Origin of the sequence: Burkholderia sp. WP9 (genome assembly GCF_900104795.1) — a bacterium.
Classification (GTDB): Bacteria; Pseudomonadota; Gammaproteobacteria; order Burkholderiales; family Burkholderiaceae; genus Paraburkholderia.
This window is the reverse complement of the sequence record NZ_FNTG01000004.1, coordinates 57,672-169,408: the sequence shown is the minus strand read 5'-3', so window position 1 is coordinate 169,408 and position 111,737 is coordinate 57,672. Positions and strand designations below refer to the sequence as shown.

Annotated in this window: 107 protein-coding genes and 20 pseudogenes (2 of these 127 cut by a window edge); 45 read left to right on the top strand and 82 right to left on the bottom strand. The window is 60.8% G+C overall.

The window, feature by feature from the left end; genetic code table 11:
* The 6 genes and pseudogenes from BLW71_RS39150 to BLW71_RS39125 form a co-directional block, all read left to right on the top strand.
* Nucleotides 1-141: the final stretch of a replication initiation protein gene (locus tag BLW71_RS39150; protein WP_091809995.1), read on the top strand. Its footprint begins 1,266 nt before the window's first position; 141 of the gene's 1,407 nt are visible here — the last part of the coding sequence; the start codon falls outside the window, past its left edge; it ends in the stop codon at nt 139-141.
* A 195-nt stretch (nt 142-336) separates the two neighbouring features.
* Nucleotides 337-613 (top strand): annotated as a pseudogene (locus BLW71_RS39145) (HU family DNA-binding protein).
* A complete protein-coding gene (locus BLW71_RS39140) occupies nt 610-1,524 on the top strand; it encodes a DUF1016 N-terminal domain-containing protein (protein ID WP_091809992.1) in 915 nt (304 codons plus the stop codon). Before BLW71_RS39145 ends, BLW71_RS39140 begins: the two are co-directional and overlap by 4 nt.
* On the top strand, nt 1,445-1,735 hold the full coding sequence (locus tag BLW71_RS39135) for a type II toxin-antitoxin system TacA family antitoxin (RefSeq protein ID WP_091809989.1): 291 nt from the start codon (nt 1,445-1,447) through the stop codon (nt 1,733-1,735). The genes BLW71_RS39140 and BLW71_RS39135 overlap by 80 nt, the downstream gene beginning before the upstream one ends.
* The gene (locus BLW71_RS39130; RefSeq protein WP_091809986.1) at nt 1,732-2,223 is read left to right on the top strand and encodes a GNAT family N-acetyltransferase; all 492 of its coding nucleotides are present in this window, start codon (nt 1,732-1,734) and stop codon (nt 2,221-2,223) included. The genes BLW71_RS39135 and BLW71_RS39130 overlap by 4 nt, the downstream gene beginning before the upstream one ends.
* A 2-nt stretch (nt 2,224-2,225) precedes the next feature.
* Entirely contained in the window at nt 2,226-2,543 is a 318-nt protein-coding gene (locus BLW71_RS39125) for a hypothetical protein (RefSeq protein WP_091809983.1), read from the top strand.
* 1 nt (nt 2,544) lies between these two features.
* Here the strand turns inward: BLW71_RS39125 and BLW71_RS39120 are convergent, their stop codons facing one another.
* Nucleotides 2,545-2,877, bottom strand: a complete 333-nt coding sequence (locus BLW71_RS39120; RefSeq protein ID WP_091809980.1) for a citrate/2-methylcitrate synthase — start codon at nt 2,875-2,877, stop codon at nt 2,545-2,547.
* Between BLW71_RS39120 and tnpA the strand changes: the two genes are divergently transcribed.
* From tnpA to tnpC, 3 genes are read left to right on the top strand one after another with little or no spacing between them, the layout of a single operon-like run.
* Nucleotides 2,872-3,321: an IS66-like element accessory protein TnpA gene (tnpA, locus tag BLW71_RS43085; protein ID WP_411829499.1), complete on the top strand. Its 450-nt coding sequence runs from the start codon at nt 2,872-2,874 to the stop codon at nt 3,319-3,321. The two genes, BLW71_RS39120 and tnpA, sit on opposite strands and share 6 nt — an antisense overlap.
* On the top strand, nt 3,318-3,662 hold the full coding sequence (gene tnpB / locus BLW71_RS39110) for an IS66 family insertion sequence element accessory protein TnpB (protein ID WP_079503813.1): 345 nt from the start codon (nt 3,318-3,320) through the stop codon (nt 3,660-3,662). The genes tnpA and tnpB overlap by 4 nt, the downstream gene beginning before the upstream one ends.
* Nucleotides 3,663-3,692: 30 nt before the next feature.
* Nucleotides 3,693-5,279: an IS66 family transposase gene (tnpC, locus tag BLW71_RS39105; RefSeq protein ID WP_091809974.1), complete on the top strand. Its 1,587-nt coding sequence runs from the start codon at nt 3,693-3,695 to the stop codon at nt 5,277-5,279.
* Here the strand turns inward: tnpC and BLW71_RS42650 are convergent.
* Both BLW71_RS42650 and BLW71_RS42645 read right to left on the bottom strand, forming a co-directional pair.
* Nucleotides 5,260-5,817: a citrate/2-methylcitrate synthase gene (locus tag BLW71_RS42650; RefSeq protein ID WP_286162275.1), complete on the bottom strand. Its 558-nt coding sequence runs from the start codon at nt 5,815-5,817 to the stop codon at nt 5,260-5,262. The genes tnpC and BLW71_RS42650 overlap by 20 nt on opposite strands.
* Before the next feature lie 81 nt (nt 5,818-5,898).
* Entirely contained in the window at nt 5,899-6,255 is a 357-nt protein-coding gene (locus tag BLW71_RS42645) for a helix-turn-helix domain-containing protein (RefSeq protein ID WP_286162274.1), read from the bottom strand.
* A 175-nt stretch (nt 6,256-6,430) separates the two neighbouring features.
* On the opposite strand from BLW71_RS42645, the gene BLW71_RS39095 reads away from it, so the two are divergent.
* From BLW71_RS39095 to BLW71_RS39075, 5 genes are all read left to right on the top strand, one after another.
* Nucleotides 6,431-6,760: a hypothetical protein gene (locus BLW71_RS39095; protein ID WP_091809972.1), complete on the top strand. Its 330-nt coding sequence runs from the start codon at nt 6,431-6,433 to the stop codon at nt 6,758-6,760.
* A gap of 213 nt (nt 6,761-6,973) precedes the next feature.
* On the top strand, nt 6,974-8,329 hold the full coding sequence (locus BLW71_RS39090) for an MFS transporter (RefSeq protein WP_091809970.1): 1,356 nt from the start codon (nt 6,974-6,976) through the stop codon (nt 8,327-8,329).
* A gap of 60 nt (nt 8,330-8,389) precedes the next feature.
* The gene (locus tag BLW71_RS39085; RefSeq protein ID WP_091809967.1) at nt 8,390-9,115 is read left to right on the top strand and encodes a ribonuclease activity regulator RraA; all 726 of its coding nucleotides are present in this window, start codon (nt 8,390-8,392) and stop codon (nt 9,113-9,115) included.
* 112 nt (nt 9,116-9,227) lie between these two features.
* A complete protein-coding gene (locus BLW71_RS39080; protein WP_091809964.1) occupies nt 9,228-10,217 on the top strand; it encodes a 2-hydroxyacid dehydrogenase in 990 nt (329 codons plus the stop codon).
* 104 nt (nt 10,218-10,321) lie between these two features.
* A complete protein-coding gene (locus BLW71_RS39075) occupies nt 10,322-11,086 on the top strand; it encodes an SDR family oxidoreductase (RefSeq protein WP_218157161.1) in 765 nt (254 codons plus the stop codon).
* 247 nt (nt 11,087-11,333) lie between these two features.
* Here BLW71_RS39075 and BLW71_RS39070 read toward each other — a convergent pair whose 3' ends face one another.
* Nucleotides 11,334-11,744, bottom strand: a complete 411-nt coding sequence (locus tag BLW71_RS39070; protein ID WP_091809962.1) for a hypothetical protein — start codon at nt 11,742-11,744, stop codon at nt 11,334-11,336.
* A 50-nt stretch (nt 11,745-11,794) separates the two neighbouring features.
* Between BLW71_RS39070 and BLW71_RS41380 the strand changes: the two genes are divergently transcribed.
* The gene (locus tag BLW71_RS41380; protein WP_143048451.1) at nt 11,795-11,941 is read left to right on the top strand and encodes a site-specific integrase; all 147 of its coding nucleotides are present in this window, start codon (nt 11,795-11,797) and stop codon (nt 11,939-11,941) included.
* Between the two features lie 132 nt (nt 11,942-12,073).
* Here the strand turns inward: BLW71_RS41380 and BLW71_RS43080 are convergent, their stop codons facing one another.
* The 5 genes from BLW71_RS43080 to BLW71_RS39045 all read right to left on the bottom strand — a co-directional run bounded on the left by BLW71_RS43080 (nt 12,074) and on the right by BLW71_RS39045 (nt 14,240).
* Entirely contained in the window at nt 12,074-12,640 is a 567-nt protein-coding gene (locus BLW71_RS43080; RefSeq protein WP_502686873.1) for a hypothetical protein, read from the bottom strand.
* A 352-nt stretch (nt 12,641-12,992) separates the two neighbouring features.
* The gene (locus tag BLW71_RS39060; protein WP_091809960.1) at nt 12,993-13,220 is read right to left on the bottom strand and encodes a DUF3717 domain-containing protein; all 228 of its coding nucleotides are present in this window, start codon (nt 13,218-13,220) and stop codon (nt 12,993-12,995) included.
* 46 nt (nt 13,221-13,266) lie between these two features.
* The gene (locus tag BLW71_RS39055) at nt 13,267-13,461 is read right to left on the bottom strand and encodes a hypothetical protein (RefSeq protein ID WP_091809958.1); all 195 of its coding nucleotides are present in this window, start codon (nt 13,459-13,461) and stop codon (nt 13,267-13,269) included.
* The gene (locus BLW71_RS39050) at nt 13,458-13,766 is read right to left on the bottom strand and encodes a hypothetical protein (protein ID WP_091809956.1); all 309 of its coding nucleotides are present in this window, start codon (nt 13,764-13,766) and stop codon (nt 13,458-13,460) included. Before BLW71_RS39050 ends, BLW71_RS39055 begins: the two co-directional genes overlap by 4 nt.
* A gap of 57 nt (nt 13,767-13,823) precedes the next feature.
* Nucleotides 13,824-14,240, bottom strand: coding sequence for an antirestriction protein (locus BLW71_RS39045; RefSeq protein ID WP_091809954.1), 417 nt, complete (start codon nt 14,238-14,240; stop codon nt 13,824-13,826).
* A gap of 240 nt (nt 14,241-14,480) precedes the next feature.
* Here BLW71_RS39045 and BLW71_RS39040 point away from each other — a divergent pair, with 240 nt between their 5' ends.
* Entirely contained in the window at nt 14,481-14,960 is a 480-nt protein-coding gene (locus BLW71_RS39040) for a hypothetical protein (protein WP_091809952.1), read from the top strand.
* A gap of 294 nt (nt 14,961-15,254) precedes the next feature.
* On the opposite strand, the gene BLW71_RS39035 is transcribed toward BLW71_RS39040, so the two are convergent.
* Complete coding sequence (locus BLW71_RS39035) at nt 15,255-15,797, bottom strand: hypothetical protein (protein ID WP_091809950.1); 543 nt, start codon at nt 15,795-15,797, stop codon at nt 15,255-15,257.
* A gap of 234 nt (nt 15,798-16,031) precedes the next feature.
* Here BLW71_RS39035 and BLW71_RS39030 point away from each other — a divergent pair, with 234 nt between their 5' ends.
* The 4 genes from BLW71_RS39030 to BLW71_RS39015 are packed head-to-tail and all read left to right on the top strand — an operon-like array spanning nt 16,032 to nt 20,307.
* Nucleotides 16,032-16,517 (top strand): hypothetical protein, encoded by a 486-nt coding sequence (locus BLW71_RS39030; protein ID WP_143048450.1) that lies wholly within the window; start codon nt 16,032-16,034, stop codon nt 16,515-16,517.
* Nucleotides 16,498-16,863, top strand: coding sequence for a plasmid mobilization protein (locus BLW71_RS39025; protein ID WP_091809945.1), 366 nt, complete (start codon nt 16,498-16,500; stop codon nt 16,861-16,863). The genes BLW71_RS39030 and BLW71_RS39025 overlap by 20 nt, the downstream gene beginning before the upstream one ends.
* Before the next feature lie 37 nt (nt 16,864-16,900).
* The gene (locus BLW71_RS39020; RefSeq protein ID WP_091809943.1) at nt 16,901-17,158 is read left to right on the top strand and encodes a hypothetical protein; all 258 of its coding nucleotides are present in this window, start codon (nt 16,901-16,903) and stop codon (nt 17,156-17,158) included.
* Complete coding sequence (locus BLW71_RS39015) at nt 17,158-20,307, top strand: LPD7 domain-containing protein (RefSeq protein ID WP_091809941.1); 3,150 nt, start codon at nt 17,158-17,160, stop codon at nt 20,305-20,307. Before BLW71_RS39020 ends, BLW71_RS39015 begins: the two co-directional genes overlap by 1 nt.
* Nucleotides 20,308-20,611: 304 nt before the next feature.
* Here BLW71_RS39015 and BLW71_RS39010 read toward each other — a convergent pair whose 3' ends face one another.
* Nucleotides 20,612-20,911: a hypothetical protein gene (locus tag BLW71_RS39010; RefSeq protein ID WP_091809939.1), complete on the bottom strand. Its 300-nt coding sequence runs from the start codon at nt 20,909-20,911 to the stop codon at nt 20,612-20,614.
* Between the two features lie 322 nt (nt 20,912-21,233).
* Between BLW71_RS39010 and BLW71_RS39005 the strand changes: the two genes are divergently transcribed.
* Nucleotides 21,234-21,485, top strand: a complete 252-nt coding sequence (locus BLW71_RS39005; protein WP_091809937.1) for a hypothetical protein — start codon at nt 21,234-21,236, stop codon at nt 21,483-21,485.
* Between the two features lie 21 nt (nt 21,486-21,506).
* On the opposite strand, the gene BLW71_RS39000 is transcribed toward BLW71_RS39005, so the two are convergent.
* The 3 genes from BLW71_RS39000 to BLW71_RS38990 all read right to left on the bottom strand — a co-directional run bounded on the left by BLW71_RS39000 (nt 21,507) and on the right by BLW71_RS38990 (nt 23,492).
* A complete protein-coding gene (locus BLW71_RS39000; protein ID WP_091810118.1) occupies nt 21,507-22,076 on the bottom strand; it encodes a hypothetical protein in 570 nt (189 codons plus the stop codon).
* 456 nt (nt 22,077-22,532) lie between these two features.
* Nucleotides 22,533-22,997: a hypothetical protein gene (locus BLW71_RS38995; RefSeq protein WP_091809935.1), complete on the bottom strand. Its 465-nt coding sequence runs from the start codon at nt 22,995-22,997 to the stop codon at nt 22,533-22,535.
* A 36-nt stretch (nt 22,998-23,033) separates the two neighbouring features.
* Nucleotides 23,034-23,492, bottom strand: coding sequence for a zinc-finger-containing protein (locus tag BLW71_RS38990; RefSeq protein ID WP_091809933.1), 459 nt, complete (start codon nt 23,490-23,492; stop codon nt 23,034-23,036).
* 310 nt (nt 23,493-23,802) lie between these two features.
* Here BLW71_RS38990 and BLW71_RS38985 point away from each other — a divergent pair, with 310 nt between their 5' ends.
* The 6 genes from BLW71_RS38985 to hmpA all read left to right on the top strand — a co-directional run bounded on the left by BLW71_RS38985 (nt 23,803) and on the right by hmpA (nt 34,042).
* A complete protein-coding gene (locus BLW71_RS38985; RefSeq protein WP_091809931.1) occupies nt 23,803-25,269 on the top strand; it encodes an ATP-binding domain-containing protein in 1,467 nt (488 codons plus the stop codon).
* 676 nt (nt 25,270-25,945) lie between these two features.
* Nucleotides 25,946-27,424, top strand: coding sequence for a group II intron reverse transcriptase/maturase (gene ltrA / locus BLW71_RS38975; RefSeq protein WP_091809929.1), 1,479 nt, complete (start codon nt 25,946-25,948; stop codon nt 27,422-27,424).
* 658 nt (nt 27,425-28,082) lie between these two features.
* Entirely contained in the window at nt 28,083-29,315 is a 1,233-nt protein-coding gene (locus tag BLW71_RS38970; RefSeq protein ID WP_091809927.1) for an amidohydrolase family protein, read from the top strand.
* A gap of 344 nt (nt 29,316-29,659) precedes the next feature.
* On the top strand, nt 29,660-31,399 hold the full coding sequence (locus BLW71_RS38965) for an IS1634 family transposase (protein ID WP_091809757.1): 1,740 nt from the start codon (nt 29,660-29,662) through the stop codon (nt 31,397-31,399).
* Between the two features lie 190 nt (nt 31,400-31,589).
* A complete protein-coding gene (locus BLW71_RS38960) occupies nt 31,590-32,573 on the top strand; it encodes a tyrosine-type recombinase/integrase (protein ID WP_091809925.1) in 984 nt (327 codons plus the stop codon).
* A 227-nt stretch (nt 32,574-32,800) separates the two neighbouring features.
* Nucleotides 32,801-34,042, top strand: coding sequence for an NO-inducible flavohemoprotein (hmpA, locus tag BLW71_RS38955; RefSeq protein ID WP_502686872.1), 1,242 nt, complete (start codon nt 32,801-32,803; stop codon nt 34,040-34,042).
* A gap of 295 nt (nt 34,043-34,337) precedes the next feature.
* Here the strand turns inward: hmpA and mscL are convergent, their stop codons facing one another.
* The 5 genes and pseudogenes from mscL to BLW71_RS38935 all read right to left on the bottom strand — a co-directional run bounded on the left by mscL (nt 34,338) and on the right by BLW71_RS38935 (nt 36,541).
* Nucleotides 34,338-34,778 (bottom strand): large conductance mechanosensitive channel protein MscL, encoded by a 441-nt coding sequence (gene mscL, locus BLW71_RS38950; protein ID WP_091809921.1) that lies wholly within the window; start codon nt 34,776-34,778, stop codon nt 34,338-34,340.
* A gap of 62 nt (nt 34,779-34,840) precedes the next feature.
* A pseudogene (locus BLW71_RS38945) lies at nt 34,841-35,271 on the bottom strand (DUF3761 domain-containing protein).
* A gap of 121 nt (nt 35,272-35,392) precedes the next feature.
* Nucleotides 35,393-35,842 (bottom strand): DUF2501 domain-containing protein, encoded by a 450-nt coding sequence (locus BLW71_RS38940; protein WP_091809919.1) that lies wholly within the window; start codon nt 35,840-35,842, stop codon nt 35,393-35,395.
* Between the two features lie 123 nt (nt 35,843-35,965).
* Complete coding sequence (locus BLW71_RS42640) at nt 35,966-36,100, bottom strand: hypothetical protein (protein ID WP_286162273.1); 135 nt, start codon at nt 36,098-36,100, stop codon at nt 35,966-35,968.
* Between the two features lie 69 nt (nt 36,101-36,169).
* The gene (locus BLW71_RS38935) at nt 36,170-36,541 is read right to left on the bottom strand and encodes an ADP-ribosylglycohydrolase family protein (RefSeq protein ID WP_091809917.1); all 372 of its coding nucleotides are present in this window, start codon (nt 36,539-36,541) and stop codon (nt 36,170-36,172) included.
* A 38-nt stretch (nt 36,542-36,579) separates the two neighbouring features.
* On the opposite strand from BLW71_RS38935, the pseudogene BLW71_RS42635 reads away from it, so the two are divergent.
* A pseudogene (locus BLW71_RS42635) lies at nt 36,580-36,765 on the top strand (recombinase family protein); the annotation flags it as partial.
* Nucleotides 36,766-37,138: 373 nt separating this feature from the next.
* The gene (locus BLW71_RS38925; protein WP_091809914.1) at nt 37,139-37,945 is read left to right on the top strand and encodes an RMD1 family protein; all 807 of its coding nucleotides are present in this window, start codon (nt 37,139-37,141) and stop codon (nt 37,943-37,945) included.
* A gap of 368 nt (nt 37,946-38,313) precedes the next feature.
* Here the strand turns inward: BLW71_RS38925 and BLW71_RS38920 are convergent.
* Both BLW71_RS38920 and BLW71_RS43075 read right to left on the bottom strand, forming a co-directional pair.
* Nucleotides 38,314-38,874: pseudogene (locus BLW71_RS38920) on the bottom strand (recombinase family protein); the annotation flags it as partial.
* A pseudogene (locus BLW71_RS43075) lies at nt 38,768-39,076 on the bottom strand (DDE-type integrase/transposase/recombinase); the annotation flags it as partial. The pseudogenes BLW71_RS43075 and BLW71_RS38920, both read right to left, overlap by 107 nt.
* An 87-nt stretch (nt 39,077-39,163) precedes the next feature.
* On the opposite strand from BLW71_RS43075, the gene BLW71_RS38910 reads away from it, so the two are divergent.
* Nucleotides 39,164-40,225, top strand: coding sequence for an IS110 family RNA-guided transposase (locus BLW71_RS38910; RefSeq protein WP_091809912.1), 1,062 nt, complete (start codon nt 39,164-39,166; stop codon nt 40,223-40,225).
* Between the two features lie 328 nt (nt 40,226-40,553).
* Here the strand turns inward: BLW71_RS38910 and BLW71_RS38905 are convergent.
* A pseudogene (locus BLW71_RS38905) lies at nt 40,554-40,991 on the bottom strand (IS6 family transposase); the annotation flags it as partial.
* A gap of 88 nt (nt 40,992-41,079) precedes the next feature.
* Complete coding sequence (locus BLW71_RS38900) at nt 41,080-41,520, bottom strand: DUF3761 domain-containing protein (RefSeq protein WP_091809910.1); 441 nt, start codon at nt 41,518-41,520, stop codon at nt 41,080-41,082.
* Between the two features lie 314 nt (nt 41,521-41,834).
* On the opposite strand from BLW71_RS38900, the gene BLW71_RS38895 reads away from it, so the two are divergent.
* Both BLW71_RS38895 and BLW71_RS38890 read left to right on the top strand, forming a co-directional pair.
* Complete coding sequence (locus BLW71_RS38895) at nt 41,835-42,236, top strand: hypothetical protein (protein ID WP_286162271.1); 402 nt, start codon at nt 41,835-41,837, stop codon at nt 42,234-42,236.
* 332 nt (nt 42,237-42,568) lie between these two features.
* Nucleotides 42,569-42,847, top strand: a complete 279-nt coding sequence (locus BLW71_RS38890; protein ID WP_091809905.1) for an HU family DNA-binding protein — start codon at nt 42,569-42,571, stop codon at nt 42,845-42,847.
* A 558-nt stretch (nt 42,848-43,405) separates the two neighbouring features.
* On the opposite strand, the gene BLW71_RS38885 is transcribed toward BLW71_RS38890, so the two are convergent.
* Entirely contained in the window at nt 43,406-43,795 is a 390-nt protein-coding gene (locus BLW71_RS38885; protein WP_091809903.1) for a hypothetical protein, read from the bottom strand.
* An 840-nt stretch (nt 43,796-44,635) separates the two neighbouring features.
* On the opposite strand from BLW71_RS38885, the gene BLW71_RS38880 reads away from it, so the two are divergent.
* The gene (locus BLW71_RS38880; RefSeq protein ID WP_091809901.1) at nt 44,636-47,677 is read left to right on the top strand and encodes an ankyrin repeat domain-containing protein; all 3,042 of its coding nucleotides are present in this window, start codon (nt 44,636-44,638) and stop codon (nt 47,675-47,677) included.
* Nucleotides 47,678-47,891: 214 nt separating this feature from the next.
* Here the strand turns inward: BLW71_RS38880 and BLW71_RS38875 are convergent, their stop codons facing one another.
* The 24 genes from BLW71_RS38875 to BLW71_RS38760 form a co-directional block, all read right to left on the bottom strand.
* Nucleotides 47,892-48,140 carry a hypothetical protein gene (locus BLW71_RS38875; RefSeq protein ID WP_091809899.1) on the bottom strand — a complete coding sequence of 83 codons (249 nt, stop codon included), beginning with the start codon at nt 48,138-48,140 and terminating at the stop codon, nt 47,892-47,894.
* 135 nt (nt 48,141-48,275) lie between these two features.
* Nucleotides 48,276-48,590: a TrbM/KikA/MpfK family conjugal transfer protein gene (locus BLW71_RS38870; RefSeq protein ID WP_091809897.1), complete on the bottom strand. Its 315-nt coding sequence runs from the start codon at nt 48,588-48,590 to the stop codon at nt 48,276-48,278.
* 11 nt (nt 48,591-48,601) lie between these two features.
* Nucleotides 48,602-49,054 carry a hypothetical protein gene (locus BLW71_RS38865; RefSeq protein WP_091809894.1) on the bottom strand — a complete coding sequence of 151 codons (453 nt, stop codon included), beginning with the start codon at nt 49,052-49,054 and terminating at the stop codon, nt 48,602-48,604.
* The gene (stbB, locus tag BLW71_RS38860; protein WP_091809891.1) at nt 49,054-49,761 is read right to left on the bottom strand and encodes a StbB family protein; all 708 of its coding nucleotides are present in this window, start codon (nt 49,759-49,761) and stop codon (nt 49,054-49,056) included. The genes BLW71_RS38865 and stbB overlap by 1 nt, the downstream gene beginning before the upstream one ends.
* A gap of 62 nt (nt 49,762-49,823) precedes the next feature.
* Nucleotides 49,824-51,467 carry an LPD7 domain-containing protein gene (locus tag BLW71_RS38855; RefSeq protein ID WP_091809888.1) on the bottom strand — a complete coding sequence of 548 codons (1,644 nt, stop codon included), beginning with the start codon at nt 51,465-51,467 and terminating at the stop codon, nt 49,824-49,826.
* On the bottom strand, nt 51,464-53,248 hold the full coding sequence (locus tag BLW71_RS38850) for a type IV secretory system conjugative DNA transfer family protein (RefSeq protein ID WP_091809885.1): 1,785 nt from the start codon (nt 53,246-53,248) through the stop codon (nt 51,464-51,466). The genes BLW71_RS38855 and BLW71_RS38850 overlap by 4 nt, the downstream gene beginning before the upstream one ends.
* Nucleotides 53,245-53,607 carry a hypothetical protein gene (locus tag BLW71_RS38845; protein WP_091809883.1) on the bottom strand — a complete coding sequence of 121 codons (363 nt, stop codon included), beginning with the start codon at nt 53,605-53,607 and terminating at the stop codon, nt 53,245-53,247. Before BLW71_RS38845 ends, BLW71_RS38850 begins: the two co-directional genes overlap by 4 nt.
* A 68-nt stretch (nt 53,608-53,675) precedes the next feature.
* Nucleotides 53,676-54,146 carry a hypothetical protein gene (locus BLW71_RS43070; protein WP_502686875.1) on the bottom strand — a complete coding sequence of 157 codons (471 nt, stop codon included), beginning with the start codon at nt 54,144-54,146 and terminating at the stop codon, nt 53,676-53,678.
* Between the two features lie 44 nt (nt 54,147-54,190).
* The gene (locus tag BLW71_RS38830; RefSeq protein WP_091809878.1) at nt 54,191-54,454 is read right to left on the bottom strand and encodes a hypothetical protein; all 264 of its coding nucleotides are present in this window, start codon (nt 54,452-54,454) and stop codon (nt 54,191-54,193) included.
* Entirely contained in the window at nt 54,451-55,488 is a 1,038-nt protein-coding gene (gene virB11 / locus BLW71_RS38825; protein ID WP_091809876.1) for a P-type DNA transfer ATPase VirB11, read from the bottom strand. The genes BLW71_RS38830 and virB11 overlap by 4 nt, the downstream gene beginning before the upstream one ends.
* A 54-nt stretch (nt 55,489-55,542) precedes the next feature.
* Nucleotides 55,543-56,055, bottom strand: a complete 513-nt coding sequence (locus BLW71_RS38820; protein WP_091809874.1) for a hypothetical protein — start codon at nt 56,053-56,055, stop codon at nt 55,543-55,545.
* An 11-nt stretch (nt 56,056-56,066) separates the two neighbouring features.
* Nucleotides 56,067-57,419 (bottom strand): TrbI/VirB10 family protein, encoded by a 1,353-nt coding sequence (locus BLW71_RS38815; protein WP_091809871.1) that lies wholly within the window; start codon nt 57,417-57,419, stop codon nt 56,067-56,069.
* 18 nt (nt 57,420-57,437) lie between these two features.
* Entirely contained in the window at nt 57,438-58,361 is a 924-nt protein-coding gene (locus BLW71_RS38810; RefSeq protein ID WP_091809869.1) for a TrbG/VirB9 family P-type conjugative transfer protein, read from the bottom strand.
* Entirely contained in the window at nt 58,358-59,200 is an 843-nt protein-coding gene (locus tag BLW71_RS38805; RefSeq protein ID WP_091809867.1) for a VirB8 family type IV secretion system protein, read from the bottom strand. Before BLW71_RS38805 ends, BLW71_RS38810 begins: the two co-directional genes overlap by 4 nt.
* 148 nt (nt 59,201-59,348) lie before the next feature.
* A complete protein-coding gene (locus BLW71_RS38800) occupies nt 59,349-59,675 on the bottom strand; it encodes a hypothetical protein (protein ID WP_091809864.1) in 327 nt (108 codons plus the stop codon).
* A gap of 25 nt (nt 59,676-59,700) precedes the next feature.
* The gene (locus tag BLW71_RS42630) at nt 59,701-59,826 is read right to left on the bottom strand and encodes a hypothetical protein (protein ID WP_286162270.1); all 126 of its coding nucleotides are present in this window, start codon (nt 59,824-59,826) and stop codon (nt 59,701-59,703) included.
* 9 nt (nt 59,827-59,835) lie between these two features.
* Nucleotides 59,836-60,750, bottom strand: a complete 915-nt coding sequence (locus BLW71_RS38795) for a TrbL/VirB6 family protein (protein ID WP_091809861.1) — start codon at nt 60,748-60,750, stop codon at nt 59,836-59,838.
* An 18-nt stretch (nt 60,751-60,768) separates the two neighbouring features.
* Nucleotides 60,769-61,014, bottom strand: coding sequence for a hypothetical protein (locus BLW71_RS38790; protein ID WP_091809860.1), 246 nt, complete (start codon nt 61,012-61,014; stop codon nt 60,769-60,771).
* Entirely contained in the window at nt 61,004-61,681 is a 678-nt protein-coding gene (locus tag BLW71_RS38785; RefSeq protein ID WP_091809859.1) for a TrbJ/VirB5 family protein, read from the bottom strand. Before BLW71_RS38785 ends, BLW71_RS38790 begins: the two co-directional genes overlap by 11 nt.
* Before the next feature lie 23 nt (nt 61,682-61,704).
* Nucleotides 61,705-63,966: a VirB4 family type IV secretion system protein gene (locus BLW71_RS38780; protein ID WP_286162269.1), complete on the bottom strand. Its 2,262-nt coding sequence runs from the start codon at nt 63,964-63,966 to the stop codon at nt 61,705-61,707.
* A 314-nt stretch (nt 63,967-64,280) separates the two neighbouring features.
* Nucleotides 64,281-64,718 carry a VirB3 family type IV secretion system protein gene (locus BLW71_RS38775; RefSeq protein WP_091809857.1) on the bottom strand — a complete coding sequence of 146 codons (438 nt, stop codon included), beginning with the start codon at nt 64,716-64,718 and terminating at the stop codon, nt 64,281-64,283.
* Nucleotides 64,719-64,725: 7 nt separating this feature from the next.
* Nucleotides 64,726-64,989, bottom strand: a complete 264-nt coding sequence (locus BLW71_RS38770) for a hypothetical protein (protein ID WP_286162268.1) — start codon at nt 64,987-64,989, stop codon at nt 64,726-64,728.
* Nucleotides 64,990-65,141: 152 nt separating this feature from the next.
* On the bottom strand, nt 65,142-65,801 hold the full coding sequence (locus BLW71_RS38765; protein WP_091809855.1) for a lytic transglycosylase domain-containing protein: 660 nt from the start codon (nt 65,799-65,801) through the stop codon (nt 65,142-65,144).
* 173 nt (nt 65,802-65,974) lie between these two features.
* Nucleotides 65,975-66,196 (bottom strand): DNA-binding protein, encoded by a 222-nt coding sequence (locus tag BLW71_RS38760; RefSeq protein ID WP_091809854.1) that lies wholly within the window; start codon nt 66,194-66,196, stop codon nt 65,975-65,977.
* 88 nt (nt 66,197-66,284) lie between these two features.
* Between BLW71_RS38760 and BLW71_RS38755 the strand changes: the two genes are divergently transcribed.
* Nucleotides 66,285-66,683, top strand: coding sequence for a helix-turn-helix domain-containing protein (locus BLW71_RS38755; RefSeq protein WP_091809853.1), 399 nt, complete (start codon nt 66,285-66,287; stop codon nt 66,681-66,683).
* A gap of 166 nt (nt 66,684-66,849) precedes the next feature.
* Here BLW71_RS38755 and BLW71_RS38750 read toward each other — a convergent pair whose 3' ends face one another.
* The 7 genes from BLW71_RS38750 to BLW71_RS38720 all read right to left on the bottom strand — a co-directional run bounded on the left by BLW71_RS38750 (nt 66,850) and on the right by BLW71_RS38720 (nt 72,726).
* Nucleotides 66,850-67,872, bottom strand: coding sequence for a helix-turn-helix transcriptional regulator (locus BLW71_RS38750; protein WP_091810116.1), 1,023 nt, complete (start codon nt 67,870-67,872; stop codon nt 66,850-66,852).
* A gap of 12 nt (nt 67,873-67,884) precedes the next feature.
* Nucleotides 67,885-69,852, bottom strand: a complete 1,968-nt coding sequence (locus tag BLW71_RS38745; protein ID WP_091810114.1) for a diguanylate cyclase domain-containing protein — start codon at nt 69,850-69,852, stop codon at nt 67,885-67,887.
* Between the two features lie 255 nt (nt 69,853-70,107).
* A complete protein-coding gene (locus BLW71_RS38740; protein WP_143048449.1) occupies nt 70,108-70,437 on the bottom strand; it encodes a class I poly(R)-hydroxyalkanoic acid synthase in 330 nt (109 codons plus the stop codon).
* 194 nt (nt 70,438-70,631) lie between these two features.
* Nucleotides 70,632-70,910, bottom strand: a complete 279-nt coding sequence (locus BLW71_RS38735) for a hypothetical protein (RefSeq protein WP_091809847.1) — start codon at nt 70,908-70,910, stop codon at nt 70,632-70,634.
* A gap of 92 nt (nt 70,911-71,002) precedes the next feature.
* Nucleotides 71,003-71,221: an addiction module antidote protein gene (locus BLW71_RS38730; protein ID WP_286162267.1), complete on the bottom strand. Its 219-nt coding sequence runs from the start codon at nt 71,219-71,221 to the stop codon at nt 71,003-71,005.
* Nucleotides 71,222-71,402: 181 nt separating this feature from the next.
* A complete protein-coding gene (locus tag BLW71_RS38725) occupies nt 71,403-72,041 on the bottom strand; it encodes an RES family NAD+ phosphorylase (protein ID WP_177205236.1) in 639 nt (212 codons plus the stop codon).
* Nucleotides 72,034-72,726, bottom strand: a complete 693-nt coding sequence (locus BLW71_RS38720; RefSeq protein ID WP_091809838.1) for a hypothetical protein — start codon at nt 72,724-72,726, stop codon at nt 72,034-72,036. Before BLW71_RS38720 ends, BLW71_RS38725 begins: the two co-directional genes overlap by 8 nt.
* A 281-nt stretch (nt 72,727-73,007) precedes the next feature.
* On the opposite strand from BLW71_RS38720, the pseudogene BLW71_RS43065 reads away from it, so the two are divergent.
* Nucleotides 73,008-73,175, top strand: a pseudogene (locus BLW71_RS43065) (ISKra4 family transposase); the annotation flags it as partial.
* 197 nt (nt 73,176-73,372) lie between these two features.
* On the opposite strand, the pseudogene BLW71_RS38710 reads toward BLW71_RS43065, so the two are convergent.
* From BLW71_RS38710 to BLW71_RS38690, 6 genes and pseudogenes are all read right to left on the bottom strand, one after another.
* Nucleotides 73,373-74,497, bottom strand: a pseudogene (locus tag BLW71_RS38710) (mechanosensitive ion channel family protein); the annotation flags it as partial.
* 40 nt (nt 74,498-74,537) lie between these two features.
* The gene (locus BLW71_RS38705; RefSeq protein WP_091809832.1) at nt 74,538-75,920 is read right to left on the bottom strand and encodes an IS4 family transposase; all 1,383 of its coding nucleotides are present in this window, start codon (nt 75,918-75,920) and stop codon (nt 74,538-74,540) included.
* Nucleotides 75,921-76,009: 89 nt separating this feature from the next.
* A pseudogene (locus tag BLW71_RS38700) lies at nt 76,010-77,494 on the bottom strand (mechanosensitive ion channel protein); the annotation flags it as partial.
* Nucleotides 77,495-77,901: 407 nt separating this feature from the next.
* Nucleotides 77,902-78,030 (bottom strand): annotated as a pseudogene (locus tag BLW71_RS43060) (IS6 family transposase); the annotation flags it as partial.
* 120 nt (nt 78,031-78,150) lie between these two features.
* A pseudogene (locus tag BLW71_RS42620) lies at nt 78,151-78,329 on the bottom strand (IS6 family transposase); the annotation flags it as partial.
* 129 nt (nt 78,330-78,458) lie between these two features.
* Nucleotides 78,459-79,424 (bottom strand): LysR family transcriptional regulator, encoded by a 966-nt coding sequence (locus BLW71_RS38690; protein ID WP_091809830.1) that lies wholly within the window; start codon nt 79,422-79,424, stop codon nt 78,459-78,461.
* Nucleotides 79,425-79,580: 156 nt separating this feature from the next.
* Between BLW71_RS38690 and BLW71_RS38685 the strand changes: the two genes are divergently transcribed.
* The 5 genes from BLW71_RS38685 (at nt 79,581) to BLW71_RS38665 (ending at nt 85,734) form a co-directional block, all read left to right on the top strand.
* Complete coding sequence (locus BLW71_RS38685) at nt 79,581-81,236, top strand: efflux transporter outer membrane subunit (RefSeq protein WP_091809828.1); 1,656 nt, start codon at nt 79,581-79,583, stop codon at nt 81,234-81,236.
* Between the two features lie 11 nt (nt 81,237-81,247).
* Entirely contained in the window at nt 81,248-83,458 is a 2,211-nt protein-coding gene (locus tag BLW71_RS38680) for an FUSC family protein (protein WP_091809826.1), read from the top strand.
* A complete protein-coding gene (locus tag BLW71_RS38675) occupies nt 83,448-83,648 on the top strand; it encodes a DUF1656 domain-containing protein (protein WP_012433767.1) in 201 nt (66 codons plus the stop codon). Before BLW71_RS38680 ends, BLW71_RS38675 begins: the two co-directional genes overlap by 11 nt.
* A gap of 13 nt (nt 83,649-83,661) precedes the next feature.
* A complete protein-coding gene (locus BLW71_RS38670) occupies nt 83,662-84,522 on the top strand; it encodes an efflux RND transporter periplasmic adaptor subunit (RefSeq protein ID WP_091809824.1) in 861 nt (286 codons plus the stop codon).
* A gap of 246 nt (nt 84,523-84,768) precedes the next feature.
* Nucleotides 84,769-85,734, top strand: a complete 966-nt coding sequence (locus BLW71_RS38665) for a serine hydrolase (RefSeq protein WP_091809822.1) — start codon at nt 84,769-84,771, stop codon at nt 85,732-85,734.
* Nucleotides 85,735-86,045: 311 nt separating this feature from the next.
* Here BLW71_RS38665 and BLW71_RS43055 read toward each other — a convergent pair.
* A pseudogene (locus BLW71_RS43055) lies at nt 86,046-86,210 on the bottom strand (ISKra4 family transposase); the annotation flags it as partial.
* Between the two features lie 198 nt (nt 86,211-86,408).
* Between BLW71_RS43055 and BLW71_RS38655 the strand changes: the two are divergent.
* Nucleotides 86,409-86,774 (top strand): hypothetical protein, encoded by a 366-nt coding sequence (locus BLW71_RS38655; protein WP_091809818.1) that lies wholly within the window; start codon nt 86,409-86,411, stop codon nt 86,772-86,774.
* A 76-nt stretch (nt 86,775-86,850) separates the two neighbouring features.
* On the opposite strand, the gene BLW71_RS38650 is transcribed toward BLW71_RS38655, so the two are convergent.
* The 4 genes and pseudogenes from BLW71_RS38650 to BLW71_RS38640 all read right to left on the bottom strand — a co-directional run bounded on the left by BLW71_RS38650 (nt 86,851) and on the right by BLW71_RS38640 (nt 90,835).
* Nucleotides 86,851-87,858, bottom strand: a complete 1,008-nt coding sequence (locus BLW71_RS38650) for a sterol desaturase family protein (RefSeq protein WP_091809816.1) — start codon at nt 87,856-87,858, stop codon at nt 86,851-86,853.
* 69 nt (nt 87,859-87,927) lie between these two features.
* A pseudogene (locus tag BLW71_RS38645) lies at nt 87,928-88,877 on the bottom strand (YncE family protein).
* A gap of 122 nt (nt 88,878-88,999) precedes the next feature.
* The gene (locus tag BLW71_RS41920; protein ID WP_177205235.1) at nt 89,000-89,149 is read right to left on the bottom strand and encodes a hypothetical protein; all 150 of its coding nucleotides are present in this window, start codon (nt 89,147-89,149) and stop codon (nt 89,000-89,002) included.
* A gap of 574 nt (nt 89,150-89,723) precedes the next feature.
* Nucleotides 89,724-90,835: pseudogene (locus BLW71_RS38640) on the bottom strand (IS110 family RNA-guided transposase).
* 414 nt (nt 90,836-91,249) lie between these two features.
* On the opposite strand from BLW71_RS38640, the gene BLW71_RS38635 reads away from it, so the two are divergent.
* A complete protein-coding gene (locus BLW71_RS38635) occupies nt 91,250-92,152 on the top strand; it encodes an aspartyl/asparaginyl beta-hydroxylase domain-containing protein (RefSeq protein WP_091809815.1) in 903 nt (300 codons plus the stop codon).
* Nucleotides 92,153-92,196: 44 nt separating this feature from the next.
* Here BLW71_RS38635 and BLW71_RS42615 read toward each other — a convergent pair.
* The 3 genes and pseudogenes from BLW71_RS42615 to phbB form a co-directional block, all read right to left on the bottom strand.
* A pseudogene (locus tag BLW71_RS42615) lies at nt 92,197-92,552 on the bottom strand (ISKra4 family transposase); the annotation flags it as partial.
* Between the two features lie 749 nt (nt 92,553-93,301).
* Nucleotides 93,302-93,568, bottom strand: a complete 267-nt coding sequence (locus BLW71_RS38620) for a hypothetical protein (RefSeq protein ID WP_091809809.1) — start codon at nt 93,566-93,568, stop codon at nt 93,302-93,304.
* Nucleotides 93,569-93,841: 273 nt separating this feature from the next.
* On the bottom strand, nt 93,842-94,585 hold the full coding sequence (gene phbB / locus BLW71_RS38615) for an acetoacetyl-CoA reductase (RefSeq protein ID WP_091809807.1): 744 nt from the start codon (nt 94,583-94,585) through the stop codon (nt 93,842-93,844).
* Between the two features lie 2,196 nt (nt 94,586-96,781).
* Between phbB and BLW71_RS38600 the strand changes: the two genes are divergently transcribed.
* Nucleotides 96,782-97,111 carry a helix-turn-helix domain-containing protein gene (locus BLW71_RS38600; RefSeq protein WP_286162265.1) on the top strand — a complete coding sequence of 110 codons (330 nt, stop codon included), beginning with the start codon at nt 96,782-96,784 and terminating at the stop codon, nt 97,109-97,111.
* A gap of 269 nt (nt 97,112-97,380) precedes the next feature.
* Here the strand turns inward: BLW71_RS38600 and BLW71_RS43050 are convergent.
* The 4 genes and pseudogenes from BLW71_RS43050 to BLW71_RS38585 all read right to left on the bottom strand — a co-directional run.
* Nucleotides 97,381-97,969: pseudogene (locus BLW71_RS43050) on the bottom strand (mammalian cell entry protein); the annotation flags it as partial.
* The gene (locus BLW71_RS38595) at nt 97,962-99,425 is read right to left on the bottom strand and encodes a paraquat-inducible protein A (RefSeq protein ID WP_091809801.1); all 1,464 of its coding nucleotides are present in this window, start codon (nt 99,423-99,425) and stop codon (nt 97,962-97,964) included. The pseudogene BLW71_RS43050 and the gene BLW71_RS38595, both read right to left, overlap by 8 nt.
* Before the next feature lie 130 nt (nt 99,426-99,555).
* On the bottom strand, nt 99,556-100,623 hold the full coding sequence (locus BLW71_RS38590) for an SGNH/GDSL hydrolase family protein (RefSeq protein ID WP_091809799.1): 1,068 nt from the start codon (nt 100,621-100,623) through the stop codon (nt 99,556-99,558).
* A 353-nt stretch (nt 100,624-100,976) separates the two neighbouring features.
* Nucleotides 100,977-101,596 (bottom strand): annotated as a pseudogene (locus tag BLW71_RS38585) (IS110 family transposase); the annotation flags it as partial.
* A gap of 765 nt (nt 101,597-102,361) precedes the next feature.
* Between BLW71_RS38585 and BLW71_RS41365 the strand changes: the two are divergent.
* The gene (locus tag BLW71_RS41365; RefSeq protein WP_143048445.1) at nt 102,362-102,640 is read left to right on the top strand and encodes a hypothetical protein; all 279 of its coding nucleotides are present in this window, start codon (nt 102,362-102,364) and stop codon (nt 102,638-102,640) included.
* Nucleotides 102,641-103,080: 440 nt separating this feature from the next.
* On the opposite strand, the gene BLW71_RS38575 is transcribed toward BLW71_RS41365, so the two are convergent.
* The 9 genes and pseudogenes from BLW71_RS38575 to BLW71_RS42605 form a co-directional block, all read right to left on the bottom strand.
* Entirely contained in the window at nt 103,081-104,394 is a 1,314-nt protein-coding gene (locus BLW71_RS38575; protein ID WP_091809797.1) for an IS256 family transposase, read from the bottom strand.
* 230 nt (nt 104,395-104,624) lie between these two features.
* A pseudogene (locus tag BLW71_RS38570) lies at nt 104,625-104,869 on the bottom strand (transposase); the annotation flags it as partial.
* An 80-nt stretch (nt 104,870-104,949) separates the two neighbouring features.
* Nucleotides 104,950-105,615 carry a trimeric intracellular cation channel family protein gene (locus BLW71_RS38565; protein WP_286162264.1) on the bottom strand — a complete coding sequence of 222 codons (666 nt, stop codon included), beginning with the start codon at nt 105,613-105,615 and terminating at the stop codon, nt 104,950-104,952.
* 160 nt (nt 105,616-105,775) lie between these two features.
* Nucleotides 105,776-107,044 (bottom strand): M20 family metallopeptidase, encoded by a 1,269-nt coding sequence (locus BLW71_RS38560; RefSeq protein WP_091809795.1) that lies wholly within the window; start codon nt 107,042-107,044, stop codon nt 105,776-105,778.
* A complete protein-coding gene (locus BLW71_RS38555; RefSeq protein ID WP_091809793.1) occupies nt 107,041-108,603 on the bottom strand; it encodes an MFS transporter in 1,563 nt (520 codons plus the stop codon). Before BLW71_RS38555 ends, BLW71_RS38560 begins: the two co-directional genes overlap by 4 nt.
* Nucleotides 108,604-108,926: 323 nt before the next feature.
* A pseudogene (locus tag BLW71_RS38550) lies at nt 108,927-109,442 on the bottom strand (NADPH-dependent FMN reductase); the annotation flags it as partial.
* 627 nt (nt 109,443-110,069) lie between these two features.
* Nucleotides 110,070-110,372, bottom strand: coding sequence for an ISAs1 family transposase (locus BLW71_RS41360; protein ID WP_143048464.1), 303 nt, complete (start codon nt 110,370-110,372; stop codon nt 110,070-110,072).
* Nucleotides 110,276-110,659: a transposase family protein gene (locus BLW71_RS42865; protein WP_091809791.1), complete on the bottom strand. Its 384-nt coding sequence runs from the start codon at nt 110,657-110,659 to the stop codon at nt 110,276-110,278. Before BLW71_RS42865 ends, BLW71_RS41360 begins: the two co-directional genes overlap by 97 nt.
* Nucleotides 110,660-110,741: 82 nt before the next feature.
* Nucleotides 110,742-110,834: pseudogene (locus BLW71_RS42605) on the bottom strand (DUF2946 domain-containing protein); the annotation flags it as partial.
* A 568-nt stretch (nt 110,835-111,402) separates the two neighbouring features.
* On the opposite strand from BLW71_RS42605, the gene BLW71_RS38535 reads away from it, so the two are divergent.
* Nucleotides 111,403-111,737, top strand: the 5' portion of a protein-coding gene (locus BLW71_RS38535; RefSeq protein WP_091809787.1) for a zinc-finger-containing protein. It continues 124 nt past the right edge of the window; only the first 335 of its 459 coding nucleotides appear in the window; its start codon is at nt 111,403-111,405; its stop codon lies beyond the right edge, outside the window.

The following is a 111,737-nucleotide window of genomic DNA, read 5'->3' as shown; positions in this document are numbered from 1 at the left end:
GAGGGCAAGCTGATGCTGCGTCGTATGAAGCTCGAGGCCGCAACTGTAGCGGAGGAGGACATCGTCGCGAATACGGAACTGGTTTGGTACCTGGGGCAATTCGTATTCGGGCGCATGAATTCGTCTCGCGCATCGGCGTGAGTGTCCGCATGAGCACTTGCGCGTTTCCAAGCAGGTCGCTGTCGCTACCTTTTTGAATCATCGGCGGCCCTAGGAATATCTGGAGTCAAAGGATGCGGTCAGGTTTGCACGGATGCGCCGACGAGCGGTAGGGTGGCGTTACCGGCGGCCGCGGTTCGCACGAACGGTCTCATGAACGCTCGACAGGGATAGACGATGAATAAGCAGGAACTGGTTGATACGGTCGCCGCCGCGAAGTGTGAAAGCGCGATGGCTACCGGCGAGGCGATCGACGCGCTTATCGACGCGGTGACCACGGCGGTGGCAGGGCGCGAAACCGTGCAACTTATCGGATTCGGTTCATTCTCGAGTGGTGAGCGCCCCATGCGTGGGCCGTAGCCCGGCAACCGGCAAAGCAATACAGATTCCAGCTGCGAAGACGGCCAAGTTCACGGCCGGCAAGGTGTTCAGGGAGGCGGTGAACGCGTCATGACGAAGTCCGACATCGCGGCAGCCGTTTATGCGGGCCTACAACGCGAAATTGCTGACGTGGTGGAGTCCACGCGCGAAGCGACGGCCCGCAATATCAACGCGTTGATGACGGCAACCTATTGGGAAATTGGCCGCCGCATCGTGGAATTCGAGCAGGGTGGTGAGGGCCGGGCCGCTTACGGCGAAGCACTGATCAAGCGACTCGGCGCCGATCTGTCCCAGCGGTTCGGGCGAGGCTTCGGCTGGCGCAACCTTTCGCAGATGCGCGCGTTTTATCTGAGTAGGCCGGCGGAGCAGATTTTGCAGACGCTGTCTGCAAAATCCCCGTCCCCAAAAATTGTCCCGACACTGTCTGCAATTTCTGCCGGACGACACCTTTCCGGATCACCGGCGCGGAATTTTCCTGACCTGGCGGCCGTCGCACAGGCGTTTCGGTTGCCTTGGTCGGCCTATGTGCGCCTGCTGTCGCTCAGGAATCCCGCGGCCCGCAGCTTCTACGAAGCCGGAGCGCTGCGCTGCGGCTGGTCAGTGCGGCAGCTTGACAGGGAGATCGGCAGTCAGTTCTACGAGCGCGTCGCCCTCTCGCACAACAAGGCGGCGATGCTGCGAAAGGCAGGGCAGCCCGATGCTGACGACGCTCCTACGCCTGAACAGGCCATTCGGGATCCGTTCGTGCTGGAGTTTCTGGACCTGAAGGACGAGTACTCGGAATCCGACCTCGAAGACGGCCTGATCTTTCATCTGACTGACTGTTTGCATCCGGGTTCACATGGCGATGTAATGACAACGTCATTGCGTTTTGCTATGCTAGGACTTTCGACGGAGGCCTGCCATGACCACTGCCCACCCCGCGGCGCCAAAACGCGAAACGCTGAACATCCGGATCCGCCCCGAGGAGCGCGGCCTGATTGACCGGGCCGCCCGGACGCGCGGCAAGAACCGCACTGATTTCATTCTCGAGGCCGCGCGCGCGGCGGCCGAAGAGGCCCTGCTTGACCAGGTGGTGATGACGGCCAGCCCCGAGGCCTATGCGGCGTTTCTGGCGCGGCTCGATCTGCCGCCCCGTCCCAATGAGCGGTTGCGCAAAACGATGCAGACACCGGCACCCTGGGACGCCGCGTGACGGTGCGCGCCCCCGAGCCGCTCAACGCTCAGCACAACCTCGAGGCGTTCGCCTCGGGGGTCGACAGTCTCGACCAGTGGCTCAGGCGCCGCGCCCTGAAAAATCAGTCGGGTGGGGCGTCTCGCACCTTCGTTGCCTGTGACGGGCAGCGGGTGCTGGCGTACTACGCGCTCGCGTCGGGTGCCGTGGCCGTGGATGCGGCGCCGGGCCGCTTTCGCCGCAACATGCCCGACCCCATCCCCGTTGTGGTGCTGGGCCGCCTCGCGGTGGACCGGTCGCAGCAGGGCAGGGGGATCGGCCGGGCCCTGATACGCGATGCCGGTCAGCGCGTCCTGCAGGCGGCCGATACCATCGGCATACGTGGTCTGATCGTGCATGCGCTGTCAACGGACGCCCAGACCTTTTACGAGCGGATCGGATTTGAGCCTTCGCCAATCGATCCGATGATGCTGATGGTCACGCTGACCGATCTGCAGGCGGCGCTCTAACGATGGCGCGCATTTTCCAGCTGCTCAAGCAGCCACCACAGCGTACCTGGAGGCGCACCGACTTTGCGGCGCCGCGTGTGTTTGTGCTGCGTATTGAACCGGCGACGATCGCGCGGCTGTATTACGACGCGGACACCGCGCCACAGGCGGCGATGGTCGACTACCTACGCGCGATGCGCGACGAGCTGGTGCAACCGGCCATTCTCAACGGCTCGACCGTGCTCGCTGACCGGTTGACGGCGTCAATCAGAAAGCACGGCAGCATGAAAAGGACGAATACCCCACATACTGGTCGAAGCCCGCCACGTAAAGATCAGTAGATCAGTGTTCAGCATCTTTGACTTCGCTAATCGCGGGGCCGACGTAATGGGCTCTGGGGCGCAGCGTACCGCCGCTCAGAATCTGCTCGATAGAATGCGCCATCCAGCCCACACTTCGAGCAATCGCAAATAGCGAAAAGGCCGCGCCGTCAGGTAGACGGCCATATTCCACGAGCGAAGCAAGTGCCACATCGATGTTGGGCTTCAGACCTGTCAGCCGATCGACACAGGCGATCAGGGCGCATACGTGCCCGGGCGGCTGACAGGCGACCAGAAGGGCCGCCGCTCGCGGATCACCGTAAGCGTCGCGGCGCGGCCGTCTTGATCTGTGCAATCGGAGACGCCAAAGTGGTTCCCACCATTTCGAGTAGCGGGAACCATTTTGGGATCAGAAGAGAAGCCAACCTCGGGAACACGTAAAGGCAGACCGAACCATAGCCCAGAGCTTCGACGTCGCCTGGCCGCGGCTGCATGTGAACCAGGCGTCTCTGTTTCGAAACTCGCCCGGGAACATGGCATCAACGCGAACATGTTGTTCAAGTGGCGGCGGCGTTACCGTGCGGAGCAAGCTGCCGGGACGACCGAACTTGTTCCGGTGACGGTCGTGAGCGACGCGCCGGTCGCCATCACGCCTACATCTTCGGTCGAACCGGAGACGGTGAAGCCAACCCGGACCATCGGCACGATTGAAGTTCGAATTGGCCGGGCGGTGATCAAGGTCGATGGTGTGGTTGACGCCGAAACGCTGCGTACGGTGCTCAAGAGTGTGCGATCGTGATCGGCCTGCCAACGGGTACGCGCGTGTGGATCGCGGCGGGCGTAACCGACATGCGTAGCGGCTTTCCTGCCCTTGCCGCGAAGGTGCAAACGGCACTCCAAGAGAATCCGCTCGGCGGCGATGTGTTCATTTTTCGAGGGCGTCGCGGCGATCTCGTAAAAATTCTGTGGGCAACCGATGACGGCCTATGGCTTCTTGCGAAGCGGCTTTCGCGCGGACGGTTTATCTGGCCACAGGCTGATGGAGGCAAGATCTATCTGACGTCTGCGCAGCTGTCGATGTTGCTGGAAGGCATCGATTGGAGACAACCCCGTCGTACGGCCGCATTGTCGATGTTGTAAACCGCATCGAAGGCTCGTAAACTGCAGCGCATGCCTGACCATGCGCCGCTTCCGCAAACCGTTGCCGAGCTCCACGCCTTGGTGCTCGAGCAGCAGGCATCGATGGCAAAGATGCGCCAGGAGATCGCCGAACGCGACCGGGAGATTGTTGAGCGGGACCAGGAACTTGAGCGCCTGAAGGCACAGATCGACAAGCTCAGGCGCATGCACTTCGGTCGTAAATCCGAGCAGGTAGACCGGCAGATCGATCGGCTCGAAACCCAACTTGAGGATCTGGCAGCGGGCAGCGGCGTTGCCGATGTTCGCCGTGCGCGCGCTCGTGCATCAAGTTCAGGCGCGTCTGCGGCATCCGCAAAGCAAGCCCTGCCGCCCCATCTGCCACGCGAAGACCGCGTGCTCGAGCCCGACTCCATCTGCCCGAAATGCGACAACGCCATGGACTTGCTCGGCGAGGATGTATCCGAGCAACTCGCGCGCGTCACAGCAATGTTCAAGGTCATCCGCACGATCCGCCGCAAACGGATCTGCTCCAGTTGCGGCCATATAGGGCAACGTCCCATGCCGGGGCTGCCAATCGAGCGCAGCATCGCGCATCCGAGCTTGCTGGCCGAGATCATCGTTTCGAAATATGCGAACCATACGCCGCTGTATCGGCAATCCGAGATCGCGGCGCGCGACGGCGTCCGTCTCGATCGGGCCACCATGGCGCGCTGGGTCGGGCAATGCGAAGAACTCTGCCGGTTGCTGACTGAAGCGCTGCGTCGCTACACGATGTCGGCTGCGAAGCTCCACGCGGATGACACGCCGATCCCCGTGCTCGCGCCCGGCAACAAGAAAACCAAAACCGGTCGGTTGTGGGTCTACGTGCGCGATGATCGACGCTCTGGCTCGAGCGAACCCGCTGCTGTCTGGTTCGCGTACTCGCCGGACCGCAAAGGCGTCCACCCCCAGACCCATCTTGCCGGATTCGAAGGCGTCCTTCAGGCGGACGGCTATGCCGGCTTCAACGAGCTGATCGAAAGGGGCAAGGTTCGCCTGGCATCTTGCTGGGATCACGCGCGCCGATACGTCTTCAACGTCCATGAGACCGCCCCGTCGGAAACCACGAAGCAATGGCTCGACATGATCGGCGATCTATACGAAATCGAGGCTGCTATCCGCGGCAAACCACCCGATGAGCGGCGACGCGTCAGGCAAGAAAAGAGCAACCCGTTGCTCGGGGTCCTCGAGATGTCGATGAGGGAGAAACTCGCGACGCTTTGGCCGAAGGCACCGTTGGTCGAAGCGATTAACTACTCTCTGAACCGCTGGGATGGACTCACGCTGTTCTGTGACGACGGCCGCGTCGAGATCAGCAACGTGCTCGCCGAAAATGCCTTGCGCTGTGTGGCCCTTGGTCGGCGCAATTTTATGTTCGCGGGCTCCGACAGCGGTGGTGAGCGAGCCGCCGCAATGTATAGCCTGATCGGCTCGTGCAAATTGAACAACATCAATCCACGCGCCTACCTGGAATTCGTGCTCACGCACATTGCGGATCACCAGGCCAATCGCATCGACGAACTATTGCCCTGGAACGTCGCAAAGCATCTCCGCCCATCTACACCTGCCTCGCTTTGATCCATTCTGGCAGCGGCACGATGCGCCCGCCGCGTTCTCGACGCTTGTCCAGAGAATTCTCAACGGCCCTCACGCGACGCTTACGGTCACCTTGGGGGTAAAGCTGATGTCCGAAGCCGGGCAGCGAGGCACCGCTCGCCATCCAGTGTCGTACGGCAATCTCTGTACCGCATTGTTTCGCTTCGTCGAGAAGGGCCTGCACACGCACGTTCGCGTCGCCGTGTAATGGGCCGGACAGCGCCGCAAGGCCTGTTAGCGCGCACGCGCCCAGTGACGCCCCCGTCGACGCCGTTACTCGCGCGGCAAACGCCGAACTGTTCAATTCCTGATCAGCAAGCAGCACCAGCGTCCGGCGCAGCAGATCTGCACGCGCCTCCACGCCCCAGGCGCGTGCAATGCGCAAGTGGATGGGTTCCTCTCCTGCATGCAGATCGATAAAGCTGCTTGCGAGCCGACCGATCAGCACCGCCGCCTCATCGCACATGTCGGCAAACGTGCGTGCGTGGGCCGGCTTTTCTTCGGCTGCGGCGCGGCCCATGGCCGCATAGGCGCGTGCCTGGGCAGGACCGACACTCAGCGCGGTCTCGAAGACTGGAAAGCCGGGCAGCGTCGCCGAGTCTCACAACAGTTGCGCGACTTCTTCCAGCTGTGCGTGAGCAGAAAGTCGAACTGCGTCCTTTCCGCGGTAGTACAACAGGCCCCTGACGATAGTGGAAATACGCGTGCTGACGATGGGCTCGCCCCAGGCCATTGTGCTCGCCGCAATGGTCTTGCGTGTGCGCCCCACATTCCGCCTGTCGAGAAGCGCAGAAATATCGGCTCCCCAATACAGCTTTCGACCTGCATGAGTCGGGTCCCAGCGAACTTCGATCTGGCCACGGCTGACATAGGCGTAAAGCGTCTGCTTGCGCACGCCCAGGATCTCGCACGCTTCCTCCTGCATTATCCATTCCTTCACGTTGATTGACTCAATCAAGGTTGACGACCTTTGATGGCATGGGTCTAATGCCTGACACAAACCAAGCCCAGAGATCATGTTGTAACAGGCTCCCGCGTGAGCAGCAAGGCGCGCACAAGCCAATCAGACCGTACCCCGGCGACAGAGACGCCTGGCGAACGTGAGTGCGCCGTTCAGAACGAATGAGGAGACGATGGAGATGATGCAGCGAGGCGTACCCCATGCGACGTCCACAACGCACCGTGTCGAGACCGATGTGATCGGGCTGCCCCTGCCTGGCAATCCTTGCCGGGATGTTGCGCCTCGACAGAACGCGTTCGTCGTTGCGTTCAGCATATCCCGGCAAAGTACACCTTACGTGATCCAGCGGGAGTGCCGCGCACGGTCGGGCGACCCGATTGCATCGAGCGATTGCCAGGGCGACCGGCATATCGCCCTGCGCTCCATTATCGCGCTTCAGGCTGTCTGTTCTGCCGCTGATCCTGCCCCGCCCATCATCCCGTTTTCACCACTGCCCGATTAACCGCGGACCGAAAAGGTTGGCCGTCTGCGCGGGTTCACCTGGAAATCCTTTCGCAAGCGCGTGGGGCGGCAGTGTCCCGGTCGGCGTGTGCATGTCGTGAGGATTTTGCCAGCCGTGGAACACACACGTGAGCAGGTTCCGAAAATCGCTGCGACAGCAGTGAGGCCCCAGCTTGCACGCTCACTACGAATACAACTAAAGGAGGAGAACATTATGTTTCAGGATGAGGCGACAACATATACGTTGACTGCGGCGGGGCGAATGACCCGTACGCGCTATACGGCTTTGGCATTGATCCTGTTGGTGGCGACGGTGGCTTACGCCGATCGCGCGATCCTGTCGATCGCGGGCCCCAGTCTCGTTAAGGAATTCGGCCTGAGCCATGTTCAGCTAGGCTATGTCCTCTCCGCATTTAGTTGGGCCTATGTAGTCGGCCAGATTCCTGGCGGACTTTTGCTCGATCGTTTCGGCACCAAGACGATATATGGCGGCACGGTGATCCTGTGGTCTGTTGCCACTATTCTCGTTGGTTTCATTGGCAAGGTCACGACGGAAGTGTCCGTCGCGCTTAGTCTGCTTTTCGCATTGCGTTTTGCGCTCGGCCTGATCGAGGCGCCGAGCTTCCCTGCTAACGCTCGCATCGCCGTCATGTGGTTTCCAAAAGGAGAGCGCGGCCTCGCCACGTCCCTCTTTGCGTCGGCTTCCTATTTTGCCGTGGCGATTTTCTCTCCTCTCGCGGGTTGGCTCGTCGCGAAGTTCGGCTGGCCTGCTCCATTCTTCGCGCTCGGTCTGATCGGTATAGCGTCGGCTGCCGTTTTGTCTGTCACCCTGTATGAACCGCGCAAGCATCCCCGCATATCGGCGAGCGAACTCGATCACATCATCGCCGGTGGCGCGATGATTGACATCGATACCAGGCAGGAGCGGCAGGCCCGCCCGCTGGTATCGGGGAAAGTGCTGCGTACGCTCCTTGGAAACCGGATGTTGTGGTGCGCCTACATCGGACAATATTGCGCCATCGCATTGAGCTACTTCTTCATTACCTGGTTTCCGATTTACCTCGTTCAGGCGCGCGGCATGAATATCATGGAGGCGGGCTTTGCCACCATGATCCCTGCCGTCTCGGGCTTCCTTGGTGGGATCACCGGCGGTACGATTTCGGACATGCTGATCCGTCGCGGCTGGAGTGTGTCGTGGGCCCGCAAGACACCCTATATCGTGGGCATGGCTATCGGCTGCAGTCTCGTTCTGTCAGCCTTTATCGAAAGCAATACAGCGATCGTGTTTTTGATGGCGTTGGCATTTTTCGGAAAAGGGGCCGCTGCGGGTGCGGGAACGTGGGCCGTCATCAGCGATACCGCACCGCGCGAAGCCGTCGGACTTGCGGGCGCGATCTTCAACTGCATCGGCAATATCGGCGGCATTGTGACGCCGATCGTCTTCGGCTACATCGTTCACGCAACGGGCGGCTATACGGTTGGCCTTTACTTTGTCGCCGCGCACTGCCTCGTCGCCGCACTTGTCTATCTGCTGTTCATGGGCAAGATCGAGCGCGTCAAAATGAACTGATCCCCGGCGCCTGAATGAAACGTATGGTTCCAACGAACCCGACATATTGTAAGAATTTCCATGACTGACTACACCCTGTCCGACGACACCCGAGCCAGGCTGAAGAAGGCTTCGACGGCGTCGATCGCGACCGCGCTTTACAAGCGTGGGCTGCGAAACCAGTTTATCCAAGGCGTCGCGCCTGTCAGCCACAAGACGGAGAATATGGTTGGCCAGGCTTTCACCTTGCGCTACATTCCTGCACGCGAAGATCGCAACCCGATCACGGTGTTTCGCAACCCGAATCATCCGCAGCGAGTGGCGATCGAGACCTGTCCCGCCGGACAGGTGCTGGTCATGGATGCGCGCAAGGACGCGCGCGCGGCCACAGCCGGGTCTATCCTGATCACGCGGCTGGCGCTGCGGGGCGCGGCAGGTGTGGTGTCGGATGGCGGCTTTCGCGACATCGCCGGCATCGGTGCGCTGGATATGCCCGCCTATTGCGCGGGGCCCTCCGCGCCGACTAACTTGACCCTGCACGAGGCGCTCGACATCAACGTGCCGATTGCATGCGGTGATGCCGCCGTCTTTCCGGGCGATGTCATGGTGGGCGATCGCGACGGGGTGATGGTGATCCCCGCCCATCTTGCCGACGCGATCGCGGAGGAGTGCATCGAAATGGAACGATTCGAAGACTTCGTTCTGGAGCAGGTGAAGGAGGGGGCCGCGATTATCGGCCTTTACCCCTGCACCCAGGAAGAAAATCAGGCCCGATACGACGCGTGGCGGAAGACGACTGGACGCTGAGCCCGTTCCTGGCTTCAACCGATGCAACGAAACTGATCTGGACAGAGCCGCCCGATTTGCAATGCGCATCCCTGGGCACAATCCATAGACGACCCGATATGTTAATCCCGAAATGGTAAAGCCATTTATCCTGAAAGCGGCAGATCTTCCAGACTGGACGGATGCTGAACTCAACGAATTGTTCACTGTCCTTGACCTGCCGAAAAGCCCGGAGGCTGCTACGGCGTTTCTAAAAGCGCATGGCAGTGTTATCCGTGGCATTGCGCTACGCAAAACGAAGATCGACGCAACATTCCTCGATGCTGTTCCCGCACTCGAGATCATTTCGAGCTACAGCGCTGGCCTCGATAACGTCGATATGGAAGCTGTAAAGGCGCGGGGGATCACGATTGAGAACACCTCGCATATTCTGGCAGAAGATGTTGTGAACGCGGCGATCGGACTTGCGCTTGCTGTGACCCGCCGCCTTGTCAGTGCGGATGCCTATGTCCGTTCTGGAGTCTGGCCCGAGCAGGGTCAGTATCCCCTTGGCCGTTCAATCTCGCGAATGAAGATCGGGATTGTCGGTTTGGGCACGATCGGCTCAGTGCTTGCCAATCGTCTGCAAGCCTTTGGTTCACAGGTTGCCTATTTTGGTCCGACGCGCAAACCCGTCGCATTCCCGTATTACGACAATCTGGAACAGTTGGCGACGGATTGCGAGATGCTGATCCTGACGTGCCCGCTTTCGGCGGCGACGCATCATCTGGTGAACGCCCGCGTCATTAACGCGCTTGGGCCAGGCGGCTTCCTGGTGAACGTATCGCGCGGTCCCGTGGTGGACGAGGCCGCGCTGATTGCTGCTCTCGCGGCAAACAGGATTGCAGGCGCTGCCCTCGACGTGTTCGAGCATGAGCCGATTGTTCCCGGAGAGCTGAGAAAGGATTCCCGGCTGGTCTTGACGCCCCATATCGGTTCGGGAACCGAAGAAACTCGCCGTGGCATGGCGGAAAACGTCGTCGACACGCTCGCAAGACATTTCGGCATTGAGGGGCCGCGCGGCAATAGGGCATGCAGGCCCGGCGTAAGCGCTGGTTGCTCTGCCGCTGTGATTCATGACTGAATGAGCGCAGGCTTGCGTCCACGATCACAACTTGTGGGCGCAACATTGATACCAAAACCATTAGCAGCGCGTGATCGACAAACCCAATTTATAGAGATAAAGCAATGACAGTGTCAACCACCAGGAAAATCGCGCTTGTCACCGGCGCAGGCAGCGGCATTGGCCGGGCCACCGCGAACGCACTGCTTGCGGACGGGTTTTGCGTCGTACTGGCAGGCCGCCGTATCGAGCCGCTTGCCGCTCTTGTCGAGACAGCAGAAGCAGCGGGCCAGGAAGCGCAGGCTGTCGTGACCGACGTTCGCGATTCGTCGAGCGTCGATGCGCTTTTCGACACGATCGAGCGCACCTACGGCAGACTCGACGTTCTGTTCAACAATGCAGGGGTCAATGCGCCCGCTGTGCCGATGGACGAGTTGCCGGTCGAAACCTGGACAAACCTCATCAATACCAACGTGACGGGGGTCTTCCTCTGCGCACGCGCTGCATTTGGACTGATGAGAAGGCAATCGCCCCAGGGCGGGCGGATCATCAATAACGGTTCGATTTCGGCGCATACGCCCCGTCCCTTTACTTCTCCCTATACGGCCAGCAAGCACGCAGTGCTTGGTCTCACGAAGAGTATCGCGCTCGACGGCCGGGAGTTCAACATCGTCTGCAGCCAGATCGACATTGGCAATGCGCTGACCGAACTGTCCGAGCGCATGACGCGCGGCGTACGGCAGGCCAATGGAACGATCGCACCGGAACCGATGGTCGATGTGAAACATGTTGCCGACGCGGTCCGTTACATCGCGAGCCTGCCCTTGAGCGCCAACGTGCTGAATATGACGGTGATGGCCAGCAACATGCCTTTTGTCGGACGCGGCTAAGCCCTGCGAGAAGCGCGGCGGTCGGCACAGCGCTCGCGTTCAGTGTCAAACGCAATCTCAAGCTGATATAGCTTTAGACGCAAACGCGATCGTAGTTTGGTGAGAGGGGAGCCGCATTTTCTCTTGGAAATGCGGCTCCTGAAGAACAGTGGCTGACCGCGCGCGGCAGAAACATCACGTTTAAGACTCGATAGCACGTGGGAAAGCATGGCGCGCGCTCCAATGTCGGAGCGGTTCGCAGGCTGGGTTAGGTATACTTATTAATGTATGTTCGGCGGTTCGTCATCCCACAATTTGACAGCACTTGGGCGCGACACCTGGGTTTCCCCCAAATTTTTGGGGCAGACGATTTTTCACCAATGTTCAATGCGAGCTCCGCATCGCAGACTGCCTTATAAAGACGCGCCTTGGCACCGCTGTCAGAGAGCTTGCGGCTCTTGTGCTTGGGCCCGCCATCCTGTCCATCGAGCTTGTCGGCCCAGCGCGCTGCGTCCTGCTCAAGTTCGGCAATATGCTGATCGCGCCGGGCACCCATTTCTGCGGCGAAGTCCGGCCGATGCGCGACGATCAGCCGGTGGCCCTGCCATTTGAATTCTCCAAAGACTTCGGTATTCGCCTTCAGCCAGGTGTCGTCATTGAGGCATCTGTCGCCGTGCATGGCTACTCGAGCAACGGGATCCGGGTTTTGACCAGCTGGCGTTCGGGCAGTTGCAGTCCACTCCCGAGCTTACCGGGGACGAAAGGCAGCAGCTTGCCGCCACGACGCCGCAAGCGCTGCGCCATACGTTCGGGACGCAGGCAATGGCCGCGGGCGTGCCGCCGGACGTGACGCAGAAGGTGCTGGGCCGCGCGTAGTTGCAGACAACGACGATCTATGCGCAGGCGGAAAAGCGGCGTATGCGCCGCGAGCCGGCCGGTTACTCTGACAATGAGGTCAGAGCAGCGGCTAAACGGGACGAGTCACAAAAATACCGGATCGCCGCGGCGCTAGTCCAGTTCGGCCCAGCCCAGAATCACCTTCAACCTGTCGTGGGCGTCTGCGATCCGATCAGCGATGCGCAGTTGCCCGAGCTCATCCCCGCTGGCTCCAGATACGCCGAACGCATGCGCGATCTGGCGCATGCGCACCAGTGCATCGCGACATTCCGCAATGTTCGCGGCGATCGCGTCGCGTTCACCAGCCCAGGTCGCGCGAATCACTTCTTCTGCCTGGTCGAACCCCTGCATGCGCGAACCCAGCCGCTTCGACACCGCAGCGCCCCCAGAGTCGGCCGCAGGGCCCGGATTCGTGTCAGCCGGTTCACGCCAGATGCGGCCGAGCCCGGCAACATCACAGAGAATGGCCCAGCTCGCGTACGGTATAGGCGCGTCGCCTCCCGTGTATCGGCGGATTGTTCGCGATCCGGCAGAGCCCAGTCCAAGCAGCTGGGCAGCTTTCGCGCCGCTCAGGTGTCCCAGACGCAACACCTCGCGTACCTCGTCGGCCTCCGGCCGGACCCAGAAGTCGTGGGCTGGACGCAGACATTCCGGCCGGATAGTAATTCGTTCGTTCATCTATTGAATTTCCTGTTGGTGATTGCATCTGCACTCCGTCCCCCACGGCTTGCGCCGCGGGGGATAAACGCGCCCTGCGGGCGCTTGACGACCCCAGCCGGCGGTCGGCGTGCGCCCAGGCCGGATCGTCCCGCCGCTACTGCGCCGCGCCGGCGCGCTCCCCACGCATCCTGCGTGGGTCCCCGGGCGCCTGGATCCGGGCGCGCTGCGCGCGCGTAGCGTCCGTGATGATCGCGGGTTCCGGCTTGCAGGAGGGTGGGGCGCAGGGGCTCGCCGTACGATATTCGGGTGCGGGCTCTGCATGTGCCGACAGGCGGCCCGCGCAGGCCGCCACGTACCGCAGCGATGGCTGTCAAAGCGGCAGTTCCCGCTGATAGAGTGCTGCGCCCAAAGCGTCCATCTGCCCGGGCGTGAGCCGTGACGCCGCGATGCTGGCCGCGCGCTCGAAAATCATCAGCCCGTAGACGTCGGCGAGTGGTCGCGCCCTAGCGCATAAAGCGCCCTCCTCGCCCGGCGTTTGCCGGGCACACCAGTAATTGATTGCCTGCTCGATCTCGGCAATGGTCACGACAGTCTTCATGTTGAGCCTCACAGGCCCGCGCGGGTCTCGCGCAGGCGTTGGAATGTCAGTCGGGTTGCAGCACCTCATACAGCCCGTTGCGTTCGATCGTTATCTCCGCAACCGCAAAGCGGGCGATACCGCATAGGAAGTCGAACGGACCGGTATACAGAAGGATTTCCAGGATGGCGTGATTGCCGTACCACGTGGCGACGATATCGCCGCTGGCCAGTTCGGCGCCGCGTTTCGAAACGATCTTCATCCCGCGTGCTCCCGTCTTTCGACGGCCATTGCAACCGGCGCGCGCGGCGGCAGCCGCTCAAGATCGGACAACGCAGAACGGGCGATGGCGCGAAGCTCCCCGCGGTGCATGTCGATGACGTGTCCGTCCCGGTCGAGCATGTCGGCAATGCGCCTGAGTGCTTCGGCAGAGTACGCCGCAGCGTCAGCCGACAGCGCCATGCGGAACAGTTCGCCACGCGCGATGGAGCGGTCACCGTACTGCCAGACGGCGAGCAGTGGCAGCAACGTAGCCCACCACGTCGGACGCATGTTCAGGGTATCCATGTGCAGGTCTCCGGTGAGACCCGGCCCGCAGCCGAAGCCCGGACCGGGTGCGGGCTGTCAGTCGATGGCGCGGAGCAGGTTGGCCGCTTCCACGTGTTGCGTGGCGAACTCACGCAACTGGTGATAGCGCCCGATGATGGTGTCGTCGAGCGTCTTTTCCGCCAGGTGGCACAGGGCGAACAGCGTGACGACGATGCCGAAGGCGTCCGCGCCCATCATGTCGCTGTAGCCGTTCAGATGCCAGCGCACATGCACGCGCGAGGCGTCAGCAGGGGCCATGTAGAAGCCGCCGTTGGACAGCGTGAAGAAGTGCCACAGGCCACCCTGATAGCTGCGGTCAAGGCGAGCCGCCCAGTCATAGACGTAGGACTCGCCAGTCAGGTAGTGGCGACCGAGGTAGCGCGGCAGTACGTTCAGGCGCAGTTCATCGGGGACAACGGCAGAGGTAATGCGATTTTGGGTTTCAGTGGTCATCAGATAGCTCCGGTTAGACACCCGAGGCGCGATGCCTGGGTTATCTGTAGATCATTACAGGGCAATAAACCCTAACGGTCAAGAAGATTCGCTGCATAATAGGGTATAGTGCCCTACAGTTGTATCTCGAGGTCGAGCATCTGGCTCGGGCCGCTAACCGGAGGAAACTCTGATGCAGACTGTCGCTGAACAGAACGTTGCAGGCGCAAGGATTCCGGCGCGCGCGGATGCATTGCTGCCGTGACTGCCTGTCCAGGTTTCGATATTCAGTCGAACCTGTTTGCGTTCTGCGTGGCGGCCACCGTCGATGGTATCGCCGGAGACGACGGCGCACACGCCATCAACAGCCTTGCAGAGGTGCTGAACGTGAACCTGTCGTATTACTGGACGCCCACGCGCGCGAGCTACTTCGACCCCGTGTCGAAATCGCGCATCGCGGACGAGCTGCGCGAGCACGTATCATCGCAGGCCGCCGCCGAGGTGCATGAAGAAGGACGCGGCGGCGGCTGCCGCCGAAGTGCGGATGGCCGACCCGGTTGGCGACCGGAAGTGCTCGCAAACCGCGCGGTGCCGGAATTCCGGTCGTATGCGTCGGCGGATGATGACGCAGACGGTGAAGCGGGCGACGAGGTGCACAACGCGGGCGCTGATCCGGATGAGGTGATAGATGAGGCCGGGCATGAACCTGGCGACGACGAAGGGCTGGGCGAAGCCGTATAAGCGACCGTAGTCATCGTGCATGAAGCCGTCCGGGTGCAGGCCTAGGCGGTTTTTTGCGTTCCGGGTGTAGTTTGAGCAAAAAGGCAGCCGAAGGCCGGTCACGGCTTGGCTGCGCAAAACACACGCCGACGGATCGGACGACCAGCCAGCTAGCTAGCCTCATTAACGGCACGGCAGTAAAACCCTGAATGCCGCCCCTTTTTCTGAAAGCCCTTTGCTGCGCCTGACGACCGCCAGGCGGATTGGCGCGCGCCTGCGCGCCCGACCCCACGCAGCGCGGCGGGGCGATACGGTTTAGCGCTTCACCTGAGGTGGGTTGTATTTGCGTTTCATCTCTTCGAGGTCCTCTGATGTGATGACGGGATCGTCGTACTGTTGGGCAACCAGTTTGCTGATCTGAACGCTCGACAAGGTCGGGTTTTCGCGTTGCAGTTCTTCGCGTGTCCTGACGGTTTTGCCATGACTGGCGCTATTCGTCATGGCAGACGCTGCGCTGGGCGTAGGCGCGTGAGTGACCGGCGACGCGTACGGGGGGTGAGGTGTCGGTGTGGCTGGTTGCGAGATCTGCTGATCGGGGTTGCGCGAACTTCGGCGAGGGGCTGGCCTGCCCAGGCGTTTTCGAATCCGCTGCAAGGCCTTGATGAAAGCCGGGGGCGTCATGGTGAATCCGCCTTCGTGAAGGCGTGACAGGACGACGGCGCGTGGGACGCCTCTCGCAATGGCCGCGTCGATGTGCTCGATCAGATCGACCAGCAAAGCCGATTCGCGGCGATCGGAAGGGGCGTCATGGTCGGGCGCGAGCGACCGGGTAATGGCATCAATGTCAATCTTGGGCATTGGTGTCTGCTGGGCGAGTACTGGACGGGATGATGATGGCACATGATGGGTATGTTGTGTCTACTTGATGTCTCTCAGTGTCCACTTGGAAGGTGCATTGGGGTATTGTTCGGGCTGCAACCGGGTATTTTGAGGCGGCGCGGTTAGATTTGACAGCGGGGTGAGGCACGTTGGATATGTTTACGCGATGCTACGCATCCCGTAAAATATCTCGTGCCAAAAGGGCGCGCCCCTTTGAAACCCCCGCGGCGACTGCCGCGCGGAAACCCCGTCGGGCCTTCTGGCGCCGACTTCCCAAAGGCGGTCGCCGGAACGAGTAACGAGGAAACAGAAGCGATGGCGGAATTCAATGTGCGTGTCGCGTTTCGCGGCGAACTGATGTCGGTGCTGCGCATCGCCGTTACGGCTGCCGAAGGGCACGCATGGTTGACGGAGGCGATGGACGACGAGCTTGCCATCGCGGATTTCGACCAGGATCCGGAAGAAGGCGAAGTGTGGATCGATCTTTTCAGCGACGCCGGCGAATGGCTGCTATATGAGTGCGCCCGTTTCGATCGTGCGGATGCCGCAGAGGCATTGAGGCGCTACTTCGGTGTGGGTGCGGAAATATCCAGGGTTTGTCTGGCCCGTGCCCACGTGGCGAAGCTCTACGCAGAACACTGCGCCATCGTGCAGGAGTGGACAAAGAGGAACAAAGCCGATGCCCCGAGCGAAGACTAATGGCGGTGCCGGGCTGGGCAGGCCGATCGCATTCCGGTTGTCGGAGGCCGATCGTGCGGCCTATCTCGACAAGGTTGCGGCGTCGGGCCTGAGTCAATCGGAATTCTTTCGTCAGGCGGTGCTGACCAACCGTACGCAGATTGTCGCGCGGCCGAAGGCGAGTGCTGATCGCAAGCGCCTGCTGTACGTGTTCAACAAGACCAGCAACAACCTGAACCAGATCGCGCATCGTGCGAATTCCGAGCACGTACGCGGCAAGCTGTCGGAGGCAACGTATGCGCAGGTGCTTGACCAGTTGCAGATGATCTCGCGGTACCTGAAAGCGACGCTGGGCAAGGTCGATTGATGCGGCGAGCTGATACGGAGACGTGATAGGAGACGGCATGAGCGAGGTGCAGAAGGCGATTGCCTCAGTGGTCGAGCTTGAAACGCGGCTGCGCGGCGAACCGCGCGGTGCAGGGCAGGGCGCCGGGGAGGGTGCATTAAGCCGCACGCACTGCGACGCCGTGCGCGCACAGGTCATCGCCGCGCGGCATCTCCTGTATGCGAACATCTATTTCGATCTCGAGCGGCGCATTGCGCAGGTCGAGTCGTGGCTGGAGGCCCGCGGTCACACGCACCCCCACCCGGAGTCCGGCTGATGCTGATCCGCGTGCGTGGCCACCATGACGGCATCAAGGCATATCTGGAGAAAGGCCAGAAGCAGGATCGCGAGTTTGAGCGCGACGAGATGGACGAACGCATCATTCTCGCGGGCGACCTGGATCTGACGAACGAGATCATCCAGTCGATGGAGACCGCGGCCGAGCGGTATCTGACGATCACCCTGTCATTCAAGGAGGACGAGGTCTCGCGCGATGTGCTGGAAGCGATTACGCGTGACTTCGAAGCATTTGCTTTTTCTGCCTATCGACCGGATGAATATGCGTTTTATGCCGAGGCACATGTGCCGCGGCTTAAAAGCTACGCCGACCGCAAAAGCGGCGAGCCCATCGAGCGCAAGGTGCACATCCATTTTGTGGTGCCGGCTGTCAATCTGCTGACCGGGCGACGGCTGGAGCCGTTTGGCAAGGTCGACCAGCAGATACGCTTTCTCGAAGCGTTCCAGGAGCATGCGAACGCGAAATACGGTCTCGCGAGTCCGAAGGACAACCGGCGCGTCGCGTTCACCGACGCGTCCGAGATGATCAGCCGGTACAAGGGCGATGCGTTCGCCGGCGCGAACCGGGACCTGAAGGCATCGATCCTCGAGGCAATGCTGGCGCGCGACATCGCGAGCCAGGACGACTTCAGGGAGCTGCTGGCCGGGTATGGCGACACGCGAACGCGCAACGCCGGGCGAGACGTCGAGTATGAGAACGTCAAGCCGCACGGTGCGACAAAGGGCATCAATCTGAAGGAGTACGTGTTCTCGCGCGAGTTCATCGAGCTCGACGCGGACGCCAAGCGCGCTGCGCTCGCATCTGGCATCCACTCCGGGTACATCGAACCCGGCGTGCCACGCGAGACGCCAGCCGCGTATCTCGACCTGCTGAACGAGTGGCACGCGGTGCGGGCGCGGGAAATCAAGTATCTGAACAGCGGCAGCAGCTTTTACGAAACCTACCGGAACGCTTCCCAGGACGAGCGGCGGCGCCTGCTCGCCCACCGTGAGACGCGCTTCTATCAACGCACTGGAGGACTGGATGAACGCGGAATCGAAGAACGTAGCGAACGACACCCCGAACGGCACCCCGGCCGTGGACCCGGAAACTGGCGAGATTGGCGGGGTCAGGGAAGAGATCGCGGCCAAGAGCGGGAACCCGGAGCCGGAAGCGGGCCGGAGCGCGGGCAAACCGGCTGGGAAGCGCTCGAACGCGAACACGAAAAAATCACCCGGCACTGGCGAGCCGGAGCGGATCGTGACCTTGACGCTCGTTTCGATCGATCCGGCCCGGCGACCCGATCCTTCGACCGTGTGCGAGGTGTGCCCGGCAGCGGTCTGGATGGCGACGCCGCGCGACGTCAAATGCTTCTGCCGCCTGATGCATTACTGGAGCTGGGAAACGAGCAAGCCGAACGAGTTGACGCATTGCGATGGTCTGGCGATCGCGAGCGAGAAGGAGGACTGACAGGGGGACTACCCGCGGACGTCGGTGTGCCCGACTGGCGCACGATCGCGCAGCGGATGTACGCGGCCTGGGAGCAGGCCGACCCCACCGAACGCACAAGGCTCGCGCGTACCGGCGCCGACAAGTTCATGGCCGGCGGCGGTCCATTCGGAGCAGGCCAGGCCTTCGGTATGAACCGGGCGCTGGGTGGACTGGGTGGGGGCAGGATGCCGCGCGAGTTTGGCCTGGAGAGTCAGACGCGCAGCATGACGGAGATCGACTCCTTCGATGCAATCGCTTCGCTACCCTTCGAGACCGGTCCGGTTTCCGACACGACCGGGCTGTCGTTCAACGGGCGGGCGCGGCCCGCAACCGGGCGCGAGGCAGACACGGTTCGCGACCAGTTCGCGCGGGACCTGAGCGAGGCGCGGGCAAGGAGCGGCACAACCGGCCCCGCGGACGGGCGCAGCGAGTTTGCGGAAATACGCGGGACGCTGGATGCAAGCCGGCTGCTCGCCGCACTTGCGCAGTCGCACGGCCTGATCGTCGAGAAATATCAGATCGGCAAGGGCCGCGACGGTGCCGACCGCATCAGGGCCGGCTCGCGTCGTCTGAATGTGTCTGACTTCCTGACGGAGGAAATGAATCTGTCGTGGGCGGACGCGGCGCATCTGCTGCGCGATACGTATCGGGCGCAGACGGGACAGGATCCGGCACATGCACCACGGCGCACGCCGGAGCGTGACCTGTGGGTAGAGTTTCAGGCGTGGCGCGCGGCGTTCCGCGATGCATTGCGCCGCGAATGGACCGCGCAGGGGCTGCAGGAGAAGGAGCGACGGACGGCCATCAAGTCAGCGTTCTATGGAAAGCGCAGTGCGATCGCCGACCGGACAGATCTGCCGTCGACGCAGCGCAAGGATGCGCTCTCAGCTGCCCGCGTCGAGCGCCTCGAGGCTGAGGCGACGTTGCGGGAGCAGGTTATCCGTGAACGGGGCGCGCTGAAGGGCGCAGCCCGGCGAGCGTTGACGGACCAGTATCGCGACTTTCTGCGGGAGCGCGCGCAGGCGGGCGACGCGCGGGCGTTGCGCGAGCTCCGGCGGATGCAGCGGCTCCGGTCGGAATGCGCACGGACCGCAGACGAGGCAGGTGCGGTTACCTTCCGCCCGGCGCGCGCCGGCGAGCCAAACGAAATCATCTATCGCGGACCGTCGATCACCTATGAAGTGCTCGCCAATGGCAACGTGGATTATCGCAAGGACGGTGCCGCGCTGTTCGTCGACGAGGGGCGTACGCTGCGCCTCTGGGACCAGGAGCGTGAAGCGCTTGAAATCACACTGCGGTTCGCGCAGAAGAAGTTCGGCCCGTTACTGGCGCTTACCGGCCCGGAAGCATTTCAGGCAGCTGCCGCGCGGGTCGCAGCGGAAGCCTCGATGGACGTCGAGTTTGCCGATCCGGAGCCCGAGCGCATCCGGCAGATCCGGCGTGCGGAGCTCAATGCTGAAACGGCCGACCGCCGCGCGGCGCAGCGCGAGACCGATCGGGAACGCGCGGCGCAGGAACATAAACGGCTGCGCGATATGCTGCGCGCGCCCGATCCAGATCCGGGCGACGGACCCGGGGATCCAAATCACAAGGGCGAGGACCCGGCTGCTCCAGATGGTGCGGATACTTCGGAGCGCGGGCCGGAGGTCGACAGATAAAGAAGGAACTAACCATAGCGCGGCATTGCATCGTTTCCCAGCGAAGATAGCACAGGAAGTCATCTTGAGCGGGACCGGATGTCACGTGGGTTCATCAGTGGTGGTAACGCCTGTTCGATGTCGGCGCCGTGGTCGTGATGACCATGGATCACAAGTTCGCGCAATTAAACGCAACCCTGATACAGCGTTATCAGGGTTGAAATGAGGCGGCGCTATTTATTCGACGCCTGCGCGATACGTTGGCGACATCGACTGCGCCGCGGCGGGCGACTGCGGTGCCAGGCCTCGGCATCGAAGCCTTCCCTCACGTGCCGACCGGCTCAGGCGTCGTCATGATGCCGTTCTCAAAACCGCTTCCGGATCCGTTGTAGAGCAGATAGATCGGCTTGTCCCGGCTGAGAAGATTCAGCGTGTTCTGGAAATCTTCCAGGTGGTAGTACAGATTGACACGGCCCCCGCTCATTCCGTCAGCGGGCAATGTCTTTCCGTCTGCTTCGAAGATGAGCTGGCCGACAAACTTCCCGCCGCTCTTCAGCCAGATCCGGGGTGGAAAGGTGTTTGATGAATACATAACCTCATACTGGTCGATCGTGGGGGTAGTCATGACTGTGCTCCTTTCTGCCGTCGTTGAGATTGGAGTGCCAAAGCAGGTGGCGAGACGCACTCCGGAGATAAGACGGATACTGTGTGCAGATTTTGCAGCGAAGCGACAGCCAATCTGGCACTCCGAACGTCCAATCCCAAGCCGCAGGCGACGCAGGAATATCCACGTCAAAGCACAGTCCTCCGGCCGGCTACGGCAACGCAGTCGTACGCTCTGAGCACGTTCAGACGTAAGTTCCGTGCCCGATAACGGGCGCTGCCGAGCCCAAAACGTCGTCGCGTTCTCGGCCACTGCCGACATTCGGCCAGGTTGGGCGTCAGCAATGTGGCAGGTTGCTGACCGTGACGGCGTCGAGCAGGCGGAAGCAGCATCCTGCATCGGTGAACTCACACTCTCGACCCTCAACGGACCGTGGGCCAGATGCGATCAAATCGGCAGTTTCGAGGGTCGCGTCTGCCGCAGCTTCGAGCGGGCGAGCGCGCCGATGCGCCAGCGCAAGCCGCGCGACGCGCGGCCTGCGCGAACCAAAGCGGCAAGCGTCGACGTACCGATGTCGCTGCCGCTTTTCCCCTGAAGCCTTGTCCCGGCCGTCCGCCTAACGGAATCCGTAGACGAGCACCTTCTTGCCCTCGAAACTGATTTGCACCGCTTCGGAGCATGGGTTCCCACACGTGCCATCGACGGAGGGGGGCGCAGCAGTGAAGGGGACCGTCTCACTGGTCATCTCGCCCATCACCAGTGTCGCATCCGAAGAGATAACGATATTCACGACGAGCACCACGCCTGCGGGACTCGCTTTCGTGCCGTAGTTGATCGTCATTGTTCCCGTGCAATCGCTATTCACGTTGTAGGTGCCGAACTGCACGGAATTGAAGGCGCCGCCCGTTTTCGGCAAGCCGCCGATATTGCCCGCATCGTTGCGCGTGAAGTTGCCGTTGCCGTCGAAGTTGACGATGGCGATGTCGTTGAGCAGCAGCCTCGACTTCGCGTAGTGAACCGCACCATCCGTGCCGATGATGCCGAGTATTTCGCCTTGCGCGCTGAATCCATACGGGCCTCTCAGCGCTTCGTTGGAACAGGTGGGGCCGTTGGCATGCGCCGCACCGCTCAACGACAGAAGGGTGGCCACAACGGCCGCCGCACAGGTCAAATGCTTGCTTTTCATGTTCATCTCCTTGTCATCGACTGCGGCCGCTTCGCTGGCGTGCGCGTGATGCCGAGGCGCATGCACAGGCATAAAGCGTCGGGCAGAGGCCGGCCAGCGGCGGCGCACCGCGCCGCTCACGCTGACCTGATTCATGGTGGTCAGAAGCGCGAGCCTGTGCCATCGACAGAACATGAAGAAATCGTTAACCGTGCATCGACGGTATGTGGCGAAAGTGACGCGAACTGGGCAGGGCGGCGCACATCGCCCTAGTGGCCCCTAGTGGCCGGCGTTAGCCTGCCCGGCGCCCGCGTGAGGCGCGCGTGGAAACGATGGAAAGCGTGGGCACGCGATCTGCGCGGCGAGCCCGCGCCTGCTCGCTTGACGACAGCACTCATCAGTGACCGTCATGTTTCCCCCACGGCCTCCACCCTTCGTAGACGATGCGCACGATACTGCGACTTAGGAAGCCAACGCTCACCCCAGCTTGCGGTCTGCTCGCCGGTACGCCTCTCCTGCCTGGAAGCGGTCGAGCCGTTCACTTGCTTCGGCGGTCGCCCACAACGGGGCGCGGCGCAGCTGCTCGTCGTAGGCGGTGACGATTCCGGCGAACAGGTCTGCCGCCTCACCGTCGAGCCGCCACTCGCCCGTGTCGCGGCCGCGGTCGAACACGGCCGAAATGACGGCTTCCGCGACGACCGGCTGCTCGTACGTGGCCGAGCCACAGCCCGCCTCTGCGATAAAACCCATCAGGATCATCGTCTGCGTTAGCGTCTGCGCGTCGTGCTCGCTGCCGGCGCCGGCGCGCATTGCTGCGAGTGCCAGATGGATCCGCAGCGCGAGCTCGTCGGCGGTTGTGCGGGACATCGGCAGGAGCATCGTTCTGGCGCGTCGCGCGCGTGCCGCGTTGGGACTGTGCGCGAAAGGAAGGGTCTTGGGCATCAGGTTCCGTTGGTGATTTCTTGGGCCGCCAGTTACTTAAACGCTGCTGTCCGGCGAAGCGGCGCCGCGCTGTGCGACGAACGCTTCGACATGCCGGATCGCCAGTTCGCACTGGTCGAGCGACAGGTTGTGGATCGATCCCGGGACAGGCTCAAAGCCGAGTTCGCCGGCGACCCAGCGGATCGCTTTCGCGCGAGCCTCGAACGCGTTGACGCGATCGCGTCTGACCTTGCCAGCGACAAGCGGCTCGAGCGCGTCGTACAGGCGGCTCTTCGCGTCGCGCAGGGCCGCGTCGGCGAGAAGTCCGAGCGGCACGTTCCGTGTGCTGCGCGAGTGGATGCCGATCCACGCCTGACACGCGGTGCAGGCCCATAGCGCGCCGCGGTCCTCGCGGTAGGGATACTCCGCTTCACGGTATTTCACCAGCGCGGCGCGAGCGCCGCAATAATCGCACGAGGGCTGGGGTAATGCCTTGATAGGGCGACCGACACGCACGGGATTCCTTCTGGCTGAATTGCAGATTACATTATCCGCCAGTTGGGGCTCGCGAAATCCAAAGCAATGAATCGAGCCAGCACATCGCGGGAGCGTTCAATTTCTTTGTTAATGGCAAATGTTGAAGTAATCTGCATTGTGGCCGAATTGGGGCTCATGCGGTGACGCATAAATCGACTCCCAACGTACGGTCGTGATTGGGACTCGGCCGTCGCGCTGTCGGCTGCACGGAGATCGGTTGCCACGCAGCAGCTTGCCCATCGGCGTTTTTCGGGCACACTACGGGCATCTTCGCTCAGCCTCAAATGCCATGCCCCATTCGTTTAAGCCCACCGTCGAACAGCAGGCGGTCGTAGATGGGGTTCTTGGCGGGGTCGACCTGAAGATCAAGGCATATGCGGGCGCGGGAAAGACTTCGACGCTGCGGCTGGTTGCCGATCATCTCGCCGGTAAACGCGGCAGCTATCTCGCCTTCAACAAGGAAATCGCCGAGCACGCGCGTCGCGGCTTTCCGTCCAATGTCAGCGCGCGCACGGTGCATTCGCTCGCGTATGCATCCGTAGCTTCCGCCTTGACCGCGCGCTTGAACGTCCCGGGCGAGCCACCGCACGAATTGGCGGCCCGCTATCGGCTCGGACCGATACAGGTGCCGACCATCACCGGCAAAACCGTCGAAGTCGCGCCGTTTGAAATTGGTCGGATGGTTGCCGACGGCCTGGGCAGGTTCTGCCGCTCGGCGCAGCTGCGGCCAGAGGCTTCCCACATCCCTGTCGACGAAAAGGTACATGAAAAGGCAGCCGACTGGCTGCGCGAATCGTTGCTTCCCTACGTGGTGCGTCTGTGGAATGAAAGCACTGACCCACGCGGGCGCAGCGCCATTGTGCCCGACGTCTATTTAAAAGTCTGGGCGCAGACAGAACCACGTATCGATGCGGACTTTATCCTGTTCGACGAGGCGCAAGACAGCGATGGCGTCACGCTCGCGGTGCTTGGCCTCCAGCGCCACGCGCAGATCATCTACGTCGGCGACCCCTACCAGCAAATCTATGAATGGCGCGGCGCGGTCAATGCAATGGCTCAGATCGACGCGCCCGAGCGTGCGCTAACCGAATCCTTCCGCTTCGGACCCATGGTCGCTGCGCTCGCCAGCCGTATTCTGGGATTGCTGGACGAGCGCACACCCATTCGCGGTCAGGACACCATCGGTTCGATTCTGGTGGACGACCGTAACGTCTCTCCGCCCGTCGATGCCATTTTGTGTCGAAAGAACGTGACGGCCATCTGGCAACTGGCCGCGGGCGTCGAAGCCGGTTATAAGCCGGCGATCCGCATGAATCCCACTGAAATCGTCGCGTTTGCAGACGGCGCCGATCAGTTGCTGGCCGGCAAGCGGGCTTTCCGGCCAACAGCATTTTCGTTGTTCGAAACATGGAAGGACGCCCAATCGTTTGCCCGAAGCGCGGTAGGGCGCGACTTGCTGCCGATCGTTCGAATCGTCGACGAGTGTGGAACCGCCTATCTTCGAGAGCTGGCGCGACGAGTTACGCCCGTGGCAGACGCCGACTACGTGATCTCGACCGTGCACCGCGCCAAGGGGCTGCAATGGAAACGGGTGAAGGTCGCCAACGATTTTCGCTTCAAGTCGGTTGACGGGCGCCTGATGCTCGACGAGGACGAGTTGCGCCTGCTTTACGTGGCCGTGACGCGCGCACAGCATGTGCTGGACATCTCCGAGCTGCGCGAGGACCTAATACGGCTGTTCAACTCGCGTCGGTGACCGCATAGGCGTGCTCCGCACAAGTAAGACGCTCAACGCCGATGTTTTGTGCGGCATCGGTGGGTCGCCACCTATAGACCCCGTGCCCCGTATCTCACCGTGACGAACCGACATCTACGCGGTAGCTTCAGGAACCTGAAAAACAAAGCACGGTATCGACATTTATGATCGTCCCAAATCGACCGAGGTTGTGTGAAAACGCAAAAGTACTCGGTTTTCGGGTGTCGCTTTACCCTTCCCGAGTTGCCACCAAGCCAATACAGCGCGATCTGATGGGTCGATTTTCTAGAAGACCGCATTCAACACGTGTTTTCACACAGGTGCGCCGGGAGACCGGCAAGGAGTAAGTGGTGCAAGTCCACTGCGATGAAGGAATAGCGAACCACATCGGCCCCGAGCCGTGCGCAGGCATCCGCGAGGATGTCGGCGAAGCGTCGGCAGGGGTACGTGCAGGCCAGCCATTGAGCCACGATAGAAAACTGATTCCGGGTGCCGACGCTGTCTGTGTAGCGGAAGGCAAAACGTCTGAGCGCGCAATCGCGAGCGCCCGGATGACCCGGCGTGGTCGTAGAACCTGGCATGTGCGCACGCTCCTTGTTAGGGAACCGGGAGATCTCCAGTCTGGCCTGTCGCAGGATGGACAGGTCCGCATCGGGAAGGCGAGGAGCCGTAGCCGATGATGAACGGACGGGAGAAGTCAGACTCCGCCGTAGTAGCGATGAAGCCTGCGAACAAGGCTGGGGAACCAGCTGCGGAGTGGGTGGAGCCAAGGGCGGGGACCAAGGGGAACACGGGTCAGCCACACACGCACCGGGCGCAGAACCGGGCAAGCGTGCCACAGCGGCTGGAACGTGTACGGCAGGCTGCAAGACAGCGGAAGAAGGAGCGGTTCACCGCGCTTCTACACCACGTCACAGTCGACCGACTTCGGATGGCATTCTTTGCGCTCAAACGCAGTGCGGCTCCCGGAGTGGATGGCCTGACGTGGCGGTACTACGAGGCAGGACTGGAAGAGAATCTCCAGCGCCTGTTCTCGCAGGTACAGAGCGGAGCGTACCGGGCACTGCCTGTTCGGCGACAGTACATACCGAAGCCGGACGGCAAACAGCGCCCGCTGGGGATTGCCGCGCTGGAAGACAAGATCGTCCAGCGTGCGGTGGTGGAAGTGCTGAACGCGATATACGAGGAAGACTTTCTTGGTTTCTCGTACGGGTTTCGGCCCGGGCGTAGTCAACATGATGCGCTGGATGCGTTAGCGACGGCCATCACCCACACCCCGGTGAACTGGATTCTGGACGCGGACCTTCGGAGCTTCTTCGACTCGGTTAGCCAGAGTTGGCTAGTCCGTTTCATTGAGCACCGGATCGGCGACCAGCGCATCATCCGCCTTGTGCGCAAGTGGCTCAAGGCGGGTGTTCTGGAAGACGGAGAGCTGAGCGTCAGTGAGACCGGTACACCACAGGGATCAGTGGCTTCACCGCTGTTCGCGAACGTGTACCTGCACTATGTCTTCGATCTCTGGGCCAACCGGTGGCGACGGCGGGAAGCAACGGGCAACGTGATCATCCTGCGGTATGCGGATGACATCGTTGTCGGCTTCGAGCACGAAGCTGACGCGCGGCGCTTCTGGGACGCGATGCGATCGAGGCTGGAAGAGTTCTCGCTTGAGCTACATCCGGACAAGACGAGACTGCTGGAGTCCGGCCGCTATGCAGCGGTCAACCGCCAGAGACGGGGTCTTGGCCGACCGGAGACCTTCACCTTTCTGGGTTTCATCTTTATCTGGGGCAGATCTCGTCGCGGGGCTTTCCAGTTACAGCGGAAGACCCGAGGGGATCGCATGCGGGCGAGACTCAGGCAGATCAAGGAGGCGCTCCGGAAGCGCATGCACGAACCGATTCCAGTGCAAGGGCAATGGCTCAGGCAGGTGGTTCGCGGATACTTCGCGTATCACGCGGTGCCTACCAACTCGCGGGCACTCGTCGCATTCCGACATCACGTCACCGATCTATGGCGGCGCACGCTCCGGCGGCGCAGTCAGAAGGACGCCATGACGTGGGAGCGAATGAGACGAATCGCCAATGCCTGGCTTCCGCCCCCTCGAATCCTTCATCCGTGGCCTGATCGGCGCTTCGCCGTCAAACACCCGAGGTAGGAGCCCGGTGCCCGAATTGGGCACGCCGGGATCTGTGCGGGGGGTGCTCAGTAATGGGCATCCCTACCGCAATCCTCGACCCTTCACGGACATACGTTGCGGATCACGGTCAACGGCCGCTTGCGAGGCTATTCGGCCGTCGGTGAGCGCATCGAATACGCATCCCACGCGCTCGACGGTAAGCGGCACCCTCGGACCTGCGTTCGTCTATTGAGAGTGCGTACCCGCATACGGTCGTCATCGCGCCTATACGCATCTGATGCGCGGCTCAGCGCAAGCGTTTCGCCGCCCTTTACGTACGCCGCAGCAATGGCGATCGCAAACCGTACAGTAAGCGCGAGAAAGAATCCACCAACTCCCATTGAAGCTCATGAGGCCGCACCGATGGATGCGCCCGAGATGGCGCCAAGGGGATTCACGCCTTTCATCCAGCTGGTACTTGTCGCGCGCATCTCGGTGGGATAGTAGCTCGCCGCCAGCGCTGCCCACTGACTCATTCAAATTCAGTAAGGTCCAGCGCACTCAACGGAATGCTCCGGGCCTGTTTCTTTCGTGCTTCATCAAGCTTATTCCAGCTGCTCTCGACTACTGCGTAGTACTCGAACATTGCTTTACTATAACGATGCTGTCACGCCTGTGAAATTGGAGGTCAACCTGTATGGCAAATCACACGGTACTTGTTTGTGGCAATTTCTTTGATGGCGCCGGGGATTCACTCCGCGGTCCCACTGAAATCCTCATCGAAGACGACACAATCGCAGCAGTCAATGAATCGGTTGGCCGGTCGGCCAATGCACAGGTTATCGATCTGTCAGATCGAACGGTTACGCCAGGCTTCATCGACACCCATGTGCATCTGTTCCTCGACGGTATGAACCTGAGGCTGCAGATACTCGAGTCGAGCGCGTCAAAAGCGCTCTCTGGACTGCATCTGGCTCGACAGTACATGCGCTTCGGGTTCACGACCATGCGGGATATGGGAACTTTCGACGAAGCGTGGCCCGGCATCGACTTGCGCAACGCGATCGACGCGGGCATCCTGCCTGGCCCTCGTCTGATTATCGCGCCTCACATGATCAGCGCGTCCGGCGGACATGGAGACATGCAGGGTGCGTTTCCGTGCCGTTGTCACAGAGGGCTGTCGAAAACCGCCGACTCTCCGGGGAAGATTCGCGAGCTGGTCCGCTCGGAGCACGCCCGTGGCGCTGACTGGATCAAGACAATGAACACGGGTGGCTACATGAGTTTCGGGGACGACCCCGCCCGGGTCACCTGGTTTGACGAGGAAATGCAGATCGTTGCCGAGACAGCACACCAGCTCGGCGTACCGGTTGCGGTTCACACCGGTGCTGCCGAAGGTTGCAGGCAGGCGCTTCGGGCGGGTGCGCGCAGCCTAGAGCATTGCTACCTGATCGACGACGAAGGCATTGCCATGGCCGAAAAGTCCGGTGCGTTTCTCGTTCCAACAATGGAAATGACGCGGGAAGACAAAGCGATGCTGAGAGCGGGAACCTTGCCAAAACAGGCCGTCTGGAAATTCGAGCGTGATCTTGATGAAATTGAAAGAGCCCAGCGCAGGATGACGGCGAGCAGCGCCAAGATAGCATTCGGCACGGATTGTGGAATGTTCCCATTTTCGCGGGGTATCTTCGAATTCCAGGCGATGGTTGAAGCCGGGCTCTCGACTGCGCGTGCACTCAAGGCTGCCACCAGTGTTGCCGCAGAGTTGCTACAACAGACTGATATCGGCGTATTGGAGGTTGGACGAAAAGCCGATATTGTTGCAATGGAGGGCGACCCGATTGCCGACATCGCTGTCACGACCAAGGTCGATTTCGTCATGCGCGGTGGTCGCGTCTACCGTCACGGCGCCTACGATCTGCTCATCTAGCAAAGCAGCGACACGAAGACTGTGCGCGCGACGATAGGAATCGTGCGGTTACTGTTCGTTGCGTGATTTCCATGACGCTGGGTCATAATTGTTGGCATTGAAACCCTCGGCCGAGTGAAAAAATTCAACAAATAATTGAACTGGATTACGTATCGGTCATCTGTCAGTCGCCATCGGCGTTGCGGACCTACCTTCGCCGCCGCGCTAGCCCGAGCTTTAACTTTTCAAATAGCCGGAATCCCCATCAGCGCTGGGTTTCGGCTATCTTTTGGGACTATCATGTAGCCATGTAAAATAGTATTAATGTATTGCTTCTCTGCGAAATTATGCTTTAATAAGTGTTCATGTATATCGAACACGTCCCCAACCGTAACTCGCCCCCCGCGATCCTGCTGCGTGAGTCCTATCGCGACGGCAACACGGTCAGAAAACGCACCCTCGCCAATCTCTCCTCGCTGCCCGCCGAGGTCATCGAAGGACTGAAGGTCCTGCTGCGCGGCGGCGTCGCGGTGTCGTCCGCCGATGAGGCCTTCGTGATCGAGCGCAGCCTGCCACACGGACACGTGGCGGCGGTGCTCGGCGCCGCGCGCGCCTGCGGCGCCGAGCAGTGGCTTGCGTCGGCGCCTGCCGCGCTACGTTCGGTAGTGATTGCGCTGCTGGTGGCGCGGGTGGTCTCGCCTGCTTCCAAGCTCGCCACCCATCGCATGTTGCGCGACGAGACCGCGACCCACTCGCTGTCACGGCTGCTCAAGCTGGGTGAGGTCGAACTCGAGCAGGTCTATGCCGCGCTTGACTGGCTGGGAGAGGCTCAGGAAGGCATCGAGAAGCGCCTTGCCCGGCAGCATCTGGGTGGCAGTACGCTGGTGCTCTATGACCTCACCTCCACGTGGGTGACCGGCCGCTGCTGCGAGCTCGCCGCTCACGGCTACAGCCGCGATGGCAAGCGCGACGATCCGCAAATTGTGTTCGGTCTGGTTTGCACTCCTGAGGGCTGCCCAGTGGCCGTCGAAGTCTTCGCCGGTAACACCGCCGATCCGGCTACCGTGGCCTCGCAGGTGGACAAGCTCAAGCACCGCTATGGCATCGAGAAGCTTGCCTGGGTGGGCGACCGGGGCATGCTCACGCAGGCGCGCATCGACACGGTATTGCGCCCGGCCGGACTGGACTGGGTGAGCAGCCTGCGCGCGCCACAGATGGCCGCGCTCGCCCAGGAGAAGGGACCCTTCCAGCCGTCGCTGTTCGATGAGCGCAACCTGCTCGAAGTCACCAGTGAGGCGTTCCCCGGCGAGCGGCTTATCGTGTGTCGCAATCCGCTGCTGGCCGAAGAGCGCACCCGCAAGCGCGAGGCCTTGCTGCAGGCCACCGAAGCAGAGCTGATGAAGATCGCCGAAGCGACCACGCGCGCCCGCAACCGCCTCAAGGGTACCGAGGCGATTGCCTTGCGCGTGGGCCGGGTCATCGATCACTACAGGATGGCCAAGCACTTCGAGCTGAGCATCACCGACTCGAGCTTTAGCTGGGAGCGCAAGACGGTACAGATCCAGCAGGAGGCCGCACTTGATGGTCTGTATGTGGTGCGTACGAGTCTGCCGGCAGCGGCTCTGTCAGCCGAGGCGGCCGTAACGGCCTACAAGGGTCTGGCGGTGGTGGAGCGGGCGTTCCGTTCGCTGAAGACAGTCGATCTGCAGGTGCGCCCGGTGTTCCATTGGAATGCCGGGCGCGTGCGTGCGCACGTCTTTCTGTGCATGCTCGCTTACTACGTCGAGTGGCACATGCGCGAGAAGTTAAAGCCGATGCTGTTTGACGATGAATACGTCGAGCAGGCGCGTGCGGCCCGGCCTTCGCCGGTGGCCAAGGCGCGACGTTCGGACCAGGCCAAAGCCAAGGACGCGACCAAACTTGGCGAGGACGGCTTGCCGGTTCATAGCTTCCGTACGCTGCTCGATGACCTGGCGACGCTCACCTACAACATCTGCCACACGCCGCTGAATCCGGACGCCAAAATCGTCATGTCCACGCGGCCCACACCGGTTCAGGAAAAGGCCTTTCGCCTTCTGAACGTCAGCCTTGGTTGTACCCAGTAGCCGTCCCCCTCGCGCGCGCATAACCGTGATAAATCAAAGGATTATGCGCGCCGGCGCTCAAAGCTCGGACTAGTTCGACGCTGCGCTCGATTCTCGACAAAATCATCGCCTGACGAAATCGCTACAAATCTGACTGCTGGCATACGAAAAATCGATCTTGTCCAAATTCTGTCCAAGTTGTAGACAGGAAATGGCATCGATCCGAAAAAGAAGTAACAAGTGGCAGGCACGCGTTTGCCGTGCGGGATACCCGGCTGAAACAAAGTCGTTCAACGTCCGTGCCGATGCGGAACGATGGGCGCGATCCGTCGAAACCGAGACGGATCGTGGGAGTTTCGTCAGTCGCAGTGAAGCTGAAGCGAATACTCTCGAAGACATCATCGAGCGTTACATCACTGACGTTTGTCCCACAAGGCGCAGCGGTGCGGACGAAATATCGCGGCTTCGGGCTACGTGCCGCACGAAACTGGCGAAGCTCAGCATGGCGGCGCTGACACCAAAGGCAGTTGCGGCCTATCGGGACGAACGTCTAAAGAAGGTAAAGCCAGCCACGGTAATTCGAGAACTAGCGTATCTGTCTGCGATCATCAATCATGCACGTCGCGAACTGGACATCAACATCGCGAACCCCGTCTCATTGATCCGCAAACCGCCGTCACCCCAAGGTCGAGATCGCGTACTGACCGACGACGAAGAAACACGCCTTCTTGCGACATTGGCTCCAACCGGACGCCGGAACACATGGCTGCTTCCGGCAACAATCCTGAGCTTGGAAACGGCCATGAGACGCGGCGAATTGATTGAATTGCGGTGGTCGAACGTCAATCTCGACGCCCAGACCGCGTACTTGCCGATCACGAAAAACGGTACAGCGCGAACCGTCCCGTTGTCCAAGAAGGCAGTAAGCATCTTGGCCGACCTTCCCCGTTCCATCAACGGCAGAGTAATTCCCGTCAAAGGAAACACGCTGCATGCGGCATTCAGGAAAGCTTGCAAACGGGCTAACATCGCCGATTTTCATTGGCACGACCTGCGACATACCGCCATCACCCGATTGGCGCGTAAGTTGCCGAATTTGATCGAACTGGCGGTAGTATCTGGACATCGCAACTTGGGAATGTTGAAGCGTTATTACCATCCGTCTGCAACCGAGTTGGCACGGAAGCTAGACTGATAGGTTCCAAGGGTGAGACTCTTCCGCGTCGCCAACTCTGCTGCAACAGGACGCACGGAATAGTGGCCTTCCATTGCTTGCACGGATGTCCGTCAATCACATTGCACCGTTCGCCTTGCTTTGGAGTTCCCCGACCGGTATATCATGACATGAGATATACCACCACCATTCATGTAAGCGTGGGCAGTCAATGTGGCATCTCGCCGCATAGATTTATTCGACCGAACATGTTCGCACCCTTTCAAAGGAATCTAGCCATGCTGACGCAGAAAACGAAAGACATCGTGAAGGCCACCGCACCGGTTCTGGCCGAGCATGGCTATGACATCGTCAAGTGCTTCTATAAGCGTTTGTTTGAAGCCCATCCCGAATTGAAGAACGTGTTCAATATGGCGCATCAGGAACAGGGCCAGCAGCAACAGGCGCTTGCGCGGGCAGTCTACGCGTATGCGGAAAATATCGAAGACCCCAGCAGCTTGACGGCAGTGCTGAAAAACATTGCGAACAAGCATGCCAGTCTGGGCGTCCGACCGGAGCAATATCCCATCGTAGGGGAACACCTGTTGGCTGCGATCAAGGAAGTGTTGGGCGACGCCGCAACCGACGAGATCATTTCCGCGTGGGCACAAGCCTACGGGAATCTGGCCGACATTCTGATGGGCATGGAGAGCGGCTTGTACGAGCGGTCTGCCGCGCAGTTGGGCGGCTGGACTGGCTGGCGCACCTTTGTCGTTCGCGAAAAGCGTCCCGAAAGCGACGTGATTACGTCCTTCATCCTTGAACCCGCTGACGGTGGTCCCGTCGAGAACTTCGAACCCGGACAGTTCATCAGCCTTGCGATCAACGTACCCGCCTTGGGGCTACAGCAGATTCGCCAATACAGCCTGTCCGATATGCCGAATGGTCGCAGCTATCGAATTTCGGTGAAGCGCGAAAGCGGCGGCACGCAGCCACCGGGCTATGTTTCATGCCTGTTGCACGATCACGTCAACGTTGGCGACGAAGTCAAGTTAGCAGCACCGTATGGCACTTTCCACATCGACGTGAACGCCAAGACGCCAATCGTACTGGTCAGCGGCGGCGTGGGACTGACCCCCATGATAAGTATGCTCAAAAAGGCCGTGCAAGACCCGCAGCGGCGGGTGATGTTCGTCCACGGTGCGCGTAACAGTGGGGTCCAAGCCATGCGTAACCGACTGCGGGAAGCAGCGAAGACATATGCCAATTTCGATCTGATCGTGTTCTACGACGATCCCCTTCCACAAGATGTCAAGGGACGGGATTACGATTACGCGGGGTTCGTGGATGTCAAGGCAATCAAGGATGAGATTCTGTTGCCCGATGCCGATTACTACGTCTGCGGCCCGATCCCGTTCATGCGGATGCAGCACGACGCGCTGAAAGATTTGGGCGTTCGTGAAAACCGTATCCACTATGAAGTGTTTGGGCCGGACCTGTTCGCAGAATAAGCGGAAGCTGGCGGGAAGCGTTGGCAGGCGGACACCGTCTTGCATGCTTCCCGTTCGCACGACCTGCGTCACACTGCGATAACACGTCTGGCGGGGAAAACTGCCAGATTTCATCGAACAGGTTGCAGTATCAGGGCATCGCCACTTGGCGATTCTGAAATGGTCCTACCATCTATCCGCCGCCGACTTGGCGACAAAACTCCGCTGAACCCATCGGAATGATGCCGCAGATCGGTGGCCGGTCCGCGCACTAGCCGCCGATCTGCTTGAATCCCTTTTCACCAACGGCGCGACTTCAAAGCCGAGACGGGTTCTTTAGCGTATCGCGAATTTCACGCAACAGCAGAACGTCTTCAGGTGTCGCGGCGGGCGGCGGTTCCTGACGCTTGCGCAGGTTGTTGATGAACTTGACCATCAGGAAAATGATGAACGCGAGAATGATGAAGTTAATCAGCACCGTGATGAACGTGCCGTAGCCGAACACAGCGACGCCTGCCGTCTGTAGGTCCTTATACGAATCGGGATTACCTTTGAAGGATGGCGGTATGTGACCGAGCTTGACGAACAGATTTGAGAAGTCAATACCACCTGTCACGACGCCGACGACCGGCATGATAAGGTCTTTGACCAGTGAATTTACGATGGTCGAAAACGCGCCGCCGATAATCACACCGACTGCCAAATCCATCACGCTGCCCTTCAGGGCGAAGTCCTTGAATTCCTGAACAATGCTCATGTGCAGTTCTCTCCGGTTAAGGACATCTGGACGCTGCTTACCGCATTGCTATTTCGCTGTTGCTACTGACATGCTTTCCCATGATCCGGGTGAAACCCTTTGGCCTTGGCGTCTGCTTCGGACATGTATGCACCGTTCTTGGTCTTGCCGTAATACTTGTCGTTCGGGCAATGGTAGACCTTGGTGTTGTTGTTCACCCAGACCTTTCCCGCCCCACCACCCGCAGCGGGAGCCACGGTTGAAGCCGCTGGCGTTGGTGTTGCTGAAACGCTGGATGCGGCACTGGTCTGGGAAGCTGCTTTCTTATCGATGCCACCATGACCCCGACACGCGCCTTTGAGCGTTGCACCGGAATACGGCGTCCGTCCTTGCAAACGGCGTTCATGGTAGCAGACGGCGTCGCGGAAGCTGCGACTGGTGCGCTCGTTTGAGCGAAGGCCATCGACGACACCAGAAGAGCGCCAATAGCGACTGACAGGAAAGGTCTGTACATGTATAGCATCTCCAAAAGACAAGCAGGCTCTTATGAACGTTCCCGGCAATGTTCGCCACTGCCCGTGGATCAGGAATACGGAAGGGCTTGGCGACCGATGACCCGACTGCTCATCTGCCGCTCACAACATCGATTTGCCTTGAGCAAGAATTTTGTCGCACACCTGCTTTGTCATCTGCTGTTTCAGGCCGCCGCCGCTCAGGTCAAGTTGTTTGCCATCGCCGCTATTCAGGACGCCCTTTGAACCATCGGTATAGCCGCTGTCAGACGAAGATGAACCACCCGGCAGCTTGCTCATCAGGGAATCCTTGACCGACGATGCGCCGCCGCCCAGATAGTTGTTTTTGATACAAAATTCCAGAACACCCGCGACGTTACCGGTACTGCTAGATGTCAGTGATTGCAACGAGAGTCCGTTACCCAGCCCGCCCAAGCTGCTCAGTCCACTGGACGACCCGCTGTTTCCACCTTGATTGAGAAGGTTGCCCAATTGCGCGTTGGCCGTGGAAAGGGACAGCAAACCAGCGACCAACAACCCCTTCGCTACGGTGCGACGCCTGCGTGTGTTCATGACATCCCCTTTTTGCGGAAGCGAATCAGCTTTCACTATAGTGCCTTTCAGAGACACCACGGTTGCGCGAAGCGAGCGGTTATAAAAAAACCCGCGTAGCGCGGGTTCACTCGGCAGCAGCGGTCAGTGGCAGCGCTTTTCCCAATGATGGTGGACCTTCACCTTGTGGCAGTGGTGATGGTTGTCATACGCATAGGCCGGTAAAGTTGCGCCAGCAGTTACGACAGTAGTAACCAGCGCAAGAATGAGTTTCTTCATATTAGTTTCCCTGATGTTTGACGATGCATTCCGATATTACATGACCGTCCGCGCACAATGATGAAAATATTAAGTCGTGCGGGGATTGGCGACCTTACTGGTTAATGCGTGAGCCGCCGCAAACGAATCCACTAGCGGCGCTACAAGGTCAAACCCGCGCAACTGCGCCAACCAGCGCATCAGAATTCCACCAAGCCCAAATCGTATTCCTGCAAGACCACCGGCAACTGCGGCGGTCGTATCTGTATCGTTGCCGAAACTGATCGCCGTTCGAATCACGTCCTGAAATGATTCTTCTTCCAGTGCCTTGCGGGTTGAGTAAAGGGTGTCCACAACATAACCAGTCCCACGCGGTTGATCGGTCTTCGGGAACCGTCTCAGCACTTCCAGTTCGGCCAGAAACTCCTTCCGTTCCGGCTGATTCGGCCAGTCTGCGTAAATCTCTTCGAGACGTTCGTCGGCCCAAGACCAAGGGTCTGCGAGCTTACGTGGCTATCGCCAAGGCTGCGGGCAAGTACACCGGACGCGAACGGTCCCACGACTACGGCGCTATCCGGGCATGGCGGACCGAACATGGCGCAAGCATCAGTCAGACTGCGGAACAGTTCGGCGTCGGCACTGCCACGGTGAAGCGGGCTTGTGCCGAGCGTGCGCCAACAGCCTGATGCGGTTTCCGAATGAGTTGGCAGCGAAGCGAATTGGAACCCGCTAAGGGTGAGCAGTTCGACCGCCGAAGATGATTCTGAAGCGGGAGTCATTCATTCCCCGATGAGGCATGGGTAAGCGCCTATGGAAGCACCATCGGCGTTCGCTTTCAGTGGCAGTGCATATGGCGCGGTCGTTTCCGTTACGTCGGCGAACGACCCGTTGCGTGAAACAGTCGCTCGATTGTTCGCCCATCGAACCGTTGCCGCGCCATCGGTCCAGCGGCCCAAAACAGTCAGTGCAACACGCCAACGCGATCATGCTGAATCTAAAGGCAGTGCCAACAGAAAAGTGAGATATTAAAGAACCGGCAAAACAGGTTTCAGCAAAAACATGAACCAACTTGCGCTCAACTCCCGGCAACAGATCAAAGCCCGTGCCCGCTTGATTGGAGACAGGCTTGACCTCAAAAATTATAAAATTACTGATGCGATCGGTACAACACCTTTGACGCTCAAGGTGGGTGCCGACGACGGCGTAGCGGTGTTGTTTCGTTATGGCGTTGTTGTCTTTTTTGGCGTGGATGAAGAGAACGAAGCCAACTTTGTCGAATCTCTAAAGATACTGACAACCAACGTTTATACCAATCCAGAAATCGAAGAACTGGAAATTCACTGTGGTAAATCTGGCTTGGGGGTGCAGAGTGGCGTGGTGTCACTAGACCAAATTACGTTAGAAAAGGTGCAAGTAATTGCGGACGCACTTGGGAAAAGTCTAGTCTTGGCGCTCTATGAGAAAGAAGTCGCAAGTAAATTTGATGGGATCGCACCCTTAGCCTTGGAACTGGCAACATCAGGTAAGGTAAGCGCGGACTCCAAAAGCCTTCTGTCCAAGATCGGCAATCTGATACTGATCGAGCATCGCATGGTAGGTCGCGCCGAAATAGGCGACAAGCCGGAGACTCTGTGGGAATTCCCGTTTCTCGGTGGTCTTTATGCCAGCCTTGAAGACGAATTTGAACTGCATGAACGTCAAGCCGCGTTGGAGCGCAAGCTGAACCTGATCTCGGACACCGTGCAAACTTTGGCAGATATATTAGAGAATAAACAAATTCACAAATTGGAGTGGTACGTAATCGGATTGATTTTCTTTGAAACCATTCTCCTTCTCTTTGACCTTGTTCGGCGACACGCATTCTGAATGGCGTCAAGTTAGTGCGCCGCTCACCTTCGTAGGGAAGCAGAAAGACTGTCTCATGCGACCTTTTACTTCGCGTGCGGTCATGCCGAGAAAGCGTCGAACGTGAACAGCCTGTCGTCACGATGATTGAAATTCAGTTGCAAGGAAAGCACATCACGTTCTTGATGGCTGCGCGTGCAGTGATAGCCGATTCGTCATTCAGGCGTGTTCGCTTCCTTCCTGCGCGATGCGCGAAGGTCCGACCAGTCGATCAACGCGCAAGGCACGCCATCCGGTCCAAGTTGGCCCTGCTTGATAGATTCGTCTTCCTGATCCCGATGCGGATCGCCGACGCTGACATCCAACTCGCGACTTGCCATCAATCGACCTTCACGAACGCGCATGATGGTCTGGCGGCTGGTTTTCATCTCGCGTGCAATCTGCGCAATGGGAATTCCGGCATTCAGGTTCTCCACCACGACAGCACGCTGTGTTTCAGTCAGCGCCAAAGGTCTGCCGAACGCCTTTCCTTCAGCCTTTGCACGGCGGATGCCAGCATGCGTTCGTTCTATAAGCAAGTCACGCTCAAACTCAGCGACGACGTTGATGACCTGCATCGTCATCTTCCCTGCTGGACTGGTCAGGTCAACGCCGCCAAGCGCTAAGCAGTGGACGCGAACGCCGATGACTTCCAGACGTTCGACTGTTGCGCGAACATCCATCGCGTTCCGTCCGAGACGATCCAGCTTCGTCACGATCAGCACATCGCCATCTTCCAGCTCGTCGAACGGCGTTGTCAACTTGCCGCGACTGAAGCGGAAAGACGGGAGGGACGCGCATCCCTCAGAAAGCGTAGGAGGGATTTCGGGTGACTTCGGTGAATTCGCGCCAGGCGACGAATCTTGCCGCGAGTTGTTTGCGGTAGAGTGAGGCGCGCAGCAGATGGCGATTGAACGCGAAGTGTTGCCGGATGGGTCCGAAGCAGGAGAGAAATGCCTGCGTGCGTTTCGGGTCGCGAAAGCCGCGCATGCGACGCTCGCGTTCGCGCGTCGGTTGGTGGCTGTTCTCCGCCCGGTTGTTCAGCCGCGCTGCTGCTTTGACGAATACGTGCTTCACATGCGCGAGCTCGGGAATGTCGGCCTTCGCCGCCGGAATTGGTAAGGAGCTCCCGTCCCTGTGGCGCCTGCGCCTCCTGGTGCCATCATGATAGCCGTTGCACATCTGTGGAAGGGGAAAGTCATGAACGCAATTACCCGTGTTGGTGTTGATCTTGCCAAAAATGTCATGCAGATCCACGCGGTCGATGCTGGTGAACATGTTGTGGTACGTAAGGCCATTGCGCGTGAGAATTTCATGAGCTGGTTTGCCAACCTTGCCCCCTGTCTGGTGGCGATGGAGGCGTGCAGCGCTGCGCACTATTGGGCGCGCAAGCTCCGCGGTCTCGGGCACGATGCGCGGCTGATTCCCCCGCAATTTGCGGCTCCTTACCGCAAAGGTGGCGCTGGCGTCAAAAATGACGCCCTCGATGCTGAAGCGATCTGCGAGGCAGCCAGCCGCCCACACATGCGTTTCGTGCCCGTCAAGTCAGCCGCGCAGCAAAGCGTGCTGGTCCTTCACCGCATGCGCACCGGTTTCGTGGAGGAACGCACGGCGCTCGTGAATCGCTTGCGAGGCCTGCTAGCCGAGTTCGGCGTCTTCCTGCCGCAAGGCATCGGTCGGTTCCGAAGCCATTTCGTTGACCGTGTTGAGGATGGCAATAACGAACTCGCCGGTCCGGCCCGTCAGGCGCTGATGCATGGCTGGGCCCAATGGCAGGCGCTGGATGAGCAAATCGGTTGGCTAGACCGGCAGATCACCGAACACGCCAGTCACGATCCACAGACGCAGCGCTGTATGGCCATATGTGGCGTGGGCCGAATCACCGCATCTGCCGTCGTAGCGACCGTGGTCAACGCCCGTCAGTTCAGAAACGGCCGGCAGATGGCCGCCTGGATCGGCCTCGTTCCCAAACAGAACAGCAGCGGCGGCAAACAGCGGCTCGGCCGGATCACCAAACAGGGCAGCGACTACCTGCGCACGCTCCTGTTCCAGGGCGCCCGATCGGCCATTCTCACAGCGCACCGACGCGATGACCGGCTCTCGCGCTGGATCGTCCAGCTGCATGCGCGTATTGGCTACTACAAGACGCTGGTCGCGGTTGCCAACAAGCACGTCCGCATCCTCTGGGCCGTATTGGCCAGGGACGAACGCTTCGATCCATCCCATGCGCCCGCCCGCAATGCAATGGCGGCGCACGCATGAACTACAGAACAGAAAGTGCAATGCCACCATGAATTGACTTCCAGGCGCAGCACGAATCACGCAGGGATAGCGACAGGTCAGACCGACAGCGGGCGAACTCGAGCAGCTATCAGGCGCTACAGTTCTTGTATTCGCCGTCGCCGGAATGGAGTCCCGCTGTGCGGTTACTATCCGGGCCCGGGCGCAGCAATCACAGCGCCCAAACAGGCCGTTTATAGGTTTGCAGTCTGCCTCGTCTGCCCTCATGCTTCCGTGCACGCGCTGACAACACAGGATTCGACGTATGCCCTATTAAACCCAGCTTGCAAGAAACGGAAGCTCCTTATAGATAGCTGCGCAACTGGTCAGTGACGATCTTGCGCGGCACCTCAGGACAAGCCGCCAGCACACGTTTGAAGAATCGTTTCGCCGCAGCCTTGTCGCGCCGCTTCTGCAGCAGGATATCAAGTTCGGCGCCATGCTGATTGACTGCCCGCCACAGTAGATAAGGCTCACCGCGTAGCGTCACAAACACCTCATTCAGATGCCACGTGGTGCCGGGCTTGCGACGAGCAGCCTTGACACGATGCGAGCAGCCAGCGGCGAATTTGTCGCACCAGCGCCGCACTGTTTCATAGCTGACGATTACACCGCGCTCGAACAGCAACTCTTCAATGTCGCGCAGGCTCAACTGAAACCGGAAATACCAGCGAACGGCGCAACTGATGACGGCGCCAGGGAATCGATGGCGATGGTACAGCGACGGGAGTGGTTCAGTGCGAAGAATGGGACGATCGTGAGCGGAAGGAGAATGTTTGTATAAAAGCGCCCGTCCGAGTGTCAGACCCGGACGGGCGCCGTTGCCCTGGCGATACTTACTGGCAGGTCTTTCCGTGATCGGCGTGGAAACCCTTTGCTTTTGCATCTGCCTCAGTCATGTATGCGCCATTCTTCGTCTTGCCGTAGTACTTGTCTGTCGGGCAATGGTAGACCTTGGTACTCGTGTTGACCCAGACCTGGCCGGGGCCGCCACCGGCTGCCGCTGGCTTTGCGCTGCTCGCGGCGACCGGAGCGACAGGAGGGGCCGCACCTGCGGGAGCGCTAGCAGCCCCCGCTGCGCCGCCCGATGCGCCGTACCAGGTCTTGATACCCTTATGACCAGCGCAGGCGCCCTTTTTCGAAGCGCCCGAATAGGACGTACCGTCCTTGCAGAGGGCTGTTGATCCGGCCGGCGCGCTGGCCGGAACCTGGGCATAGCCAGCAGTTGCAACGAGCAATCCGGTCACCACTGCCATGGAAAGAAACGTTGTTTTCATCGCTGATCCTGTAGGTGTGAGACGACGTAGGTTCGATCAGTGTCGCTCGGCCGCCCGACACTGATTGGTATAACGCAACGTCGATGCGTTTGGCTGACATGTTCCGGTGCGCAATACTGTCAATCTTCGTAAAATCAAGCCGGCAGTCTCCCTTTCATTTTGAGTGGCTGGAATACCGCCGGCAGATGCGGCTTTGAAGGCCCGCTGCGCCGTTGCCGCTGTCGGTTATAATTCGATCGTTGTTCAACTGCTCAGTAACCTTCGAATCCGTGTCTTCCAGACGAACCAGATCCTCCGGCCGGCCCCATAAGCCCTTGACCAAGGCGCTTCTTTTGCCGATGGACCGCGCGTCGGTAAGCGGGCAATCGCTCTCCATCCATCTTGCTTTGGTCGCGTGCCGTACCGGTCACGGAAACAGTCATCTGGTCAATGAACTCATGCGCGCGGTCTACCTGAGCTGGTTTCTGCAGCGCGCCGGCTATGGCACCTGTCAAGAGGAGCGTTTCAAGATTGCAGAGTGCGCCATCGAAGCGACCTTGGCACAAGCTCGCGAATCCGGCACATGGCAGTTGCCGGCCGAGACAGTTGAGGATTTCGAAACGTTGCTGGCGCTTTACGACGGTCAACTGGCAAATGCACCGCTGCACGCCGTTCTCGCGGCCGAGCAGCGGCTCAGGACTTTCGTCACGGGTACAGCCCGCTCGCCAATTCCCTGAACCCGTTCGAGCATATGGCGGTGCGAGGCAATACGCGTACTGTTGTCGCCCGGTTGATTTCAACGAACCGGGGCGGCCGCGTGAACTTAGCGTTTCCCGCAGCATTCCTCTTTCCCGACGTTCTCTCCGGGTTCCACTTCAGCCAGTTTTTCCAACGCAACGATGGCCGCAACCTTGATCACGGGGCAGAGTTGACGCGGCCGGTCGTTACGGAGTGCCGATCAATATGCCATGAGGCGGAAGCCACCAGAAAACGCCACGTCGGCCTGGATTGCGCGGAGGCCCCCCATCGGTTACTGTAACGACACCACAACAACAGGAAGGAATCGATAATGAACAAGCACGAACTGGTGGATGCAGTCGCGTTGGCGACGGATAAGAGCAAGGCCGCGACAGCCGGGACGATCGACGCGGTGATCGCCGCTATCACCGCCGCGGTGACGAAGGGCGACACCGTGCAGCTGGTCGGTTTCGGTTCGTTTTCAACGGGTGCCCGCGCTGCGCGGGTTGGCCGCAATCCGTCGACCGGCGCCGAAATCCAGATCGCCGCGGCGAAGACGGTGAAATTCACCGCCGGTAAGGCGTTCAAGGATGCCGTGAAAGCGGCTTGACCTGCATGGAAAGCGGGCGGTTTGGTGCAGCCCGCCCGGAGCGCTCAAGCTCCGATTGACCTGCCCTCGATCGCTGTTAATCCACGGCTTTTAACTCGGCTAATCGTGCGATTCGTGCAAGATCTGGCTGTGGTCGCGTACAGAGCCGCTCGCAGCACGGCTCGGGGGCGCCACGGTTGTCGCGCAACAGACGGATGTGCAAATCATTGATCGATAAGAAGTAACAAACCACCTATAAGGAAAATGCACGAAAAATACGTCAACCCCATCGTGCAAGGCCACGCCCCCCCGCAGACAGCGTCTGGTCGCCTGCTCTCACTACCAGCGGGAGCAAACAGGCCGGACAGCCTCCCATAGGCGTACACCTTCACATTGCGATTGCGAGTTCGCCTCCCATACAGCTACACCTTGAGCGACGGGCAGTTAAACGGTCATTCGAAACCGGACCGGGCTCCGGTGCATTGCTGGCCGTGGACTGGCCGGTAATCTTGCGATGCGACGCGATAGTTAGGAACCGGTTGCGTGAGCGATCAGGGGCCTGCGCCACTGGCCGGAGGGCTAGGTCAGATTGCCAGCAAGCGCCGCGACAATCCTTTTCATCTGCTCATCCGAAACGCCCGATGCGCGGCCCACGCCGTCACGCCACACGGCCGATTCGCGAATGGCGAGTTGGGCCTTGAGGGGCTTGCGCGCGCACGCCATCGCCAGCAGTTTGAGCATCACGTCGAAACCCGGCGCACCCGCGCCATCCGTGGCTGCGGCTCTCAGGGCACCCAGCTCAGCCCCGGCGCGCGCGAGCTGGTTACGCAGCACCGAAACCTGACGCTGATGCGATTCGCTTGAGATCTGCGCCTGATCCGTCAGCGCCTCATTTTTCGTTACTGTTACGTTAATTGATGTCGTGCGCTGCCGCTGCCGGTAGGCCGCCTGCCGTTGCGCGCCGGTCATCGCATCCGGCTTTCGCGGTCGTCCCCGTCCACGCTTGCCCTGCCCTGTCTCAGGTTTGTCCGTCAGATTATTCGATACGTCACGCATATTGGCTTCAGATCGAATCAACAATCCTATTTGACGTCACCGTTACGAACATTAAAAACGTGACGCGTGACGCTGCACGGATGCTACCGGGGGTTTATGCTGAGACGGTCTCCTCCATGTCTCCTCCTGATATGGACTAAGCCCGCCCCCACTGAGGCGGGTTTTTTTCGGTAGCACGTGCTACTTCCGGCCCCCGTATGACGGTGCCAATCAGCCGCGATGCCGCACAATTGCGGGCCTATGTGATGCGCCGCTCGCGCCTGGCAATCAATCGACATCCATGCAGGCAACGAGGCGGAAAAATCGCGGCCCGCTCGCTGGGCGAAAGCGTGGGGCCGCGCTGTTGGTCGGCTTTCATTGCTCCGGGAGGACCACGCTCCCGAGAATGCCGGTCAAGATTGTTGCCGTTGAAATTGGTAACGCAACTGGTTTGCGCAACGCTCGCACGGCCGCCGTTGATTCCGCGCCGGCGCTGCTTAACCGATCGTTTCGGCAATCCCTTTACCGCGGCCACGGGCCGAGTTCCATCAACTGACGATCGCATCTCCAGCGCCTGTTCGCCGCGCCTGATTCGCGAAAGAACCTTGAGACGATCCGCGGCGCTGTGACCGGATTCAGGGATCGTTACAATCGCTATTGGTGTCTCGAACAATTGGGCATAGTGCCGCCCCTCGAAACCCGTCCGACTTCTGTCAATCGCAAGGCGACCTGAGTTGCGAAACCATGTCCAGGTAATCCGAGCCGGTACAATGAATGAAGATTCTTGAATACACCGGCCTTGACACCTCTCGCGTCAAGGCCAGCTATCGCAAGGTGGCTGATGCCATCGCACGTCACGACTTCCGCGCCGCACAGGTCAAGAAGCTTGCCAATCTTAGCCACGGCAAGTTCTACCGGGCCAAGCTCGATGACGCCGACCGGTTGCTGTTCTCCCTGATTCGCCACGGCGACGAGGTCTGCGCGCTGATGCTGGAAGTGATCGCCAATCACGAGTATGACAAGTCGCGCTTTCTGCGCGGCGCGGCGATAGATGAAGGCAAAATTCCCGACATTGATGCGGATGAGGCCATCAAGGATGCGCAGCCCGTGCGCTACCTGCACCCGGAGCGCACGGCGATTCATCTGCTGGACAGGCCCATTTCTTTCGATGACACGCAAGACGCCGTCTATCGCCAGCCGCCGCCCCTGATTGTGGTCGGCAGCGCCGGCAGCGGCAAGACGGCGCTGACCCTCGAAAAGCTCAAGCACGCCGAAGGCGAGGTGCTTTACGTTACCCACTCCAGCTACCTCGCGCAGAGTGCCCGCGATCTGTACTACGCCAACGGTTTCGAGCACAGCGGGCAGGAAGCCGTGTTCCTCTCCTACCGCGAGTTCGTCGAATCCATCCGCGTTCCACACGGCTGGGAAGCCACCTGGCGGGACTTCGCAGGCTGGTTTGCGCGCATCCGGCAGACTTTCAGGGAGTTCGACGGCCATCAGGTCTTCGAAGAAATTCGCGGCGTGATTGCGGCCGGGGCCGGCGGCGTTCTATCGCGCGACCATTACCGCACGCTCGGCGTGCGCCAGTCCATCTTTCCGACCGACCAACGCGACAGGCTCTACGATCTCTTCGAGAAGTATCGCACCTGGCTGACAGAGGCGAATCTCTATGACCTCAATCTCGTCGCCCAGGAATGGCAGGCGCTGGCCGCGCCACGCTACGACTTTGTCGTCATCGACGAAGTGCAGGACATCACCACCGTGCAGTTGGCACTGGTGCTGAAGACCTTGAAGAAACCCGGCCACTTTCTGCTCTGCGGCGATTCCAACCAGATCGTTCATCCCAATTTTTTCTCATGGAGTCAGGTCAAGAGCCTGTTCTGGAAAGACCCGAAGCTGGCCGAGCGGCAGGAACTGCGCGTGCTCACCGCCAATTTTCGCAATGGGCTGGAGGCCACGCGCGTCGCCAACCAGCTGCTGAAAATCAAGCAGCGGCGCTTCGGCTCCATCGATCGCGAAAGCAACTTTCTCGTTCAAGCCGTCGGGGGGGAGACCGGACAGGTCGCGCTGATGCCAGACAAGGACGCCACAAAGCGCGAGCTTGACCATAAGATCCGCCAGTCCACCCAGTTTGCCGTGCTGGTGATGCGCGACGAAGACAAGGTGGAAGCAAGAAAGCACTTCGCCACGCCCTTGCTGTTCTCCATTCATGAAGCCAAGGGCCTCGAATACGAGAACATCGTTCTCTACCGCTTTATCTCCGATCACCGGGCTGAATTCAGCGACTTTGTCGAAGGGGTCACCAGCGCCGATCTGGTTGTTGAGACGCTGGATTACCGGCGCGCGAAGGACAAGAGCGACAAGTCGCTGGAGGTCTACAAATTCTTCGTCAATGCCCTCTATGTGGCGCTCACGCGTGCGATCAGGAATATCTACGTCATCGAGTCGGACACCGGGCACCCGCTCTTTGGACTGCTCGATATGGACCTCGGGCAGGTCAGGGTGGAGGCGAAACAATCCACTGTTGAGGACTGGCAGAAAGAAGCGCGCAGGCTCGAGCTTCAGGGCAAGCAGGAGCAGGCTGAGGCCATCCGCCGCACCATCCTGAAACAGACACCGGTGCCCTGGCCCGTGTTCAACGAAACGAAGATCAATGAGCTGCTGGTCAAAGTATTTCGCGAACAGGCACCCGGCGGGAAGCTGAGGCAGCAGCTTTACGACTACGCCACCTGTTTTGATGAACCCCAGCTCGCGCACTGGCTGCTCAAGGAAGCGAGATTCGACCAGGCGAAAAATTTTCCGCAGCAGCGCATGCCGCTGGGACGCAAGACCTACGTCCCTTACTTCGCCGGCCATTTCAAGGACATCCTGAAACAATGCGACCAGCACGGCATCGAGCATCGTCTGCCGATGAACCAGACGCCGCTGATGGCCGCCGCCGCCGCCGGCAACGTGCCGCTGGTGGAAGCCGTGCTGGAGCGCGGCGCCGACCGCGAGGCCGTCGATCACTATGGCTACAATGCCCTGCACTGGGCCTTGCGCGAAGCTTTCCGCGATGAGAAATTTGCCCGCGGCCCGCTTGCCGCACTGTACGAACATCTCGCCCCGGCCAGCGTCGACGTGAATACCGGCGATCGACTTGTACGCATCGACCGGCACCAGTCCGAATACTGTCTCTTCCAGACGCTATGGGTGCTGTTCAAGTCGCGCTTCACCCACTGGCAGCCCAAGGCCAACGGCGCATTTGACACCCGCGCCATTCTGGAGGCCTGGCAGCATCTGCCCACCAACGTGGTACTTCCTGAACGCAACAAACGTCAGCATCTGTCCGGCGTGCTGGCGAGAAACGAGATTGAACGCGAGTACGCGTATAACCGGGCGCTCTTCATGCGCGTGGCTCAAGGCTGGTATCAGTTCAATCCGAAACTCGCCGTGCGTCACCGGCAGGGCGATGAAGAACGCTGGACACCGATATATGCCGCCCTCAATCTGCCGCTGATCAACGAATTCTCCTGCCCGGACGGCTGGGAGAATGTGTCGGATGCCATCGACCACTATCTGGCGTTGGCCGGACTCCCCAAACGCACCACACCGATCGCCGCCGAACGCCTGGTCGCGCGGGAAGAGGATTTACAGCGGCAGAAGGAAGCACAGTTAGCCGAAACACCTGCGGCCTCGTTGCACGCGGCCCGGTCACGGCAATTGGCGGAGCAGGCCGCCGCCGGGCAACTGCCCGCAAAATGGGGCACAAGAGCTGCCAAACGTGGGGAAATCGAACGCCTGAAACGGGAAATCGTGAAGCGTCATAAGCGTTAATCGACAAATTTTCCAGCAGGGAGATGCCTGGTCTCTTACCGTGACTCCGCGTAGCCGAAACGGAAAGGCCAGCGCGGCAACCATCAGCTGGTCGAGAAATGGTGCTGGCAACGTTACGGCAACCGGCGCGGCGGCACAGAACCTCGACGCCAGGACACCTCGACGATCCTGCGGGTAATTAACGGGCGCAACAGCGCGCAATTCGACATCGCTGTCACGGACAGTTGCGCAAGGCATTGAAGACAGGGTTGACCTCTCGCTGACCGTGCTCGCTCAATCCAGACGCGGCAGCCTTCCTCGAGTCGAAGCTGACGGAGGCGAGCTGGAACGGTAGTTCTCTCCACATCGGCTTGCCGGCGACCCGCAAATGCGCAATCACGCGATTGCAGTCAAAGCCAGGCAGTTCGATCGCGAGGCGAAGTGCAGCGTGGTCTTTGCGCAATGTTTCATCTGTCAGCGGCATCGTGGGTTCTCCATAAAATGCCCCTGCGGGCCATCTGTGAATGAATGAAAAAAGGCGCGGGCCGCAGCCCGCACCGTAAAAAGTCCTGACTTCCGAGGGCAAAACTTTGTCAGGACCTGAGAGACCGGCTGCGCGTCACGGACCAGATTGAACGTTTCCGTAGCGGTCGTTCACACCTTTCTTCGTATCCGGTCCAACGCTCTGGCACTGGTTCGTGAAATCGCTGCGGGCATTCGACGTGCCTGTCTCATCGAAGTGGCCGTGGTGAAATTTCACGATGGAAAAGTAACCCGTCATATAGTTTTTGCAGTCCCCGCCGGCACTGCCACCGGCGATCAGTCCGGCGAGACACAGGACGGCACCGCAGGCGGACGGATTGTCGTCGTCGGCCAGCGCCACCGTCTGGGTGGCGACCGCGCCGCAGATTAACATTGCGATCAGTCGTTTCATGAGATCTCCTGTCAGGTGGTCAGAAGGCGCAGCGCCGCAAGGGCTCCGACCGTGAGTGCCGCCGAGCCAAGCATCGCGCACACGGTCCATGCGGCCAGTTCGATCCGGCCGATACCACGACCGCGGCCACGCTCCTCACGCAAGACGTCACGTAGCAGATCGCGGCTTCGTCCGTTGGCCTCGTCGTACTGCCTGAGCGAGATCTCGCCAAGCAGTTGGTCGCGGGCCTCCGAAAACCGTCCCGCTTCGGCCAGCACGTCGGTGCTCGATGCTGCGAACTCGTTGAGGAACTGCTCGTAGCGGGACGTGAAGCGCAGCAGCGTCAGTTCGCCGTCGTCCTTGAACCGCTTGCCGCTCGCCTCGAGGAGCTGCGACAGTTCCTTCACGTCGCGGCGCAAAAGCGAGAGTTCGCCCAGCACCGCGCCGATCAGTTCCTCACGGATCGAATCTTCCGGCGCGCCCATCAGTGCACCAGAAGCCGGAACGCGTCGTCATGCTCGCGTGTTACACGCGTGGCCAGTCGTTTGATGGCGACCATCTGACGGATATGGGCTCGCTGGGGCGCCGGCGTATCGTCCTCCATTGACCGTGCGTTCCACGCAACATAATCCGTTGTGTCGCTGTTGACGTCAGTAATGGTCTTGCCGATCGTCTTTATCTTTTCATAAATCGGATTTTCATAAATGACTGCGGACGGATCGAGAACAAAGCCACCCACTGCCGCATGACGCGTAAACAGGCGACCGAAAACCTTGTCCAGATTGCTCTTCGGATCAACGAAGTTGAACAGCAATCTGATCCGGTCGGATGCTACGCCCAGGGCGCTCAACTGATCGAGCGTGGCTATCGTGTCGAGCTGTTGCTTCAGAGGCGGTACGGTCGGAACAATGAACATATCGAAGTCCTCGTGTGACCCGTCGTAGCTTTGCATCAACGCGATAAAGTCTTCGACGTTGGATGCTCCCACGTCAACGACAACGTGTCGCATGGTCATCATCCGGTCCTGCAATTCATCGAACTGTTTGCCGCGCAAGGCGGCGTTCCCGGTACCATCCGAGTTGATCGACTCGATCGATATAACCTCGGCGCCTTCCAGTCGAGGTGCCAGAAGGTGATGCGCAATGGTAGTTTTGCCGACGTTGCCCGAGAAATTGATGACAGCGATTTTCATGGTGCGTCTCTCCGGTTGTTGTGTGAGTCGCGACCGCGCGCGCAGCGTCGGTCACGTGTTCGTTACGGTTCGATTTCGAGCGTCGGCGAGTCAGGGCCGGCCTCCTGGGTTTGCGCTGCGGGCTGTGCCTGTTCACGCGACGATTGCTGCCTATCTCTGCCCTGCCCGGCGCGCTCCCGCCCGATCTGCTCGCGTACCGCCTCGATCGTCGCTTCGCTTACCTGAGGCATCGGCACGTCCAGTGACCGGTTAGCGGCGCGCGCCGCGGTCACGGCGCTTTCGAACTCCCCCATCAGCTTCTCCTGCTGCTGCTCTGGCAGGTTTTTGATCTCGTCACGCAGCACCTCGCGCGCTGCCTGCGCCTTGATCCGTTCGCGTGCTTCATCGAGCGTCTGCTGCTGTTCCTTCGAGTATTTCCACTCGCCGTTCAGAAACCGCTCGCGCGCCTCGACGATCCGCCGGCGCTCGTCGCCCTCCCGCCGTGCGCTGGCAAGCGCTTCGCGCTGCTCACGCGTGGGCAGGCCAGGCACATCGGGCGAGGACACAAACCACTCGTTGCGCCGGCTCGTGACCGTCTTCGGCGCGAGCTCCTTGCCCTTTTTGTCGAACTGGCGCTGCTCGGCTGTCATGCTGCGGCTGCCACCCTTCTCCAGTTCGATCTGCTGGCCCGTCTGCACGCCGCTCTCTGCGATCGCACGCTCGAGGTCCAGTCCCCAGACCGTGCGCTCGCCGGCCTGCGTACGCACGGTCGCGTAGTAGCTGTCGTTCTGCTTTTCATCGTGGTTGAAAGGCGCGGGCCCGTGCGCCACCAGTACGCCCGCCGTGACACCGGCCGGCGTTGGCGTGTCCTGAACCGGGCTGGCCGGTGTGGCCGACAACGGTTGCGGGGCGGCCGTGCGGCCGCCTTCGGGCGCGGCGCTTTCACGCCGCGGCGCGGCGGGCTTCTTTTGCCCTGCGGCGTCTGCGGCCTCCATCTCATTCGTGCGCGCCTTGTCCGGATCATTCGATCGCTCGCCAGCCCCGATGCGCATCGCCTCGCGCGCGGCGGTCAGTACGGCCCGATCCTGCTCCTGGGGCTTGAATCCACGCGTCGGCATGCCAGCGAGCTCGGCCGCGATCCACGCCTGTCGACGGAATTCCTCGCTACCCTTGAGCTGCAACTCGCCCCAGTGCTTCGCCTTCGCGACTTCGACCATGTGCGCGATCACGTCGCGGTCCTCACTGTCCGTCGACAGCGAGCGGCCCCTGTCCTCGAAGTGCACCGCCTCGCTTTTGCGATCGAGAAACTTACCCTCGTGCGCCACGTACTGGTTGGCTACCGACTTCGGCACGTCGTAACCAGTCTTCTCGAAAATCGGCTTCGGCCGGATGGTGTTTTCAGTCTGGTCGCGAGTCTTCCCGAGCGGCTTGCCCGTTCCGTCGGCTGGCCTCACCGCTTCGTCAATCGCTGTGCTGGTCTCTGTATTGGTCGACGAGTCGCGTTTCAGCAACGCCTCGGCCTTCGCGCGATCCGCCGCCCGGATTTTTTTCAACCGCCCTTGCGTCGTGCTGTCGACAGGGGTCCCGGGATTGAGCGGCACCCTGCCGGCATCCGGCTCGTTCGCCGGCGGCGTCGACCGGGCACGTATCGCCGACGCGTCGTCGGAATTGGCCGCGCCACGCTCGCGGTAATCGATCAGGTCGTCGGGAAATTCGATCTCGTTCATACGATGACTCCTTGCGGTTCAGGTTGGGGCGGGGCGACAGAGCTGTGTGCGTCCGCAGTCGACGCAGTTGCGGCAGCCGCGTCTGGCAGGACTTCACGCAGGTAAGGCATCAGCTGGAAGAGCGACGCGCGTATGCTGTGACGGTTGGTGAAGTGAACAGGCGCAAGCACGCCGATCTCGTGCTCGCGCACGTCGCGCGGTGGACCGGCCGACTGCCTGGCCGCATCCGCGGCAGCGACGCCCTGCTGCGCACGGCGGGCGGCATTCTGCGCGTGCCACCATTGCTCGACGTCGATCCTGGGCACGGGTGCACAGAGCTCGCGCGCGACGAACGCAGCGTGCTTCATCTGCTGTTCGTCCGGAAACTTCGGGGTGAAGCCGAGCCAGGCGCGTCGGCGGTTGGCGTTCTCCAGCTTCGCCATCACCCCTTGCAGGTAGGGGCTCTGCCGCACGAGCCGGTCGACGAGCTCGGCGTCTTCATAGAAAAACGCCTTCTCGCACAGGATCGGCTCGCAGCCCTCGATCGTGATGATCTGTTTGTTGTGTTTCAATGCACGCAGCTCCTGCGGCAACATGAGCGGCCTGCCGTGCTCCGACTCATTGGTGCTGGTCGACGAACTGCGGCCGCGGCTGCGGCTGCGCGAGCGCGCCATATGGGTGAAGGTGCCCAGCATCTTCGAGTACTCTTCCGACTCCTTCACGGTGCGCGGCGCATACAGGCTGCGCATCTTGCAGTTGATTGCCAGCGTTTCGGCGCCGTGCTTTCCGTACAGCTTCGGATCCTCGAGCTGCGACATACCCTGGAAAATCAGCATCAGTCGCAGGTTGTAGCCCGCAATGAATGCGTTGGCGGTATCAATGATGTCGATCTTGCCGGGCGCTGCAAACTCGTCCAGGACCAGCGCGCACTGGTATTTCAGCGCCGGATTTTCGGCGGGAAGCTCGCGCGTGTTCAGGTCGATCAGCTGCGAGAAAAAGAGATTGACCAGCAGCGCACCGGCTTTCAGATCGCCCGGCTTGATGCCAACGTAGATCGACATGCGCTTTTTGCGCACGTCGCCCAGATCGAAGTCCGAGCGGCTGGTTGCCGCGTCGACGACCGGATTGCTGAAGACGTTCAGGGGCGCGGTCATCGTCGATACGATGTTCGCGAAGGCCTCCTTCGATTGCGACAGGAAGCGGTTCAGCGCATCGAGACACTCGAAGGTGAGCGCCGGCAGCGCGTCAGTCGCATTCACGCGCGTGCTGACGATCGACGAGATGTGTTCACGGATCGTCCTGCCCTTGCCGGAGGCCTGCCGCAGCACCTCGCCAAACGTGCATGGCAGCGAGGGCGTTTCCAGCAGATACAGCACAATCCCGATGAACAGGTTGCGGGCATTGTCGTTCCAGTACTTCAGACGCGCGTCGACGCTGGACGGATACAGGTGCTCGCCGATCGTCATCACGTCGCCCACGCGCGTATAGGGTGCGCGACGCTGGATGTAGTCGAGCGGGTTGTACGCATGTGAGCGGCCGTCTTCCGAGAACGGCGCCCACAGGTAGGTTTCGTGACCGCACGCACGCCGGTAGCCCGACGTATACAGGTAGTTCTCTTCCTTGACGTCCTCGACCACGACCGAATCGGGATAGGTGAGAAGATTCGGGATCACAAGCGACGTGCCCTTGCCGGAGCGGGTGCCGGCGGCCGCCATCAGGAAATCCTGGCCGTAATACTTCAGATATTCACCCTTGTACTTGCCGACAATGAACGGCGGATACAGATGTTGTGAATTCGTCATGGTTGTTTTTTCTCCAGCAGGCCCGCTTTCACAATGTCGCCGCGGGTCGCGAAGCGGGCCTCGCCAAACTGCGCGAGGCGCTTGCGCCCCGACACAAGCGCCATCGTAATCACGACCACTGGCAGGCCGGTAATGACCACTGACAGCAGCGTGCATACCTTGAGCGCGCGCACAACAGCAGGCACGTCGCCGAAGGCATGCCAGTAGTCGTACAGCGTGAAGAAGCCCGCGCTGCCCTCCGGCAGCTTCTGCATCTTCGCGAAAAGCTGGCCGCCGGCGAACTGGCCGAGGAACGCGAAGCCGCACAGGATCAGCAGGACGATCACGAGGGGGATCAGAATGCGAAGCGGTTTCGGCATGGCCGGTCCTCAATGAATGGCTAGGTGGATGGCCGAGTCGATATCGGCGCGGAAATTCAGATGCGTTGTCATGCCGCCATCTCCTGTTGTCGCAGATGCGCGCTCAGGTCGCGATGCAAGTGCATCGCGTCGCGCACGTGATCGTTGGGTCCGTGGAACTGGTTGCCATTCGCCGCCGCACATCGGTCGATCGGCTCCCACAGCAGGTAGCGCCACTCGTCATCGACTGGGTAACGCGCGACCGGCCAGCCCGACCGATGGATCAGCGCAAAGGCGCCCGACGGCCGCCATCTGCACTGGGACGCGTCATCGGCGGCCGCCTCGACATCGGCAATCGCGGGAATCGGGAGATCTGCGTTCACTGCGTGAACCTTCCGGCTGGATGGGTGGAAAGGATCCGAAGGGCGTCGCGCTGCGCGTCGTCCAGCCCGACGTCGGTGATGCCTTCGCAGCCGTGTGCGATTCCCGGCGCCGTAGAGCCGGGTGAGCGCACGGGCCTCTGCGCTCGCAGCGAATGCTTCGTCCGACGACGGACGCATGCGCCACCCCTCGATCGCAGCCTCGATATCGCCGATCGCGAAGTTCATAAGCCGTCCTCCCTGCGTAGGAGCCAGTGCGCCGTGAAACCGCGCGCCCACGACGCCGCGTAAACAAGGCACAGCGCGAGCACGCCGTACTGATGCGCTCGCCACGCCATGTCGAACCAGAACGGCTGCGCGGCCAGCCCGAAGATGCAGGCCCAGCGCCGCCAGTGCGCACGCCGGTCCTGCGACAGGAACACGGCGAGCGCACCGCAAAGGCTGATCGCGATCTGTTCGATCATCTGCGCCGCAGCATCGGCGCTCATGAGACACAGCCCAGCAGCTGCGCCTTGCCGATCGGGTCGTACCAGATCTCGGCGAGCCGCTTGTTGCGCATGAAGAGAACCAGATCAACCGTTACGCGCACCTGTTCCATGATGAATTGCCAGTCGAGCGTCTGGCCGACCGCGCTCTGCTTGATCAGCGTTGCGATGCGCGACGGTGCCGACCGCGCATCGTTGCAATGCACGGTTGTGATGCCGCCGGGCGTCCCCGTATTGAGCAGCGTCATGTAGTCCCACGTCTCGTCGCCTCGCAGCTCGGCCAGAAACACACGGTCAAACTTCATGCGCAGCGTGGAGCGCACCAGTTCCTTCGCCGGCAGCGTGTCGCTGAAGAACATGTGTACGCGGTTGGGATGGTTTGGCAGTGACAGCTCAGGCGTATCCTCAATCGTGCCGATCCGTTCATCGGACGGCACGAGATCCGAGAGCGCCTTGTTCAGTGTTGTCTTGCCGGAGCCGGTACCACCGGCGAGCACAATGTTCAACCGGTTGGCGACCGCAAGCTCGAGCATGCGCGTGACGTTGCGCTGACTTTTCGCATCAAGCATCTCGAGCTCGAACGGCTGAAGGTCGGGCGACACCGACATGTCGCGACGCGGCGACACGTCCCGATAGCCCTCGAACCATCCGTTGCGCTCATAGTCGGCCACCGGGAAGCGCACGTCTGACGGGATACGGATCGTGATGGAGATCGTGTCCTGCTCGCAGGCCGGCTGCATCAGCACGTGCCCGCGCTGGCCCTCAGGCAGCACCACCGGATGAATCGGCTCCTTTGTCGAAAACCTGCCGCCCTTCATCACCGTCAGCGCGTTGGCGAGCTTGAAGCACGCATCCAGCGAACAGGCCGGTGCGTCATGCCGTCGCCATCCGGCACTGCCCTGCGTCCAGATCTCGCCCGGACGGTTGATCGCGACCTCGGTGAGGCTTCCATCAAAGAAGTATGAGATACCCATCTGCTTCAGGAAGCTGCGGGCGATCGTGCCCTTTTCGATTACATCGATGACGACTGCGCTCATTTGTACTCCTATGTGGTTAAGGGTCACATCCGCTCATCATCCTGCCGGCTACGGTCAGCGAGGCGTGGTGCCCGTATCCTGCGGCTCGACCTGCACTGATACGCGATACGGGCGTCGACCGTCCGGCACGCTGCCGGCGAGCTCGCGGAGGATTTGCGCCGGCGACGTGGAAATAACCGTTGCATTCAGGGGCACGGCCGGCCAGGTCAATTTCCAGGCCGCACCACCGATCGCCGCAGCCGCGCATCGTCCCGCTGCAAGCCAGATGCGCGATGTGTGCGCCGGCTGGCGAGCGTAAATCGGTGGGGTGTCGTCGGGCTGACGGTTAGTTGCGTGCGTCTTCATTGCGTGACCGGCCGCATGGTTGACTGGCTCATCGGCGATCTGACGCAGTGGCAAGGCATCTGGAACCACACGTGCGCGCCGTGCATCGACCCGTCCGGCCAGCTGCCGGACCGTGTTGCCATAGAAACAGACACGCAGAGCGTCGCGCAGCTTTGTCCCGAACATGTCGCGATCGAGCCCATGCAGCGGGAAATCGTCCGGGCAGGTGATCTTCAGGTTCATGGGTCCGTTCCTCATTGCTGTCCGTTCTGGCCAATCGCGTTGCCCTGCGCGTCGACGTTCTCGTACACGCGGCTCAGGTCAATGTCGCGCGCCACAAAGATATTGATTACCGATCCCTGGTTCGAATACGCCGTCGGCGGGATATTGATGGTGTTACGCAGCGTCTCTGCTGCCACGTCCTGCGTGGCGTTCGAACTGTTGGAGAACGTGATCGTCTGGCCCGAGCCAGTCGCCTTGTTCGCCAGAGCCTGTCCGAAGTCGCCGATGAGACTCACCATCAGCGCACCCTTGAAGCGCTGCCAGAAATGCTCGTCGACGTAAGCCGGAATCCCGGCGGCGCCAAGCGGATCGGTAGCGGGCGAGTTCAGCGGAATGTGCACGTCGCCGTCATCGATCTCATCCCAGATTGCGCCGATCACGCCCTGACCCTGCATAACCGCATCGCGCTGCTCGCCCTTCGCCATCGCGCCCTTGCGAACGAGCAGCGTCGTGCCGTCATCGGACCACACGTCCTGCGCGATCGGGCATCCGATCAGGCCCGGCCGGTCGGTACGGATCGCCGTCGCCTGTCCACATCGGATCATCGTGTTGCGACTGAGCAGGTAATGCCGGTTCGGCCGGAACGAGGCCTGCATCGGCTGCAGCTTCGATGGCTGCAAGGACTGATCAATCGACGAACCCTTGCCGTCGCCCGGGTCCGTCTTGCCAGGTGAGCCGGACGTGCCGCCTGCATTGCCGCCGCGCAGCGCTGACAGGCCCATCGACTTAGCCATCCCGGCCAGACCGCCGGCGACCCGGCCGCCGGTTCCAGTGTTGCCGCCGCTGTCACCTGGGGTTTCATTCGCTGCAACGGGGCCATCGTCGCTCTGGCCAGAATTGTTGTTCCCGTCGTTGTCACCATTCGAAACGAGTACGCTGCCCTGCAGGCGGCGCTCGGCCGGCGTGAGCGGCCGCGGCCGATTACTCACGGCCACCGCCTGTCCGTTCGCCTGCGATGCCGCGCCGGCCGGTGCTGGAAGGCGGGAATTTGCCGCAGCTGCGGCCGCAGCCGCCGACGCTGCCCGGGCCTGCTCGGCTTCCGCACGTCTGATCCGATCCTTCTGCGTTTCCAGATCCCCACTGGCATCATTTACGCCGCTGTCCTTCGGCTTGTTCAGCGCCGCCTCCTTCGCATCCTGATGCTGCTGGAACAGGCGTTGCAGATAGATCGTGACGCCCGATGCACCCAGCGCAATAACAGCGAGCGCGACCAGCACCAGACGTAGCTTGCCCACGCGTGTCTTCCGGCGCCCCGGCAGGTCGAGCGAAGGCTGCGGTCCGACGTCGGTCGGCGCTGCATGTTCGATATCGTTCCGTTCAGTCATGCCGTGTCCGCTCCCCGATCAGTTCGTCGACACATCGGGATGGTCGCGCTCGATGCGCGCCCTGCCTGGCACCGATGAGCCCGAACGGTTGTAATGGCCATCGGGCGAATAGCCGTCATTGCGGATACCCAGCACCGCCTGGCCGTAGCGGATAACAAACGACTTCGAGACTTCGTGCACGACAACCGTGTCGCCCTCCATATGGAAGTTCGCCGTCGCCTCACCGCCGTCGGGCAGTTTCGTGAAAATCGTTGGCAGGTCACGCGCGGTCGCATACTTGAAGTACGTAAAGCGGCCGTCGTCCCAAAGGGCGGTCGGCGCGAGTGCACGATCGCCGCGCATCATGTATTGGATATTGGCGGCGGGAACCGACGTCACAGGATCCGCTTTCGCAACACCCGCGCTGTTCGCGATCGAGGCGGGAACCGCTGGCCCGTTGCCCTGCTGACTGGTCTGCTGACTACCCAGCGCCGCGCTCACCGTTGCCTGCCGGCGCTGCTGCGCGCTCGCCGCTTTGGCACGCGTGTCCGGATAATCGAAACGCAACATCCATGTCGCCGGCTGCGAGACTGACACGTCGACCAGCGACAACGAATAGGTGCGCCGGTTGGTGACGAGCACAAGATTGGTTTCTGGCTGCGGCGCACCCGGTTTCAGCATCGCGCCGCTGTCGTTGATGGCGACGTGCCAGGCCCTGGCGTCTCCAATGCCCTCGCCGCTGTTAATGATGTGTTCACCTGGCTCGAACTGGATCATCACCACACGCCCCGGCATGGTCGCCACGCGATACGCCTGGTCCGGATCGTAGGTCGCACACTGGATATGCGGGTCCGAGCCGCAGCTGTGCGGCGTTTCGAGGGCTCGCGCGTGGATCGGCGCCAACGCGAAACCCAGTGCGACCGCCGCCGAGCTCGCTGACATCCGGACCGTTCGTCCCTTCATGCGCCACCTCCGGCTGCCTCAGGGGCAGATGCCGGCGCAGCATCGGCGGGCGCGCGCGTCCAGTCGCGCGTGACCTCGTAGCTCGTGCAGCGAAAACCGTCAGCGTTGAGATCCTGCTGATCCTGCTTTTCCGGAACGTTCACACGCTCGAAGGCGACCGTCGCAATCCAGTACGTCGGATCCGGGCGTTTCGCTGCGGGATTCAGTGGGACCAGCTGACGCGAGAAAAACACCTGCGCGGTGGAACCCACGAAAGTGATCGAGCCGACGCGTGCAATCACCCGTGCCTGATCCTTCAGCAGCTTGAGCGGCCCCACCGGGCCGCGCACGAGCCCGTCATAGGCTTCCTTCTCGTGGTCGGCGCTCATGAACATCACTGCGGCGTGCGTATCGGAAATCGTCTCCCAGTCGTAGTTCTCGCGCAACTCGACGTAACGGTGCAGATCCGCACGATCGGTCTTCTCCGAAAACGTAACGTGTCCGTTCGCGGTTGTCGGCAGCACGTCGACCTTACCGGTCGACGCGTCCACACGCAGCACGGCGGGCGGGTTTGGCCGTTTCAGGAGTCCTAAAATCCCCATGCCAGAAACAGCGGCGAGAGCGACCATACCCAAAAGCACCGACCGCCGGTCGGCGATACGGGCCTTCTCTTCCGCTGATTGGACCTTCGACTTTTCGAAGGCCTGTGCCTGTTTCAGGTACCAGCTAACCGCATCGCGCTCGCCCGACTCAGCACCGCTCACCGACGCGTCTGCTGACGTGGTCGACCCGGCCGGGCTTCCCTTACGCTTGCGCGCGGGCGTTGCCGACGCAAACCATTGCCTGATAGTCGATGCCATCCTGTTCCTCACTTCGGTTCCGCATGGCCCGACTGCTGTGCCAACGGTTGATTGACGGGTACCCACTGACCCGTTGGCTCGGGTGGCTTCGGCGGTGAACTGCAGGCTTGCAACACGAGAGCAAGCAGTGCGAGTGCCAATGTGCTTTTCATGATTGCTTGCCTTGGGTTGTATCGCTCGGGAACGCCCGGCGGAACATCGAAGGCCAGCTGCGACGGGCGATATAAACGGCAATCTGCGCGCCCTGCACAAGCAGGATGGACGCAACGGCGACCATGATCAGGCTCGCGACCACAGACGCCAGTGAACGTGCGTGTCCGAGTCGCGCTCCGTACGCCTGCAACGAACTGATCCCAAACCAAACGACAAACGCCCTGAACCCCAGCAGTGTCAGGCCGCCTTTTAGCCGCGAAGCTCCGCGCACTACCTGCTTCGAAGCAGTCGCTGCCTTTTCAATCCGAAGTTGCGCCTTCATTCGTGATCTCCTGCGAAGCGCGCGTTTAACGCAGATGGTGATAAATCGATATACCAATGCTATTCAGCAATGCCAGCGCCAAGCCGGCAAACGTGATCCAGCAGACCGCTAGCAACCACCAGCGGATCAGCTTCGCAAAAAAATCTGGCATATGCCCTCCTTACGCTTTCGACACCGACCCGCCTGTGGTCTGCTTTCCCGAGCCACCTAACTTCGACGCGGCCGCGATCGCTTTACCGACCCCGCCGAGCTTGCCGGTCATCGTGGAAATGCCCACGCCGCTCGCCAGCGCCGATGCGAGACCCGGCAGGTTGAGCGCGACAATGAAGAACACCACACCCATCACATCGATTTCGACCACCTGCTTCATCGATGGGAAAGCCGATCCGGAAGGCGCGATCTTCTGCGCAAAATTCACCTCGATAGCTCCGGCGCCTGCGAAAAGCGCCACGAGCAGAGCGTAGTTAAGGCACTGGCCCGCCCAGTTCCAGAAGAACTGACGGACTGGAGGAAACAGCGCCATCGAAATGAACAGGGGTCCAAGCGCAAGCAAAAGACCCAGCGCAAACTTCGCGAGGATGATGTAGGCAACGGCCAACCCCATGAACGGCGTCGCAAAGATGATCATCACCGTGATGACCCACACGGCACCGATGATCTGAAAGTTATGCGCGTTGTCGTAGATCTGTCCACACGCATTGATGTACGCGCTCAGCAGGTTATCCAGCCCGGAAATCGGGTTCGTCTGCCCGGTTATCGCTCCGGCCAGCTGCTCGCCCAAACCGTTCAGGGACGGCACGATGTACGTGGTGTAGAACTGGATGTTGATCCCGCACGTCAGGATGAATGCGCAGGTCGCCATGCGCATCAGAAAATCGTTAACAGGCTCATCGTTTCGCCCCTGCCAGTACGTCCACAGGATCAGCAGCACATAGATGCTGAAACAAGCTGCAATCAGCGGTGAGATCAGTCCGATGATGCGCTCTGAACCCGAACTGATGGTCGAAATGACGTTCGCATCAAAATCGGCCGTCATATCCGAAAAGATGGTCGTTGTGATCGGTGTGTATGACATAAGACGCTCCGAAGACAGTTATTGCATCGCTTTCTTCACTACCTCGTCAGCATCCTTGTCCCGCTGACGCTGCTCAGGTGTTTCCTCCTTCTCCAATTGTTCGGGCGTCGTGCCGAGCAGGTGCGCCTTGAATTCCAGCTCCTGCCTATGTTCAATCTCTTCCTGAACGTTGTGCTGATGACGGTCCCACGCCAGATATCCAAGGTATCCCGCGATTACGACCAGCAAACTGATAATTGCGCCAAGCAAGGCTTTATTGGCCACTTGAACCTCCGAGGAATTGATTTTTGAATTCACGATCGCGCTGCTCTTCAACGAGCTTGAGCTCAGCCTGCTGCAGCTGTGCGGAGAGCTGCAGCCGCGTCTGGTCATTCGTGACCATCGCCTCTTCCGCCGACATCCGGTTCTGCAGATCAGCCTTCTGCGCGGGATCCTGCGTCACGTTGGACTGCTGCATCAGCGCCTGAATGTTGTTCAGGCGCGCCATCGTCGCGCTGTACGCCTGCTGGTTCATCGCCTTGTTGGTCGCAAGCGCGTCGTAGTAGCGCTGCTGCCCAGCCGTCGTGGCGTCCGTCATGCCCTCCTGCTGTTCGATCGAGCGCATCGACGAGCTGATACCCGAGAGACCGCCGCTCTTCGCCTGGTCGTAAATGTTCTGCCACTGTTCGGGAAGATAGTTACGCAGCGACGCATCGTTCATGATGGTCCCGAAACTGCTGTTGCCGGTGAGCGCCTGATACTGGGCCTCCTGGTTCTGAATCTGCTGAAACAGCTGCTGGACCTGCACCATCTGCTGCGCAAGCTCGGCCGGCGAAATCGTCGGGACGCCCTGCCCGTGAACGGCGCCCGCAGCGCACAGCGCGAGCGTAGCGGCAGCCACACGGCCTGCCTGGAACAGCCGCACGGTCGGCCTGACATCGTTGAGGTTCATTTCATTCCTCCATTGCGTTACGGTCAGACAGTCAGTGGTTCGGCGTCGGCTTCGATGAACCGCGCAGCCGGGTAGATGCCGGCGAGCTCGGCGCGCTTGCGCTCGAGGCCGCGCTGCAGCTCGGCGGACCACAGGCGCTCATCGGCGCCGTGCTTCGCCGCGAGCCGTGTGCGCAGCTTACGTTCGAACACCCGCTCCAGATAGACGGGCAACCAGACGTCCGGATCGTCGCCCAGCTCAGCGCGCACCGCGTCGCAGATCAGCACGTTCTCGCGGTCCCCAGAGAACACCGCAATCGCGTCCTCAAGCCCGTTCAGGTCGAAACTGGCGAATGCCGACTGGTTACCCTGCTTGATCAGGAAACGGCGTGACTGTGGCGTGAGCTTTTTGAACTCCCGGAACTCCTTGCGCGTCATGCCGTCGCGCAGATACGCTTCTTCTTCAGCCGCCGGGTCGGCGAGCCAGATCTTCGTCGCGACCAGACTGCGCAGCGCGGGAAACAGGTCCGCTGCACGCTGCGCCTGCTCCGGCTGTTGCGTGATGAGTCCCATGAACTCCCCCTCTTTCCGCCCGCTGGCAAGGGTTTCCTCGATCTGCTCGCGGATCGTGCGAAAGCGCAGCGGCAACCAGTACTCCTCGATCACCGTCTGCATCAGGGTGCCCTCGCGACGCATCAGTTTCTTGAGATGGAACAGGTAAGCAAATGCGGGCTCCGACGGCTCGTAGTTTTCGACAAGAAATGCTTCAACATCGAAACCGATCCAGCGTTGCCCGCTCATGTTCAGGGAGAGATTGGGCGGGTTATCGAACACCCACCAGAACCGGCCACCCTCCGACTTGCACCAGAGCGACAGACGGGTGCGGAGGCTGTCGTCACCCTCGTCCGGAATGCTGTCCAGTAGCAGGCTGAAGCGGCGCAGCCGTACGTCATCGACTCCCATTACCGCATCGACGGCGTTGCGGCACTGAATCTTCTCGCCGGCCGTCAGGTCGATCCTGATTGGCTTACCCTGATGGTCGACACCGTTCTTCCGGCCGCAAAGTTCGACGAGCCCATACAGGAATTCGCGATTGTCTGGCGTATCGGCGAGCTCGAACGGCGCCCATCCGGTCGGCTTGCCTTTCTCCAGATAGACATAGGCGCCGCCCATCACCCGGATGAACACTTCCCAGCCCCGGCCCTTATCCAGTACGTACAACATCGGATCGAAACGGGACAGCATGCCTGTCACCGCTACGATGACCGTCGACTTGCCGCTGCCCGTCGTACCCTTCCCTTCAAAATGGCCGGCAACCTTCTCCGAAACATTGATGTCCCCCAGCCGGCTCGCGTGCGAACTGTAGTTGTAGACGCCCGAATCCGAGCGAAACGGGATCACGGCTGACCCGTCGCCGATCGGGTTACCTTCCGCCTTGCCTGACGAATAGTCATGGCACGTGTACATCGCTGCGAAATTGCGCGAGGACTGCACCTTCGGCCGTGGTTTGACTCGCGCCCCCGGGACCTGTGAGAAGTACGTGAACGGAGCAGACCCCGTCGCGGGCGACCATTCAACCCCACACTCGTTGCGTGAGCGGGACGCAAACCTGTCCGCGTTTTCAAGCGCCTCTTTCGCTGTTTCGCCATAGATAACCGCCGCGCCGTGATACTCACCGAACGACAGTTCGCCCGTGTTCACGTAACCCTGCGCGTCGCGCAGTTCCCTGATCTGATGCTTCGCCTTGTCACCAGCCGACTCCAGCTTGTTGATTGCCGAATCGATGGTCCGGTTTGATTCGAAGCCCGTCATACAGTTGAACGTATGCGTAATCGTGAATTCCATGTTCAACGTGATCAACGGGTCGAGCTGGCCCCAGCCCGGCTTTTCCGGGCAGCTGCGAAGGTCAAGGCAGGTGGCAACACGCCGGTACGCCGGCACGTCGCTCCCCGCGATTTCAAGCGTGTTGTACCCAAAATGCAGATGGCTCGACGGGATCACATCGGTTCCGGGTTCCGCCGCGACCGGCAGATCGCCGGTCCTCCCATTGACGAGATAACTGACGAGCCCATACAAAGGCGAGAACAGCATCTTGGTGCCGTTCATGTGCTGGCGTTCGTACACTTCAAGCAATCCGGCTTCATACCCGGCGAACTGCAGCAGCACCTGTTGCGCCAGTGATCCGATTTCTTTCAGTCCGTCGTCAAAGTCCTCGTATTTCAGGATCAGCGACAGGTAGTAGCCGTTCTCGAAGAATTTTTCGGCGCCGAAACGCCGTCCGACATACTCCCCCACGAACCACTGCATGAAGCGTTGTCTGAACCGGTACACGCGATCAAAACTCACACGACGGCGCGTGAACGTTGCGTGATAGCCAAGGCGGCCACCCAGGTCGCGACCAAGCTTGCTGTACGCTTCCGTGTCGCGATCGAACATGCGCTCCATCACGACGTTCTCATGCACTTCAAACGGCACGCCACGCATGGCCAGCGTCACCATGAACCGGTTGCCCTCAAGGTGCTGTACGTGTTTCGTGACTGGATGGCCGTACTTCGGAATCCAGTCTTCCACGGCGCCGATCGCGCCGAGAATTTCGCTGGAGACGGCGGGTCTGCTCTGCATCAAGCCTCCGTATCGAGCTCGCGCAGCCGGCGCTCACCCTTGGACAACAGTTTGAGGAAATCGCGGTAGACGCGGCGCTGTCGTCCGTATCGCAACGGCGCGAGCGTAGCGGTGTTGCCGAAGCGGGGCGTAGCCCGCCCGGCGTTTACGCGCGCACGGACCCGCAGCTGCCAGAAGTAGAAGCGGCAACGCAGTTCCAGCCACATGATCCGCAGGCCCTGGTCATCGGTTTCGCAGACGTGCTTGAAATACAGCAGTACTGGAAAGCCGAGAAAGACGAACAGCAGGCCGCCGGGTCCGACGAAGAAGGAAACCAGCACGCCGACGAACATCGACGCGACAACGACAACCAGCATCGCCATGTAGGGGACGCCCCAGATGGCCGCCGTGCGGCCAAGACCGTTGAATCCGGGATAGCGGGTTTTTTCGTCCGACATGGCGTGCTCAGCTAAACATGTTCCACAGATAAGGTGCGAGTACGCCGACCACCGAACCCACCACCGCAACCTTGCCGCACATCGTTATGAACTCGCTCCAGTGCGCGCGGTCAGCCCAGCACTCCGCGCCCTTCCACATCAGCACACAGGCCGCGCAGACGCCGAGAAACGAATAAAGCCAGATCTTGAACGTGGTCGCGCCCTGCGTCGCCGAATCGAGCCCTCCACCCGCGAACGCAAGTTCCGGACCGATTGCGATGCCGAGGGCCATCGTCTGGCGCATACAGGGCGAAATTCGCCGTATCAATATGCGATATGAATACTCTTTCAGTTGTACTGATTTCATGATTCTGAGCTTCGTCTTGCGATACATGGCTTCTCCTTTCACGTGTTTGGGATCAGGCCGCGTCGTCGTGGGTCAGATCAGTTGCAATCGTCGTCGCAGGCGGAATCGCCAAATGCGTCCCATGACGGATGCGGTCCGTCCAGCCGTTGTTTGTGGCCGCTGCGGTGCGCGGAGGATGTTTTGGCGTCGGGCGCGCCAGCGTGCGTTGGTCTGTCGGACTGACGGTCCATCACAACCGGAATCGCAGGAACGACATTGGTTGAACCGGTCGCCGTCTGGGCGTTGGCAACAACGCGTTGTACGTAGCTGGTGCCGTTGGCGTCGGCTGCCTCGCCGCGCGTGAAGTTACCACTGTAGTAACAGCTGATCGCAGCACGCAACGCGGGTGTGCCCGGCCCCATTGCCGCGGCCGCCCGCTGATAGCAGTCGTGCAGGATGGCGCCGCCCGCGCGCAGGTTATTGCACGGGTCGAAGGCTGTTTCGTAGGTCAGTCCGTAACGGGCGAGATTGGTCTTGTTGACCTGCCCAAGACCCATGCTGAAGTTGATGCCTTGAGCTTCGAGCGCCTTTGCCGTTGCCACGGCTTCCGCACGATCATGCGGCTGCCGGACAAGGTGGCCACCAACGACGCCGATCGCGTACGGGTTGAAGCGGGATTCAGTCCTCACGACCGCCTGAAGCGTCATGGGGTGGACGTTCGGCGCGCATTGCTCGGCCAGCGAGTTGAAATCAAGCATGACTTCCCCCGTCGCGCACGTTATGTCGCCGGCTGCGCCCGAACGATATAATGCCTCTAGCCATTGTCGACCTCTCAGGTTCCAACAACTGGTCAGGTCGACGCCAATGCTCGCAACATTGACGCTGACCGCTCCTGCATCCTCACCTACCCTTCCCTCGCTGGCAGTACCGCTCAAAGATCTGGCTCGCGTGCCTCCTCACGATTTACAACGCCGTCTTTCAGTCCCAGCAGGACTGCCGCGTTATGCGCGTGACCGCGCTTGCCCTTCAGTCTGCCTTGCAACACGCCGCTCACGATGTTGCGGGGGATTCCGTGTTTTACGGCCCAGCTCGAAATGGAGATGCCACACCGGTCGAACTCTGCGCGTACCTCTTCCAATGTTTTCAGTGCCATGCGGTGGCCCGTATACTGATCGGCTAGGACAAGTTATTACCAGTATGGGACATTTTTGTGCCATTCGCAACATACAAGACCAATTTATATGCCATCTACGTTTGGTTTGCGCCTGGCCGAAGAGCGTGACCGGCTCGGACTTACTCAGGGAAACATCTCCGAATGGACCGGCATCAACCGCAAGACGCAATCTGCCTACGAAAAAGAGCAGCGCTATCCGGACGCTGGCTATCTGATGACCCTGCTCGAGCACGGCTTTGACGTGTCGTACTTGCTGAGCGGGAAACGACCTCCGCGCTACGGCGCTGTTGATGAGCAATTGCTACGAAGCGTGTTCGCCATTATCGAAACCAGCATTTCTGCCGCTGGGCATTCCATGGACATTGAAAAGAAGGCAAAGCTTGTCGCTTTGGTCTATCAAACTGCATCAGAAACCGGTCAGGTCGATCCGCTCGTCGCGCAGAAAGCGATCGACCTTCTTTCCTGACTATTTCATCAAGTGGCAATCTGCGCCATCGCACTGAAACGGTAGTAACACTATGGCGCAGAAACGATGGCGAATTCAAGCCACCGAATTAGTATGCACAAGCAAGCTACTAAGTTATCCTTATTATATCCCCGGGGTAGGGATACCACGGATCACGACAATCGATTCAGTCGAGCAGACCGTGGGCGGCCGCTTTTGCTACGGCATCTGTAATTCTCGTTGCGCCCGTTTTTCTGGTGATCCGCTGGTAGACTGTTTTATAGACTGTATGCTTTGACATTCCCAGTTGATCGGCGACGTGGGATGCGCTTGCGCCATCCCGTAGCATCCGCAGGATCTGTGTCTCCTGTTCGCTGAGCTCATACTTCGCCAGCGCATTCTGGCGTACCTGCGACACACGCCAGCTCAAGAGTACCGACGACATGGCGAGCAATAGCACCCGGTTGTCCCACAGCACGCCCTCGCCAGCGGGCGCCCGGATTGAATTGCTCACATGTAGCAGCCCGACCAGACCATGGCCATGGATATGCGCCGGGGCAACGATCCCGCTCGCAAAGCCGTGCATGCGCGCCTCTGTCACCAGCCAGTGATCGACGCGATGCACATTTACGTGCGACGCCAGCGCAGGTGCAACATTCGACCTGGCGTATGTCACGTAGGGATCGTTCATATACCACAGCCTTGCGATGTACTGCTGTGTCCAGGCAGGTCTGCAACCAACGAGGTAACGTGTCTCTACGGAATCGCCAGTGACAGGATTCGCACCATCAAAGCGGATCCATTGGTAAGTGAACTGCATTCCGCCCAGACCTTCAATGATAGTTCGCACCTTGGACAGCAGCGCGCCTTCCGTCGCGCACATTGAAAGCTCGCCAATTAATCTTAACGGGTCGCCGGTTTCGACCTGTCTCGGGCGATCACCCCTCATGGCTGAGACACATTTCTGCCGGATACGATCGTAACTCCCCTGCAAACGCGTCTCATATGGATCAGCTGTCACAAAGTCCGACAGATCGTCCATGCTATCTATCGCGACAATCTGGCGAAACGATGCCCCGTCGCCCCGAATCAAACTTCGCGTCAAGACCCAGTCCTGAGACAGACTCAGTTCCACGCACTCGTTGAAAATATGGTGTTCATCTTCATGCAGTGGCGCGGGTGTAGCCGCCTCGATCACTTTCTCCTGCATCGACATATGCCTCTACATCGATGAACCCGTCGCGGAGAAGGCGTCGGTAACGAAACGACCTTGCACCTCTGCTTCGGGGAATTGCGTGAGCCACGTGAACTGCTCCTTGCTGTCCACACCATGAACGAGGACGCTCAATTCCATCTCGCTACAGACGCCGACTATGCCTTTGACGAGTGCTCGGGAAACCGGCTCAGAAGATAGGCGCCGCACAAACTCTTCGTGGATGGCAAGGCCGTCAACATGCAACTTCGCCAGATTCGGAAATACCGAGTCGACCGTAAGCGCAGCAAGAATCTGCACGCCTGTGGAACGTATCGCTCCCAGCTTGTCGAGAACATGTTCTGCTGTCGGATCCAGGCGGTTCTGGACGATCAGCCGCAGGGCCGACGGCTCCATTGCGTGCTCACGCAAACATTCGGATACGCAGCCAGCAAGGTCACCGTCAACGAGCTGCGCATATGGCACGTTCAAGGTAATGTGCTGAACAACTTGCCCAGCGGCACGCCGCTCCTGCAACTGCCGGCACGCCTCGGTCAACTGGAACTCGCCGAGCTGGACGCCGAAGCCAGACGACTCGACCATTGAAAAAAGCTCGCGCCCCTCCACGGGGGCCGAGCCGACGCGATTCCACTGCGCCAATACAAGAAGGCCGCGTGCGGTTCCGTCGACGGTATAGCAGTCCCGGTAGTCCAGCTCGAATTCTTTCCGGAGAAACCCATACTGCAGCGCCTGATAGAACTCCAGCCCACGCTCAGCGCGTTCGGACAGTTCGGGCGTATATACATGGCACGCGCTGATATCCTTGCCTTTACCAACTGCTTTGGCCGCGTACATCGCGAGGTCAGCACGTGTAAGAAGATCGAATGCGCTGTCTCCGTGCTTCACATGCTCGACCACTCCAATGCTTGCCCGCATCCGATAGCTATTCGCGCGCAGCACATAGGCGAGCTCAAAGTCTTCTACGACGCGGTTTGCCAGCTCCTGGGCTGTGAAGCGGGCAAAGTCACCACTAACGACGATCACGAATTCGTCGCCGCTAACCCGAATGACCTCCTGCTCATCACCGGCGACACGCTGCACACGTTTCGCCACCTGTTTGAGGAGTTGATCCCCGTCCCTATGTCCGAGGGAGTCGTTAATTCGCTTGAAGTTGTCAAGATCGATAAAGAGAAGCGCGAGACGACCAACGCTTTTCGAAGTCGCTATCAGATGGTCGAGGCGATCCATCAGGTAGTTCCGGTTTCTCAATCCGGTCAACGTATCGGTATTCGCCAACTCGGTCAGGCGATTACGAGCCCGTCGTTCTTCAGTGATGTCGATGCCCGAACAGATCAGAAACGTGTCGCCAGGACGATCCCCCGTTCTGGCGAACTTGTTGCGGAACTGGAACAGTCGCGGACCCCTGATCGTTTTTACCGTCCGTTCCACCTCGTACGCCTCGCCGCGTACGAAAAACCTTTCTATGTTCTGACGGGACTCACTTCCATCCTCGTCGGACATGAACAGGTCCCACGCATTTTTCCCGATTACGTCAGCTTCCCTGAGGCCGGAAAGCTCTTCAGCGAACCGGTTGAACCGTTGAATAGTGCCGTCGCGATTCAGGATCACAACCAGTGAATTCACTTCCGACAGGACCGTCTCTGCAAATGACAGCCCGCGCGCCAGATCATCCGCCACAGCTTCAGCATTAATGCTCGGCGAGGCCGTTCCAGCCCACCTGGTTCGATCGATTTTCCGTCCAACCAGGTGAAGACGAAACTTTTTTTCAAACAGCAGCGCGTCGACAGTCACGCTCGAGGTGACACCGGCAAGCATGCGGATCTGTGTGGCCTGCTCGGACGAAAGCTTTACAGCTGCGGCGACCGGCCCGGTAATCGGGCTCAGTTCGAGGGCATTGCTATCGTGAGACAACTGCCAGCGCGGACTCAGCGTTTCAAACGTCGCCCGGAACAGGTCTATCGCTTCGTGTTCGTACATGTCCATCCGAATAACCATAAATCGTCTAATGGATCGAATGGGAAGTCTTTTACAAACCGTTACATGCGAGGCAATCGTTTTATGCAGCTCGCATACGGACATAGGATGATGCGTGCTTCATCGCCGTTGCGGGTATGCGTCTCCGAATGAACGGACTCACAACGCTTTCCGAACTCTCGTAAGGAACCGCTTCTAACGCATCACGGACAGCTAACCTGCGGATGGCCACCGGTGAAATGAGAACAGGCTCGCCACCTAGTCATCGCCGCGTGCGCGCAGCACCGCAAGCGCCGACGACAGGATCTTCCCGCCCCCGCACCGGTCGACCGCATTGATCATGTCGGCGCCGCTGACCACGCGCCCGCCCCCGATTGCCTTCATCGCGCCTTCTTCGAGGTAGTCGTCCCAGGTGATGTGCCCCAAATCCGCGTCGGGATTACGCCACGAACCCGGGAATACCGTCTGGGCCTGTTCGCACGCGAAGCGCACGAAGGAATTCTCCGACTGGAAGATCGAGGATGTAGAGCTTGTTGGTGCAGGGGGCACGATCACGAGCGGCCGCTCGGCGACCTCATCGGTGAGCACACCTCGCATACCGTCGAGGGATTCGGCCGCCGGCCTAGGTCGATCAAACTGAACGTCATCGTCACGATCCGCTCTGGCTTGCCACCGGCCGACGCCGTGTTCGATGAACGTTTCGTTCTCCTAATGACGGTAGTCCACCATGAAGTGAGCCGGATAGCACATGGGGTTATCTCCCAGATGATGTCGTCAAAGCATCATGATACTTCCGACGACTGATCTCCCAGGATAGCGTCGTGCAGCGCTTCAATTCTGTCCATCAACCCGGCTTGTGTGATCTCGTCCGTTTTGCTGTCGCTGATATCCGACTTCAAGCCGTGCAAAAGAACGGCGAGCTCACCGGCCATTTGGGTTCGGTCCTCGGGCCGACAATCCTTCCAATCCTGCTCGGCGGCTTCCACCGCTTTTCGCCATCGGATCCGCTCCCTATTCTCCCTGCTCAGTTTCTGAAGATTCGCTTTGAATCTAATATCCATTCCAATCTTCTCCATCTTTCGTCAAGCAATCCTCCCGCGTCATCACCTGCCCTTCGGACAAAGACAAGCCTATTCGGCAAATGCCAAATGGACTACGCGTGCACCTTGGCAGTCAGGTCGATCCCTACTGCCTTCATCACGGCAAGGGTCGTTTTCAGCGTCGGCTTGCCATTCTCGCTGAACGAGCGATAAAGCTGCTCACTGGACAATCCTGTTTCATTTGCTATCTGTGCCATTCCCTTTGCGCGGGCAACGACACCAAGTGCCGTCGCGATATATGTGGCATCCCCTGTTTCTAGGGCATCAGCCATAAAAAAGACCATCTCATCACTATCAACCAGCGCCCCTGGCTGGATAGCAGGTAGTCAGTTTCTCGATCATGTCACTCCTTTCACTCTTGTGCGAGTATCTTTGCAAGAACAATGTCCCGTGCCTGTGAACAGTTGCATACTGGGCATGGCATGCTCCCGCGCGACACTCTGTCCTGAAGCCTTACGTCCACGTGGACGCAGACGCTCCCATTTCGCCCAGGAGTTCAACGATCACCGATTCATGACGTGCGATCTGCTCAGAATGGCCCGGAACAATCTCGGATGCGTTCAGACGGCCTCCAAAAAGCATGATCGCTCGTGACTCGTTGTCCTGCCGCGACATCCAGATCAATCCGTGCGCGCGAGGCAAGTTTTCCCAGATCCACGAAGCCCATGCCCGGGTGCGCGGGTAGTCGGGTTTATCCCCTTCGAACAGGTCGGCCGGGGTCAGCCCCACGGAGCGCAGCCCGGTTGCAGTGAGGTTGACGAGCCGCAGTTCAGGCAATTGAATGACGCTCAGATGATTGTCTGATTTCCTGTCCCGGGCAAGCGGGTGAATATACCCAGCCGAAGCGCGAGGAACATCGTGAAGCACGACTTCCATGACCGCCCCTCGTATCGTGTCAGCGGCGTAGATCGTCGGAATCACCTCGCCGGTTGCGGCTTGCATCAGCGGGCTGAACCGGGCATTTCCCAGCCCCGAATCATTAAATGCGCCGGGGGCATAGCGCTTAGGATGGACGCGGTACCAGGTGCCTGGCGGCACGCGTTTGAGGGTGAAGTGGCCAGTGCCCGGCGGCGGTACAACCGGACTATCCATGCACCGCACCCTGCCTCTCATCAAGCGCGGCCTCGACGACGGCCGCTGGATTGCCTGCAATAACCTCTCGCGGGCGCCGGCTGTTCAGCATGCTGTTGGTGGACTCAAACCACGCGGCGATGCGGAACGGCGAGTAGCCGTCGAAGACCTTCAGGATCGTGACCACGACCGGGCGGGGGTTCCAGAATTCGTCAAAGATATACTCAGGATAGAGTGTCTGCCCGGCGCGCTCGATGGCGAAAACTTTGCCCTCCTTCTTCCAGCGGCTGATGGCGGCGTTCGGATTGGTGGAGTTCGGGTTGTGGCGGATACCGACCTCGTGGGCGCTCAGCCACACGGTTCCCGCGAGGATAGACACGATGGCTTTTCTTTCGAGATCGGCCAGATCCGGCGTTGGGCGTCGAACGGGGGTCGTATCGACCATTGCCTGGAGAGCCTCCGTCTCCGCGTCGTGCGCGCGCTGCCGGACACGCTGTGTCAGATCAACGCGATCGGCCATCGTCAGGCTGGACTCCTCAGCCCATATTTCGTCGACGAGAACCGCCGTCATTTCACGGGTCGCCGCCAACTTGACGACAATGCTCCAGAAATGATTTTCCGTGCCTTCGGCAACCTGACTGGCTGGCGCACTCCGCTTCCGGGCCGGCTTCTTGGCGCCCGGGTTATCCGCGATGAAACTGAGCATGGCACCTCTCCGGTTACTTCCGTGACATGAATTTACTATATCACAATAATAACGGTGACACGCTACGCTTCGGCGTTCGTTGACGCGACTACCGAGTGTTCAACGATCCAAAAGCCTCCGATTTCAACAACTTGAACGTCCGCGCGCAAGGCTATCCACAGGGTTACAAACAGATACTGTGGATAACTCACCCTTTCCCGCCTCTGGAATCCGGTCATAAAGTGTGCCAAACCCCGTACGCGCGGCGCGTATGCGGAGAGCGCGTCATTCCGGGGGCTGGCGTCACCGACCGGTTTTTCGACTGTCAGCAGGCTTGGCCTTTCCTGCGAGGCGCGCATCTGCTGCGGCAAACCCGCGTGCAGGTCCTGAACGACGATCTGCTGAAAATCGTCGGTCGATTTCCCGGAATGAGCGCGGAAGAACCAGCGGCGCTAAAGGAGGCGGCATAGAGGCTCCCGCCCCCGGAATGGCGCGCTCTCCTGGTTAGAGTCCTGCTCCCCCGATTTCACGATTCGATAATGAGCAAGCTTAAAAGCATGGGCGATCTGTTCTTCGTCACTTCAACTGCGATGTGATCATTCAGTGCGTGCGCTGGTACCCGGCGCTTCATTCCACGTCTACGAAGACGCCGGCCACGGTCTTTACTTCACTCATGCGCAGAGGTTGAACCAGGATCTGCTGGCGTTCCCGGACCGCCGGTCGGCTTGGAGCCGACCGGCAACTGGTCCTCTGCCGGCGCATCGGCTTTCCTGGCTGCGGCGGACAATGAAGCATCGGCGGGCGGCGGGCCTTGGGTCGGCTCGTCCTGCAGCGCGCCTTTGGGCGTCTCACCGGGTTCGATCCTCGCCGGCGCGCTTTCCGGGTCCCACGTCAACAGGTGGCGCTGCGGGTTCGCGATCTCGATGCCGCGCTCCTGGAACTGGAAGAGAATGCGCCGGTTGAATTCGCGCTGCACGCCCCAGCGCGCGCTGTCGCGGCACTGAATCTGGCCGGCCAGCGTGATGGCCGAGCCGTCGAGCGCATCGACGCCCCAGAAGCTGAAGTCCGACAGAATGCCGTCCTTGAACTTGTCGTCCTCGCGTAAGGCGGCGCCGATTTCCTTCAAGGTGTCGATGGCCAGATCGACGTCCTGGCCGAACACGATATTGACCTTCACCGCGGCATTGCCGATTCCCCGGTTGGTGTTGTTCACCGTCGATACGGAACTGAACGGCACGGTGTAGAGCGAACCGTCGCCGCCGCGCAATCGCACGGTGCGGATCGACAGATATTCGACAGTGCCCGACACGCCCGCGAGCGTGACCCAGTCGCCGACCTGCATGGCGTTTTCCATCAGCAGGAAAATGCCGGTGATGAAATCCTGCACCAGTTTTTGCGAGCCGAAACCGAGCGCCACGCCGAAGATGCTCGCGCCTGCCAGCAGCGGCCCGACGTTCACCCCAAGTTCGCTCAGGCCGGTAAGCACCACTACCAGCGCGATCACGCAGAAGAGCGCGCTGCGCAGCATCGGCAGCAGGGTGCGCAAGCGTGCGGCGCGCACCAGGTCACCGCTGGTGGTCCAGCGGTCCAGCCGCTGTTCGACCGATACGTTGACGCTCTCCCACACCAGCAGTGCGATGACGGCCGTGACACCGATCGTGACGATCGCCGACACGAGCCGGTGTCCGACTGTGCCGGCCCGGAACAGGTCCGCCACGTGCATGCCCCACACCTGCAACAGCGCCAGCGCGGTGACAACGCCGATCATCCACGAGACCACGCGCCGCAGCACTGAGGATTACCCACATCTCTTGATTTGATTCCGACGTAGGCTACTCGTTTTGCCGGAAGATACGATACATGACCGTGCTCTCGTGCAGTGCGAGAAAGCCACGCCACATCACGGTTGGTCCAGGGGGATGGTCGTGCTTGCGATTGAGATAACCACCGAGCTTTGCAACCCAGAGCACCACCTGCGCGAGCGTTGGCGGTTCGGCCGGCAATTGCGTAGTGCCGTGTATCCGGCAATACAGCGCGTGCCATTCGAGCGGCTGCAGCAGCACTTCGCAGGACAGGTCGCCATCAAGGCGAGCCAGCAGCGTCGCGTACATGATGCGCCAGCTGATGACAGCAAACAATGCCGTGGCGCGCACGAAGCGATCCAGGTGGCCGAATTGTCGGGCCTCGATCTGACACCCGCTCTTCAGGACGCGATGCCACGATTCAATCGTCCAACGGCGGGCATACCACGCCAAACGTTCGAGTGCGTCATCGCAGGTCAGTGTCGGCACCGAACTCAGCAACATCCATTCGATCGGCTCGACGCCCTCGGGGGGCTGAGTCTCCAGCGCGTGGATCACAAACACCTCGGCATCCGGCAACTTATCGTGCTGACGGCTGCGCGGCGGACGCAACCGGAGCGCCTTGCAACGCACCGTCAATTGCGCAGTGCGTGTCGGTGTTTTTCCATTCCGGGTCGGCACCAGCAGATCCGTTTCGCCCACAGCGGGCTCTGCCGCAACGGCGTCCCACAGATATGCCTGCGGATGCGCAACGCGGCGGCTCCAGGCTGCACGTACCAGCCAGTCAACGCCCACTGGCCGAGGAGCGATGAACACATCGTAGACATCGCCGTCGCGGTCGGAGATGCCGATGATGTGGGTGTCGGGGCAGCGCGCTTTCACCGATGCCAGATGCTCGAGGCCCTCGAGCCACTTGACGCTTTCCTTCTCCTCGATAGGTCGTTTCCTTCGTTGTTTCGATCTGCCGGATTCCTCGGGTGCACGAATCCACGTCTTCATCCCCAGCACCCCGAGCGGTAGGCCCTCAGGTGTCACGGCCAGCAAGCTGTGCAGCATGAATCCGTGCACATTACTGCTCGTGCCGTGGCCCAGTCCCTGCGTCGCCGGCAGATGCATGAGGTTGAATTCAGTCGTATCCTGCGGGGCCAGGACGACCGGGACCTGCTGCATGCGGTTCAGCGTCTGCCCAATGTGGTTGGCCAATACGCCGTTGGTGTCGATCCGTGGATTGTCGAAGAAACGATAGGCTGCCTTCAGTTGTGCCCCGTCCAGCGACTGTGGAAACGAACACTGCGGGCTCTCCGCCAGCCGGCGCGCGAGCGCAACGAGGCGCTGCGTCAGGCGGGCGTCGCCCAGCGCCGCCGCGCCGAATTCTTCGCTGGCCCAGTCATCGAAATCACCCGTTGCAGACAATGCGGTTCATTCCGGTCCATGAACGCGCTCAAGTTAACATCGGTCAGCGCAGTTTACAAGCGATGATCGAGATGTGGGTAATCCTTAGGCCGCAGCAGCGGGTAGTAGCGGTACGCATGCTGATGCACGAGCGACCTTGCCGCGTCGTCCTGCACATGGAAGAGTCGCGCCAGCGCGCCGAAGATCACAATCGACACGACCCGCGCGCCCACCAGCACCGCCAGCGAAATGCCGCCGAGATGCAGCAGCGTGTGATAGCCGTTCTGCACGTCGAACGCCCAGATGAGCCACAGCGCCATGACGACGAACACCGCGAGCCACGCCCATCTGTCCGCGAACGCATTGCCGAACATCTCCAGCGATTGACGCACGGCGAAGCGCTTGCGGATCAGTTCGCCGACCGGTTTGGCGCATTGCAGCAGCAGGATCGAGATCATGATGTGGCCGGCGAGCGCGACCACCTTCATCAGGGCGAAATGCGCCGCGTCGTTCAAACCCAGCGACTGCGCGATCGCCGCAACCGCCGAACCGGCGCCCACCACGCTGACGATACGCACCATCCAGCAATGCACGAAAACGGCCCACCCATCGCTCATGCGCAACAGGCGCAGGCGTGGCGCGGACGGCTGCAGGAAGAAGCCGCTAACGATCACGATCACGCGGCACAACACGTAGATGTCGACCAGCGAATCGAGCGCGCGGACCCGGGGCGCGCTGTCGTCGGTGAAGATCGACATCAGCGCGCTCGCCGCGCCGACGAACACCACGAGCGGCAACAACCGCAGCACCAGGGTCAGCAGCGCGCGCGGCAGGCGATGCAGGAGCGTCCGGTGATGTCTGGCGTTCTGCTTGCCCTCGGCTTCGATGACTTTGCCATTGTCAAACGCGGCGGCTGATCTGCCGGGTGGCGCGACTGCGGCGTTCGGCGCATCGGCCGGTTGCGGCGCGACGTCGACAGGCCGGTCGGCTTGCAGCGCGTCGTCTTCGTCGTCCTGTACGCGGTGCGCGGCGAGTGCCTTGTACGCGCGGCGCAACAGACGGCGTGCGAGCCATTCGAGCACGAGCGCAGGCACCAGCGAGGCCAGCAGTGTCCACGCGACGTAGCCCAGCACGGAGCGCGCTTGCGGGTTGGTCGATTGCCAGTTCCACCAGGCGCGGACCGATGCGACGTCGAGCAGCGCGGCGACCGAACTGCGCAAAGACGTCCCGAGACTCACGGCCCAATGCGCACCCTGACGGGCAAGTTGCGAGGCGAGCCCGTTGGGCTGGAAAGCGGCTGGCACGCTAGCCGCGGCGCCGCTTGCCGCTGCTGGCGCCGACGCAGTCGCCGGCGCGGACGCAGGCGGCATGCTCAGCGCTCCTGCGGCGGCGATGGCTTGCAGCGTACCGGTGACTTGCGCGCGGTGCTTCGGGTCATTGAGGACGACGAGCGCCTGACGGGCCTGCTCCGGCGTCAGCGTAACTCGGGCGCCGGACGCAGACGACGCGGGCGCGGCTTGCGCTGCTGCGGCAAAGATGGGCGAGGCGCCAAGAGCGAGAAGAACGAAAAACCAGGCGTGGAATAGTTTGCGCATAGGGTGTACGGCGGGGTACAGGTGTGGACGGCTGTGCCGAGACGCATGGAACGGTTCGGTGGCGTGACCATGAACCGTCACGGGTTTGGTCGTAAAAGCTCCTCGGAAGGCCGCTATCTGTAGCGCCGGGAAGTCGGGCGACCCGGCGCAACGGCACCCTCGGACAGAAAAAAACGGCCGGTCAGGCCACGCCGGCATGCTGTGTGTCGGCGGCCGTGCGCAGGACTTCCCGCGTTGCAGCGGAGCGGTCGAAGGCCCGGGTTGCGAAGACGACTTCGGTTAAGCAGTTCGCTATGCCGGGCGGCTTGAACAGCGCGCCCTCGACGGCGTAGCGGGCGCGGCCGCGCGATACGAGGTTGTGTCGCGATAGATGATTTGGCGAACGACAGCGATTTGGTCAGGATTGCTTATGTCGCCAGCAAGTAGAGTTGCTGAGCGGCAGATGGCTGGAGTTTGCCTGCGCCTTTCATCTTCCCCTTGGCGATCATATGCATTGGTTCAATGCTGCTCAACAAGATGCGGGCACATCTAAAATCTCGGTTCGTCAGTAAAAAGTGTGGGTAGCCGGAGGATCGGGCAACTTGCCCAATGCCGTGACGTAGCGCAATTTCCGTCGTTCGAAACGTCCGGAAGCCGTACGCTGTAGTTTGACGGCACCACCGGTGCACGGTCGAATGATCGACCGCAATCCCGCGTTCGGCCATCATCTCCATGAGATGCTCTGCGGGCAAGCCACATACCAACGCACGCACACCAACACTATCCCGAGCGGATAGTGCAACCGCTTCAGCACTTTGGCTACCGCCTGATTTAGTGCTCTCGCAGTCGCCCGCATCGTTACGTGAGGTCCCGCAGCATACCAGCCCCCGCTATTGCAACAGAACCAGCAAACCGCCGTCGATGTAAGCAGTGCTCGCCAAATCGCTATCGTTCGACCAGGTCGCCCTGTCGCGACACAACCCGATTACTCGAATCCGCAGACAGACAGGGCGTGATCGTGTGGTAGCGTGCCCAGTTCAGCCTGGTCCCCGGCGAGTACCGACGGCAATTCTTCCCGAAGGAACTCGACCCAGGTCCGGATTTTGGCGTCGAGGTACCGGCGCGACGGATACAACGCGTAGACATTCATACGCTGGGACGTATATTCCGGCAGAATGCGCACCAGTTCTCCGCTGCGCAGCCCGCTGGCGGCGGAATAGGTCGGCAAAAGGCCGATACCCATGCCTTCGCGGACTGCGATCGCCAGCGCATCGGCAACATTGATCTGAAATGTTGCTGGCCCGAGTGCAATCGATTCTTCGCCGTTCGGTCCATCGAAACTCCATTCGTTGGCGCGAAAGACAGGCGTCACCATCTGGATACAGCAATGCCCGCCAAGGTCCGCGGGTAACGTCGGCGTGCCATTGCGGCTGAGGTAGGCGGGTGAAGCGCACGCGACGCTGAACGTGCTGCCCAGGCGTTGCGAAACGAGTCCGGAGTCAGGTAACCCGGCGGCCAGAGTCAGCGACACGTCAAATCCTTCATCGAGCAGGTCCGGCGTTCGTTGCGCGAGCGTCAGCTCGACACTCACGTCGGGGTAGCGCGTCTGATAGCGGCTCACGGCCGGCACAATGTAATGCTGGCCAAAACCGGTCATCGCGTGGACCTTGAGTTTGCCGGAGGGTCTCGCCTGTGCGTCGCCGGCTTCCGCTTCAGCCTGATCGACATATGCAAGGATCTGCTGGCACCGGTGCAGATAACGCTCGCCGGCCTCGGTCAGAGCAATGCGGCGGGTTGTCCGATTCAGCAGGCGCGTGTGCAAGTGCGCTTCGAGGTCCGACACGGCGCGCGACGTGTGAGCCGTAGTTGATCCGAGGTGATGCGCAGCTGCTGTGAAGCTGCCCGCTTCGACAACGCGTGCAAATGCCCGCATGTTTTGGAGAGTATCCATTCCTTGCTCCTCTGAAATCGATCCGATTGTTGCACACATCAATCCTGCGATTGATTCGAGTTCGGTAAAAATCCATTGCAATCATTTCTCTTTTTCCAACAATCTAACGAAAATATAATGATGCGAGGATCGATATAGTCATTTTTGGAGAGAATCGTGCAGTCTCCGGCACCAAAATGGATCGGCATCACATCGGCTATTGCTATTTCATTAACAATCGTCGGTTGCGCCAGTACCGGAGGCGTCGCGCCGCAGGCCAGCGGAATCGAACCCGCTTCACTTGACGCGGGCAACGCGATCCGCGCCGCCAACGCGGACGCCCAATGGCCCGCCGCCGACTGGTGGCGTGCCTATAACGATCCACAACTGAACCAGTGGATCGAAGATGCCCAAGCGGGCAATCCGAGCCTCGCGGCCGCCCAGGCGCGCGTGCGCGAAGCCATGTCGATGGCGGGCGTCGCCCGCTCAGCGCTGTCGCCGCAAGTCAACGGCAGCCTGTCGATCCAGCGTCAGAAATGGGCCGACAACCTCTACTACGGCCCGGGACCGCTGGCCGGCGAGCAATCGTGGAACAACACCGGCACGCTTGGCCTGTCGTATCACCTCGACATCTGGGGCAAAGACAAGAACGCCGCCGAACGCGCGCTCGACGCCGCCCATGCGAGTTCGGCCGATGCGCGCGCCGCCCGGCTCGAACTGGAAGGCAACGTGGTGCGCACGTACATCGAGATGTCGATGAACTACGCGCTGCTCGACATCGCCAAGGCCACCCTGCAGCAACAGCAGCAGATCGTGGATCTGGCCAACCGGCGTCTGAAAGGCGGTATCGGCACGCAGCTCGAAGTAAGCCAGGCCGAAACGCCGCTGCCGGAATACGAACGCCAGATCGACGAAATCGAAGAAAAGATCGCGCTCGGCCGCAATCAGCTGGCCGCGCTGGCCGGCAGGGGTCCGGGCGCGGGCGATTCGATCCAGCGTCCGACGCTCTCGCTCGACGACGCACCCGCCAGTCTGCCAAGCGCACTGCCTGCGGATCTGATCGGCCATCGGCCGGACGTGGTCGCGGCGCGCTGGACGGTCGCGGCACAGGCGCGCGGCATCGACGTCGCCAAGGCCGACTTCTACCCGGACATCAACCTGCTGGCGTCGATCGGCGGGTATGCGGCAATGGGGCCGCTGTTCCAGTTTCTGAAGAACCCGTCGCATAGCTGGAGCGCGGGGCCGGCGCTGTCGCTGCCGATCCTCGATGGCGGACGGCTGCGTTCGCAGCTCGGCGCGGCGTCGGCAGGCTATGACGAAGCCGTCGAGAGCTACAACCAGTCGATTGTCGGCGCGCTCAAGGACATCTCCGATCAGGTGATCCGCATCCGCTCGCTGGCCACCCAGGCCGACGATGCCGACCGTTCGGTCGCGGCGGCCCGCAGGAACTACGAGCTGTCGCGCGAAGGCTATCGACGCGGCCTGACCGACTATCTGAATGTGCTGGTCGCGCAGAACCAGTTGCTGCGCGCGCAGGAAGGCGTTGCGAAGATTCAGGCCGAGCGGCTGGGCGCGCATGCATCACTGGTCACGGCGTTGGGCGGCGGGCTCGACGAGCCGGCCAATGGCCCGCAGGCGAACGAGACGTTGCCTGCACATGGCAAGGGCAAAGGCAAGGCCGCGGTCAAGCCCGCGAACGCGCCGGCGCAGACAGCTCCGGCCAGCCACGCGGACAACACCGCGCCGGCTGTCGCCACACACGCGATCGGTGCCGGCATGAGCGCCACTGCTGCCACAACGCGCCCGTCAGCCAGTGCGCGAGCGGCCGAGTGAGGAAGCCGAACATGTCAGCCTCCCCCTCTTCCGCCTCGCGTCGGACGTCGTTCGCCGCGTTATACGCGGCCGCCGCCGACTGGGCCCGCAACGACGGCCTCACGTGGATCTACCTCTTCAAAGCGCTCGCCGCCTGCTTCCTCGCGCTCGGCGTCGCGATGAAGCTCGACCTGCCGCAGCCGCGCACCGCGATGACCACCGTGTTCATCGTGATGCAGCCGCAAAGCGGCATGGTGTTCGCGAAGAGCTTCTACCGGATCTGCGGCACGCTGGTCGGTCTCGTCGTGATGCTCGCGTTGATCGGCCTGTTCGCGCAGCAGCCCGAACTGTTCATCGTCACGACGGCGATCTGGGTCGGCATCTGTACCGCCGGCGCCGCGCGCAACCGCAACTTCCGGTCGTACGGTTTCGTGCTCGCCGGCTATACCGCCGCGCTGATCGGCATCCCCGCTTCGCAACATCCGGACGGCGCGTTTCTGAGCGCGCTCACACGGGTGGCCGAAGTGGTGGTCGGCATCGTCTGCGCGGGCGCGGTGAGCGGCCTCGTGTTTCCACAGTTCGCCGGCTTGCAGATGCGCGGCACCGTGCGCGCGCGGTTCTCGGCGTTCGTCGAATATGTGTCGACGTCGCTCGCCGGCCGCAACGACCGCGCGCGGATCGAAGCGACCAATGCGCGCTTTGTCGCCGACATCGTCGGTTTCGAGGCCGCGCGCAGCGTGGCCGTGTTCGAAGGCCCCGATTCGCGCATGCGCGGCGGCCGTCTCGCGCGTCTGAACAGCGAGTTCATGACCGCGTCGACGCGCTTTCACGCGCTGCATCAGTTGATGAACCGCTTGCGCAACACGAACACGAGCGGCGCGGCCACCGCGATCGACGCGCTCGAACCGTACTTCAAGGAAATCGCCCCGCTGCTCGCGAAGTCCGGCGAACCCGTGCTGAGCGCCGCCGACGCCGCGCACGCCGCCGCGCAACTCGAGGCCTACAAAGCCGAGTTGCCCAAACGCATGCGCGCGACACGGGCGCAACTGGAAGCGCATCCCGAGGCGCCGCTGCTCGACTTCGACACCGGCGCCGAACTGCTGTACCGCTTCATCGACGATCTGCATGCGTATGCGGCCACGTACGCGTCGCTTGCCGTCGATACGCACGAGCGCGAGCGCTGGATCGAGCGTTACGAACCGAAGACGAACGCGATCGCGGCGGGCGTCGCCGGCGTGCGGGCGGCCATCGTGATGATGGTGCTCAGCGCGTTCTGGATCGCGACCGCGTGGCCGAGCGGCTCGACCTTGACGCTGGTCGCCGCAACGGTCTGTGCGCTGGCGTCGTCGTCGCCGAATCCGAAGCGCACGGCCTTCCAGATGGCCGGCGGCACGCTGGCCGCTGCGGTGATGGGCATGATCGCGGTGTACGGCGTGTATCCGCACATCGACGGCTTTCCGCTGCTGTGCGCCGCGCTCACGCCGTTCCTGCTGCTCGGCGTGTTCATGACGACTCGGCCCGCGCTGGCCGGCTACGGCGTCGGCTATTGCATCTTCTTCTGTTTCCTGGCCGGCCCGGACAACGTGATTCACTACGACCCGAGCGCCTTCATGAACGACGCGCTGGCGCTCGTGCTGTCGATGCTGGTGTCGTCGATCGCGTTCGCGGTGTTGCTGCCGCCTTCGACGCCGTGGCTGCGCAACCGCCTGCTGGTCGATCTGCGCCGCCAGGTCGTGCTGGCGAGCCGCGCGGGCATGCGCCGGGTGCGGTCGCGCTTCGAGAGCGGCGCGCGCGATCTGATGTTCCAGATCAATGCGCTCGCGCAGAACGAGCCCGAGCTCAAACGCGACACCTTGCGCTGGCTCTTCTCGGTGCTCGAAGTCGGCAACGCGGTGATCGACCTGCGCCGCGAGGTCGCGGCGCTGCCCGCCGACGCGCGCCATGCGAAGTCGATGCCGTGGCGCGTCGCGTTGCGTTCGATGCGCGACGCGCTGGCCACGCTATTCGAACGGCCGCGTGAAGACCGTTTCGACCGCGCGCTGGCCGCGACCACCGATGCCATCGCCACGGTTCAGCAGATGCTCGCCACCTTCACGCCGCCGCGTGAAGAGCGGCATCGGCTGCAACGCATTTTGAGTCAACTGCATTTCATTCGTACCGCGCTGCTCGATCCGCAATCGCCGCTTGAACCGCTGATGAGCGGACGTGCCGACGCGTCAGAAGGAGTTCGTCATGCCACGTGATATTGCTGTTTTCGACGCCTACGTGCCGGCCATCGTGCTGCTGTTCATCGCGGGCGCCGCGCTGACCTGGGTGTTGGACCGCGTGATCGCCTATACGGGCGTGTATCGCGTGGTGTGGCATCCGTCCTTGTTCCGGGCCAGCCTGCTCGTGTGTGTGTGCGGCGTGCTGGGTCTCGCCGTTTATCGTTGATCAGAGTCGAAACATGACCATCCGAAATATTGTGGGCTTCGTCGCGACAGCCATTATTTTTATCGTCGCGATTTTGATTGGGCGCGTGCTGTGGGTTCATTACATGGATGAACCGTGGACACGTGACGGGCGCGTGCGCGCCGAGATCGTGAATGTCGCGCCAGATGTCTCCGGCGCGGTTGTGGATCTGCCGGTGAAGGACAACCAGCTGGTGAAGAAGGGCGACCTGCTGATGCAGATCGATCCGTCGCACTATCAGATCGCGGTCGAACAGGCGCAGGCCGCCGTGGCCGCCCGCAAGGCCGAGTTGCAGATGAAGCGCGACGACGCGCAACGGCGCGCCGATATGGACGCGCTGGTCGTGTCGAAGGAAAACCGCGAGAATGCGACGCATACGGCGTCCGCCGCCGAGGCTTCGTACCAGCAGGCACTGGCCGCGCTCGATGCAGCCAGGCTCAATCTCGATCGGACTCGGGTGGTGTCGCCGGCGGACGGTTACGTCACGAATCTGAGCGTGTTTCGCGGCGATTATGCGACTGCTGGTGCCGCCAAGCTGGCGATTGTCGATAGTCACTCTTTCTGGGTGTATGGGTATTTTGAGGAAACCAAGCTTCCTCGTGTTCGTATCGGTGATAAGGCTGAAGTCCGGCTGATGAGCGGTGGCACGCTGCAGGGGCATGTCGAGAGTATTTCTCGAGGGATCTATGATCGGGATAATCCGGAAAGCCGCGAACTGCTTGCTGATGTGAATCCGACTTTCAACTGGGTCAGGTTGGCACAGCGCGTACCGGTGCGGGTGAAGATTGATTCTGTGCCGGATGATATCGTGCTGGCGGCCGGGATCACCTGTACTGTCGTCATCGCCGCGAACTGAACGCGCACCGTCGCTCTCTGCGAGCGGCTGATGATTGGTGTACAAAACTGGTTGCCATTGTCATGTCGCAGGCGGCTGTAGTACTAGTAAGCCTTTGTAATTGCCGCCCCTTCAATGACTAATTAAACTTACCCGCGCTGGTCTTTTGCCTTTTCATTTTCCAAGGTTCAATGAGCATCCATACCACCCGGACTAAAGTCGCCGAATCTATCGGCGTCGGCACCGGCGGCAACACCGGCAACGACAATGGCGAGCGCAAAACACGTACGCCACCATCGGGACAAACATGCAGTTGCGAAGCCCGCGCATCACGTCAACGCCAATCCACGCGGTGAGACGACAGAATCACGACAGCACCTGGGCCTGCGTCCGGCGGTTTTCGAACGGCGGCCGCTTTCGAGTACCGCCTTCGGAATTACAGAATCTCCTCGCAAGCCAGCGCTTCGTTCTACTGTCGCGTATGTGGTGGATGAAAGAACACACGACGCACTGTTCGACAAAAACTCGGACGCGGTTGTCCCGATTGCATCGATCACGAAGCTCATGACCTCAATGGTCGTGCTCGATTCGAAAACTTCGCTGGCGGAAGAGATTACGGTCACCGACGAGGACCGGGACTACGAGAAGATGACGGGATCGCGCTTATCCGTAGGTTCAACACTGAACCGTGCGGACATGCTGCACATCGCATTGATGGCATCGGAGAATCGCGCTGCGACGGCTCTGTCGCGCTACTACCCTGGAGGCCGCCCCGCATTTATCGCGGCCATGAACGCGAAAGCGAAAGCCTTGGGTATGACCGATACGCATTTCGAAAGCCCGACTGGTCTCACGAGCAAGAACGTGTCCAGCGCACGCGACCTGGTCAAAATGATCGAGGCCGCCTATCAGTACCCATTGATTCGCACCTTCTCGACGGACCACAGCTATACCGTCAACACCGGCAAGAGAACCATCGCATATCGAAGCACGAATGCGCTGATTCGAGACCCGCGTTGGGAGATCGGTCTGCAAAAGACGGGCTTCATCAACGAAGCCGGAATATGTTTCGTCATGCAAGCCACAATCGCCGATCGGCCGTTGGTCGTGGTGCTGCTGGATTCGTCGGGCCGCAATTCCGATTTCGCGGACGCCGCGGCACTGCGCTCCTTCATTATTTCGGACGAACGGCCCCGGCTCACGGCTAACGACACCAGCCATGGCGGGACCTGAAGCATCAGGCACGCGCCGGCCCCGCTTTAGCCACTCAACCACGCCGGCATAGCAGGCACTGCCGGCGGACTCATGTAGCGAACCACTGTTCGAGCAGGTCATTCACCCGCGCGGCGCTCTCCCACTGCACCCAATGCCTCGCGCCGGGACGCTTCCCAAACCGGTAGTCGGCCCCGGCAGGCAATCTCCCGATAACGACTCGGGCTGGGGGTTATCGGCAATGGACCCGCTCGTTAGCCAGGCACCCAGCCGCCGGATGCGTTCGTTAAAGTTGGGAGAGCGCGCCATTCCGAATTGGTAAGGAGCCTCCATGCCGCCTCCTTTAGCGCCGCTGGTTCTTCCGCGCTCATTCCGGGAAATCGACCGACGATTTTCAGCAGATCGTCGTTCAGGACCTGCACGCGAGTTTGCCGCAGCAGATGCGCGCCCCGCAGCAAAGGCAAGGCCCCCTGACAGTCGAAAAACCGGTCGGTGACGCCAGCCCCCGGAATGGCGCGCTCTCCTCTACACACTCGGCGAATTCCTTACCTACGGGGTGTACCATCTCGACAGCCGTCGAACGTCTGACCTGCGAGCGTGATTCCGCTTGTCGCGCTGAACGATGGCGCCAGCATCCTGCTTCTGGGTAACATCTCGCTTGTCAGCAAACGAATCTGCCGGAAGGAGCCTCCAGAATGTCGACAGCAGCGAAACATAAGCGGGGCTCGCCCGCACACCTGGCACGGATCCTCAAGGATACCCGCGCGTTCTTCAAGGAAAACCCGCACCGTCAGCTGTTTGCCAGCTTTCTGGGGTGTGCGGACAACGGCGCATGGGAATTTGTGGTGATGGAAAGGCATTGGCCCGCAGGAGAGTTTCACTTCATTCCGCCCGACGACCAGCTTACATGTGCCGAATTCACGCATAAGCTGAACACGCAGGCAAGCGGCGAGAAACTCATGCTGAATGGAGTCAGGTCATGCAGCGCGACTCGCGCTGCCATCGCCGATGCGCTGCGCGACGTGCTAGTCGTTATGCCGACCGGTCCGACCGAGCACTAGTGGCACAAAAGAACAAGGCTAATCATCATGACGCTTTGCGCGTCCGCAACAGCAAAGTGGGCGGCGTCAACTGCACTCACTCCACGGCACCGTCCGCGTAGTTCCTTTGCCCGCGCAGACGCTTCACAAGCCGGCCAAACGCGAGCCACTGCTGCGCGATCAATCCGTCGCCATACGAACGCCCTGAGCCATGCGGCACGGGTAGCTGGTCGCGGATGCCGGTCGGCTCGACGGCGGGGCTCCATGAAACGGTGCGGAACATCATGTCCCACCATGGAAACAGCACGCCGAAATTACAGCCGTAAGCCGTGCCCTCATGGCCGTAGCCCACCGCGTGATGACGGCGGTGAAAGATCGGGCTGACGATGATGCGTTCGAGCAGCCAGCCATACGGCAGGCGTGCATTGACGTGCTGGATGCTCTGCATGAAGTTGCTGACCGCGACCAGCACCACGAACTGGTTCGGCTGCACGCCGATAAACAGAGAGATCGCCGCGAAGAACGCCGCCTGGATGATGTCGTCGAGAAAGTGGTTGCGGTCATCGGCCCACAGTGACATCTGCTGCTGACTGTGATGCACCGCATGCAACTCCCACCACACGCCGAAACGATGCTGCCAGCGGTGATACCAGTAGCCGGCAAAATCGAGCACGATCAGGTAAATCAGGAACGACACGACTGGCTGATCCGTCACGCCTGGCCAGAGGCTGTCGATATCGATGTTCGGTATGTCGTAGATCGATATCAGGCTCTGCCAGTGATCGAATAGCGGCTGCAACATGAAAAAGAACGCAATGTTGATGATGCCGAGCTTGGCGATCCACGTGTAGATCACGTCCGCGCGCAGTGCCTTGCGATCCTGCCACTGCTCGATGGGACGCAGCGCTTCAAGTGGCCGTAACGCGAGATACGACACCACGATTTCCAGCACGCCGATGATCACCCAGTACAGTGCGTCATAGGTGTCTTCATCGTAACCCATCAAGCCGAAGCGATAGAAGAACGGCTGCACAACGTCGACATATAGCAGCGTCTGCAGCGCGGACACCATGTTGTCGAGTTGTGCGACGATTTCATGAAACATCAAAAGCCTCGTGGTTTACCCGTTCTGCCAGTGCTGATGTCACGGCAAGTTTGAAAGGAATTGTCCCGCCTAGTCTGGATTAGGCGACACGACCGGCGCACGGTTGTCGAAAAAGATACCGTGCGGCGAGCGGCCCACCGCAATAGTTTCGATCAGTTTGCGGGTGGTCAGATCGATGATGCCCACATGCTTCGCGAAGCGGAATCCCACCCATAGATAGCGCCTGTCGGGAGTTAGTTCCATATCGTCGGGCCCGGGCATCAGGCCTGTGATATCGCCGGCATTGGTGAGCGTGGTGTAGTCGATGATGTTGATGGTGCTGTCGACGCGATTGGAGACCACTACATGCTTGCCGTCGTCGAGGTTGCGGAAGTTGTGCGCGCCACGGCCCGTGTGGATCTTCTCGACGATCTGCTGCTTGTGCCAGTCCACCACCGTCACGTCGTCTTCGCCGGTCATGCCGACCAGCAGGTAGCGGTCGCCGGGAGTCATCCACAGACCTGCGGGTTCATTGCCCACGTGCATTTTCCAAAGCACTTTCTGGGTCGGCAGATCGATCGCTGCCAGTTCGCCGGAATCCTGTAGCGTGACGAACACGGTGCGGTTGTCGGAGGCGAACGTCATGTGGCTAGGCGTCTTCGCCAGTTCGATATGCCTGGCCAGCGCCATATTCGTGCCGTCGTAGCGGTAGATGTCGACACGGTTCATGCGCAGCGCCGCTGTGACGAACCATTTGTGATCCGGAGAGAAGCCTAGCTGATATGGGTCTTCGATGCCCTCCACGGTGCGCTGCACCTTACCAGTATGCGGGTCGACGAACATCAGGTTGTTCGACACCGAATCGGCAACGATCAGGAGCGGCCGTCAGGCGTGATCATCAAATGGTGCGGTTCCTTGCCGGTCAGCTCCGTACCGATGATTTTGTGCGTGGCCTCGTCGATCAGCGTCAGTTGCGCTTCACCGGAATCGAGCACGATGACGCTATCAGCGGCATTCGCGCAATTCGTTATGGCTAGCATGCCGCACAGCGACGCGGCGAACGCTCCGATCCTTGTAATGGAAACGATAGAAAATGGCATTTGGATCGTATTCAGGCGGGAAAATACATTGATGTGGATGTAATAAAGATGTCGGACGTTCGTCAGTCTCGGTCGAGACTGTCACTCTCCAACGTTTGAACCGCCGCCGCCGATGACACGGCAGGCGAGGCCAGATGCAGAAATTGCCGGGCAACCAGGCCATCGAACAGTTGGTTTTCTGCCTTCACGATAAAGTCTTCGGTCCATTCCACTCCGAAGAACGTACGGCGACGTTCAAATAGTAGCACTGCGTGAATGCCGCCGGCGACGGGTAAGTGTGTCGAGCAGGTGCGACACGTGTCGCCGTCAGCCGCGCTTTATGCGGCATAGTAGTCGGCGGTAAAGCCCTTCTTCGTTTTGTCGTCCCCGGCTTTCGAGACGTTGATTGTTGGGGCTGCGACCTGCTGGACGGCCAGCAGTTGCCTTCTATGAGGAGAAAATAGTCAAGGCTTTTTTGGTTCCCGGTCTCTTCATGGGATCAGTACATTTTCTGCCATCTTAGGTCCTCGTCATGCAGGCGCATTGGGGGACGAAACTATCTCGCAAGTGTCTGAAGCGCGTTGCGCACGTGAGACCTTCACGTCTCACCGCCTTCTATCCGCCGGCGGACAGCCGGCCGCATCCTATGCGCGTTACGCTGGAAGGTTCACCAGGAGTATGCCCCATCTATATCGTTCGGTTGCTATCGAGCAACCCGGCAACTGCTCGGGCATATTCCGTTCAGACCGGCAAGTATCTGTTTCATTTGATCCGTTGCTGCGCTACCCGATTTGATAGGTATCCTTATCACATTTTGAGTTCAGCGCCTTCGGGAATCACACCGTCCTTGAGGTAGCGCCATAGCGCGATGACCAGGCGGCGTGCCACCGCGACGATCGCAATACGTCGAGCGCGTCGGTTGGGGCCAGTGCCCTTCGTGCGCTCGTTAAACCGGCGGGTGAGCAGGCTGGCGGGCTGATACCGTATCCATGTCCATGCCGTTTCAATCAGTAAGGCGCGCACGCGCCGGTTGCCCTGTTTGCTGATCCCCTGATCTATCTGGGTCTCGCCGCTGTCGTAGGGCTGCGGGACCAGGCCGGTACACGCACCCACCTGGCGGCGGTTGGCGAAGTGCCTCCAGAAGAGCTCGAGTGCAAGTCTCGAGCCGCTAACCGGACCGATGCCGCGCAGGTGTGTGAGATGATCAATACGCTCGCGCACACGTTCGGGAAGGTGGAGGTGGTAGGCCTTTTCCAGGGCGGCCGCCTGCTTCTCGACCAGCGCCAGCTGCTCGCACTCGCGCAGCAGGCGTTCGTGGAGCTCGTTGGGCAGCGGGGCACCATCGTGACAACACACTTCACGGCATGCGAGGCGGGTGGCGAATTTACGGCTGTTGACATTCTCCCAGCAGCCGACTGTGGCCAGCAGCTTGCGCATGCGGTCACGGTGTTGCAGCACTTCCTTCTGCAGTTGGCCGCGATCACGCATCAGGTGACGCGAAGCTTCGTCTTGCGCAGAGGGGACACGTGCACCGCGCGCATGCGGTCGCGTTCACCGCCGAGCCAGGCCCGCAGGTTGATGACCAGCTTCGTCACGTCAAGCCGGTCGGTCTTTGCGCGGCGCTTTTGGCGTTGGACTGGAATGCTCGCGGGATCGACGACGTAACATTCGATGCCGCGAGCCTGCAGAGCCCTGAAGATCCAGAATGCATCCTGGCCAGCTTCGTAGCTCACGACGATGCGCGTGTTGTCGGGCAGTGCCCATGCCTGTTTTTGGGTGGCAATCAGCGTAAGCACGGCCTGCAGACGGGCGGCAGGCTCGGTTTGTGCCACCGTGTGAATCGACGGGCTTTCTCGATGCCCGTCATGCAGCGCGACTTTCCACTTTGCCGCCGCCAGTTCAAGCGATACGGCCAGCACTACTTCTGTTACGTTGCCTTGCGTTTCCTGTGTATACGTGACGCCCTCCTGTGAGGAACTCCACGACACGCTGATTTTACCAATATGGCCCCCCGGTCGCCGCCGCCTTACCGTACATAGGATCTATCCAGACATGCGTGACCGGTAATGGTCGGGTGTGAAGCTCTGGAGATATTGCGCCTCCCGATTAGCGGTTCATCCTGGTGACGGGGAAGGAATCGACACTGCGAGCCGCCGTGCGGGGTGAGGTGCAGGCAACTTCCGCACGCGCGACAGGCCTGTTGTTAAAGCTGGTTACTGTAAGACGGTCACACAGACGACCGTTCAAATGGCGGTTCAGTGTGAGCGAGACTGACAAAAACCCGTAAGTGTTTGTAAAATCACATCAGTCAAGACTAATTGGCGAGTCTCTCGATGCGCTGGATTGTTCTGATTCTATTTTTGCTCTGTGCGGTTTATATCCACTGGCGCGGCAAGGCGCGTCACGGCAGCTTCTTCCGACAGCTAGGCGACCATTCGACCTTCATGGCGCCGCTCAATTGCTTCGCGTACTTCTTTTCGAAGGTACCGAACGCGCCTTATATCGAGACGCGACATTTTCCCGAACTCGCAGCACTCAAATCCGAATGGCACACGTTTCGTGAAGAGGCGCTCGCGCTTCAGGAAGCGAGCCGCATCCAGGCCGCGGGAAAGTACAACGATATCGGCTTCAATTCGTTTTTCCGCACGGGCTGGAAGCGCTTTTATCTGAAGTGGTATGACCATCCGCATCCGTCGGCGGCGGCGCTGTGTCCGCGCACGATCGAGATCCTGCAGCGCGCTCCGTCCGTGAAGGCGGCGATGTTCGCCATGCTGCCCGCCAACGGCTCGCTCAATCCGCACCGCGACCCGTTTGCCGGCTCGCTGCGCTATCATCTCGGGCTGATCACGCCAAACGACGACCGCTGCGCGATCGTCGTCGACGGTGTTCCGTACTCGTGGCGCGACGGCGAGGACGTCGTGTTCGACGAAACCTACCTGCACCACGCGGCGAACGCCACGATGCAGGACCGCATCATTCTGTTCTGCGACATCGAGCGGCCCATGAAGTACGGTTGGGCGCAAAAGCTGATGAACACAGTGGGCGGATTTCTGATGCGCGCAGCGACATCGCCCAATGAGATCGGCGACCGCACCGGCGGCCTGAATCGCGCGTTTTACTATATCTATGCCGTCCGGCGAGCCGGCAAATCGCTGAAGGCGTGGAACCGCACCGTCTATTACGTAGCCAAATGGGGTCTCTTCGGCGCAATCACGCTGGCAATTTTCTGGCACTGATACGCTCTCACGGGAGCGCCCGCCGTTCTGGGCGCTGAGGAACTCTATGCCGCCTCATTTAGCGCCGTTTGCTCTTCCGCTCTCATTCCGCGAAACCCGCGACCGAAGGTTTTCCGCAGATCGTCATTCAGGACCTGTACGCGGGTCCGCAGCAGCAGATGCGTGCCGCGCTGGGTCCAACGCATCTGCTGTTTTTTCACAAAGCGTTTGCTCACCACCTGGTTCACGGACGATTCGGCAAACGCCGCAGAAATCGCCTCGTCCATCGGTAGCGGTCGCCGTAGTACGGGACAAACGCCTGGTTGGCCTCGATATAGCTACGGAATTCACGCGCTGCGTTGAGCATTTTCTTCTTGTTTGCCAGATTATCTTCTTCCAGCACCTCCGGGTCATCTGCCAGGTCACTGACCGACCGGGAGGCCGCCGAACAACCAAGGGTGAGCGTTCCCACGCTACTGCGTGCCCGCAGGAAAAGCAACGCCGCGCCTGATAGTCGAAAAACCGGTCGGTGACGCCAGCCTCCGGAATGGCGCGCTCGCCTACTTCTGCCCTTCAACACAGCACCGCCGCAATGGCCGTTGCCAAGGTGCAACGGTCGTCAGGAATGGCCGCTGACGGCGAAGCCCCAACGTAATGCGCCATTCGAGGTGCGAGCTTTAACCAGCGACGTTTGCCAACCGGCATTCGACGCGCCTGAAGGTTACGGGTCTACGATGCCTCTTCGCCCCGAACCAGGGAAGGGAGAGACTCAAGCAGTCTCTCGAGCCTGGCCCGCTGCTGCGGAGTCAGCCCTCGTGTAGCGCTCACCTGCTGAACACGTGCGCGCCAGTAGGTCCGGCTGAACAATGAATCTGCGCCATCCGCTGACAGGATCCGTTCGAGATGGGCAATCGCGTCCTCGGCGGTTCGGGGCGTATAAGGACTCTCCATGTCTCGGGGCCCTTTTTTGATTCCTGTTTTCATCCACTTCTCTCATGTGGTGACCGACTGGGTCCGGTCCGTACGCCAGACTTCAATTGAGCCTGTTTCTGTCAAACAACCAATGCAGGCGGCCCCCTGCTGAACGACGACCATGCGAACCCGGACCCGTGATGCGCCCCGGCCGACGCATCGACTTGACCCGTCGCACGCGCACGGCACCGGGAATGTTTAGCAAAGCTCCGCGGTGGCCACCCACGTCATCTTCTCGAACTGTCTGAGAACTGCGTTCAGCGACCCGGAGAACGTTTCGGCAAACGATATCGTCATGTCCTCGAAACCACTTTCGCTGCCAGTCACAATCCGGACGCGCTCGATGTTACAAGCGAGCGGCATCAGCACCTGCCAGATCGCGGCGACCCGCATGCCGCCGCTCCTCGTACGAACCGTGATCTGATGGCCTGTGGCAGTCAATAGCCCGGCAATGTCCGGTGTCATCCTCCAGCCCTCTCAATGTTTTGTCCTGTTATCCGCACGGGCGGTGCGCTCACGCTCGCCTGCGCGTTTGATGCCACCACTCATGCTGGTTCAGATGCCGTAGCATTCTTGCCCGTGTCCGCTCACGGCGATAGTGATCAATCACCATGAGCATCGCGATACTGAGAGCCGAGCCCCCAATGATCAGGCCCATCCAGGTCTCACTCATGACACCTTCCTTTCATCGAAGCACAGGGTGTTGCGTGAATGTCTCGCGCCGGTTCGTGCGTCGCGTTACTGCATGTGCTGGCCGCCGTTGATCGCGATATTGGAACCAGTCACGAAGCCGGCATCGTCCGAGCACAGGTAAAGCACGAGCGCCGCCACTTCTTCGGGCTTGCCCAGACGCCCCACCGGGATATGCGGCAGGACCTTCGTATCGAGGAACTCCTGCGGAATCGCGGTGACCATCTTCGTCGCCAGATAGCCCGGTGAAATCGTGTTGACGGTTACGCCCTTGCGCGCCACTTCCAGCGCCAGCGATTTGGTGAAGCCGTGCATGCCCGCCTTGGCCGCGGCGTAGTTGGTCTGGCCGACTGACCCTTTCGAACCGTTGACGGACGAGATGTTGACGATGCGCCCCCAGCCGCGTGCGACCATGTCTTCGCACAACGGCCTGGTCATGTTGAATACCGAATCCAGATTGGTGCGAATGACCGCGTCCCAGTTGACCTTCTCCATCTTCCTGAGTGTCATGTCCTGCGTGATCCCGGCGTTGTTCACCAGTATGTCAACAGGGCCAACGTCAACCTGAATTCTGGCCACGCAGTGCTGGCATGAGTCGTAGTCGGATACATCAACCGGGTACGCGAGAAAGTTCCGGCCTTGCGTTTCCATGCCAGCCAGCCATTCGGCTACGCCGGTGTTGTTAGGCGAGTGCGTGACTACAACTGCATAACCCGCGTCATGCAGCTTCGTGCTGACCGCCTCTCCGAGGCCGCCCATACCGCCCGTTACTACAGCGATTCGTTTCGTCATCCTTTCCATCCGTGATCATAATAACTGCGAGGATCATGAATACCAATGGCCGTCTCGCACAACCCGCCATTGCTTTGCCACAACGTGTTGCCGCCTCCAGAATGGCGGGAGGTAACGGCTTCAGCATTGATTCAATTGCGCGGGTTTTTGTAGGCTTGTGGTATTGCGCGAATGAAGTCTGGTGCGCCAGCGAGCTATAACAAGCCGCGCAGACGCACTACTCAAAAATGAAGGGGCTGCCTGTCCTGCTTTACGCTTTCCCGGCGCAAGTGCCTGACTGCGACGCAGCGTTCCCGCCAGTTCCGGCAGCCATCGCAGAAACATTGGCCTGCGCAACTTCTACGACGCTACGGACCGACTTGCGCACCGTCTCCGCCGCGTCGCTGGCCGTCGAAAACGCCGATTTCAGGGCGATGACAGCTGTCTCTGAACCCGCCGGCGCATGCTTGGCCTAGCCATCGATGCGGGCCAAGTACGTCGCGGCTGAACTGGTCGTACTGTGCCTCGACGGTCCTCGCCGAGGCGGACTGGATCGAGTCCGCAATGTCATGGACATGCTGCTGGTACGACAGCGTCGCCCCGGCAGCGGACTGGGCAAGGCGCAACGGCGACGCCAGCCAGTCCGCTCCGGCTGTGCCGGGCTTCATATCCTTCGGGCGCGCGACGCTTTCTGCCAGAATGGAGCGTCCCGATCGGACAGAGCTTTCGCTTGCAGCGCCATCATTAGTATGACGAAACAACCGGAAGGCAGTCCAACCCGGCTCAGCACCTCTTGACCCGACATTAAACAGACGAAACATGACGCGATTCTGACGATGCCGCTGGTGGGACATCTTCGGCTGCGGCCGTTGCCGTGTATGCAGTTACATACAAGTAAATATTGGAATGTTAATTCTAACCAGAAAATGTTAGATCAAACTGCGGGATCGCTAAGTAGATACCCTTAGTTTCGTGCGAAACGCACGCTTGTGAAAGGCAGTTGTCTGAGCACCGCCAACGCTCGAACGGCCCGGTGACAGCCGGAGCCAATGGGCAGCTCCTTGCCAATGCGGAATGGCGGGCTTTCGCCTGAATCCGGTCTACAGCGTCGCGCCCCTTCGTCACTCGTATTTGGTGACAATCAGCCCGTGCGAGTGCGAAAGAGCCGCGAGAAGCCGGTACGCATCGAGCGTGGCTTTTGATCTCTTGAAACTCCGAGCGCGTGCCATCGGTGCGTGCCGCACAGACTTCAGCCAGGTTGCGTGCGAGCCGGTCGCGCACCGAATCGGCTTTGCGCCCGATGGTGGGTCGCGGGGAGATCGTTAGTTGCGATGGGTTGCCATCAGGTTGCAATACATCGACGTCGCCAGGCGTCGCGACCGCCGGCATGCTGCGTGAGGCTTCGGTCGCACCCTACGACCCGTCAAAGGGCTCGCAAGTCCCATCAGCTCCATCGAAACGGTCTGGGTGATCCGCAACGCCCGGTGAATCGGGCGACGCCATGCGCGGCCATGCACCGCGTGAGCCGCCAGCCCCATCGGCAACGTCGCCTTGAGCACGGGCCGGTGGACCGCCAAACGAAAGCGACGCAACACCACCCGGCGACTCGACCTGAGCCAGACGGCGCGGCTCAGCATCCGCGTCGAAATCGCGGGCGAGTTTGCGGCCTCTTTTGAGGCCAGACTTTCCTCGCGCGAATTTTTCCGCGCTCGTGGCAATAAGCCTTGCGCGTTCTGCAGTGTACGCGTGCTCATACGCCGCCTACATCCGCTGAGCCACCGTGCGCCAACCTTCGCCGCGCTCCGCCAACTGCTCTTTGCCATGCTCACTTGATTCGTCGCCTTGTATGTCGCTTGATGCATCCCGTCCTCCTTCTCCTTCCCCTCTCCATCGCGATTGCCAGCCCGTCGCAGTGCGTCAAATCGGTTGGCTCCGTAGTCTTCCACGTGAACATGTGCAGTAGTATTTCACTTCGCGTGGTGCCGCCATCCACACGCCAGCCGGGCACACCTCGCATAACGTCGATGGATTCGGCGACGGCCCGGGTCGATCGAACTCAAGGTCATCGTCACGATCCGAGTCGGCTCTCCACTGGCCGGCGAAGCCTTGTTCGATAGAGTTTCGTGCTCCTATGGACCGTAGTCCGCCACGATTTCAGCCGAATAGCATAGGTTTACTGACAGGTGCACCAAATACTGCCTTGTGCGTTAGAGGGGAATGAACACGAAAACTGATGCCCGAAAACTGGACCAGGCTACGCAGGCGCACCTGAGGAAGATGGTGGTGCAGGCGGTGCGCGGCGGTATGACGCGAGTCGAAGCGGCCCGAACGTATGGCGTGAGCCTGCGCGCGGTTGGCAATTGGATGAAATCGGCACGAGAAGGCGGTTTGAGGGCGCCGAGGCCCGACAAACGTGGCCGCCGACCGGGAAGCGGCCGCCCGACGCATCGGCAAGCCGTGAACATCCGCAAGCTGATCATTGAACGGATGCCAGATCAACTGGCGTTGCCTTTCTACCTGTGGACGCGCGAGTCGGTCGCACAGTAGATGGAGCGAGAGTCGTACTGTGCGCGGCGAGGGCGGAAAACACGACAACGACCGGTCCAGCCTCCGCCGGGCCCAGGCTCATCACTCATCGCTCATCGCTCATCGCCTGATTTTCCGCGCATCAGCGACTCCGGATAACGTTCCAGATAATCGGCGAGCGCATCGAGCGATTGTAGCGTTCGCGTGAGTTCCTGCAGCGCCTGATGAACTTCGCCCTGCAGCGGCGAGTCCAGTTGCAGGCGGCTTGCGCTTTGCCCAACGTCTTATTCGCGACGATAGTAGATCGCCGAGCCGATGTCGATCGTTCGGAGCGACTCGGCGCGCAGCGTGAACTTGCGGCTTTTCTGGTCACCCGTCACGGCGGGCCGCCATTCCGGCCCGACGAAGTGGGCTTCGTCTTGCGCCGAATGTATACGCGCGAGCGCAAGGTACCGAGGCCGGTGAGGCCACTCGCCGCAACCCGCTGACGCACGCCCCAGAACCGCGGGTCATTCACGGCGAAGTCGGAGGCTTCCTTGTGAGTTGCTCATCGACGAGCACGCGCGCATGACCTCGACAAGGTGATCGTCTTGAATATGCCGACATCGACGTCCTTGTATTTAAGTGTCGCGGCCCCCTGGCTCCCGGCCTTGCGCGCTCACAAAGCTGATCGTGATGATCGTGATGGTCGGTACGCGCCGACCGACCGACGTTACAACGAGCGCACTGTCGATCAGCGCCGCGACAAGCGGAATCACCCAGACAAGCGACGGCCACCTGCGGCTTCGCAGTTCGATCGCTGGTTCAGGCAGTTACGGGTCCCGCTTCATTGCGGGATTCGGCTTGCTCAGGTTCGTTCGGCCTTTGCGGGCTAGTCATGCTTTGTTCCTGACGGTTCGATGTTGTCCCATATCAGCCGAGGATCGAATTGCAGGGAAGCGAGCATCGTCAAGACGACCACTGAACCAAACGCGATCGCCCCCGGACCCGCAGTAATGACGGCAATCGATTCGAAACGTACGAGCGCCACGGTGAGCGTGATCACGAAGACGTCGAGCATCGACCAGCGGCCGACCCTTTCGACGATCCGAAAGAGCGTCGTGCGCTGGCGCGGGCGCCAGGTCGAGCGGCTCTGTACCGACCAGGTGAGCAATGCGAGGGTCCCGAGCTTGAGCATCGGCACGAGAACGCTGGCGATAAAGATGATGCCCGCGAGTGGATAGTCGCCAGAATCCCAGAACAGTGCAACGCCGCTCATGATCGTGTCGTCCTCCGAGCCGCCGATCGACGACGTGTGCATCACCGGATACACGTTTGCGGGGATGTAAAGGATAGCGGCGGCGACGAGAAGCGCCCAGGTCCGCGCAATGCTATCGGGATGGCGCCGATGCACGGTCGTACCACAGCGCGTGCAGCGCGTGCGCTCGACGCCGAGCGCACGCGATTGCAAGCGGCGGCAGGTATGGCAGGCGATACGGCCCGCGCGCGTGACCGTGGTATAAACGGGCTCGGGCTGGGGTTGTTCGACGTCGTCAACGCCGTGGGGTATCGGGTCGGGCGCGTCTTTCATAACTTCGGCAATTCGTCGGTCGCGCCAGGGGGGTCCGCCGTGCATGCGCAAGAACGGTGGCAACGTGTCCAGCAGGGAATCGAATGGAAGACTGGTTTGCAGGGCCGGGGGCGACCCGGATGGGAGGCGGTTCGATGGCGAATACGACGTCGCGCCGCGATTTGCTAGCCGCTCTGCAACGTCCCACAGTGCCCGCGGATCCAGCGCAAGGATAAGCGCGATCAAAAGCGTCAGCGCACCGAACGCAAACAGCGCTGGCCCTGGAATCACCCGCGCGATACTCCCCATCTTTACCAGGGTGACCAGCACGCCGAGCATAAAAACCTCGATCATCCCCCACGGCCGCACAAAAAGGATCGCCCGCAAGACCCGATCGAAGCCAACCGGGACAAAGCCCGCGCGCAGCGGTACGAAGAGATATAGCATCGCGACAAGTTCGACGAACGGAAAGAGGATCGCTGCGCAGAAAACCATGAAGGCGATCGCCTCCATATTCTCATTCCACAACACGACGATAGCGCCGATCAGTGTCGTCTCGGTCAAGATGCCGTTCGTTTCGAGCTCGACGATGGGAAACGCCTGCGCGATCAAGAACGTGATCAGCGCGGCGAGCGTGATAGCGCATACCTTGTCCAGGTTGGCCGACAAGCTTGGGTAAAGCATGGCGCCACAGCGGGTGCATTTTGCGGCCGTGCGGTAGGGCAATGCGCGCTTATGGAACAACATGTCGCACTCCGGGCATCCGATCAGCTCGTCAATTTGCATCGGTCAATCCTGGGCGCGGACAGGTGTGTTCGATACTGGGGCGCTGCCGTCGGTCATGATGTTGTTCGCGATGCAGAGGCACTTCGTTGCCGGGCTGTCGTTCGGGGCAACGAAGTGTTAGAGCGATAACCTATTCGTGCAACCACGTGTCGATCTGGACCACGACGTAGTCCGCTATGAGTTTTTGCAGGTGAGTCGTCGGATGATAAGCGTCGGCGAACATGTAGATGTTGTCAGCATGGGGGGAGACATACGTTGAGCGCGAGCAGAAGAGCGCGCTGGTGTCATCGGCTTGAAATGCCGGGGGCAGGTTTGCCGGCGCGCATGCTACGTTGGCGCCGATGCTCCCGTCGAAGCGAAAACCAAGTTGGCGATAGTTCTTTGATACTTCATCAATGAACGTGAACGCGTCGATCCGCAGCACAGCCGGCGATGAAGGGAGCGCGTCATCCAGCGCGGTGTTGAATACCTGCGCCAGACGCCGAAGCACTTTTGCGGAGCCCGGCAGTTGCTGCTCGAGCAGGCTCGCGATCGGCGCCTTGCTGATGTCCGGTACGTTTTGCACAACGATATGTGTGGCGCCGTGTTGTTGCACATTGTGCACCAATCCCGCAAATTGTTGCGCCGCCTGTCTCAGCGAAGCTACCACTGCCTGCAAAGAGGCGCCCGGATCGCCGCCGTTCGCAACCATTCCCGCCCATGCGCCATACGCATCCTGAACGTCATTGGCCCCGCCTTGCATCAGTACGAGTTGCTGGCCGGTGAATCGTGTACGCGACTGAAGATAGGCGGCCACCTGAGAGGTCAGTGGCGTCTGTAACTCGCCGGTGTCGCCCGTTGCGTCGCCGGGGTTCGGCGGCCCGGCGACTCGGGCGCCCCCTTGGGCGTAGCCAAATCCTTCCGGATGAACGACGCTCGGTTGCCCGAAGCCGCCTGTCAACGCGGGCGTGAGGCCCGACCCATAATGTTCCGCGATAACCTGTACGGAGATGGCGCCCGGATTAGTGGTGTAGGTGCCGCCGCCGAATTGTCGGGCGTACGCGTAAGTGCCAACGTCCGAAAGACTGTCCCCGAACGAGACGACCTGCATGAGGCTTCGTTGCGGATCGGCAGAACCGGCCGATGCGTTCGATGAATGGGGCAAACTGATGACACTGCATGTCAGCACAAGGAACACGAAACGACGGACTGTCTGCATGGGACGCTCCGGAGTAGTGTGGTGTATCGAAGAATAACCTTGTTGCGCGGTAAGCACTACCTCGATGCTTGAGCGTTGCACGGGGGAGATGTGTCACAATCTCAGCCAGAGAGTTCCCAGCGCTGGGAGCGACAAGGCAGAGAAGAGCTTTATCGCCTACAACATGCCGCATAACGCGCGGCTGACGGCGACACGTGTCGCACCATCGGTGTGAACTGGGCGGTTTGGGCAGGTGTCAGGCCGTTTCTTCGGCGGTCAACTGTTCTTCTACCCTATCTTGTATCCCTGCGTCATCGCCTGAGCAAACGCGAGTCGGCACCCGGTGCGTCTGCACTCGCCCTTCGGGCTCCTTAGTCGTGGCACCGCATCTCATCGCGGGCGAGCCGGCCGGCGAAGGCCTTGTGGTCGACCTCCTCCGAGCAGCCAGGCGTGGCCAGCAGCTTGCGCATCCGGTCGCGATGCTGCAGCACTTCTTTCTGCAGTTCCCCGCGATCGCGCATCAGCTGGCGCTACGCCTCGTCCTGCGGCGATGGCACGCGCACCACGTGCATGCGGTCACGCTCGCCGCGCAGCCACGCGCGCAGGTTGATCACCAGCTTGATGGCGTCGAGAGCCGGTCGGTCTTGGCGCGTCGCCTGTGGCGTTCGACCGGAATGCTCGCCGGATCGACGACGCAGCATTCGATGCCGTGCGCCTGCAGCGCGCGACAGATCCAGAACGCGTCCTGGCCGGCCTCGCAGCTGACAACGACGCGCACGCCCGAGGGCAGCGACCACTTGTCCTTGTGGCGGTTGATCAGGTCCAGCACCGCCTGCAGGCGGGCGGCGGCCTGCGGCTGCGCGACCGTGTGCACGGCCGGCTTCTCGCGCCGGCCGTCGTGCAGCGCGACCTTCCACTGCGCGGCAGCGAGTTCGAGTGACACTGCCAGCACCGGTTCTTCACTATCCGTCGTGAACGTTTGATCCGTGCGCATGATCCTCTCCTTGAACAGGACTCTCCACGCTGATTTTATGCACAGTTCGTCGCAGCTCCCTGCCACATAGCTTCCCAAGGCCGCCAATCTTCCCCGGTGTTCCGGAAAAAACGACGATGCGCTACAACACACGTGGCAGCGCCCTGATGACCGGAAGATCACTGATGCCCGCACGCGACGTCACCGGACGCCGCGTGACGAGCCCGGCGCATAGCATGGTCCGGGAATCGTCGGCGACATTGGCGAGCGGCGCGAGCCGCATCCCGTTTGAGAGATCGAGTCGATTCAGACGCTTCCCCTGGCGCTGCCCTGAACCAACCAGCCAGGAGCAGCCAGTGCGCCGCTCGCGGAGCGTCCCATGTCGTCATCGACGATCTCGATATCACGAAATCCCCGGCGCTTTGCTTCATTCACGAGTTCATATTGGCGGCGTTGGCTTTCCAGGTTGGTTTGAACCTGGGCCTGGGTCGACTGCCTGTAATTCCGATCTCGGAATTACAGGCATAATGCCGTGTAAAAAATTATGGTCGAGCATTTATTGATGATGTACTAAAAGTGCTTGTTTGTAAGTGCGGCAGCGGCATGCGGCGGCACAATGACTCGGCATTATTCCGGCCAGTTACAATCCATTGAGGAAAACCAGCCGCTGATCATCAGGCCGATAAATCCCGGGCTCACCGTCACGGGGCGTGGAGAACGACTGTATTACGGCTCCATGATGAGCTCTCCTCCCAATCAAGATTGCCTTTGATAGGAGTCAGGATAATGCCGACTACATGGAACGAAAACGCTACCAACGCGGCAAAAATGGAACTACTCGGCCATATTTTTTTACACGGCATTATGCCGCACGTAGACCACTGCCTTGCGCTTCAACAGGTCTGCGGGCAAACGATCAATATTCGTCATCGTCACACTCCTTTGCTGTGGCGACGCCGGCGGCCTGCCTCAACAGGCTCGAAGATGGCTGATTGCTTTTGCGCGCTGAACTTCGTTCATCCCCTGAAGCTCGACGGTGTCGAACCTCATGCACATCTGGCGTAGCGTCACCGCGAGCGAATATGGTCGCGCTGGAGTGCCCTTTGACAGTTTGTCCACTGGGTTTCTCCCGGACGATGTTGGAATCGTCCGGCGAGTTTGCTCGCAAATGCCGATCAGTAAGTAACCGATGCAGCTCGCTTAACGTCGCTACAGTGACCCTCGGCTCGCCAAGCCCTATGGCTGAGCATATGGCGGCATCAAGAATCCAGCCCGCAATCATCTTGACTACCCCGGCAGCAGCCCCGATGTTAACTACCTGGCCTCCGCCGCGCTGCTCAATATCCCGAACCTTGACGTGATGCCCATACAGTGGATGCCAACGATAGTGGACTTCAACTTCCTGCCCGATATGGGCAGAATGAACGCGAACTGTGCACAGGCAGAAAATCGTGGGGCAATGTCCCATGGACAGTTGAAGGTTGGGACGGCGGGTGTGGCATAGATTAGGCAACCTTTCGATCATGGTCAATGTTCGCTGTCGAAGGCGGACGCTTCAGCGCCGCTGCAAGTACCCAGAGTTCGCTCACACCGAGGATTTTGCGGAAGTTCTTCTCGGCTTCCAGGAATCCGGCTGCCGCCCAGCGCACCGCCATGTCGGCATCGCGATAGCGCTTCACACGGCCCGCGACTCGGCGTACGGCACCGTTCGGATTCTCGATGATGTTGGTCGTAGACAGGCCGCGCATGAGCGCTGGCGTCAGGCCCAGCTCGTTCACCGTGAACGTCTCCTCCAGTCCTTCGAGCAGCGAGGCCGAGGCATCCGGGTGGTCAGACTGGAGCCACGCCGCGTGCGTCTTGAGCTTGGCCATGCCGTCCCTGGCCGGCAGCTTGTACGCCGCTTTCATGATCGCTGCGGTTTGCGAGATGCATTCTTTCGGCAGACGCTCGAGGACGTTGCGCAGCTTGTGCGTGCGGCAGCGCTGCACGTGCGCGCGCTCGCCGAAGAGCTCCTCGATCGCAGAACGCAGCGCCTTCGAGCCGTCGATCACGAACAGGTATTCTAGGTCCGTGGACAAGCCGCGATCGATCAACCCGCGCAACAGATCCTTGACCACCTGGGCGTTCTCGCTCGATCCGCTCACGAGTCCCATAAGGTGTTTCTCGCCGGTGCTGTCCACGCCAATGGCCGCGATGATATGCCGCGTCCCGACGATGATGCCGTCCATGTAAATCGCCAGAAAGTCGCGTTCATCGAAGCGCCGTGCCATCAGCTCGGTGAGCGCCGCCTGGCTGGCCTGGATGAACTCGCGCGAGACGCTGCTCTTTGAAATACCGACGGTGCCGGCCATCTCGGGCAACACGTCGGCATATTTGCGCGTCGACACGCCTGTGACCATGATGTCGTGCACGCGCTCGGCGAGCCGCGGATTCTCGTTCAATTGCTCGTAGGCAGGAATCGGCACTTCGCCGCCACCTCGACGCCGCAGGCGCGGGCGTTCGACATTCAATTTGCGCTCGTCCATCACTATCTGGCCTCGCTGCGAGCCGTGCCAGCGGATCTCGCCGCTCTTGCGCCCCGGATGCTTGTCGCCGGCGACTTCGGTGGCGGAAATCACCAGCAACTGCTCGACCAGGCTGCGACCGGCGTCGTACATCAACTCGTCGATGCTCGTGCGAGTGTTCTGGATCAGGTCGAGCATCGGCAGCAGGAGCTGACTGTTCTCGGCGAAACAGGCCCGCAGCCGGTCTTCGTTCTCCTTGGCGACGATGTTCAACGGCGCGCTGGCCTTGGGGGCCTTCTTCTTGGTAGGCTTCATGTGGCGGTTCTCCTTGGTTCCCTGTCCGGGAAAGTTGGTCGTGGAAACCCGATTCTCTCGGATTCCCAACGGGGAACCGCCGCCTTCAACCTTCAACTACGCCTGGGACATTGCCAATCGTGGCTCTTTAGCGACTCGGTTATTAATGATTTCTACGGCAATTGAGATGGTGCATCTGAAGGTTGCCTGCGGCATCCGACCCGCCCTCGGCTCTTTTCACAATATGATTGCGTCGGCTCCATGACCTGGCGCGCCGAGCGGATGCTGAAAAAGATCTGCAGCAGCTTCTCCGGCGCGATCCTCGGGCAGCCGCCCTTGATGTCGGCCTCGTACATCCGAGAGAACAACTCGTCCATCTTGGCCAGCGCCTCGTTGCCCTCACCCGGATGCGGCGCAGTGGATGATCGGCAGGGACGAAGTCGTCCAGCCGTCTCATGGTGAACAAGCCTTCGGTAAATGTGTCGGGACCGCGCATTGGGTTGGGCTGTTGTGGGTCTGACAGCGCGCCAGCGCCCCTGCCGGGGGACCTTCCGGTGAAGGTAATTCAGCAGCCTGCTAGTCCGCGCCGTTGCCGTCGTGTCCGGAAGAGCGCGGCAGGCTCCACTTGTAGCGCAGCGATAGGTAACGCAGCGCGAAGCACGCCGCCAAAGCGACCCAGGTCCGCCCGCTCGACACCCATCCCAGGCGCTCGCCAGCCACCTCGATGCTGGCGGCGACCAGCGCAGCCGACGCATAGATCTCACGCTGCAGAATTACCGGCACCCGATTGAGCAGCAGGTCGCGCATCACACCGCCGCCCACGGCGGTGACTACGCCCAGCAGCACCGCCACCTCGGCGTTGTGGCCAAAAATCATGGCTTTCTGGGCGCCGGTCACAGCAAATAGTCCCAGGCCCAAGGAGTCGAACAGGATCACCGGGTGCGCGAGGGACACGACCAGCGCGTTTTCGCCCATCGTCATCAATGCCGCTACCATGGCGACGGCGAGGTAGCGCCAATCGGTCAGCCCGGCCGGCGGCACAGCGCCGATGCACAGGTCGCGCAGCACGCCCCCGCCGCACGCGACCGTGAACGCTATGACAACGACGCCGAACCAGTCGAGGCCGCGGTCCCTTGCCGCGGCCGCACCGCTGATGGCAAAGGCGAACGTGCCCGCCAGATCGAGAAAGGTGAAGAGGCGGTGGTCGTTCAGGGCGGCAAGGGCCATTTCGTGGACGTTCATGCATTCACTTCGGGACAAAAGTGCGGGCTCAAGCCGCAGCATAGCGACAGGAGCCGGATGCAATGGCGATCGACGTGGTCAGCCACGTCAAGCTGGCGCTGCCGGGCCGCCTGTGCGCAGAGAATGAATGGGCGAGCACGGTGCGCGCCCGCCCTGCGTCTCAGGCCGGGGTACTCGGGCACAGCCACGCGCTGGCGGCGGTCAGCATGGCCTGCAAGCCGGTCTCGAGCGTCGGGTGAATCTGCGGCGCGAACTTCGGCGAGTGGTTGCTGGGGATCTTGTTGACGGTCTTTTCCTGTTTGGCTTTGGCGTATACCTCCGGGTCGGTGCCGCCGACGAACCAGAACACATAGGGGACGCCCCAGGTGCGGCCGAAGATACTGAAGTCCTCGCTGGCCGACGCCGGACTGGGCGCCAGCGAGGCGTTCCCGCCAAACTGTTGGCTGAAAGCCCCCGCCACTTTTTGCGTCGCGACCAGGTCGTTTTCGGTCAGCGGGTAGCTGTTGATCGTGGTGAACTCGGGCGGGCGCTCGGCGCCCGAGGCGTCGCATTCGGCGCAGCAGATGCGGCGGATCGATTTGAGCATGTACTCGCGCGTGTCCTCGTCGAAGGTGCGCATGTTCAGCTTGATGGTGGCATCGTCGGGGATGATGTTTTCCTTGGTGCCGGCTTGCAGCGACCCGATCGTGAGCACCGCGGGCACAGTCGGCGCGATTTCCCGCGAGACGATGGTCTGCAGGCGCATGGTGGTCGCGGCGGCCATGATGACCGGATCGATTGAGGTTTGCGGCTGCGAGCCGTGCGAGCCGCGCCCGAACAGCTGGATCTTCAGGCTGTCTCCGGCCGACAGCGTGACGCCCGGACGGTAGTTCACGGTGCCGGCCAGTCCGACCATCACGTGCTGGCCGAGGATGATGTCGGGCTTCGGAAAGCGGCCTTCTCCCCAGTCGCGCACCATGGAGGTCGCGCCCTCGGCCGTTTCCTCGCCCGGCTGGAACACGATCATCAGCGTGCCGCGCCAGGCGGAGCGATTCGCGGACAGGATGCGGGCGGCGCCTACCATCCAGGTCACATGCATGTCGTGGCCGCACGAGTGCGCAACGCCGACCTCGACGCCGTCCGGGTCGCGCGCCGTCACGGTGCTGGCATACGGCAGCCCGGTGTTCTCGGCCATTGGAAGCGCGTCCATGTCGGCGCGCAGCATCACGGTCGGGCCGGCGCCGTTCTTCATCACGCAGACGACGCCGGTCACGCCGACGTTGCGCGTCACCTCGTAGCCGAAACCCTGCATCGCGTCGGCGACGATCTTCGCGGTGCGGACTTCCTGCATCGACAACTCGGGATGCTGATGGAAGTCCTTGTATAGAGCTTCGAGTTCGGTGATCAGGTTTGGTTCGGCGGAGGCGAGGGCTTGCGTGAGGGCATTCACGACAGCTCCAGAAGTGACGAAGTAAAGTTGAAAGAAGTCCGACAGAAAGCGTGCTTGAAGCAGGTAGTCGGCGCTTGATATGAAGATTGCACATTCAGGCCTGCGCTTTCCCCCTTGGGCACGGTGAGCATGATCGAGATGATGGCCGTCACGACCATCAGCACGTTGAAGCCCAGCGCAATGATGGCGGCCTCCCGCACGGCCAGGTTGTCCTGGCGGCCACTGAAGGTGATCACGCCATCAAGCCAGTTCACGCTCGCGCTGTTGCTGCGGAGCGCGGTGAAAATGGCGGCGGAAATCGCCACGCCGAAGGCGGCGCCGAGCGACGATGCCATCTTGTAGATGCCTGAACCCGACCCCTCCTGGGCAGCCGGCAGGTTCGATAATGCAGCATCGGTCGAGGGGGTGGCATAGAACGCCAGACCGACACCGAACAGCGTGTAGCCGACGCTCGCGAAGATCTTGTAGTCCGACAGCAGCAGGTTGGCGGGCGACACCAGGAGGATCGCCAGGCCCGTGATCAGGCAGCCCCAGATCATCGGCTTGCGCGGCCCGAAGCGTTGCAGCAGCTTCTCGCCCACTCGGATGAAGGCGATGATGGCAATCGCGTAACCCAGCGTCAGAAAGCCGGCCTGTTGAGCGTTCATGTTGCCGCCGAGCTGCACCAGTTGCAGCGACACGATCAGCGTGCCGGCGGTACCGTTGACGAGGAAGTTGGAGATCGTCGCGCCCGCGTACGTCGCGTTCTTGAACAGGCTGAAGTCGAAGAACGCATTGGACGCCTTGTCTTCGATGCGGAAAAACAGCCAGCCGAACACCACCGTTGCCGCCAGCAGACCCAGGCCAATCGGGCTGGTCCAGCCCAACTTGTTGCCCTGCGTCACCAGCACCTGCAGTGCCACCATAGTGACCATGAAAGCAAGCACGCCAGACAGGTCGAACTTGTACTCGCCCCTGGTTTCGGCCTTGCTCTCGGGCGCGCCGCGCATCATCCACAGGCCGAGCACGCTCACCGCGATGGCCACCCAGAAGATCGAGCGCCAGCCAAAGTTCTGCGACATCAGGCCACCGGCCAGCGAGCACAGGCCCGACCCGCCCCAGGAACCGATCGACCACATGCTGATGGCACGCTGGCGTTCGGGGCCGTCCCAAAAAGCTTTCACCAGCGCCAGACTGGCCGGCATGATGCAGGCGGCCGACAGCCCTTGCAACGCGCGGCCCACGAGCAGGACCGGTGCTGCCAGCCAGCCCTGCGGCGTGATGGCCACCAGCAGCGAGCCGGCGATGCTCAGGTAAAAGCCAATGCGAGTGATCTTCAGCCGGCCAACACGGTCGGCCAGGCCGCCTATCACCACGATGAAGATCCCCGAGAACAGCGAGGTGATGGCCACCGCGACGTTCATCAGGCTCGCATCCATGCCGAGGTCGCGGCTCATGTCGGGCGCAATGTTGAGCGTCGTCTGGGCAAACAGCCAGAACGCAATGACGCCCATGATGATGCCGAAAAGCAGCCGGTCGTTGCCCTTGTATGGCACCTTGGGTTGAACGCTGGTATTCATGCCATTCTCCGTGCCGAGTGACTTCGCCTCGATTTCACCTACATCAAGATGTTGGAAACGTCTGACGGCTCTGGTGCAAGAAAGGGCCGCGCAGGTTATGCCGAAAGCACGGCATTCCAGATCGCGGAGGCGTCGAGCCGCAAGCTCGTTGCCGCGGAATGGCCACGGGCTTGAATTCGAACAATTCACGAACCCACGTCATCAGGAGGAAGCGCGTGGAGCAGGCGTGGTCCGGGCATCACGGGGGCCGGCCTGCCGGCATCGGCGGTCATGCGTTGCGCGGCAGCACCGCCAGGACGCGCGCGGTGACCTGGTGGATCCGACATGTAGTTGCGCAGGAACCCGGCCGTGCCTTCGTTGGTAACGCCGCCGTCTTCGGTGATGAGGCCCGGGGTGAACTGGATGTAGGCCTCCGGCGCGTTCATCTGAGGCGCGTTGCAGAAGCCGAGCACGATGCGCAGCCTCTGCTGGGCCACCGCAGTGCCAATGGCGCCGGGCGATTTGCCAATCACGGCGGAGGGCTTGCGCGTGAAGGAGTTCTTCCCCCACGGCCGACTGGCCCAGTCGATGACATTCTTCAGGTCACCGGGGATCGAGCGGTTGTATTCCGGCGTGACGAACAGTAGCGCATCGACATCGGCGATGGCCTGCCTGAAGGCCCGTGCCACCGGTGGGTAGTCAGCGTCGCAGTCGTAGCTGTAGAGCGGCAGGTCCTTGATCGGTATCGCCGGAAACACCAGCTCGGGCGGCGCCATTTTCACCAGCGCCCTGACGAGCTGACGATTGATGGAGGCCTTGGCGAGGCTGCCGATCAGGTAGCCAACTTTGTGTGTAGTCATATGAACTTTCCTTCCAACGATCGCATGCGCATGCGATCGTTCGACGTTCGGTTTTCAGTGACAGCACTTGCGCGACGAGGTCCTATCAAACCGGACAGGTCACGATACACCTATCGACATGTGCTGAAAAGACTGACCAGGGCTGTTAATTTCTGCCGGTAGCACAGACGGAGCGTCGTAGATGTTCGAAGTTCAAGGCGTTGCGGTGCCGCTCGATGGTAATGCTTCGACCGGAAGCTGCACGCATGCAGTTCAGGGCCACAAAGCGCAGGCGGGCCAATATCGCGGGCTTGTGTCGCGTCGTGCAGTGATCTTCCCGCAGGACCACATCGCGTACGTGATGATTCTGGTTCTCCACCGACCGGTGGCCACGGATGGCCGTCTGGCAGGTGGCGGCGCTCATGACCGCCGTCTGACCCACCACGCTGTCTCACTGGAGCGCTCCCACCCGCCAGTCCGGTTGCGGCGTTCGACCGTACGCGAAACGCTCACGACCTGCTTTACCAGCGGCTGCCAGTCATCTTCCAGCCAGTTCGCTGGCACACCCCAGCTACGCACGGTGCGCGTCTCGATGCGACCGTGGCCCTTGTCGTGTTGTCGGCGGGAGCGCAATAGCAGGCAAGCTCCTCACATGCGGCAAGCAAGGTTGGCTGGTTGCCCTTGGCCTGCACCAGCACGTCGGCTCCGTTTTCCAGCGCGAGCGCAGCGTTTTTCTTGACAGTGCAACGCGTCCATCGTGGAGACACGGCCTTTCAACCCGATCGATTCGATCAGCTTCTGCGCGGCGGGAATCTCGTTCGACTTTTCCGCAACTTCGACATGGCCCAGCACGATCAAGCCATGCTGATCAAAGGCCGAAACGATGTGTCGGGCAGCCACGTCATCCAGACGCGAGGCGCTGCCGCGCAACGCCTTGCCGTCCAGCGCAATGAACTGTCGCCCGAGGCTACAAGGTCAAGCATGTGAGCTGCACCTGCCTGCGAAAAAACCTTGACTGACCGCCTCAGGGCGTGACTCGGCGCCTTGCGCCAGCGCGTACCAAACAGTTCGTTCAGCTGCGCGCGTCGCTCGGAAATAAAGACCTCGATCGTCCTGAACGAGTTGGCACCCGCCATCAGCGACATCACGATCGCACACAGCAACGGCTGCTGCGCGTAACGCTTGCCCTGCGCCCGCCGGGCGTCACGCAGTTCAGAAAATACCCCTCCGAATATCATCTTTGTTTCCGCCCTCCTGCTTCGAAGGTCGCCAAGTTAACACGAGCGAACGGAAGTTAACAGCCCTGCCCCGTCCGGAGCCAAGCGGTTGCGAAATCGTTGGGGCGAGCGCCGCCATCAGGATTGCGAGCAATCCCAACAAACTCCCAATTTGCCGATGAGAACGGCTCAGCATCTACCCGGCGATTCGGTGTCGGTGAGTGGAACTGCGCGGATTATGCCACGCGTTTTCATTAACTTTTTTCCGGTCTCTGACGCATGTGCGACAGGCGACCGCACTCAGCCCAGGTTCTCAGGCAATTCGCCAGAGCGCTTGAGTTTGTAGACAATCGCCGAGGTGACCCAGGTCAGTACGAACATGCGGATCACTGGACGGCATTTACGCCGAAATTGTCCGCCGCTGCACCGATGATGTCCCGGAAGCCGTCTTTCAGTTCCAGCTTGCCGCGGCTGGTCCCGATGGTTTTCTAGAGTTGCGTGTTTGGCCTGCCTGTATATCCTGGGTGATTTCTCAGGGAACGGCCGGTTGCCGAACCATAAGAGACGTCGGAAAAACTTTCCTGATCGACTCTATGGTGGGTCGACAAGAGGCGGTCGTGCCAGCCCGGCAGCGGCCAATCACCAAGCCCGCGTTGGGGTACGGACGCACTGTCTTCGTTACCAATGATCGCGAAAATCGTCCAGCTTTCGCGTGCCCACGATGACGGATAATATGGTCTGCATTCAGACAGAAGGAGTAGACGGTGCGTGTAGGCCGCCCGATCAAGGCATTACCCCAGCCCTTGTGCGATTTCTGCGGCGCTCACGCCGCGCTCGTGAAATACGGCCAGGCGTCGTATCCGTACCGCGAGGACCACGGTGCGCTCTGGGTCTGTACAGCTTGTCAGGCGTGGATCGGCATCCACTCGCGCAGTACGCGGAACGTGCCGCTGGGACGTCTCGCCGACGGCGCGTTGCGCGACGCGAAGGGGCGCCTGCATGGCACGCTCAAGCCGCTGGTCGCGGGCAAGGTCAGGCGCGATCGCGTTAATCCGTTCGAGGCCCGCGCGAAAGCGATCCGATGGGTCGCCGGCGAACT

What these genes read in the sequence shown, in the direction of transcription:
- BLW71_RS39140 (WP_091809992.1), top strand. Translation starts at nt 610, where the DNA reads ATGACGAAGTCCGACATCGCGGCAGCCGTTTATGCGGGCCTACAACGC.
- BLW71_RS39135 (WP_091809989.1), top strand. Translation starts at nt 1,445, where the DNA reads ATGACCACTGCCCACCCCGCGGCGCCAAAACGCGAAACGCTGAACATC.
- BLW71_RS39125 (WP_091809983.1), top strand. Translation starts at nt 2,226, where the DNA reads ATGGCGCGCATTTTCCAGCTGCTCAAGCAGCCACCACAGCGTACCTGG.
- tnpC (WP_091809974.1), top strand. Translation starts at nt 3,693, where the DNA reads ATGCCTGACCATGCGCCGCTTCCGCAAACCGTTGCCGAGCTCCACGCC.
- BLW71_RS42650 (WP_286162275.1), bottom strand. Translation starts at nt 5,817, where the DNA reads ATGGGCCGCGCCGCAGCCGAAGAAAAGCCGGCCCACGCACGCACGTTT.
- BLW71_RS39095 (WP_091809972.1), top strand. Translation starts at nt 6,431, where the DNA reads ATGGAGATGATGCAGCGAGGCGTACCCCATGCGACGTCCACAACGCAC.
- BLW71_RS39090 (WP_091809970.1), top strand. Translation starts at nt 6,974, where the DNA reads ATGTTTCAGGATGAGGCGACAACATATACGTTGACTGCGGCGGGGCGA.
- BLW71_RS39085 (WP_091809967.1), top strand. Translation starts at nt 8,390, where the DNA reads ATGACTGACTACACCCTGTCCGACGACACCCGAGCCAGGCTGAAGAAG.
- BLW71_RS39080 (WP_091809964.1), top strand. Translation starts at nt 9,228, where the DNA reads ATGGTAAAGCCATTTATCCTGAAAGCGGCAGATCTTCCAGACTGGACG.
- BLW71_RS39075 (WP_218157161.1), top strand. Translation starts at nt 10,322, where the DNA reads ATGACAGTGTCAACCACCAGGAAAATCGCGCTTGTCACCGGCGCAGGC.
- BLW71_RS39070 (WP_091809962.1), bottom strand. Translation starts at nt 11,744, where the DNA reads ATGCACGGCGACAGATGCCTCAATGACGACACCTGGCTGAAGGCGAAT.
- BLW71_RS43080 (WP_502686873.1), bottom strand. Translation starts at nt 12,640, where the DNA reads ATGAACGAACGAATTACTATCCGGCCGGAATGTCTGCGTCCAGCCCAC.
- BLW71_RS39060 (WP_091809960.1), bottom strand. Translation starts at nt 13,220, where the DNA reads ATGAAGACTGTCGTGACCATTGCCGAGATCGAGCAGGCAATCAATTAC.
- BLW71_RS39055 (WP_091809958.1), bottom strand. Translation starts at nt 13,461, where the DNA reads ATGAAGATCGTTTCGAAACGCGGCGCCGAACTGGCCAGCGGCGATATC.
- BLW71_RS39050 (WP_091809956.1), bottom strand. Translation starts at nt 13,766, where the DNA reads ATGGATACCCTGAACATGCGTCCGACGTGGTGGGCTACGTTGCTGCCA.
- BLW71_RS39045 (WP_091809954.1), bottom strand. Translation starts at nt 14,240, where the DNA reads ATGACCACTGAAACCCAAAATCGCATTACCTCTGCCGTTGTCCCCGAT.
- BLW71_RS39035 (WP_091809950.1), bottom strand. Translation starts at nt 15,797, where the DNA reads ATGCCCAAGATTGACATTGATGCCATTACCCGGTCGCTCGCGCCCGAC.
- BLW71_RS39025 (WP_091809945.1), top strand. Translation starts at nt 16,498, where the DNA reads ATGCCCCGAGCGAAGACTAATGGCGGTGCCGGGCTGGGCAGGCCGATC.
- BLW71_RS39020 (WP_091809943.1), top strand. Translation starts at nt 16,901, where the DNA reads ATGAGCGAGGTGCAGAAGGCGATTGCCTCAGTGGTCGAGCTTGAAACG.
- BLW71_RS39015 (WP_091809941.1), top strand. Translation starts at nt 17,158, where the DNA reads ATGCTGATCCGCGTGCGTGGCCACCATGACGGCATCAAGGCATATCTG.
- BLW71_RS39010 (WP_091809939.1), bottom strand. Translation starts at nt 20,911, where the DNA reads ATGACTACCCCCACGATCGACCAGTATGAGGTTATGTATTCATCAAAC.
- BLW71_RS39005 (WP_091809937.1), top strand. Translation starts at nt 21,234, where the DNA reads ATGTGGCAGGTTGCTGACCGTGACGGCGTCGAGCAGGCGGAAGCAGCA.
- BLW71_RS39000 (WP_091810118.1), bottom strand. Translation starts at nt 22,076, where the DNA reads ATGAAAAGCAAGCATTTGACCTGTGCGGCGGCCGTTGTGGCCACCCTT.
- BLW71_RS38995 (WP_091809935.1), bottom strand. Translation starts at nt 22,997, where the DNA reads ATGCCCAAGACCCTTCCTTTCGCGCACAGTCCCAACGCGGCACGCGCG.
- BLW71_RS38985 (WP_091809931.1), top strand. Translation starts at nt 23,803, where the DNA reads ATGCCCCATTCGTTTAAGCCCACCGTCGAACAGCAGGCGGTCGTAGAT.
- ltrA (WP_091809929.1), top strand. Translation starts at nt 25,946, where the DNA reads ATGATGAACGGACGGGAGAAGTCAGACTCCGCCGTAGTAGCGATGAAG.
- BLW71_RS38970 (WP_091809927.1), top strand. Translation starts at nt 28,083, where the DNA reads ATGGCAAATCACACGGTACTTGTTTGTGGCAATTTCTTTGATGGCGCC.
- BLW71_RS38965 (WP_091809757.1), top strand. Translation starts at nt 29,660, where the DNA reads ATGTATATCGAACACGTCCCCAACCGTAACTCGCCCCCCGCGATCCTG.
- BLW71_RS38960 (WP_091809925.1), top strand. Translation starts at nt 31,590, where the DNA reads ATGGCATCGATCCGAAAAAGAAGTAACAAGTGGCAGGCACGCGTTTGC.
- hmpA (WP_502686872.1), top strand. Translation starts at nt 32,801, where the DNA reads ATGTTCGCACCCTTTCAAAGGAATCTAGCCATGCTGACGCAGAAAACG.
- mscL (WP_091809921.1), bottom strand. Translation starts at nt 34,778, where the DNA reads ATGAGCATTGTTCAGGAATTCAAGGACTTCGCCCTGAAGGGCAGCGTG.
- BLW71_RS38940 (WP_091809919.1), bottom strand. Translation starts at nt 35,842, where the DNA reads ATGAACACACGCAGGCGTCGCACCGTAGCGAAGGGGTTGTTGGTCGCT.
- BLW71_RS42640 (WP_286162273.1), bottom strand. Translation starts at nt 36,100, where the DNA reads ATGAAGAAACTCATTCTTGCGCTGGTTACTACTGTCGTAACTGCTGGC.
- BLW71_RS38925 (WP_091809914.1), top strand. Translation starts at nt 37,139, where the DNA reads ATGAACCAACTTGCGCTCAACTCCCGGCAACAGATCAAAGCCCGTGCC.
- BLW71_RS38910 (WP_091809912.1), top strand. Translation starts at nt 39,164, where the DNA reads ATGAACGCAATTACCCGTGTTGGTGTTGATCTTGCCAAAAATGTCATG.
- BLW71_RS38900 (WP_091809910.1), bottom strand. Translation starts at nt 41,520, where the DNA reads ATGAAAACAACGTTTCTTTCCATGGCAGTGGTGACCGGATTGCTCGTT.
- BLW71_RS38890 (WP_091809905.1), top strand. Translation starts at nt 42,569, where the DNA reads ATGAACAAGCACGAACTGGTGGATGCAGTCGCGTTGGCGACGGATAAG.
- BLW71_RS38885 (WP_091809903.1), bottom strand. Translation starts at nt 43,795, where the DNA reads ATGACCGGCGCGCAACGGCAGGCGGCCTACCGGCAGCGGCAGCGCACG.
- BLW71_RS38880 (WP_091809901.1), top strand. Translation starts at nt 44,636, where the DNA reads ATGAAGATTCTTGAATACACCGGCCTTGACACCTCTCGCGTCAAGGCC.
- BLW71_RS38875 (WP_091809899.1), bottom strand. Translation starts at nt 48,140, where the DNA reads ATGCCGCTGACAGATGAAACATTGCGCAAAGACCACGCTGCACTTCGC.
- BLW71_RS38870 (WP_091809897.1), bottom strand. Translation starts at nt 48,590, where the DNA reads ATGAAACGACTGATCGCAATGTTAATCTGCGGCGCGGTCGCCACCCAG.
- BLW71_RS38865 (WP_091809894.1), bottom strand. Translation starts at nt 49,054, where the DNA reads ATGGGCGCGCCGGAAGATTCGATCCGTGAGGAACTGATCGGCGCGGTG.
- stbB (WP_091809891.1), bottom strand. Translation starts at nt 49,761, where the DNA reads ATGAAAATCGCTGTCATCAATTTCTCGGGCAACGTCGGCAAAACTACC.
- BLW71_RS38855 (WP_091809888.1), bottom strand. Translation starts at nt 51,467, where the DNA reads ATGAACGAGATCGAATTTCCCGACGACCTGATCGATTACCGCGAGCGT.
- BLW71_RS38850 (WP_091809885.1), bottom strand. Translation starts at nt 53,248, where the DNA reads ATGACGAATTCACAACATCTGTATCCGCCGTTCATTGTCGGCAAGTAC.
- BLW71_RS38845 (WP_091809883.1), bottom strand. Translation starts at nt 53,607, where the DNA reads ATGCCGAAACCGCTTCGCATTCTGATCCCCCTCGTGATCGTCCTGCTG.
- BLW71_RS43070 (WP_502686875.1), bottom strand. Translation starts at nt 54,146, where the DNA reads ATGCGTCCGTCGTCGGACGAAGCATTCGCTGCGAGCGCAGAGGCCCGT.
- BLW71_RS38830 (WP_091809878.1), bottom strand. Translation starts at nt 54,454, where the DNA reads ATGAGCGCCGATGCTGCGGCGCAGATGATCGAACAGATCGCGATCAGC.
- virB11 (WP_091809876.1), bottom strand. Translation starts at nt 55,488, where the DNA reads ATGAGCGCAGTCGTCATCGATGTAATCGAAAAGGGCACGATCGCCCGC.
- BLW71_RS38820 (WP_091809874.1), bottom strand. Translation starts at nt 56,055, where the DNA reads ATGAACCTGAAGATCACCTGCCCGGACGATTTCCCGCTGCATGGGCTC.
- BLW71_RS38815 (WP_091809871.1), bottom strand. Translation starts at nt 57,419, where the DNA reads ATGACTGAACGGAACGATATCGAACATGCAGCGCCGACCGACGTCGGA.
- BLW71_RS38810 (WP_091809869.1), bottom strand. Translation starts at nt 58,361, where the DNA reads ATGAAGGGACGAACGGTCCGGATGTCAGCGAGCTCGGCGGCGGTCGCA.
- BLW71_RS38805 (WP_091809867.1), bottom strand. Translation starts at nt 59,200, where the DNA reads ATGGCATCGACTATCAGGCAATGGTTTGCGTCGGCAACGCCCGCGCGC.
- BLW71_RS38800 (WP_091809864.1), bottom strand. Translation starts at nt 59,675, where the DNA reads ATGAAGGCGCAACTTCGGATTGAAAAGGCAGCGACTGCTTCGAAGCAG.
- BLW71_RS42630 (WP_286162270.1), bottom strand. Translation starts at nt 59,826, where the DNA reads ATGCCAGATTTTTTTGCGAAGCTGATCCGCTGGTGGTTGCTAGCGGTC.
- BLW71_RS38795 (WP_091809861.1), bottom strand. Translation starts at nt 60,750, where the DNA reads ATGTCATACACACCGATCACAACGACCATCTTTTCGGATATGACGGCC.
- BLW71_RS38785 (WP_091809859.1), bottom strand. Translation starts at nt 61,681, where the DNA reads ATGAACCTCAACGATGTCAGGCCGACCGTGCGGCTGTTCCAGGCAGGC.
- BLW71_RS38780 (WP_286162269.1), bottom strand. Translation starts at nt 63,966, where the DNA reads ATGCAGTGGTTCGTGGGGGAGTATGTCGGACGGCGTTTCGGCGCCGAA.
- BLW71_RS38775 (WP_091809857.1), bottom strand. Translation starts at nt 64,718, where the DNA reads ATGTCGGACGAAAAAACCCGCTATCCCGGATTCAACGGTCTTGGCCGC.
- BLW71_RS38770 (WP_286162268.1), bottom strand. Translation starts at nt 64,989, where the DNA reads ATGGCCCTCGGCATCGCAATCGGTCCGGAACTTGCGTTCGCGGGTGGA.
- BLW71_RS38765 (WP_091809855.1), bottom strand. Translation starts at nt 65,801, where the DNA reads ATGCTTGATTTCAACTCGCTGGCCGAGCAATGCGCGCCGAACGTCCAC.
- BLW71_RS38760 (WP_091809854.1), bottom strand. Translation starts at nt 66,196, where the DNA reads ATGGCACTGAAAACATTGGAAGAGGTACGCGCAGAGTTCGACCGGTGT.
- BLW71_RS38755 (WP_091809853.1), top strand. Translation starts at nt 66,285, where the DNA reads ATGCCATCTACGTTTGGTTTGCGCCTGGCCGAAGAGCGTGACCGGCTC.
- BLW71_RS38750 (WP_091810116.1), bottom strand. Translation starts at nt 67,872, where the DNA reads ATGCAGGAGAAAGTGATCGAGGCGGCTACACCCGCGCCACTGCATGAA.
- BLW71_RS38745 (WP_091810114.1), bottom strand. Translation starts at nt 69,852, where the DNA reads ATGTACGAACACGAAGCGATAGACCTGTTCCGGGCGACGTTTGAAACG.
- BLW71_RS38735 (WP_091809847.1), bottom strand. Translation starts at nt 70,910, where the DNA reads ATGGATATTAGATTCAAAGCGAATCTTCAGAAACTGAGCAGGGAGAAT.
- BLW71_RS38730 (WP_286162267.1), bottom strand. Translation starts at nt 71,221, where the DNA reads ATGGCTGATGCCCTAGAAACAGGGGATGCCACATATATCGCGACGGCA.
- BLW71_RS38725 (WP_177205236.1), bottom strand. Translation starts at nt 72,041, where the DNA reads ATGGATAGTCCGGTTGTACCGCCGCCGGGCACTGGCCACTTCACCCTC.
- BLW71_RS38720 (WP_091809838.1), bottom strand. Translation starts at nt 72,726, where the DNA reads ATGCTCAGTTTCATCGCGGATAACCCGGGCGCCAAGAAGCCGGCCCGG.
- BLW71_RS38690 (WP_091809830.1), bottom strand. Translation starts at nt 79,424, where the DNA reads ATGGATACTCTCCAAAACATGCGGGCATTTGCACGCGTTGTCGAAGCG.
- BLW71_RS38680 (WP_091809826.1), top strand. Translation starts at nt 81,248, where the DNA reads ATGTCAGCCTCCCCCTCTTCCGCCTCGCGTCGGACGTCGTTCGCCGCG.
- BLW71_RS38675 (WP_012433767.1), top strand. Translation starts at nt 83,448, where the DNA reads ATGCCACGTGATATTGCTGTTTTCGACGCCTACGTGCCGGCCATCGTG.
- BLW71_RS38670 (WP_091809824.1), top strand. Translation starts at nt 83,662, where the DNA reads ATGACCATCCGAAATATTGTGGGCTTCGTCGCGACAGCCATTATTTTT.
- BLW71_RS38665 (WP_091809822.1), top strand. Translation starts at nt 84,769, where the DNA reads ATGGCGAGCGCAAAACACGTACGCCACCATCGGGACAAACATGCAGTT.
- BLW71_RS38655 (WP_091809818.1), top strand. Translation starts at nt 86,409, where the DNA reads ATGTCGACAGCAGCGAAACATAAGCGGGGCTCGCCCGCACACCTGGCA.
- BLW71_RS38650 (WP_091809816.1), bottom strand. Translation starts at nt 87,858, where the DNA reads ATGTTTCATGAAATCGTCGCACAACTCGACAACATGGTGTCCGCGCTG.
- BLW71_RS38635 (WP_091809815.1), top strand. Translation starts at nt 91,250, where the DNA reads ATGCGCTGGATTGTTCTGATTCTATTTTTGCTCTGTGCGGTTTATATC.
- BLW71_RS38620 (WP_091809809.1), bottom strand. Translation starts at nt 93,568, where the DNA reads ATGACACCGGACATTGCCGGGCTATTGACTGCCACAGGCCATCAGATC.
- phbB (WP_091809807.1), bottom strand. Translation starts at nt 94,585, where the DNA reads ATGACGAAACGAATCGCTGTAGTAACGGGCGGTATGGGCGGCCTCGGA.
- BLW71_RS38600 (WP_286162265.1), top strand. Translation starts at nt 96,782, where the DNA reads ATGAACACGAAAACTGATGCCCGAAAACTGGACCAGGCTACGCAGGCG.
- BLW71_RS38595 (WP_091809801.1), bottom strand. Translation starts at nt 99,425, where the DNA reads ATGCAAATTGACGAGCTGATCGGATGCCCGGAGTGCGACATGTTGTTC.
- BLW71_RS38590 (WP_091809799.1), bottom strand. Translation starts at nt 100,623, where the DNA reads ATGCAGACAGTCCGTCGTTTCGTGTTCCTTGTGCTGACATGCAGTGTC.
- BLW71_RS41365 (WP_143048445.1), top strand. Translation starts at nt 102,362, where the DNA reads ATGCCGACTACATGGAACGAAAACGCTACCAACGCGGCAAAAATGGAA.
- BLW71_RS38575 (WP_091809797.1), bottom strand. Translation starts at nt 104,394, where the DNA reads ATGAAGCCTACCAAGAAGAAGGCCCCCAAGGCCAGCGCGCCGTTGAAC.
- BLW71_RS38565 (WP_286162264.1), bottom strand. Translation starts at nt 105,615, where the DNA reads ATGAACGTCCACGAAATGGCCCTTGCCGCCCTGAACGACCACCGCCTC.
- BLW71_RS38555 (WP_091809793.1), bottom strand. Translation starts at nt 108,603, where the DNA reads ATGAATACCAGCGTTCAACCCAAGGTGCCATACAAGGGCAACGACCGG.
- BLW71_RS42865 (WP_091809791.1), bottom strand. Translation starts at nt 110,659, where the DNA reads ATGATATTCGGAGGGGTATTTTCTGAACTGCGTGACGCCCGGCGGGCG.